Origin of the sequence: Kitasatospora sp. NPDC085879, assembly GCF_040686255.1 — a bacterium.
Lineage (GTDB): Bacteria > Actinomycetota > Actinomycetes > Streptomycetales > Streptomycetaceae > Kitasatospora.
Genome location: NZ_JBFBJZ010000005.1, coordinates 1 through 114,109 on the forward strand (window position 1 = coordinate 1; position 114,109 = coordinate 114,109).

Here is a 114,109-nt window from a genome sequence, read left to right on the forward strand (position 1 = left end):
CTGGCCGATGGAGCCGCGCTTCCGGCAGAAGCCGAAGCCGATGGACCGGATCCGCGAGCCTATCCGGTCGATCTTGTCGGATCGGACCGCGGCGTTGATCGGCCGGACAGGGCCGAGTCAGCGGGTCCGGCGCGGGTCGTGCCGGCCGGGGCTGGACGAGCCGCGCATCGACTTGGTGACGGTCTTCCACCTCCTGATCCGCTCGGCGGCGAGCCGGGCGTCGCTGCGCGAGGCGATCCACGCGTTCTCGCGCTGCAGCTTGAGGTAGCTCTCCATCCGGCGGTGCGGCAGGGTGCCGTCCGCCAGGGCGGCGGCCACCGCGCAGCCCGGCTCGGAGCGGTGGCTGCAGTCGTCGAAGCGGCACTGCTCGGCGAGTTCGGCGATGTCGGCGAAGGCGAGGTCGACGCCCTCGCCGCCGTACAGGCCGACCTCGCGCAGCCCGGGGGTGTCGATGACCACGCCGCCGTCCGGCAGCGGGATCAACTCCCGGGTGGTGGTGGTGTGGCGGCCCTTCTCGTCGACCGAGCGGGTCTCCTGGACTGCCATCACCCTGCGGCCCGCGAGCGCGTTGGTGAGCGTGGACTTGCCGGCGCCGGACTGGCCGACCAGGGCGGTCGCGCCGTGCAGGCAGGCGCGCAGCACGTCGATGCCCTCGCCGGTCTCGGCGCTGACGGTGAGCACGGTGGCACCAGGGGCGATCTTCTCGACGTCCTCGCGGATGAAGTCGGCGTCGTCGACCAGGTCGGCCTTGGTGAGGACGACCAGCGGTTCGGCGCCGCTCTCCCAGGCGAGGGCGAGGAAGCGCTCGATCCGGCCGAGGTCAGGGTCGGCCGCGAGCGAGACCGCGATCATCACGGTGTCGATGTTGGCGGCGAGGACCTGGCCGTCGGAGCGGCCGCCGGCGGTCTTGCGGACGATCGCCGTGCCCCGGTCGAGCAGGGCGGCGACGGTCGGCATGGGCCGCGCGGCGAGGTCGACGGCGGCCCAGTCCCCGGTGCAGGGGCACTTGATCGGGTCGGGGTCGCCGACCGGCCGGGTGTCGGCGCGGACGGTGCGCAGTTCACCGGTCTCCGGGTCGGCGAGCAGCAGGTCGCACTGGCCGCGGTCGACGCGGGAGATCCGGGCGGGGGTGAGCCCGGCCTCGGCGAGGTGGGTGAACTCGACGGCCCGGTCCTCGTCCCAGCCGTAGGCGGAGAGCGGGTGGGCGGCGGAGGTGGTGCTGGTCACGGTGGGGTGGGCCCTTCGGCAAGGGTGGCCCCCGGCAGTGCGCGCGCTGCGGCGCGGCGGATTCGTGGTGTGGGTCAGCCGGTGGCCACGGGGGTGGGAGTGATCGACGTACGGACGCGGGCAGCGTCCAGCGCAACGACAGTCATCACGGTCCTCACCTCCAGGCGTGCACGGGGCTCCACAGGGGAGGGCCCGCGGCGGGCCTCCCGAACGCGACCACGGTAGCCACCGGCGCGGCCGCGGCGCCAGCGGTTTTTCCGTCCGGTGCGGGCCGCCCACCTGCGGCGCCGTCGTCCGGCCAAGTGCGTTTCCGCCGATGGGCGTTGACGGACCCTTGACACCTGATATTGGTCTAGTCCATCTTGGCGGTGCACGCGGCCTGCACGGCTCCCCCGCACCCCTGCGGCCGCAACCCCCATCCCCCACTGGAGGTCCTGTGCGTTCCCGCAACCGCCTCGTGGCGGCGCTCGGCGCCGTCGCACTCGGCTCGGCCGCGGCCGTCGCCCTGCCCGCAACGGCCCAGGCGGCCAACCTGCTCACCAACCCCGGCTTCGAGAGCGGCACGCTCAGCGGCTGGTCCTGCACCGGCGGGCTCGGCTCGGCGGTCGGCAGCCCCGTCCACTCCGGCAGCAAGGCGCTCTCCGGCGCGGCGAGCGCGAGCGACACCGCGCAGTGCACGCAGACCGTCGCGGTGCAGCCCAACACCACCTACACGCTGTCCGGTTGGGTCCGCGGCAACTACGTGTACCTGGGCGTCACCGGCGGCGCCTCCACCTGGACGCCGTCCGCCGCCTCGTACCAGCAGCTGTCGGTGACCTTCACCACCGGCGCGAGCCAGACCAGCGCGCAGATCTTCACCCACGGCTGGTACGGCCAGGGCACCTACTACGCCGACGACATCAGCCTGGACGGCCCGGGCGGCGGGGGCGGCGGCGACACCCAGGCGCCGACCGCGCCGAGCGGCCTCGCCTCGACCGGCAAGACCTCCTCCACCGTCTCGCTGTCATGGAACGCCGCCACCGACAACGTCGGCGTGACCGGCTACGACGTCTACAGCGGCTCCGCCGTGGTCGCCAGCACCACCGGCACCTCGGCCACCGTGACCGGCCTGGCCGCGAGCACGGCCTACACCTTCACCGTCAAGGCCAGGGACGCCGCGGGCAACACCTCGGCCGCCTCCAACAGCCTCGCGGTGACGACCAACGCCGGCGGCGGTGGCGGCACCGGCTTCAAGCAGGCCGCACCGTACCTGTACATGGGCTGGGGCGAGCCGCCGTCCGCGACCACCGTGATGAGCGCGACCGGCATCAAGTGGTTCACCATGGCGTTCATCCTCTCCTCCGGCGGCTGCACCCCCTCATGGGACGGCCAGCGCCCGCTCACCGGCGGCGTCGACCAGCAGACCATCAACGCGATCCGTGCGGCCGGCGGCGACATCGTCCCGTCGATCGGCGGCTGGCAGGGCAACAAGCTCGGCCCGAACTGCGCCACCCCCGAAGCTCTGGCCGCCGCCTACCAGCAGGTGATCAGCGCGTACGGGCTGAAGGCGATCGACGTCGACATCGAGAACACCGACGAGTTCGAGAACACCGTCGTCCAGGACCGCATCCTCGGCGCCCTGAAGATCGTCAAGCAGAACAACCCCGGCCTGCGGACCATCCTCACCTTCGGCACCTCGACCACCGGCCCGACCTCCTACGGCAACCGGCTCATCGAGCAGTCCAAGGCGCTGGGCGCGGACATCGACGTCTTCACCATCATGCCGTTCGACTTCGGCGGCGGCGCCGACATGTACGGCAGCACCGTGAGCGCGGCCAACGGCCTGAAGAACAAGCTGAAGACCACCTTCGGCTGGGACGACGCCACCGCCTACGCCCACGTGGGCATCTCCGGCATGAACGGCCTCTCCGACCAGCAGGAGACCACCACCCCGGCGAACTGGACGAGCATCCGCGACTGGGCCAACGCCAACCACATCGCCCGCCTCGCCTTCTGGTCGGTCAACCGCGACCGGCCGTGCGCGGGCGGCGGCGTGGCCGAGAACTGCTCCGGCATCAACCAGAACAACTGGCAGTTCACCTCCATCACGGCCGGCTTCACCGGCTGACCACCGCAGCACCCAGGTGCCGCTCCCGCCCGACGGCGGGGGCGGCACTGTGCGTGTCGGCAGGCTCACCGTGTGTCGGCAGGCTCTTCGGCAGGCCGATTGTTAACGCTAACAGTCTGCCCGTCAACCCGCCCGCACGGGGCTTCCATTTCTATGCCCGCGCGTGACCCGATGGTGACATCGAGCCCCTTGACGGGCTTCTTGTGAGCGTTAACACTCAAGTAACGCCAGGCCAGGGCACCGGAAACCGGATGCCGTCCGGCCCCTGGCGGGCAGCCCCACCCCTGCCGAACCCCCCGATCGACCGATCCGGCGCTCCCCGCCCGCCCCGGTCGCGGCACACCCCTGGAGGAACTGTGCGGAAGCTCTCTACGGCCCTCGCCGCGGCCGGTCTCGCGCTGTCGCTGGCGGCCTGCGGCCAGAGCGCCAACGGCCTCGGCGACGGCGCGTCCAAGGACGGCGCCAAGGGCGGACTGGTCGGTATCGCCATGCCGACCAAGTCCTCCGAGCGCTGGATCAACGACGGCAACAACATGGTCAAGGAGTTCCAGGGCAAGGGCTACAAGACCGACCTGCAGTACGGCGACAACGTCGTCGAGAACCAGGTGTCGCAGATCGAGAACATGATCACCAAGGGCGCCAAGCTCCTGGTCGTCGCCGCGATCGACGGCTCCTCGCTGACCGACGTGCTGCAGAAGGCGGCCGACGCCCACATCCCGGTGATCTCCTACGACCGGCTGATCCGCGGCACCAAGAACGTCGACTACTACGCCACCTTCGACAACTTCAAGGTCGGCGTCCTGCAGGGCACGTACATCGCCGACAAGCTCGGCCTCAAGGACGGCAAGGGCCCGTTCAACGTCGAGCTGTTCGCCGGCTCGCCGGACGACAACAACGCCCAGTTCTTCTTCAACGGCGCGATGAGCGTCCTCAAGCCGTACATCGACAGCAAGAAGCTCGTGGTGCAGAGCGGCCAGACCGCCTTCAACCAGGTCGCCACGCTGCGCTGGGACGGCGGTGTCGCCCAGTCCCGGATGGACAACCTGCTGAGCAAGTCGTACACCGGCGCCCACGTGGACGCGGTGCTCTCGCCCTACGACGGCATCTCCATCGGCATCCTCTCCTCGCTCAAGGGCGTCGGCTACGGCAGCTCCGGCAAGGCGCTGCCGATCGTCACCGGCCAGGACGCCGAGCTGGCCTCGGTGAAGTCGATCATCGCGGGCGAGCAGACCCAGACCGTGTACAAGGACACCCGCGAACTCGCCAAGGTCGCCGTCCAGATGGGCGACGCGGTGCTCACCGGCGGCAAGCCGGAGACCAACGACACCACCCAGTACGACAACGGCGCCAAGGTCGTCCCCGCCTACCTGCTGCAGCCGGTCAGCGTCGACAAGGAGAACTACGCCAAGGTCCTGGTCGACGGCGGCCAGTACACGGCCGACCAGCTCAAGTAGTACGGGCCCGCACGGGCCTCCGACCCGGCGGCGGGAGCGGGAACGCCCCACCCGCCCCGCCGCCCCCAGAGATACGGAAGCACCCCATGGCCGGACCTGTCCTCGAGATGCGTTCGATCACCAAGACCTTCCCCGGTGTCAAAGCCCTCTCCGACGTCAACCTCAGCGTCGCCGCCGGGGAGATCCACGCGATCTGCGGCGAGAACGGCGCCGGCAAGTCCACCCTGATGAAGGTGCTGAGCGGCGTGTACCCGCACGGCAGCTACGAGGGCGAGATCCTCTTCGAGGGCGAGCCCTGCCGGTTCAGGGACATCCGGGCCAGCGAGCAGCGCGGCATCGTGATCATCCACCAGGAACTCGCCCTGGTGCCGTACCTGTCGATCGCCGAGAACATCTTCCTCGGCAACGAGCACGCCAGGCGCGGCATCATCAGCTGGAACCGGACGCTCACCCACGCCGCCGCCCTGCTCAAGCGGGTCGGACTGCACGAGAACCCGCACACCCGGATCGCCGACATCGGCGTGGGCAAGCAGCAGCTCGTGGAGATCGCCAAGGCGCTGGCGAAGGAGGTGAAGCTGCTGATCCTGGACGAGCCGACCGCGGCGCTGAACGACGAGGACAGCCGCAAGCTGCTCGACCTGATGCTGGAGCTCAAGGCCCAGGGCATCTCCTGCATCATCATCTCGCACAAGCTCAACGAGATCGCCCGGGTCGCGGACTCGGTCACGGTGCTGCGCGACGGCCGCACCATCGAGACCATCCCGGTGGGCGCCGACGGCATCGCCGAGGACCGCATCATCCGCGGCATGGTCGGCCGCGACCTGGAGCACCGCTACCCCGAGCGCACCCCCGAGATCGGCGAGGTCGCCTTCGCCGTCGAGGACTGGACCGTCCAGCACCCGATCGACCACCACCGCAACGTCGTGGACGGCGCCTCGCTGAGCGTGCGCAGCGGTGAGATCGTCGGGATCGCCGGGCTGATGGGCGCCGGCCGGACGGAGCTCGCGATGAGCGTCTTCGGCCGCTCGTACGGGCGGCACACCGGCGGGCGGGTGCTGGTGCACGGCCGCGAGGTGTCCACCCGGACGGTGCCGCAGGCGATCGGGCACGGCATCGCGTACGTCACCGAGGACCGCAAGCAGCTCGGCCTCAACCTCATCGACGACATCAGCCGGAACATCTCGCTGAGCGCGCTCGGCAAGGTGGCTCGGCGGGGCTGGGTGAACCGGCACGAGGAGACGAAGGTCGCCGAGTCGTACCGGGCGTCGATGAACATCAAGGCGCCGTCGGTGTTCGCCGAGACCGGCAAGCTCAGCGGCGGCAACCAGCAGAAGGTCGTCCTCAGCAAGTGGATCTTCGCCGGGCCGCAGGTGCTGATCCTCGACGAGCCGACCCGCGGCATCGACATCGGCGCCAAGGCCGAGATCTACCAGGTGATCGCCGACCTCGCCGCGCAGGGCAAGGCCGTGCTGGTGATCTCCTCCGAACTCCCCGAACTCCTGGGCCTGTGCGACCGGATCTACACGATGGCCGAGGGCCGGGTCACCGGTGAGGTGGCCCGTGCCGACGCCGACCAGGAGTCCCTGATGCGCCTCATGACCGTGAGCGCCGCCCCGCAGACCGCAGCCCCGCAGACCGCGGCATCCCGACCCGAGCAGGTGTAAGGCATGGCCCAGACCGAGACCACCGTAAAGACCCCGCCGGGCCCGGCGGCCCCCTCGGCGCCCCGCTCGACCGGCGCCGTGCTGGTCGGGGCGCTGCGCGGCAACGTCCGCCAGTACGGCATGCTGGTCGCGCTCGCGCTGATCGTCGTGCTGTTCCAGATCTGGACCGACGGCACTCTGCTGAAGCCGCTCAACATCACCAACCTGATCCAGCAGAACGGCTACATCCTGATCCTGGCGATCGGCATGATGATCGTCATCATCGCGGGGCACATCGACCTGTCGGTGGGGTCGCTGGCCGCGTTCGTCGGTGCGGCGGCGGCCGTGATGATGGTGCGGCACGACCTGCCGTGGCCGCTGGCGCTGGTGTTCGCGCTGCTGATCGGCGCGGCGGCCGGCGCCTGGCAGGGCTTCTGGATCGCCTACATCGGCATCCCCTCGTTCATCGTGACGCTGGCCGGCATGCTGCTCTTCCGCGGCGGCACCCAGATCCTGCTCCAGGGCCAGTCGATCGCGCCGTTCCCCAAGGGCTTCCAGAAGATCTCCAGCGGCTTCCTGCCCGAGGTCGGCCCGCACACCAACTACCACAACCTGACGCTGCTGCTGGGCGTCGGCGTGCTCGCGATCGCCGTGCTGCAGGAGGTCCGGGGCCGCCGGCAGGCCGCCTCGTACGGGCTGGAGCTGCTGCCGCTGGGATTCTTCCTCGCCAAGCTGGCCGCGATCACGGCGGCGGTGGCGGTCTTCACCCTGCTGCTCGCCAGCTACCACGGCGCCCCGATCGTGCTGCTGATCCTCGGTGCGCTGCTGGTCGGCTTCGGGTACCTGATGCGCAACTCGATCATCGGCCGGCACACCTACGCGATCGGCGGCAACGAGCCCGCGGCGAAGCTGTCCGGGGTGAAGAGCAAGCGGGTGGTGTTCCTCGCGTTCGTGAACATGGGCGTGCTGGCGGCGCTGGCCGGCCTGGTCTTCGCGGCCCGGCTGAACGCGGGCACCCCGCAGGCAGGCATCAACTTCGAGCTGGAGGCGATCGCGGCGGCGTTCATCGGCGGCGCCTCGGCCTCCGGCGGTGTCGGCACGGTGCTCGGCGCGATCATCGGCGGTCTGGTGCTGGGCGTGCTGAACAACGGCATGTCGCTGGTCGGTGTCGGCACCGACTACCAGCAGGTGATCAAGGGTCTGGTGCTGCTGGCCGCGGTCGGCTTCGACGTCTACAACAAGCGCAAGGCCGGCTCCTGACCCCGGCCCGCGACGGCTCCGCCCGGTGTGTGTGCGCACACCGGGCGGAGCCGTTCCCGTCGGCGCCCGGGCGTAGCGTGGCCGTACGAGGTCGGACACAGAACGCGACGGAGTCGTCCATGGGTGGAGCACGGTCGGGCGGGGCAGCCGCGCACGGGCCGGTGGCGGAGGGCCGCTACCGGCTGCGCAACGTCGGCAGCGGGCTGCTGCTGGAGATCGCCGGCGGGCGCGGCGGCAGTGGTGCGAAGGCCCGGCACGCGGCGGACGACGGCAGCGAGGCGCAGGTGTGGCAGGTGTCGGCGGTGCACCCGGGGGCGGGGCTGTACCACCTGGTGAACGCGGCGAGCGGCAAGCGTCTCGACGTCATGGGTGCCCGGACGGAGGACGGGGTGCCGATCCAGCAGTGGTCGCCGAACGGCTTCGGCGCCCAGGAGTGGCTGTTCGAGCAGCACGTGGAAGCGCCGGGCACGTTCACCGTGGTGGCGGTGATCAGCGGCAAGATCGTGGAGGGCTGCGCGGACGGCTCGGTGCGCCAGCAGGAGGACGCCGACACCCCCGCGCAGTGGTGGCGGCTGGAGCCCGCCTGACGCGCGCCCCCGCGGCACCGTACCGCCCGGCCCGTACCGTTGGGGCATGAGCGATCGTCAGACCGACCGCCCCACCCGTTCCACGGCGTACCTGGCCGCCTCCGGCGTCTTCGCGGTCTGCATGGCCGGCACCACCCTGCCCACCCCGCTCTACTCGCTGTACCAGGAGGAGCTGGGCTTCTCGGAGTTGGTCGTCACGGTGGTGTTCGCGGTGTACGCCTTCGCCGTGATCGGGGTGCTGCTGGCGGTCGGCAACGTCTCGGACACCGTCGGCCGCAAGCCGGTGCTGCTGGCGGGCCTGGGCTTCGCCGCCCTGAGCGCGGTCTGCTTCCTGGTGGAGGGCGGGGTGCCGCTGCTCTGCCTGGGCCGGCTGATGTCGGGCTTCTCCGCGGGCCTGTTCACCGGGACGGCGACCGCGTACGTGCTGGAGCTGGCGCCGGCGGGCAAGGGGGGCCGGGCGGCGTTCGCGGCGACGGCGGCGAACATGGGCGGGCTGGGGCTCGGCCCGCTGCTCTCGGGGGTGCTGGCGCAGTACGCGCCCGAGCCGCTGGTGCTGCCGTTCGTGGTGCACCTGGCGATGGTGGCGGTCGCGGCGTGGGTGCTGGTGGCGCTCCCGGAGTCGGTGCCCGGGGCGCGCGGCCCGGCCGCGGCGCGGGTGAAGGCGCCGAGCCTGCCGCCCGAGGTGCGCGGGGTGTTCGTGCCGGCAGGCGTCGCGTGCTTCGCCGGGTTCGCGTTGCTCGGAGTGTTCACCGCTGTCTCGCCGGCCTTCCTGGCGCAGACCCTGGACGTGCACAACAAGGCGCTGATCGGGCTGATCGTCTTCGCGACGTTCCTGGCGTCGACGGGCGGCCAGTTGGCGGCCGGTCCGCTGGGGGCGCGGCGGGCGCTGCCGCTGGGCTGTGCGGTGCTGCTCGCCGGACTGGTGCTGCTCGGCGGTGCGCTGCTGGCCGAGGTGCTGGCGCTGCTGGTGCTGAGCGCGCTGGTCGGCGGCACGGGCCAGGGGCTGTCGCTGCGCGGCGGGGTCGGGGCGGTTGCGGCGGCGGCGCCCGCGGAGCACCGCGCCGGTTCGATCTCCTCGCTGTTCGTGGTGGCCTACACGGGGATCTCGATCCCCGTGATCGGTGTCGGTGTGCTGTCCGAGCCGGTCGGCCTGGAGGACGCGGGGGTGGTGTTCATCGTCTGCATGGCGCTGCTGACGGTCTTCGCCGGGCTGTATCTGCTGCGCCGTCCGGCGCCGGGGCCGTGACGGCACGCGGACGGGCCGCACCCTGCTGAGCGCTGGGGTGCGGCCCGTCGGGCCCGACCGGTGAGCGCGGCCGGTGGGCGGGGCTCAGAGGGTCTGGGCGAGGCGGTGGTAGGCCTGGTTCCAGCGCAGTTCGCGGGTGAAGCGGCGCATGGTGGTGTCCCCGTCGATGAGGACGAGTTCGACGGCGAGCATCTCGGCGAGGTCGTCGAGCTCCTCGGTGCCCAGCGCCCGGGTGAGGACGGTGTGGTGGGGGCCGCCGGCGGTGAGCCAGGCCTCGGTGGACGTGCGCAGGTCGGGGCGGGGCTTCCAGACGGCGCGGGCGACGGGCAGGTGGGGCAGCGGCTCGGTGGGTGCGACGACGTCGACCTCGTTGGCGACCAGGCGGAAGCGGTCGCCCAGGTCGGCCATGCCGACGACGACGGCGGGGCCGGGTGCGGCGTCGAAGACGAGGCGCACCGGGTCCTCGCGGCCGCCGATGGAGAGCGGGTGGACCTCGCAGGAGGGCGTGCCGGCGGCGATCGACGGGCAGACCTCCAGCATGTGGGCGCCGAGGATCAGTTCCTGTCCCGGTTCCAGGTGGTAGGTGTAGTCCTCCATGAAGGAGGTGCCGCCGGGCAGGCCCTCGGCCGCGGTCTTGAGGGTGCGCAGCAGGACGGCGGTCTTCCAGTCCCCCTCGCCGCCGAAGCCCCAGCCGTCGGCCATCAGGCGCTGGACGGCGAGGCCGGGCAGCTGGCGCAGGCCGCCGAGGTCCTCGAAGTTGGTGGTGAAGGCGCCGAAGCCGCCGTCGGTGAGGAAGGTGCGCAGGCCGAGTTCGATGCGGGCGGCGTAGCGCAGCGAGTCGTGGCGGTCGCCGCCGGGCCGGAGTTCCGGGGCGAGCCGGTAGAGCTCGTCGTACTCCTTGGTGAGGGCGGTGACCTCGGTGTCGTCGGCATCGTCGACGGCGGCGACGAGGTCGTTGACGCCGTAGGTGTTGACGGAGACGCCGAGGCGGAGCTGGGCCTCGACCTTGTCGCCCTCGGTGACGGCGACGTCGCGCATGTTGTCGCCGAAGCGGGCCAGCTTCAGGGTGGCCAGTTCGGCGCGGCCGGCGGCGGCGCGGGCCCAGGAGGCGATGCGGCGGGCGGTGGCGGAGTCGGTGGCGTGGCCGGCGACGGTCTTGCGGGCGGTGCCCAGGCGGGTCTGGATGTACCCGAACTCGCGGTCGCCGTGGGCGGCCTGGTTCAGGTTCATGAAGTCCATGTCGATGGTGGACCACGGCAGCTGCCGGTTGGCCTGGGTGTGCAGGTGGAGCAGCGGCTTGCGCAGGGCGTCGAGGCCGGCGATCCACATCTTGGCCGGCGAGAAGGTGTGCATCCAGGTGATCAGGCCGATGCACCCGTCGTCGGCGTTGGCGTCGAGGCAGGTGCGGCGGATGGCGGCGGCGTCGGTGAGGACGGGCTTCCAGACGATGCGGACGGGGATTCCGTGGTCGGCGTCGAGCGTGGCCGCGACCTCGCGGGACTGTTCGGCGACCTGGCGCAGGGTGTCCTCGCCGTAGAGGCCCTGGCTGCCGGTGAGGAACCAGATCTCGCGGGTGTCGGCGGTGTGCGTCATGGGGTGGTTCTCCTTCACCGGGCCGCGGGCTGCTGGCCGTAGACGTGCTGGTAGCGGTGGTTGAGGTGGTCGATGTCGGCCTGGGCGATGGGCAGGGGTTCGCCGAGCTGGCGGGAGATGTGGACGGTGCGGGCGACGTCCTCGCACATGACGGCGGCCTTGACGGCGGCCTTGGCGTCCTTGCCGATGGTGAAGACGCCGTGGCTCTTCATCAGGACGGCGGGCGAGCGGTGGCCGCGCAGGGTGTCGACGATGCCGCGGCCGATGGAGTCGTCGCCGATGAGGGCGAACGGGCCGACGGGGATCTCGGCGCCGAACTCGTCGGCCATGGCGGTCAGGACGCAGGGAACGGCCTCGCCGCGGGCGGCCCAGGCGCTGGCGTAGGTGGAGTGGGTGTGGACCACTCCGCCGACCTCGGGCATGTGGCGGTAGACGTAGGCGTGGGCGGCGGTGTCGGAGGACGGATTGTGGTCGCCGGCGACGACGGTGCCGTCGAGGTCGCAGAGGATCATGGTGTCGGGGGTCAGCTCGTCGTAGGCGACGCCGCTGGGCTTGATGACCATCAGGTCCTCGCCGGGGATGCGGGCGGAGACGTTCCCCGCGGTCCAGACGACGAGGTTGTAGCGGACCAGTTCCTGGTGGAGGTCGCTGACCTGGCGGCGGATCAGGTCGATCGGGGAGCTCATCGGTCCTCGCTGGTGCGGTCGGCGGTCAGGGCGGTGGTAAGCGCGGCGTTGCGGATGGCGCGCAGGCGGTGCAGCTGCTTGTCGGGGCCGGTGCCGAAGTGGTCGTGCAGGGCCCGGTATTCGGCGTAGAGCGCGTCGTAGGCGTCGGCGCGCGCCGGGTCGGGCAGGTGGGCGTGGCGGTGGACGCGGCCCATCGCGGCGGCGGCGGTGCGCACGTCCGGGTGGGCGCCGGCGGCGACGGCGGCGTGGATGGCGGAGCCGAGGGCGGGGCCCTGCTCGGAGGCGGCGAGCGAGACGGGACGGCGCAGCACGTCGGCGTAGATCTGCATGAGCAGGGCGTTCTTCTTGAGGCCGCCGGCGACGACGAACTCGGTGACGGGGACGCCGCCGTCCTCCAGGGCCTCGACGATGGTGCGGGTGCCGTAGGCGGTGGCCTCCAGGAGGGCGCGGTAGATCTCCTCCGGCCGGGTGGCCAGGGTGATGCCGACGATCACTCCGGACAGGTGGTGGTCGACGAGGGTCGAGCGGTTGCCGCCCATCCAGTCGAGGGCGACCAGGCCGTGGCCGCCGACGGGCTGGTCGGCGATCCGGCGGGTGAGGAGCTGGTGGAGGTCCTCGCCGGTGCGCTCGGCCTCGGCGAGGTAGTCGGCGGGCACGCCCTGGCGCAGCCACCAGGCGAAGATGTCGCCGACGGCGCTCTGGCCGGCCTCGTAGCCGTAGGAGCCGGCGACGATGCCGCCGTCGACGACGCCGCAGATGCCGGGGACGTCGGCGAGGGCGGCGCCGTTGACGACGTGGCAGGTCGAGGTGCCCATGATGGCGAGCAGCCGGCCGTTCTCGACGGCGCGGGCGGCGGGGGCGGCGACGTGGGCGTCGACGTTGCCGGCGGCGACCGCGGTGCCTTCGGGCAGGCCGGTCCAGGCGGCGGCCTGCGCGGTGAGCGAGCCGGCCCTGCTGCCGAGCGGGAGGAGCGGGTGCTCCAGGCGGGTGCGGGCGAAGTCGGCGAAGCCGGGGTGGAGGGCGCCGAGGTAGTCCTCGTCCGGGTAGCCGCCGTCCTGGTGGATGCCCTTGTAGCCGGCGGTGCAGGTGTTGCGGGTCTCGGTGCCGGTGAGCTGCCAGACGATCCAGTCGGCGGCCTCGATCCAGCGCTCGCAGGCGGCGTAGACCTGCGGGTCCTCCTCCAGCACCTGCAGGGCCTTGGCGTACTGCCACTCGGCGGAGATCTTCCCGCCGTAGCGGTGGATCCACTTCTCGCCGCGCCGGTGCGCGAGGGCGTTGATGCGGTCGGCCTGCGGCTGGGCGGCGTGGTGCTTCCACAGCTTGGGCCAGGCGTGCGGTCGGTCGGCCCACTCGGGGGTCTCGGCGAGCGGGGTGCCGTCGGTGCGGACGGGCAGCACGGTGCAGGCGGTGAAGTCGGTGGCGATGCCGATGACGCGGGACGGGTCGACGCCGGAGGCGGCGAGCGCGGCGGGGACGGCGGTGCGCAGCACCTCGCGCCAGTCCTCGGGGTGCTGGAGCGCCCAGTCGGGGGGCAGCGGGCGGCCGGTGCCGGGGAGGCGGTCCTCGATGACGGCGTGCGGATAGGTGTGGACCGCGGTGGCGATCTCCTCGCCGTCCCGGACGCGGACGACGACGGCGCGGCCGGAGAGGGTGCCGAAGTCGACGCCGACGACGTACGCGTCCTCGGTGCCGGGCTGCTCCGCACCGGGCTGATCGGCACCGGGCTGGTCGGCCCGGGTGGGGGGCGTCTCGGTCACTGTCTCGTCCTTCGTACGGGGGGTGGGGAGGTCCGGGCCGGCCGCCGGCTGATCCGCCCCGTCGCGGGCCGGCGGCCGGCCGGTGTTCCGCTGCCTCACCCTCACCGGGAGCGGAACGGCGGCCGCCGGGCCGGGCGGGCCGAAGCGGGGTGGCCGCCGGCCGGCGGGGCGGGTGGTCGCGCCGGCCGGCGGCGGGCGCCGGGCGACTCCGGATGCTGTGATTGTTAACGTTCACATTTTGCCTGTCAAGGGTGCCGGGGCGGCCGACCCGCCACCCCTCCCCATCCCAGGCTCACGCGGCATCCGGGGGAACGGCCAGCCGGTCGAACGCGCGGTCCCCGCTCACACCGGTGCACCCACGGTCCGACCGGCGCGCCTTGCGGTTCTTCCCGGCGGCGCACACGCCGACCGGACGGTCGCGGTCGAAGGAGCGAACGGCCCCCGGCTGGTTCGCACACCGGGCGCGCGGGCCGAACGGCCGGAGAGCGCGCACGGCTCACCGCCGGGCGCCTCGCCGCTCCCGAGCGCCGTTGAACGGCGGGCGGGCCGACGGCTGGGATGGGCCCCCGCGTGATCAACGCACCGACCAGCCCCGGAGGCCCCGATGACCGGACCCACCCCTGCGCGCTCCGCCACCGCCGTGTTCCCCGCCCTGCGCCGCGCCGCCCGGCGGGCCGGCCGGGGCGCCGTCGCGGCCGTGGCCCTCACCGGCGCACTGGCGCTGACCTGCCCCGCGCCCGCCTCGGCCGCGGCCTACACGAAGTCGGTGTACGCGCCCGACCGGGCGGGGAACACGCTCACCGGCTGGGGCAACCTGAGCCGGGACTGCAGCGGCACGGTCGGCTGCTACAACTACATCAAGATCGAGCGCGGCCGCTGGTACGGCTGGGAGTTCATGGGCGGCAACTGGGCCGGCAACAACGGCTGGAACTCCGCGTCCGCGCCCGTCGCGAGCGGCTGCTACAGCTACCGCACCCCGGTGGACAGCTACAACGACATCGTCGGCGGGTACGGCGCCGGCGTGAACACCGGCCAGGTCGGCGCCACGGTCGACGGGCAGAAGATCTACCGTTTCCGCGTCACCTGGAGCTCGGGCACCAAGAGCTACTGCCGCTGATCCGCGGCCGCCCGAGGGCTCGCGTCGGCGGAGGTCAGACCGTCCGGCGGGCCGGGCCCGTGGAGCGGCGCAGCACCATCTCCGGGGCGACCAGGACGTGGCTGCGGGCGTGTGCCACCCCGGCGAGTTCATCGACGAGCAACTCGAGGGCGCGGCGGCCCAGTTCCCCGAAGTCCTGGCGGACGGTGGTGAGCGGCGGGGTGAAGTAGGCGGACTCCGGGATGTCGTCGAAGCCGATGACGCTGATCTCGCCCGGCACCGGGCGGCCGGCCTCGTGGAGCGCCCGGAGCAGGCCGAGGGCCATGTGGTCGTTGGCGCAGAAGACGGCGGTGACCTCAGGGTCCGCCGCGATCTGCCGGCCCGCCTCGTAGCCGGACCGGGCACTCCAGTCACCGCTGTAGACCAGGGGCACCGGGGCGCCGGCCTCCTCCAGGGTCCGGCGCCAGCCGTCCAGGCGGTCCTGGGTCTCCAGCCAGCCGGCCGGGCCGGCGACATGGTGGACGGTACCGTGGCCGAGGTCGAGGAGGTGGCGGGTGGCGGCGGCGGCACCGGTGAGGTTGTCGACCGCGACCATCGGGACGCGGGAGCGGCTGCCGGAGCCGACCGCGACGACGGGCACGGAGCTGGAGAGTCGGGCGACCGCGCCGACCGCGGAGATCTGCGGGGCGATCACGGCGACGCCCTCGACGCCCTGGTCCCGCAGGCGGTCCACCGCCTCCTGGACGGAACGGGCGTCCAGCGAGCGGAGGCTGGCCACACTGACGAAGTAGCCGGCGCTCCGGGCGGCCTGTTCGAGGCCGTCGAGCATGGACGCCGGGCCGTAGAGCGTGCTGGCGAAGCTCACCACACCGAGGGTCTGGGACCGGCGGGTGACCAGGGCCCGGGCCGCCGAGTTGGGGCGGTAGTCCAGTTCCCTGATGGCGGCGAGCACCTTGTCGCGGGTGCCGGGCCGTACGTGCGGGGCGCCGTTCAGGACGCGGGACACGGTCTGGTGCGACACTCCGGCGAGCTTGGCGACGTCGGCCATCACGGGCTGTCGGGGCTCCGCCCCGGCAGTCTCACTTCCCACTCACAGCCCCCTTGTCGGTGCAGAGCCAGATCCGCGCTGCAACTGTCTCACGAGTGCGGAAGGGAGTGTAATTGTTTGCGCTCACATGGCAAGCGGAAGGAGCGGCGGGCCGAAGCGGTCGGATGCGGCCGGAGAACTGGTCGGCCCCCGTCCAGGGCGCCTCCGGCGCGGGCTCCTGGACGGGGGCCGGGTCTCACCGCGGCCCGGTGCCGCTACGCGGCGACCACGGGCCCGGCCACCAGCACGGCGGGCTCGGCCCGTGCCGCCGGGGCGGCGACCGCCGACGCACGGTGCCGGGCGAGCAGCCGGCGGGCCCTGGCGAGGGCCCGCAGCGGGTCGCGGACGCCCGTGTACACGCACACGGTGTAGAGGGCGTCCTCCCGGCGCCGCCGGACGACCGCGTCCGGCGAGCCCACATCGGCGAGCGCATCCAGCTCCGCAACCAGCGCACCCAGCACGACGTAGTTGATCAGCGGCATGGGCCAACTCCCTCGGTTCCAGGACGGACGGACCGGTTCCGCATCCTGCTCGCGCAGCTGCCCGGCGATTCGCGCGCCAAGCCCATGCCCTCCGGATGGACGCACGCTCTCCACATTTCCCACGCTTTGTCGACATGTCCCCGACCATCCGGGGACGGACGCACCCCGACCGGCTCCCGGAGCAGCAGGGGCGGGGCAGGAGATGTGACACCGCTCCGCCCGCGGCGCGGCCGCTACCGGAGCCCACGGTTCCCCGAGCCCGGGGCGGACCTGGCACGCGTCGCCCGGGGCGGTGCTACCTGCCGTCCCAGGGGGTGCGGGGGGACTGCACCGGGGGAACGGGGGGCATCGGGGGCGGTGGCGGGGGGTAGAGCGGTTCGGGCTGCCGGAGGGGCTGCTGGGGGTGCGGGTGGTGGTGCGGGGAGGACCGCGGCGGGGCGGTCGGGCGGTCGGTGTCGGGGGGCGGCGGGGCCTGGCGGCGGCTGGCGCCGCCGCCGCCGAGGATGCGGCGCAGCAGGCTGTCCGGGGGCAGCACCTCGGCCCAGCGCTCGGGGTACTCGGCGGGGGCGTGGCCCTCGTCGTCGTCCTCGTCCTCGTCCTCGCCGCCGTCGGCGAGACCGAGCTCGCGAACGAGCTGGGCGCGCTGGAGGGCGCGGCGGGCGGCGGCCTCGCGGACGACGGTGGCGGCGGCGGCCTCGCTGGCGCGCTCGTTCTGGGCACGGGCGTCGGCGGTCTCGACGCTGGGCCAGCGGCGGTCGATGGCGGCGTTCATGGCGGCACCGATGAGGACGGCGAGCGCGACCACGAAGATCCACAGCAGCACGGCGACCGGGGCGGCGAGCGAGCCGTAGACGGAGGGACCCTCGACCGAGCTGACCAGGTAGACGCGGAGCAGCACGCTGCACACCACGAGGACGAGCAGGGCGACCAGGGCGCCGGGGATGTCCTCGCGCCAGGGCGTGTTGGCGGGGACGGCGACGTGGTAGAGCGTGGTGAGGAAGATCACCAGGAGCAGGATCGCGGCGGGCCAGTAGAGCGCGTTGACCAGGCCGGCGGAGTTGGGCAGGGCGCCGATCACCAGGCCGGGGCCGGCGACGAGCAGCGGCAGGACGAGCGAGCCGATGAGGAGCGCGCCGAGGTAGAGGCCGAGCGACATCAGGCGGGTCTTGACGATGCCCCGCTTGCCGTCGAGGCCGTACATGACGGTGATGGTGTCGATGAAGATGTAGAGCGCCCGGGAGCCCGACCACAGCGAGAGCAGGAAACCGATCGAGATGAGGTCCGGCCGGGCTTTGTCGAAGACGCTGGTCAACAGGGGTTGGACGATCTGGTCGACCGAATCCGGTGAGAGGACCGTTTCGGATGCCGAGACGACGTCGTTCTTCAGCTTGTCGATGGTGCCGGCGCCGAGGATGTCGTCGAGGTAGCCGAGGGTGCCGGCGAGGCAGAGCAGCAGCGGCGGGATGGACAGCAGGGTGAAGAAGGCGGCCTCGGCGGCGAGGCCGGTGACGCGGTACTCGACGCAGGTGTCGGTGGTGTCCTTGAGCAGGGCCCACAGGGTCTGGCGCCAGCCGTTGCGGCGGGCGCGGCGGCGTCCGCCCCTGCGGCGCGAGGGCCGGTCGTGGGCCTGGCCGGGGGTCTCCCGCGGAGTACTGCCTGCTGCTTGCACGCCCCTACCGTACTGGGCAGCGCCTACTCCCCCGCGCACGCGCGCGAAGGGGGGTCCGGGGCGGCCCGCGGACGGGCCGTCAGGTGCACGGGAAGCGGCCCTCCGGTATGGTCCGCACCGCTGTGACGACGGGGAATCCACCAGGCGTCCCAGAATGCGAAACATCCGCGTCCAAAATACGGACGTTAGTGGACCGAGGGTCGTTCGCCGTGCGAATCTCTTGCCATGCCAAGCGCCGGAGCCACCCTAGTAGGTCGACTGCACGTCGATCTCCTCCGCGTGTCCAGCGCCATCTGTCCGGTGACCTGAGCCCTACCCCGCCGCCACCCACGGCACCGGCGCCGGCACCTCGCGAATCCCCGCCGATGCGGATGCGCGGGCGCCCTCCGGCCAGCGTCACTGCACCCTGACGCCTGCAGCAACTGCGCAGGTCAGAGCAGTTGCGTGCCCGGGGATGCCGAATCCCTCATCAGAGCCAGCTGCCAAAGGACGAGACACCATGGCCCCTACTCCCGAACCGGTCGAGCCCACGGTCGCCGGCGCCCCCGTGCGCCGCCCCGCCGCCGCCCGCAAGGTGACCCGCCACCGCGGCGAGGGTCAGTGGGGCATGGGCCACTTCACGCCGCTGAACGCCAACGAGCAGTTCAAGAAGGACGACGACGGTCTCAATGTGCGGACACGCATTGAGACGATCTACGCTCACCGCGGCTTCGACTCGATCGACCCGGCGGACCTGCGCGGCCGGATGCGCTGGTGGGGCCTGTACACCCAGCGCAAGGAGGGCATCGACGGCGGCAAGACGGCCATCCTCGACCCCCACGAGCTGGACGCCGAGTACTTCATGCTCCGGGTCCGCATCGACGGCGGCCAGCTGACGGTCGCCCAGCTGCGGGCGATCGCCGAGGTCTCCGAGCTGTACGGCCGCGGCACCGCCGACCTGACCGACCGGCAGAACGTCCAGTACCACTGGATCCGGATCGAGGACGTCCCGTCGATCTGGCAGAAGCTGGAGGCCGTCGGCCTGTCCACCACCGAGGCCTGCGGCGACACCCCGCGCGTCATCCTGGGCTCGCCGGTCGCCGGCATCGCCGAGGACGAGATCATCGACGGCACGCCCGCGATCGCCGAGATCCAGCGCCGCTTCATCGGCAACAAGGAATTCTCCAACCTGCCGCGCAAGTTCAAGTCCGCGATCTCCGGCTCGCCGCTGCTGGACGTGGCGCACGAGATCAACGACATCGCCTTCGTCGGCGTCGTCCACCCCGAGCACGGCCCCGGCTTCGACCTCTGGGTCGGCGGCGGCCTGTCCACCAACCCCAAGCTGGGCGTCCGGCTCGGCGCCTGGGTGCCGCTGGAGCAGGTCCCGGACGTGTACGGCGGTGTCATCGGCATCTTCCGCGACTACGGCTACCGCCGGCTGCGCAACCGCGCCCGGCTGAAGTTCCTGGTCGCCGACTGGGGCGTGGAGAAGTTCCGCCGGGTGCTGGAGGACGAGTACCTCAAGACCGAGCTCGTCGACGGCCCCGCGCCGGCCGAGCCGGTCGCCCGCTGGCGGGACCACGTCGGCGTCCACCGGCAGAAGGACGGCCGCTACTACGTCGGCTTCGCGCCGCGCGTCGGCCGGGTCAACGGCAAGGTCCTCGGCCAGATCGCCGACCTCGCCGAGCAGCACGGCTCGGACCGCCTGCGCACCACCGCCGAGCAGAAGATGATCGTCCTCGACGTCGCCGAGGACCGCGTCGACTCCCTGGTGGCCGGCCTGGAGGCGCTCGACCTGCAGGTCAAGCCGTCCCCGTTCCGCCGCGGCACGATGGCCTGCACCGGCATCGAGTACTGCAAGCTCGCCATCGTCGAGACCAAGGAGCGCGGCCGCACCCTGATCGACGAGCTCGAGCAGCGCCTGCCGGACTTCGACGAGCCGCTCACCATCAACATCAACGGCTGCCCCAACGCCTGCGCCCGCATCCAGGTGGCGGACATCGGTCTCAAGGGCCAGCTGGTCACCGACGACGACGGCGAGCAGGTCGAGGGCTACCAGGTACACCTCGGCGGCGCGCTCGGCCTGGAGGCCGGCTTCGGCCGCAAGGTCCGCGGTCTCAAGGTCACCAAGGACGGCCTGCCGGACTACGTCGAGCGCGTGCTGACCCGCTACCGGGCCGACCGCCACGAGGGCGAGCGCTTCGCCCAGTGGACGGCCCGGGCCACCGAGGACCAGCTCTCGTGAGCGAGCGCGCCGCCCCGTTCCACTGCCCGTACTGCGGCGACGAGGACCTGCGGCCCTCGGAGGCCGGGCACGGCTGCTGGGAGTGCGCCTCCTGCCGGAGGGCCTTCCAGCTGAAGTTCCTGGGCCTGCTCCGGCCCGACGGCACCACCGGTACGACGACGGACACCGAGCACACCGACTAAGGAGGTGGCGAATGAGCACGGCGACCGACTACGAGGCACTGGCCACCGCGGCTGCCCGCGACCTCGAGGACGCGACCGCGCAGGAGATCCTGCAGTGGGCCGCCGACACCTTCGGCAAGCGGTTCTGCGTCACCTCCTCGATGGAGGACGCGGTCGTCGCCCACCTCGCCTCCACCGTGCTGCCCGGCGTCGACGTGGTCTTCCTGGACACCGGCTACCACTTCGCCGAGACCATCGGCACCCGGGACGCGGTGGCCGCGACCATGGCGGTCAACGTCATCACGCTCACCCCGAAGCTCACCGTCGCCGAGCAGGACGCCCAGTACGGGCCGAACCTGCACGACCGCGACCCGGACCTGTGTTGCTCGCTGCGCAAGGTCGAACCGCTGAACCGCGGCCTCGGCGCGTACGACGCCTGGGCGACCGGGCTGCGCCGCGACGAGTCGCCGTCCCGGGCGAACACCCCGGTGGTGGCCTGGGACGCCAAGCGCCGCAAGGTGAAGCTCGCGCCGATCGCCCGCTGGACGCAGGACGACGTCGACGCCTACGTGCAGGCCAACGGCGTGCTGCTCAACCCGCTGCTGTGGGAGGGCTACACCTCCATCGGCTGCTCGCCGCTCTCGTGCACCGCCAAGCCCGGCGAGGGCGAGGAGGGCCGGGCCGGCCGCTGGGCGGGCTCCGGCAAGACCGAGTGCGGCATCCACCTCTGACCATCCGCCAGACCGACGAGACCCAGGAGAGATCACCGTGACCACAGCCGACACACTGGACGCCGGGGAAGCCGCAGAGGCGGCCCGCGCGGCCGCCCCCTGCGAGCGCGGCGCCACCGTGTGGCTGACCGGGCTGCCCAGCGCGGGCAAGACCACCCTGGCCTTCGCGCTGGCCGAGCGGCTGCGCGCCGAGGGCCACCGGGTGGAGGTCCTGGACGGTGACGAGATCCGCGAGTTCCTCTCCAAGGGCCTCGGCTTCACCAAGGAGGACCGGCACACCAACGTGACCCGGATCGGCTTCGTCGCCGAGAAGCTGGCCTCGAACGGTGTCAAGGTGCTCGCCCCGGTGATCGCCCCCTACGCGGACTCCCGCACCGCCGTCCGCGAGCGGCACGCCGCCAACGGCACCGACTTCCTGGAGATCCACGTCGCCACCCCGGTGGAGCTCTGCGCCGAGCGCGACGTCAAGGGCCTGTACGCCAAGCAGGCCGCCGGCGAGATCTCCGGTCTCACCGGTGTCGACGACCCGTACGAGGCGCCGCAGAACCCCGAACTGCGCCTGCAGACCCAGGGCCGCGCGGTCGCCGAATCCGCCGCAGAGCTGCACGCCTTCCTGACGACGAGGGGCCTCGCATGACGACCGCCACGCACAGCCTCCTGGACACCCAGGAGAACCCGTACGCGCTGTCGCACCTCGATGCCCTGGAGGCGGAGTCGGTGCACATCTTCCGCGAGGTGGCGGGGGAGTTCGAGCGCCCGGTGATCCTCTTCTCCGGCGGCAAGGACTCCATCGTCATGCTGCACCTGGCGCTGAAGGCGTTCTGGCCGGCCGCCGTCCCCTTCTCGCTGCTGCACGTCGACACCGGGCACAACTTCCCCGAGGTCATCGAGTACCGCGACCGCACCGTCGCCGAGCACGGCCTGCGCCTGCACGTCGCCAGCGTCCAGGACTTCATCGACGACGGCCGGCTGCGCGAGCGCCCCGACGGCACCCGCAACCCGCTGCAGACCGTGCCACTGCTGGACGCCATCGAGAGCAACAAGTTCGACGCCGTCTTCGGCGGCGGCCGCCGCGACGAGGAGAAGGCCCGCGCCAAGGAGCGCGTCTTCTCGCTCCGCGACGAGTTCGGCGCCTGGGACCCGCGCCGCCAGCGCCCCGAGCTGTGGTCGCTGTACAACGGCCGGCACGCGGTCGGCGAGCACGTCCGGGTCTTCCCGCTCTCCAACTGGACCGAGCTGGACGTCTGGCAGTACATCGAGCGCGAGGGCATCGAGCTCCCGGAGATCTACTACGCCCACCACCGCGACGTGTTCAAGCGCGACGGCATGTGGCTGACCGCCGGCGAGTGGGGCGGCCCGAAGGACACCGAGCCGGTCGAGAGCCGGCTCGTCCGGTACCGCACCGTCGGCGACATGTCCTGCACCGGCGCCGTCGACTCCGACGCCGTCACGATCGCCGACGTGATCACCGAGATCGCCGCCAGCCGCCTGACCGAGCGCGGCGCCACCCGTGCCGACGACAAGATGTCCGAGGCCGCGATGGAAGACCGCAAGCGCGAGGGGTACTTCTAAGATGACCACCACTCCGGAGACCACCGCCACCGCGCTGCTGCGGTTCGCCACCGCCGGCTCCGTGGACGACGGCAAGTCGACCCTGGTCGGCCGGCTGCTCCACGACTCCAAGTCTGTCCTCGCCGACCAGCTGGAGGCCGTCGAGCACGCGTCCCGCAGCCGCGGCCAGGAGGCGCCCGACCTCGCGCTGCTCACCGACGGCCTGCGCGCCGAGCGCGAGCAGGGCATCACCATCGACGTCGCGTACCGCTACTTCGCCACCGCGCGGCGCCGGTTCATCCTCGCCGACACCCCCGGCCACGTGCAGTACACCCGGAACATGGTGACCGGCGCCTCCACCGCCGAGCTCGCCGTCGTCCTGGTCGACGCCCGCAACGGCGTCGTCGAGCAGACCCGCCGGCACGCCGCGGTCGCCGCCCTGCTGCGGGTGCCGCACGTCGTCCTCGCGGTGAACAAGATGGACCTGGTCGAGTACGCCGAGCCCGTCTTCGCGGCCATCGCCGAGGAGTTCACCTCCTACGCGGCCTCACTCGGCGTCAAGGACGTCGTCGCGGTGCCGATCTCCGCACTGGCCGGCGACAACGTCGTCGAGCCCTCGGCGAACATGGACTGGTACGGCGGCCCGACCCTGCTGGAGCACCTGGAGACCGTCCCGGTCGGCAGCGACCCCAGCGCCGAGCCGGCCCGGTTCCCCGTCCAGTACGTGATCCGGCCGCAGACCGAGGCCCACCCGGACTACCGCGGCTACGCCGGCCAGCTCGCCTCCGGCGTGCTGCGGGTCGGCGACCCGGTGACCGTGCTGCCCTCCGGACACACCACCACCGTCGTCGGGATCGACGCGCTCGGCGCGGAGACGGACATCGCCTGGGCTCCCCAGTCGGTCACCGTCCGCCTCGCCGAGGACATCGACATCTCCCGCGGCGACCTGATCGCGGCCGGCCCCGCCCCGGTGCCCACCAAGGACATCGAGGCGACCGTCTGCCACCTCAACGAGCGGGCCCTGCGCCCCGGCGCGAAGGTGCTGCTCAAGCACACCACCCGCACCGTGCGCGCGCTGGTCAAGGAGATCTCCTACCGGATCGACATCGACACTCTGGAGCAGCGCTCCGGTGCCGACGGCCTGGAGGTCAACGACATCGGCCACGTGGTGCTGCGCACCGCCGAGCCGCTGGCGCTCGACAGCTACACCGACAACCGCCGGACGGGCTCGTTCCTGCTGATCGACCCGGCCGACGGCACCACCCTCACCGCCGGCATGGCGGGCGAGGCCTTCGACACCGTACGCGCCACCACCGAACCGATCGAGGAGGACTGGGTCTGATGCCCAGCGAGGCGTTCTCGGGCATGGACAAGGAAGGCGGCCGCATCGGCAGCGGCGTCCTCGGCAGCGGCCAGGGCGGCCTGACGCGATGTGGGGGCGGACAGGGGCACTGATCCCCTGTCACCGGGCCGGTTCCTTCCTACAGCAGGCACCGGCCCGGCTTGCCCGGCATACGACATGCCGTCAGCACCACACCGGCTTCTTCCATCGGCGCTTCCCACGGCGCCCACCGTGAACGGGACGACTCCCATGGCACACGACTCCGCCACCACGCATACCTCCACCCGGTTCGGCAGCGGCCGGTTCAGACGGCCGGCCGCGGTCGCCGTCGCCGCGCTCACCGCCGCGGGCCTGCTCTCCGCCTGCAGCTACGGCGCCAAGAGCGAGGACAAGAGCTCGGCGGCCCCGGCCCCGGCCGCCTCCGGCGCGAAGCTCTCCGCGGACACCGTGAAGATCGGCTACTTCGCCAATCTGACCCACGGCACCGCGCTGGTCGGCCTCAAGGAGGGCCTGATCCAGAAGGAGCTCGGCGCCACGAAGATCAAGACCCAGATCTTCAACGCCGGCCCGACCGAGATCGAGGCGCTGAACGCCGGCTCGATCGACATCGGCTGGATCGGCCCCTCCCCCTCGATCAACGGCTACACCAAGTCCGAGGGCAAGTCGCTGCGGATCATCAGCGGTTCGGCCTCCGGCGGCGTCCGCCTGGTGGTCAACCCCGACAAGATCAAGACCCTGGACGACCTCAAGGGCAAGAAGATCGCCACCCCGCAGCTCGGCAACACCCAGGACGTGGCGCTCCTCAACTACCTGGCCACCAAGGGCTACAAGGTCGACGCCGCGTCCGGCGCCGGCGACGTCAGTGTGGTGCGCACCGACAACAAGGTGACCCCGGACGCCTACAAGTCCGGCTCCGTCGACGGCGCCTGGGTGCCCGAGCCGACCGCCTCCAAGCTGATCAGCCTCGGTGCCAAGGAGCTGCTGAACGAGAAGCAGGTCTGGCCGGACGGCAAGTTCGTCATCACCAACATCATCGTTTCGCAGAAGTTCCTCAAGGAGCACCCGGACGTGGTGGAGGCCGTGCTGCGCGGCTCGGTGAAGACCAACGCCTGGATCAAGGCCAACCCGGACCAGGCCAAGGCCTCCGCCAACGCCGCGATCAAGGAGGCGGCCGGCAACGCGCTGGACGCCGCGATCCTCGACCCGGCCTGGAAGGACATCGAGTTCCTGGACGACCCGCTGGCGAACACCCTGCAGGCCGAGGCCGACCACGCGGTCACCGCGGGCCTGCTGAAGAAGCCGAACCTCGCCGGGATCTACGACCTGACCCCGCTCAACAAGGTGCTCCAGGCCCAGGGCGGGACCGCCGTGGCGGACGCCGGACTCGGCGCCAAGTGAGTCGCACCCGATAACCCCGCGGTCCGCCCCGCCCCCGCCCAGTCGATGCCCAGTCACCGGGCGGGGCGGGGCCGGACCCCGGCCCCCGAGCGCCACCAGCCAGCTTCCCTCCTTGCCCGCCGCCGGGCAGGAGGGGCCCATGCCACTCACGGAGGAGGTCCCCGGATGACCCCGGCACTGACCACCACGGAGCCCACCACCAGCGCTGCCGACGCCGCGATCGACCGACCCGCCGTCCGCCTCTCGCACGTGCACAAGTCCTTCGGCCGCCCCGGCGCCGCCACCCCCGTCCTGGACGACATCAACCTGGACGTCGCCCCCGGCGAGTTCGTCACCCTGCTCGGCGCCTCCGGCTGCGGCAAGTCCACCCTGCTCAACCTGGTGGCCGGCCTCGACAAGCCCACCGCGGGCGACATCGAGGTGTCGGGCGGCCGTCCCGCCCTGATGTTCCAGGACCACGCGCTCTTCCCGTGGCTGACCGCCGGCCGCAACATCGAGCTCGCGCTGCGCCTGGCCGGTGTGCCGAAGGCCGAGCGCCGGCCCGAGGCGGAGCGGCTGCTGGAGCTGGTGCGGCTCGGCGGCGCCTACAAGAAGCGGGTCCACGAGCTCTCCGGCGGCATGCGCCAGCGCGTGGCGATGGCCCGCTCGCTCGCCCAGGGCGCCAACGTGCTGCTGATGGACGAGCCGTTCGCCGCGCTCGACGCCATCACCCGGGACGTCCTGCACGACGAGATCACCCGCATCTGGGCGGAGCGGCGGCTGTCCGTCCTGTTCGTCACGCACAACGTGCGCGAGGCCGTCCGGCTCGCGCAGCGCGTCGTCCTGCTGTCCTCCCGGCCCGGCCGGGTCGCCAAGGAGTGGCGGATCGACCTGCCCCAGCCGCGCCGCATCGAGGACTCCGGCGTCGCGGATCTGTCCATCGAGATCACCGAAGAGCTGCGTGGGGAGATCCGCCGCCATGTCCAGCACTGACACCACCACCCTGGTCAAGGACCCGACCGGCGACACCGCGAGCGTCGAGGCCGGCCTGGACGCCCTGGACGCCGTCCAGGTCCAGCGCACCCCGCTCACCCAGGTGCTGCGCCAGAAGGTCCTGCCGCCCGTGCTCGGCGTGCTGCTCGTCCTCGGCGTCTGGCAGCTCGCCTTCAGCCTGGAGCTGACCACCCCGGACAAGCTGCCCAGCCCGGCCGCCGTCTGGACCTCGCTCACCGACCTCTGGTACGAGGGCACGCTGTTCTCGATCATCTGGACCAGCGTGTGGCGCGGCATCTCCGGCTTCGTCGCGGCCGTCGTCATCGGCACCCCGATCGGCCTGCTGGTCGCCCGGGTCAAGCCGATCCGGGCCGCGCTCGGCCCGGTCCTCTCCGGCCTGCAGTCGCTGCCCTCGGTCGCCTGGGTGCCCGCCGCCGTCATCTGGCTCGGCATCAACAACTCGGCGATGTACGCGGTCATCCTGCTCGGCGCCGTCCCGTCGATCGCCAACGGCCTGGTCTCCGGCGTCGACCAGGTCCCGCCGATCTACCTGCGGGCCGGCCGCACCCTCGGCGCCACCGGCCTGGCCGGCGCCCGCCACGTGCTGCTGCCCGCCGCCCTGCCCGGCTACCTGGCCGGCCTCAAGCAGGGCTGGGCGTTCTCCTGGCGCTCGCTGATGGCCGCCGAACTCATCGCCTCCTCCCCCGACCTGGGCCTCGGCCTCGGCCGCTACCTGGAGAACCAGCGCGAGTTCAACGACATGTCGGGCGTGCTGCTCGGCATCGTCCTGATCCTGGTCGTCGGCGTGGCGATCGACCTGCTGGTCTTCTCCCCGCTGGAGCGCCGCGTGCTGCGCAACCGCGGCCTGCTGGTCACCACCCGCTGAGGACACCGACCATGCGTACCGGCACGCCGTCCGTCTCCGCCCCCGCCCGTCGTGGCGGGGCGGGCGGCCCCGCCCTGCTGCTGATCGCCCACGGCAGCCGCGACCCGCGGCACGCCGCCACCGTGGACGCCCTCGTCCACCGCGTTCGCGCCCTGCGGCCCGGACTCACCGTCGCCACCGCCTACCTGGACCACTGCGCGCCGCGCATCCCCCAGGTCGCCGGCCGGCTCGGCGACGCCGTCGCCGTGCCGCTGCTGCTCAACCGGGCCTTCCACGCCAAGAGCGACATCCCCGCCGCGCTGCGCGCCGCCGGCGCCGACCTGCCGCTCGCCGACGTGCTCGGCCCCTCCCCGCTGCTGCTGGACGCCCTCGACCGGCGCCTCGCCGAGGCCGGTCTGGACACCGCCTCCGCCGCCGTCCGCGCCCGCACCGGTGTGGTGCTCGCCGCGGCCGGCTCCTCCGACCCCGCCGCCGACGCCGCGACCCGGGCGGTCGCCGAGCGCTGGCGGCGCAGCCGCGGCTGGGCCGCCGTCGAGGTCGCGTACGCCTCCGCGGCCGGACCGCGCGTCCCCGAGGCGGTGGCCGCGCTGCGGGCCGCCGGAGCGCGGACGGTGGCGGTCGCCCCCTACCTGCTGGCCCCCGGCCTGCTGCCCGACCGGATCGCGGCCGGCGCCGCCGACGCCGACCTGCTCGCCGGGGTGCTGGGCGCCGCCCCCGAGATCGCCGAACTCCTGCTGGAGCGCTACGACGACGCCCGGTCCGCCGCGGCCGCCCCGGCGGCGCTCTCCGCCTGACCGGCGCCTCCCGTCACTCGGCCAGCCCGTCGGCGGTGGCGTCCAACTGCATCCGCTCGTACTCGCCGAGGCACGGGTAGAGGGTGCCGCAGTCGCGGCAGGCGCGGGCGAAGGTCACCGTGAACGTCGGCCGCGACTTGAATCTCCCCGGCCGGGGGAACCGGAGCCGCATCCGCTCCGTCGCCATCGAATCCGTCGTCAGTTCCCCTACCGGACTCAACCGTTCCGAGCCGCACATCCCGCATCGCATGCCGGGCACCCTACCCACCCGCCGGTGCGGACACGCGGGGAATCATCAGAGCCAGCGCTTCGGGTCCGTCAGGTCGATGTCGATCGGGAACGGCAGGTCGAGCGCGAGCCGCTTGCGATGGATGCCCATCGGGGCGTACGACCCGGTCGCCCGATCCAACTCGTAGACATGGACGGCCAGTTCACCGCCCTCGTTCTCGACCCGCCAGAAGTGCCGGAAGCCTGCGGCCGCGTACTTGCGCGGCTTGACCTCACGGTCCCGCGCCTCGGAGTCGGGCGAGACGACCTCGACGGCGAGGATGACGTCCTCGGGCCGCTGGGTGGTCTGCTGCGGCCGTTGGGCGGCGTCACGCGACACGACCATCAGGTCCGGCTCCGGCCGGTCGCGGCGGCCGAGGGTGACGGTCATCTCGCGAAGCACCGCAAGATGGTCCGGTCGGGCCTGGAGCAGGCCGAACTGCAGGAGATTGATGGCGTACATATGGAAAATAGCCTGCGGACTCACGAAGACGAGGCTCCCGTCGATCAGCTCCGTGCGCGGAGGAAGATTCGGAAGCCGGTCGAGGTCGTCGGCCGTCCACCCACCCTCGGGCGGGACGGGCCAGGTCGGCTGCGGTGCGACGGTCATCACTGCTCCCATGGGCCGGATTCTCGCCATCGCGTCCAGCGTACCCAGCGGATTCGGACGATCACTCACCCGATCGTGGGAGCAGGGCCAGGTACCGGGGGTCCGCGGGGTCGGCGTCGGCCCAGCGCCAGGCGTGGGCGGCGCAGGTGCGCTGATGGGGGGTGCCGGTGGCGAGGGTGGTGAGCAGGCGGTCCTGGAGGCGGCGGGCGCCGGCCGCGGTGACGAGGGCGCCGGCGAGCCAGCGCGGGGAGTTCGGGTCGTCGTCGTGGACGAGGGCCCGGTAGACGGCGTCCTCGTGGGCGCGGGTGAGGGCGCGGTCGGCGGTGAGGGCGCGGAGGGCCGTCTGCCGCTTGTGGCCGATGCGGTGGTACTGGGGGTAGTGCGGGTTGCGGGCGGCGAGCAGGGCGACCCGCGGGTCGTCCGGCTCCTCGAAGGGGAGGCCGAGTTCGGCGAGCAGGGCGTCGAGGGCCTGTTCCTGGAGGTCGAGCCGTTCGGCGGGGCCGGGTGCCGTGGTCACGGGGTCTCCTGGGCGGCGCCGGTGCGCATGCCGGTGAGTGCCCGCAGGCCGTCCTGGACGACGGAGGGGTCGGCGTCGCCGAAGAGGGCCTGCTGGGCGATGAAGCCCTGGGCGGTGGCGATGAGGGTGCGGGCGACGTGGTCGGCGTCCGGGCCGGGGGGCATCAGGCCGGTCGCCCGGTAGCTCTCGACCAGTCCGGCCCAGGCGGCGCGCATGGCCCGCCAGCCCTCGTCGAGGGTGGCGGCGAGGGTCGGGTTGCGCAGGGTCTCCGTCCAGACCTGGATGATCAGGCAGGCGAGGGCCTGGCGGTCCCCGGCGGGTGAGGCGCGTTCGAAGACGGCGGTGAGCACCCGGCCGAGCAGGACGTCCGGGGTGGGTGGCGGCACGGCCGCGGCGGCGTCGGCGAAGGCGGATCCGATGACCGCGAAGGCCTCCCCGGCGATGGCCGCGACGATCTCGTCCTTGCTCGCGAAGTAGCGGTAGACCGCGCCGGCCGACAGGTCGGACTCGCGGAGCACGTCCTGCATGGAGGTGGCGTGGAAGCCGTTGCGCGCGAAGCAGCGGGCCGCGCCGTCGAGGATCTGCCGGCGGCGGGCGTCGAGGTGTGCCTGGGATACGCGGGCCATGGCCCCCACCCTAAAACGAACGTTCATTCTTGACAAGGAACGCCGGGCGGCCGGAGAGTGGGCCACGTAAAACGAACGATCCTTCTCTTTGAATCGAGGGGCAGCCATGTCCGCCTCCCCCGAATCCGTACCCGCCCCCCGCCGTGTGCTGGCCGTCTGGGTGCTCGTCCCCGCCCTGGTCGCGCTGGCACTGTGGGCGTTCGCCTGGCCAGCCGCCCGGCTCGCCCCGCGCCACCTGCCGATCGGCACGGCCGGTCCGGCCGCCGCCACCGCCGCGCTCGACCGGCAGCTCGCCGCGCACCCCGGCGCCTTCGAGGTGCACCACTACCCGGACGGGGCCGCCGCCCGGCAGGCCGTCCTGGACCGCGAGGTCTACGGCGCCCTGGTGGCCGGGCCCGGCGGCCCCGAACTGCTCACCGCCTCGGCGGCCGGCCCGACCGTCGCCCAGCTGCTGCGGTCGGCCGCCGAGTCCGGCGCCCCCGCGGGCAGCACCGTCCGGGTCACCGACCTGGTGCCCGCCCCGGCCACCGACCCCCGCGGGGCGGTCTTCGGTGCCGGGCTGCTGCCGCTGGTCCTCGCCGGGGTCGCGGCGGGTGCCGCCGTCACCCTGCTCCGGCTGCGCGGGGCCCGGGCGATCGCGGCCCTCGTCGGCGCCGCCCTGCTCGCCGGCCTGGTCGGTGCGCTCATCGCCCACAGCTGGCTGGGCGCCCTCACCGGACCCTGGTGGACGGAAGCCGGGGTGATCGCCCTGACGGCCCTCGCGGTCGGCGCCTCGGTCGCCGGGACGGCCGCCCTGCTCGGCACACCCGGCATCGGCCTGACCGCGCTGCTGATGGTGCTGATCGGCAACGCCTTCTCCGGCGTGGCCTCCGCGCCCGAGCTGCTCCCCGCCCCGGCCGGCGTCCTGGGGCAGCAGCTGCCCCCGGGCGCGGCCGGGACCCTGCTGCGGTCGGTGTCCTACTTCGACGGCGCCGGCGCGGGCGGCCCGCTGCTGACCCTGGCCCTCTGGGCCGGCCTGGGCCTCGCCGTCCTCGGCCTGACCGCCGCCCGCCGGCGCACCGACCGCCCCGCCGAACCCGTCCTGACCGTCGTCCCGGACACCACCGCCGCCACCGCCTGACGGGCTCGGGCACCCGGGGCCGGCGTCAGATCCGGCGCAGGGTGAAGGTGTCGACGGGCGTGCCGGCGAAGAGCAGGTCGGCGCGGCCGTCGAGGAGGTACACGCTGCCGCCCGGGCCGGGCGTGAGCACGGTGGGGGCCGGGTCGGTCAGCGGGCGGACGGTGGCGCGGGCGGTGCGCCAGCCGTCGGTGGAGCGGAGGTCGACCCTGGTGGTGGCGCCGCTGCCGCCGAGGTGGTTGGTGATGCCGCGCAGGGTGCCGTCGGGGTCGGCGAGCAGGCCGTCGACGCCGGTGAGGGCACCGGCCGGGCCGCTGACGGTGGTGCGGGAGAGCTGCCGCGGGTGGTCGATCGGCACCCGCCAGAGCGTGCCGTCGTCGTACTTGCCGACGAGCAGGGTGCGGCCCTGCCGGACGATGCCGTTGAGGCCGAAGGCGCCCTGCGGGGCGGCGAGCCGCCCGTCGCGGACGAGGATGCCCGCGGAGCCGTCGGGGGCGACCCGGTAGACGATCGGGGCGAAGGAGTCGGTGACGTACGCGGTGCCGTCCGGGCCGATCGCGAGGTCGTTGGCGAAGTGCGGTCCGCCGTCGCCGGCCACCGCGGCGAGGTCGGTGTAGAAGAGGCGCCGCCCGGTGGCGAGGTCGTAGGCGCCGATGCCGGCGATCCGTCCGGAGCCGGCCGGGTCGGTGCGCACCGAGACCCCGGGGTCGCCGTTGGCGACCAGGAGCCGGCCGCGGGCGGCGTCGACGTGGATGCCGACGGTGGAGACCAGCACGGCCGGGTCGTCGACCAGCGGCGTGACGGTGCCGTCGGGGCTGACGGCGGAGACGGTGCCGTGGCGGAGCGAACCGACCAGGAAGCGCCGGTGGGCCGGGTCCCAGGTGGCGCCCTCGGGGTGCAGGGTGTCGGCGTGGCCGGTGATCACGGCGGGCCGGCCGTAGCCGGCGGGCGCCGCTGCCGCCGTGTGGGCGGCGGGCGCGGCGGCGGCCGGGAGGGCCGGTACGGCGGCCAGGGTCGTGGCGAGGGCGGTGAGCAGCAGGACGCTGCGTGCGCGGCGGTTCATCTGGTTTCCCGTCAGGAGTGCTTCGTCGGACGGCTTCCAGCCTCGCGGCCGGTGCGGCGGCGCAGCAGTGCGTGGCGATACTGGTAGTCGGGCTACCAGTCACCAGGGGGAGGGGCCATGGCCGATCGGGATGTGCGCAGGCAGGCGCTGTCGAATTTCCTGCGGACCCGCAGGGCCGCGCTGACGCCGGCGGATGTGGGGATGGCGCCGGGGGTGCGGCGGCGCACGCCGGGGCTGCGCCGGGAGGAGGTGGCGATCCTCGCCGGGGTGGGGGTGACCTGGTACACGTGGCTGGAGCAGGGCCGGGAGATCAATCCGTCGCCGGAGGTGCTGGCGAGTCTGGCGCGGACGCTGCGGCTGGACGCGGCGGAGTCGGCGTACCTGTTCCGGCTGGCGGGTGCGGCGCCGCAGCCCGGCGGGTATGCCGAGGAGCCGTCGGCGGGTGTGCCGGCGGCGCTGCGGCGGCTGCTGGACGCCCAGGCGCCCGCCCCGGCGTTCCTGACGGACGCGGACTGGGACGTGCGGGCGTGGAACACGCCGGCCGAGGCGATGTTCGAGTTCGCCGGGATGGCGCCGGAGGACCGCAATCTGGCCTGGATGGTCTTCGCGGACCGGCGGATCCGGGAGCGCACAGTGGACTGGGAGCGGCATGCCCGGCGCACCCTGGCGGAGCTGCGGGCCGCGTACGGCGAGCGGGGCGGCGCGGGATCGCCGCGGGCGCGGCAGCTGGCGGCGGTGATCGCCCGGCTGCGGGCGTCCTTCCCGGAGGCGGACCGCTGGCTGGACGAGCACCGGGTGAGCGAGCGGGCGGGCACCGAGAAGGTGGTGCAGCACGAGACGGTGGGCCTGCTGCGGCTGGACCAGGTGGTGCTGAGCGCCCCGGGCGGGCTGCAGCTGGTGGTGGTCGCGCCGCGCGACGAGGAGACCGGCGAGCGCCTGCGGCGGCTCGTCCCGGACTCCTCGCCGGCGGTGACGGTCTGACCGTGGGTCAGTACGGGCGGGCGGCCGCGGCGAGTTCGTCGGCCGTGGCGGGCAGCGGTGTGGTGACGGCGGCCCAGGAGCGGTCGGCGAAGTGCAGGTCGACCCGGCCGCGCTGGAGGACGCCGGTGGGGTTGCGGTGCAGCGCCGCAGCCTGCCGGGGTGCCTCCCAGTGCAGGGCGTACTGCTCCTTGAGCTGCCACAGCTTGGAGCGGTCGACGACCACGAGGTGGCGCCGGTCGGTGACGGCGAAGGTGCTGACGGAGCTGGCGCTGTCGTCGCGCATCCGGCGGACGAACAGGCCTGCCTCGCTGTGCCAGCCGCCGGCCATGCCCTCGCCGTGCCAGACGGAGTCCGGCACCGCGCCCATCATCCGGTCCTCGACCGCACCGACGGCGGCACCGACCGGGTTGACGGCGGCGTAGGCGCGGCGCAGTACGTTGAACTTCTTGCCGAGCTTCTGCTCGAGCTCGCTCGGCTGCCGCTGCACCTGGAGTTCGGCGGGTGTCGGCGGGATGCCGGGGGCGAGGCTGACGGACGCGGCGGCGAGGAGTTGCTCGCCCGGCTGCAGGAACGGCGTGACGATGTCGCGGTCGCGGTTGAGCACGGTGGTCCTCCTGTCAGCCGAAGGCCGAGTCGAAGCGGCGCTTGCGTTCCTCCGCGCTGAGCTCCGGCTCCTGGCGGGGCTGGGCGATGCCGGTGTGCTCGCGGGCGGCGGTGGAGGGGTGGGGGTTGCCGGCGATCCGGTCGTCGATCTCGTCGGCGAGGATGCCGGCGCCGGACTGCACGGCCTGCTGGACGGTCTGGCCGACCGGGTCTCCGGTGAGGCCGATGCCGTGCAGGGCGGCCTTGCCGATCATCTTGGTGCCCTTCTTGGCCAGGTACGCCGGCACGTCGATCGGCTTGTTCCAGGTCCAGGGCTTCTTGGGGTTGAGGTGGGGGCGCTTGGAGACTGCCTTGAGGGCCTTCATCGCCTCCTCGATCTTCTTGAGGGCGCGGGCCAGCTTGGCGACCAGGTTGGCGATCCGGGCGCTGGCGATCGTGCCCTCGGCGGCGGCTGCGGCGGCCTCGGCGGCGAGCGAGATGCCGGCGGTGACGACGCTGAAGGCGAGCGAGGCGGCCAGGGTGATGATGGCCCACTCGATGAGTTCGCGGATCACCGTCTCGACGAGGTCCTGGGCCATCCGGCTCTCGGCGGCGGCCTCGTCGAGGAGTTCGGCGGTGGCGTCCATGTCGTCCGCCTCGGCCTCCAGGGCCGTCTCGTACTCGGCGAGTTCCTGGAGGAACTTCTCGGCGGCCTCGCCCTGCCAGTCGTGGGCGAGGGCGGCGCGGTCGCGACGCTGGTCGGCGACGACCTCGCGCAGTTCGGTGGCCTGGCGGCGCCAGAGCTGGGCGGCGGCTTCGAGGCCCTCGGGGTCGCCGGTGACGAACTCCAGGGGTTCGGCGAGCGGTTCGACGATGGGGCGCATGATCTCGTCGATCACGCTGCCCAGCGGGCTCATCCACTGGTTGATCTTGGTGTAGGCGTCGACGGCGCCGGAGACGGGTCCACTCATGCCAGCCCCCTGGTGATCGCGCTCATCGCGGCTGCGGTCTCGGCCTCGGCCTGCTCGTAGTTACGGGCGACGCCCTGGACGTGGTCGTCGATCCGGACCATGGTGTCCGCCGCGGCGGTGAGGTTCTCGACGGCGGCGTCGGCGCGCTCGGCGTAGTCGCGGCCGGTCTGCTCGGCTTCCGGCAGCTTGCCGAAGGCGCTGGGCGACAGCCGGTGGCCGCCGAGTTCGGCGCGGATGGCGCGCAGCCGCTCGGAGCGATCCGCGGAGGTGCGGGCGAATCGCCGCAGCGCCTCCGGATCGACGCGGTACTCCCCTGACACGATGTGTCCTCCCCCGTGCAGTGCGCCCAGGACGGCGCGGAATTGACGGAACCTCTTGTTCAGGTCATGGAATGCCCATGAACGAACAAAGAAGCTAACACACCTGGTCGCACCAGGTACGGAGGGCGATGTGAGGGTTCGTCGGCGATCCGGCGGGGGCCCGACCGACCGCAGGCATGCCGAAGGGGCGCCACCCGGTGCGGGTGGCGCCCCTTCGGACGGCCGGTCAGCTGTAGTCGTGGCGCTGGCGGCCGGTGCCGTAGTTGCCGCCGCTGCGCGTGCCCGAGCCGGGCTTGCTCCGGCCGGAGGAGCGGCCGATGAAGCCGGCCGCGGTGCGGCCGTTGCCGCTGGCACTGCCACCGCCGGTGCCACCGCCGAGGCGCTGCTTGGGGCGCGGCTGGCGGGCGTTGCCGTTGGCGTCGACGTCCTTGGGCAGCCCGGAGCGCTTGCCGGGGCGGCGGCGCGGCGCACCGGAGCGGCCGGCCTTCTCACCGGCCTGCCCGGCGGCGGGCGCGGGGGCGTCCGCGGACTGCTCGGCGACCACGATGGTGACCGGCGTACCGGTGGGGGTGCGGGCGCCGGTGATGCGGTTCAGCTCGACGTCGTCCGGGCGGACCTTGGTGACGGTGGGCCGGATGCCGGCGGTGCCCATCAGCCGGTTGACCTCGCGGCGCTGCTCGGGCAGCACGAGGGTGACCACGGTGCCGGACTCGCCGGCGCGGGCGGTGCGGCCGCCGCGGTGCAGGTAGTCCTTGTGGTCGATCGGCGGGTCGACGTTGACGACGAGGTCGAGGCCGTCGATGTGGATGCCGCGGGCGGCGACGTTGGTGGCGATCAGCGCGGTGACCCGTCCGTCGCGGAACTGGTCGAGCACCCGGTTGCGCTGCGGCTGGGACTTGCCGCCGTGCAGGGCCGCGGCCCGCACGCCGTTCGCGAGCAGCTGCTTGGCGAGCCGGTCGGCGCCGTGCTTGGTGTGCACGAACATGATGACCCGGCCCTCGCGGGAGGCGATGTGCGCGGTCGTGGCGGCCTTGTCGGCGGGGTCGAGCTGCAGGACGTGGTGGTCCATGGTGCTGACCGCGCCGGCCGACGGGTCGACGGAGTGGGTGACCGGGTCGTCGAGGAAGCGGCGGACGAGCCGGTCGATGTTGCGGTCGAGGGTGGCGGAGAACAGCATCCGCTGGCCGCCCTCGGCGACCTGCTCGAGCAGCTTGCTGACCTGCGGCAGGAAGCCCATGTCGGCCATCTGGTCGGCCTCGTCGAGGACGGTGATCGCGACGTCGGCGAGGTTCACGTCCTGCCGGTTGATCAGGTCGTCCAGCCGGCCGGGGGTGGCGACGAGGACCTCGACGCCGCGGCGCACCTGGTTGGCCTGCCGGCCGATCGGCATGCCGCCGACGACGGTGCCGATCCGCAGCTGCAGTGCCTGCGCGTACGGGGCGAGCGCGTCGGTGACCTGCTGGGCGAGCTCGCGGGTGGGCACCAGGACGAGGGCGAGCGGGCGACGGGCGTCGGCCCGCTTGCCGGCGGTGCGGGCGAGCAGCGAGAGGCCGAAGGCGAGGGTCTTGCCGGAGCCGGTGCGGCCGCGGCCGAGCACGTCGCGGCCGGCCAGCGCGTCCGGCAGGGTCGCGGACTGGATCGGGAAGGGCTCGGTGACGCCCTCGCGGGTCAGCGCGGTGAGCAGCGCCTTCGGCATGTCGAGCTCGGCGAAGGTGGCCGCCGGCGGGCGGGCCGGGGTGCCCTCGACGACGGTGAAGTCCTGCGCCTCGGCGGGCGCGGGGCGCGCGGTGCGGGGGGCGCGCTGGACGCGGCGCTCGCCGCCGCCACCACGGGGGCCGGTGCCGCGCTGCGGGCGGCCGGCGCCGGGGGCCCGGCGGGAGGTACCGCGCTGCGGGCGTGACTGATCGGTCATACTGCTCCGTCCTGATCGGCCGGCGGGCACGTCGATGCGTGCGCCCGGACCTTGCGGGTCGGCCGTCAGGAGTGGATGCAGGACCGCCCCGGCCGTTCGGCGGCAATGGGCGAGGGCCCGCACCCGCAGGTGCGGACCCTCACTCGTTTCACGCGTGAGTCGGCTCGACTCAGATGGGGCGGATGTTCTCGGCCTGCGGGCCCTTCTGGCCCTGCGTGACGTCGAACTCGACCTTCTGGCCCTCGACGAGCTCACGGAAGCCCTGGGCGTTGATGTTCGAGTAGTGGGCGAAGACGTCGGCGCCGCCGCCGTCCTGCTCGATGAAGCCGTAGCCCTTTTCGCTGTTGAACCACTTCACGGTGCCGGTAGCCATAACCGTCTCCTCTTTCTGGGGCATCAGGGGACTGCACCTCGCAGACCCCGAGTAGCCGCGATCCCCATCCGGAGACAAAACACCGGATAAAAACAAATGCGCCTGACTGTTGTTGGAACCAGTAGGCGCACACACACGTTCATGGGAACCAAAACTGCAACTGCTTCGACTGTAGCACGGTCACGCCCGCAATGATCGGGAAGGTCGTCCTCGTCACATCGCGGGCGCCCCGGGATTGAACGGCCCGCGGACGGGGCATACCGGGCCGTTCCCGAGCCCCGTCCGCGGGTTCCGTCAGTGCCGGCCGGCGGGCTCCGGCTCGGCGTCCGGAACGGTGACGGAGGCGTCCTTCGCGGAGCCGTCGCCGTGGCCCGGCCACCAGGCCGCACGGCCCAGCAGGGCGGTGATCGCCGGGGTGAAGAACATCGCCATCACGAAGGCCGAGATGATGATGCCGAAGGCGATCGAGAAGCCCATCTGGCTGAAGAGCGAGTTTCCGGCCAGCAGCATGGTGCCGAAGGTGGCCGCCAGGATGAAGCCCGCCGCGGCGACGGTCGGACCGGCGTGCTTGACCGCCTCGCCGGCGGCCTCGCGCGGGGTGCGGCCCTCCTTCACCTCCTCGCGGAGACGGGCGATCATCAGGATGTTGTAGTCGGTGCCGATCGCGACCACGAACAGGTAGATGAAGATCGGCAGCATGAACATCAGGCCCGGCTCGCCGCCGATCTTCTGGAAGATCAGCGAGGTGGCGCCGAGGGTGGCGCCGAAGCCGAGACCGACCGAGGCCATCAGGTACCAGGGCGCGACCACGCTGCGCAGCTGCAGGGCCAGGATGACCAGGATGAGCAGCGCCGCCAGCGGGAAGACCAGCGTGTAGTCGTGGACCATCGCGGTGTTGATGTCCTTGAACACCGAGGTCTGACCGCCGACCAGGGCCTTGGTCCCGTTGGGGGCGGAGGCGTGGGCGGTGTCGCGCAGGCCGTCCATGGTGTCGATGGCCTTGTTGGTGGCGGGCGCGTCCTTGAGGATCACCGTGATGTCGGCGGTGAGCCCGTCCTTGCTGAGCTGGGTCCGGTCGGCGGGCACCGCGGCGACGCCGGGGACCTTGGCCAGCGCGGCGCGGTAGCCGTCGAGGCCGGGAACGTCCAGCTTCGCGCCGTCGGTGGCGGTCAGGTAGACGTGGCTCGGGTCGGCGGCGCCGGCCGAGAAGGCCTTCATCATGCGGTCCTGGACGACCATCGACTCCTTGGTCTTCGGCATCGAGCCGCTGGCCAGGTCGAAGGTGCCCTTGTAGCCGAGGGCGGCGACGGTCAGGGCGACCAGCACCAGGCCGGAGGCCAGCGCGGCGACCGCCGGACGGCGCTGCACGGCGCCGCCGAGGGCGGCGAAGCGGTTGCCCTTGGCCTGGCGCATCCAGTGCTCGGGGAAGCCGCCGGACGGGCGGGGGCGGCGGGCGCCGCGGGCCAGCCAGGCCAGCTGCCGGCCGTCCCAGCGGAGCCACTCGACGACCCGGCGGAAGAGCACCCGCTCGGGGAGCACCGAGAGCACGGCCGGGACGAGGGTGATCGAGGCGAAGGCGGTGACCGCGACGGCGATGGCCAGCGCCGGGCCGAGCGCGGTGAACATGCCGAGGCTGGAGAGCACCAGCACGGCGAACGCCGCCACCACGGCGCCGGCGGCGGAGGCGATCGCCTCGCCGACCCGGCCGACCGCGTTGACCACGGCCTCCTTGCGGTCGTCCCCGGCCCGCAGCCGCTCGCGGTAGCGGAACATCAGGAACAGGAAGTAGTCGGTGCCGACGCCGAAGAGCACCACGATGAGGATGGCGGACATCGAGTTGTCCGCCTTCAGTCCGAAGATCTTGCTCGCGTCGGCGATCAGGCCGTTGGCGACCATCGAGTAGACGAAGATCGACACGATCGGCAGCAGGGCGACGATCGGACTGCGGAAGATCAGCCAGAGGGTGAGCAGGATGATCACCACGGTGCCGATGCCGATCAGCGCCTGGGCCAGCTTGGACGAGTCCTGCTGGTCGAGGATGCTGGCGGCCGGACCGCCGAGCAGCATCTTGACCGGGGTGCCGGCGGTCAGCTCGGTGCCCGCCTCGCGCAGCGCCTTGGCGGCGTCCGCGGCCTCCGGCTTCTGCATCACCTTCTTGTCGATGGCGATCATCGACATGCCGAAGGTGCCGTCCGGGGAGTAGCCCTTGCCGACCGGCAGGATGGTCTCGACGTCGGGGATGTGCCGCTCGGCGAGGCCCTTGACGACCTTCTCGGCGGTGGCCTTGTCGGCCTCGTCCAGCTTGCCGCCGTCCGTGCGCTCGAACAGCGCGTAGGCGCCCGGCGAGAAGCTCGCCGGGAACGCCTTCGACTGCAGCTCGATGGCCTGGATCGACTCGTAGTGCTTGGGGAGGAAGGCGCTCTCGTCGGTCTGCGCGGTGATCGTCGGCGCGGTGGAGATGATCGCGACGGCCGCGATCAGCCACGCTCCGATCACCCACCAGGCCCGCCTGACGACGAAGTCTCCGATTCGGTGGAACATGCTCGTGATGCCTCCTGGGCATGGTTCACCGCAGCCCTCGGGGGACGGAAACCGGGCAACGGCAGGACCGGCCGGGAGAATCCCCTAGCCGGTCGGCAGGCAAGTACGTGTGGGGGCATCCTATGCGATGCCGCTAGCCGGTCGGCAGGTAACCCCGCCCCCCGTACGGAACCCCTAGGGGGTACCGGCCGCTTCCCGGAACCATCCTGACCTGCGCCGCCGACAGCGCGCCTCCTGCTCCGGGCGGATTCCCCTCCACCTCAGGGTGGAGCGTGTCCCGACCACGAGGATGAGCACGGGGTGGGGAAAACCCCACCCCGACCCTCCGGGCAGGCCCAGGGTCGACTCACCCGCCAGCCGGATACTGCGTCAACTCCCGGATTCCTAGGCTCGTTCCAGCAGCCGGGAGGTGCCCGGCACCAGCTCCGGCGGGCCCGCACCCGCCGCTCTCCCTGGGGGACCTGTGACACCCAAGCTCGGCCTCGCCGCCGCCATGGGCGCGTGGAGCGCCAGACACCGCAAGACGGCGGTGTTCGGCTGGCTCCTCTTCGTCGTCCTCGCCGCCTTCCTCGGCGGCCTCCACGGCAGCACCAAGGTCACCGACTCCGAGATGATGCCGGGCGAGGTCGCCCGCGCCGCGAAGATCCTCGACGACGCCGGGATCAAGTCCCCGGCCGGCGAGACCGTGCTCGTCCAGAGCGCCGCACTGACCGCCGACGACCCGGCCTTCCGCGCCGTCGTCGACGAGGTCGCCGCCGCCGTGAAGGCCACCGGCAGCGCCGCCGACCTGCGCAGCCCGTACGACACCGGCGCGGTCTCCGCCGACCGGCACTCCGCGCTGCTGCAGTTCACCATGGCCGGGGAGGACCGCGAGAAGGCCGTCGAGGACGTGCCGGCCGTGCTCGACGCGGTCGCCGGGGTGCAGGCGAAGCACCGGGACCTCACCGTCGAGGAGTTCGGCGAGGCCAGTGCCGGCAAGTGGTTCCAGGACCAGTTCAAGAACGACTTCCAGCGCGCCGAGTGGACGGCCGTCCCGCTGGCGCTCGGCATCCTGCTGATCGCCTTCGGCGCCCTGGTCGCCGCCGTGCTGCCGGTCGTCCTCGCCCTCACCGCCTTCATCGCCGCCGGCGGCCTGGTCGCCCTCTCCAGCGGACTGCTGCACACCAGCGACGACGCCAGCTCGGTGATGCTGCTCGTCGGACTCGCCGTCGGCGTCGACTACTGCCTCTTCTACCTGCGGCGCGAACGCGAGGAGCGGGCCGCCGGACGCGACGCCGCCACCGCGCTCAAGGTCGCCGCCGCCACCTCCGGCCGGGCCGTGCTGGTCTCCGGCGTCACCGTGGTCGTCGCCATGGCCGGCCTCTTCCTCACCGGCATCGCCGACTTCCAGGCGATGTCCTTCGCCACCATCCTCGTGGTCATCACCGCCGTGCTCGGCTCGCTCACCGTGCTGCCCGCGCTGCTCTCCATGCTCGGCGACCGGGTCGACAAGGGCCGCCTCCCGCTGCTGCACCGGCTGCGCGGCACCGAGGCCGGCACCGGCGGCCGGGTCTGGAACGCCCTGCTCACCCCGGTGCTGAACCGGCCGCTCGCCGCCACCGTCCTCGCCGGCGGCCTGCTGCTCGGACTCGCCGCCCCGCTGCTCACCATGCACACCGCCAACCTGACCTTCCAGCAGCAGCTGCCCAAGGGCAACGCCCTGGTCGCCACCTCGCAGCGGATCGAGAAGGCCTTCCCCGGCAGCCCCGCCCCCGCCCTGGTCGTGGTCAAGGCCCGGGCGATCGACTCCCCCGAGATGAAGCAGGCCCTCGCCGACCTGAAGACCCGGGCGCTGGCCACCGGGAGGATGCGCGAGCCGATCCAGGTGACGGTGCACAGCGCGCAGAACGTCGCCCTGGTCGACATCCCGCTCGCCGGCAGCGGCAACGACACCGTCAGCACCGAGGCGCTCGAGGCGCTGCGCGGCGACGTCGTGGCGAACACGGTGCTCAAAGTGCCCGGCACCGAGGCCCCGGTCACGGGCAGCACGGCGGGCTCGCACGACTTCAACGAGCAGATGTCCCACTCGATGCTCCCGGTCTTCGGCTTCGTCGTCGCCTTCGCCTTCCTGCTGATGCTCTGCTCGTTCCGCTCGCTCGGCATCGCGCTGACCGCGGTGGTGCTCAACCTGCTGTCGGTCGGCGCCGCGTACGGCGTGCTCGCGCTGGTCTTCCAGCACGGCGTCGGTGCCTCGCTCTTCGGCACCGCCGGGGTCGGCGCGGTGGAGTCCTGGGTGCCGCTCTTCCTCTTCGTGATCCTCTTCGGCCTGAGCATGGACTACCACGTCTTCGTGGTCTCCCGGATCAAGGAGGCGCACGACCGGGGTCTGGCCACCCGCGCCGCCGTCTCCTACGGCATCCGCTCCACCGCCGGCGTGGTGACCAGCGCCGCGGTGATCATGGTGGGAGTGTTCGGGGTCTTCGGCACGCTGTCCATGCAGTCCATGAAGCAGATGGGCGTGGGCCTGGCCGTCGCCGTGCTGATCGACGCCACGGTGATCCGCGCGGTGCTGCTGCCCGCCGTGATGAGCCTGCTCGGCGAGCGCAACTGGTACCTGCCGTCGTGGCTGAGCTGGCTGCCGAACCTCTCGCACGGCGAGTCCTTCCCGCCCGTCACCCCGGCCGCACCCGCCCCCGGCGGCCTGCACCTGCCGGACGGGCAGCCCACCGGCGGCACCCGGGTCTGACCGGGACCCGACACATCGCCCACGGCCGGGCCCCGCAGCACGCGGGGCCCGGCCGCCGTGCGCCAGGATGGTCCGGACCGCACCGAGGAGCCCTCCGTGACCGCCTTCGACGAAGCCCGCGCCCGCGACCTGCTGGCCGACGCCTGCCGCGCCGCCGGCCTGCCCGCCCCGGACGGCGCCCGGCTGCTCTCCCTCGGCGAGAACGCCGTCCTCGACCTGGGCGCCCCCGCCGTCGTCGCCAAGATCGGCCGCAGCCCGCTGCTCCTCCCCCGCGCCGGCCGCGAACTGGCCGTCGCCGACTGGCTGGACACCAACGGCGTCCCGGTCGTCCGGCCCTGGCTGACCACCCCGGTGACGGCCGACGGACACCCGGTCACCTTCTGGCACCGGCTGCCCGAACCCGTCCGCCCGGCCCGGCCCGCCGACCTCGCCCCGCTGCTGCGCGCCCTGCACGCGCTGCCCGCCCCCGACCTGCGGCTCGGCCCCCGCGACCTGCTCGGCCCGGTCGAGCGGTGGCTCGCCGCCGCGGCCGGCCACATCGACCCGGAGGACGCCGCCTTCCTGCGCGCCCGGAAGGAGAGCTTCGTCACGGCGGCCGCCGCGCTCACCCCCCACCTCACCCCCGGTGCGGTGCACGGCGACGCCCTGCCCCGGAACGTCCGCATCGGCCCGGACGGCCCCGTCCTGCTCGACCTGGAGAACGTCAGCAGCGACCTGCGCGAGCACGACCTGGTCGTCCTGGCGCTCAGTCACGACCGGTACGGCGTACCGGAGGAGGACTACCTCGCCTTCGCCGGGGCCTACGGCTGGGACGTCCGGGACTGGGACGGCTTCGCGGTGCTGCGCGGCGCCAGGGAGACGGCGAGCGCCGCCTGGGTCGCCCAGCAGGTCCCGGGGAACGCAGCCGCGGCGGTCGAGTTCCGGCGCCGGGTGGACTCCTTGCGCGACGGACTGACCTCCGTACGCTGGTATCCGTTCTGAGACCCGAAAACCGGGTCCGTTCGTACCCGACGACGGAACCGGCGATCCGCGCCTGACGTCGTCCCCGGCACACGCCCCCACCCGGAGTGGCCGGTACGACGTCAGGAGTCGTCACCATGCGGATGCCCAGCCCCCGATCCCGTCGCACCCTCGGCCTCGGCCTCGCCGCGCTGCTCGCCCCCACCGTGATCGCCGCCTGCGGTTCCGCCGGCCACGCCCGCACCGCGAGCGCCGACGGCGCGCGCACCACCGCAGCGGCCGTCACCCCGCGCGACACCGCCGCCACCGGCGGATCACCGTCCCCCGCGAGCCCCACCCCGAGCATCCCGGCGCAGCGCAGCGCGCCGCCCTCGACGAGCGGCTCCGCCACCCCGTCGACACCGGCCACGACGCCGTCGGCCGGCACCGCCACCCCGGCCGCGCCCAGCACCTCCGCGACGCCGTCCACGCACACCCCGACCGGCGGGCCGACCACCGGGCCGACCCGGACCCACCAGGTGATCCGGTCCACCGCGACCGGCGGCCGAACCGTCGCCCTCACCTTCGACGACGGCCCGGGCCCGGCCACCCGCCCGATCCTCGACCTGCTGGCGCAGTACCACGCCAAGGCCACCTTCTGCATGGTCGGCAACGAGGTCGACCGGGACCCGGCCGCCGTCCGCCGGGTCCTCGCCGAGGGCCACCGGCTCTGCGACCACACCGTCGACCACCCGCAGCCGCTGCACGGGCGCAGCCACGACCAGCAGGTGCACGAGATCGCCGACGCCAAGCAGACCATCCTGCGGGCCGGCGGGCCGGGCACCGAGGTCCCGTGGTTCCGCGCCCCGGGTGGCGACTTCACCGCCGAGAACGAGCAGATCGCGGCCGACCACGGCATGGCCTCGCTCGGCTGGTCCGTCGACCCGCGCGACTGGGCACGGCCCGGCGTGCCCGCGATCGTCGCCAACGTCCAGCAGCACCTGCGCCCCGGCGGCGTGGTGCTGATGCACGACGGCGGCGGCGACCGCAGCCAGACCGTCGAGGCCCTGCGCCAGCTCCTCCCCTGGCTGGTCGCGCAGGGCTACACCTTCGACTTCCCCGCCGGCGGCTGACCGGCCCCGCCGCGGGCCGCCGGCTCAGCCGGCGGACGTCACCGCGGGTGCGAAGGGCACCACGGGCCAGGCGGGCTCGATCCTGGCCTGCGGGTCCGAGGTGCGGCGCAGGTACTGCTGGAAGGACGCGGCCTGCTCGGCCGCGGCCCGCACCTGAAGGGCGTGCAGGTTGGCGAGCGGAACGCCGCCGACCGCGGGGAAGACCTCGCCGAGCCGGCGGGCCACCCGGGCCGCAGCCACCGCGTCCGCACCCGCCTGATGGGCGCCGTCCAGCACCACCCCGTAGTGCTCGCACAGCGCCTGCAGATTGCGCTTGCCGCGGCGGTAGCGGTCGGCGTGCTTGTCGAGCACCAGCGGGTCGATGACCGGGGCGGGTGTGCCGCCGAGCCGCGCGGACAGCGGGCTGACGCCGTGTCGGCGGCACTCGCGGTCGAGCAGCGACAGGTCGTAGCGCGCGTTCATGATGACCAGCGGGGTGCCCGAGCCGAGCGCCTCCGCGATGGCCCGGGTGATCTCCTCGACGGCCTCGGCCGAGGCCACCCCCCGCTCGCGGGCCTGCGCCGTGCCGATGCCGTGGATCGCGGTGGCCTGGGCGGGGATGGGTATGCCCGGGTCGACCAGCCAGTGCCGCTCCCGCGGGACCGTGCCGTCCGGCTCCAGCCGGACGAGGGCCGCGGTGACGATCCGGTCGTTCTCGATGTCGGTGCCGGTGGTCTCCAGGTCGAAGGCCAGCAGGCCGGCGGAGAGCCAGCTCATCGCGGGCCCCCGGCCGTGCGGTGGCCGGTCCGGGCGGGTGCGGTCGGTGTCCCCCTCCGGGTCGTCATCCGGCACTCCTTCCGTCGTTCCTGCCGTGACGGGGACCATCATCGCCCGCACCAGTGACAGCCCCGCCGGGCGGGTCGCCGGGCGGGGCTGTCGGAGTGGCTGTCGCGGTGGCTGTCGGCAGGGTGCCGGCGGTGGGCGGACGGTGGGCCGGACGCCCGGTCAGGCGGTGCCGAGGAGGCCGCTGCCGAGCCAGCCGTCCTCGTCCGGCACACCGGGCAGGACGAAGAAGTAGCCGCCGCCGGTGGGCGCCAGGAAGGCGGCCAGCGGCTCGCCGTTCAGCCGCTGCTGGACGGCCTCGAACTGCCGGGTGACGTCCTGCTGGTAGCAGCAGAACGCCAGCCCCATGTCGAGGTCTCCGCCCGCGTCGACGCCGCGGTCGTAGTTGTAGCCGCGGCGCAGGATCCGCGAGTCGGCGGCGGCGGCGGTCCGCGGGTTGGCCAGCCGGATGTGCGCGTCGAGGGCGATCACGGCGCCGTCCGGGTCCTGGCCGTAGCCCGGGGCGTCCTGCTCGGCGGTGCCGCCGAGGGGCGCGCCGCTGTCGCGGTGCCGGCCGATGATCCGCTCCTGGTCGGCGACCGGCAGGGTGTCCCACGGCTCCACCCGCATCCGGATGATCCGCAGCACCTGGTAGCTGCCGCCGACCGCCCAGGCGGGCTCGTCCCCGTCGGCGGCGACCCAGACCAGACGGTCCATCACCCGGTCCGAGGTGGCGTCCGGATTGGAGATGCCGTCCTTGAAGCCCTGCAGGTTGCGCTGGGCGCCGTCCGGGCGGGCCGGGTTCTGGAAGCCGTCGATCCGCCAGCGGGGGCGCAGCGCCCCGCGGGTGTGCCGGGTGAGGTCGCGCAGGGCGTGCAGCACGGTGTCCCGGTTGTCGGCGCAGATCTGCAGCGACAGGTCGCCGTGCAGCTCGGGGCCGAGGTCGTCGCCGGGGAAGGCGGGCATCGGGGCGAGCCGCCGCGGGCGGGCGGCGGCCAGGCCGTACCGGTCGTCGAAGAGCGAGGCGCCGACGGCGACGGTCACGGTGAGTCCGTCGGCGGGGATCTCGGTGCCGAGCAGGCAGGTGTCCGACGGCGGGTCGCCGGCACCGGTCGCCGACGCGGTGCCGCCGGCCGTGAGGAAGCGGCTGCGCTCGGTCAGGGTGCGCAGCAGCTGTTCCAGCCCCGGCCGGTCGGGGGCGGTGACGTCGGCGGCCAGGAAGACCGCGAACCGCTGCGGCGGCGTGGTGACGCCCGCCTGGTGCGGGCCGTGGAAGGGGACGGCTGCCCGGCGGACGGCGGGGGCGGACGCCGCGGCGGACGCGGCGGCGGGGGCGAGGACCGGTCCCGCGGCGACGGCGGCGCCGGCGGCGAGGGTGGCCTTGACGAAACTGCGGCGGGCGGGGGCGGCAGCGGTCTGCTCGGTCATCGGGGGCTCCCGGTGTCGAACGGAGGTGGGGGGCGGAGCGCGACGTTCGGCCGTCGCGGCCGCTTCGCACACGCCCCAACCGTGCGGCGCCGTGCGATGCGCCGCACCTGGACCGCACCCCTCACATGCCGCCAAGTCCCGCCCGCCCGAACGCACTTGCCGCACCACCGGGCTTCCGCGCCCGACCGCCCCCGGGGTGACACCCCATCCGCCGACCGGCCGCACCGGACGAACCCGGGGGCGGGTGGCGGGCAGGGGCCCTCAGGACACCGCGCGGGAGTCCGCCCAGCTGCCCTCGAACTCCTCGCGGTAGACCTCCAGCAGCCCGGGTTCGGTGCCGCCCGGCTCCTGGCCGGCGCCGCCCCGCAGGACGAGGGCGGGCGACTCGATGCCGCGGGCCCGGCGGAGGTAGGGCTGGATGACGCCGACGTCCCCGGAGCGGCGCCGGCCGCCGGTCTGGCCGGTGACCCGGGGGCCCTCGACGAGGTAGGCGGTGAAGCGGGGCATCTCGTCGAAGACCCGGATCTCGAAGCCGCCCGGGTCCCGCAGCCGGGCCCGGACCCGCCGCACGTGCATGATGTTCATCTCGATCGAGCGCCCGAGTTCGCCGCGGCCGAGCCCGAGTTCGCGTTCCCGCCGGCGGACGGCGCTGCTGGCCGGGTTGAGGAAGAGCAGCCGGACCCGGCAGCCGTCGGTGGCGAGCCGCACCAGGCGCTTGCCGGTGTAGTTCTGGCAGAGCATGCCGAGGCCGATGCCGACCGCGTCCAGGCGGCGGGCGCCGTCCAGCAGGTCCTCGACGGGGAGCTCGCGCTGGAGGCGGACCCGGTCGGCGTGGACGGCGACGACGTCGGCGTAGCGGCCGGCGACGAGTTCCTCGACGACGTCGGCGGGGACGCCGCCGGCGCCGCCGTCGAGCAGGCTGAGCAGCCGGGCGGCGGCACGCTCGGTCTGGTCGAGGACGGTCTGCGAGAGGCTGCGGTTGCGGGAGACGACGTGCCGGGCGACCTCGAGTTCGTCGAGGGCGAGTTCGACCTCGCGGCGGTCGAGGACGTACGGCTCGAAGCACGGCCAGTGCTGGACCATGAGTTCGCGCAGCTGGGGCAGGGTGAGGAAGACCAGCGGGTCGTCGTCGGCGGGGTTGAGGAGGTAGCCCTTGCGGCGGCTGACCTCGCGGACGGCGCCGGAGCGCAGGACCCACTCCTCGCCGGCCGGTCCGGCGGCGGCGGTGACCCAGTCCTCGCCGTGGGCGGGGGCGTAGATGGGCCGCAGTGCCTCGTCGACGAGGGCGCGCAGGCGCTGTTCGACGAGGTTGAGCCAGACGTAGGCGCGGCCGGTGAGGCGGACGCGGTGGTAGGCGTGCTCCCATTCGAGGGCGGTCCAGCCGAGCGGGGTGCCGTCGGCGGGGACGGGGCCGGCGGAGCGGCCGGGAGGGCTGGAGCGCATGACGACGGTCGGTGCCTCGCTGCGGCCCGGCTGCGGCCCGTCGAGGCCGTCGCCCCGGCCGTCGGCGGGGAACCCCATGCGCTACCTCACCTCTCGCCGCCGCTCCCGCGGAGCGGCGGACCGTCCACTGACAGCGTCTCCACCATGGCGGCCTGGGCAGAGCCTGTCTCCGCATGGGCCGGCGAGCGCGCGCCGCCGGACGATCAAGGGTACTGCCCGCTCCGGGCGGGACGCAGCCTGTTGACGGCACAACAATTCGACGGGAGGGCGGGCGACGGGCCCGAGCGCCGGGTTTTCGCGCCACGGACACCCGTTCGGGCGAACAACAGGTGAATGGGTTCGGTCGGCGGGCGGGGGTTGGGGAGTATGCGACATGTGCCGTGCGTGTGCCGTGCGTCACGCCGAGGGCGGTCCGCACATGCCGGGGCCCGCTCCCGGGCAGATCCGAGGGAGCGCCAGTTCCCCCACGGAGCAAGGAAGTTGAGGTCCCTCATGCAGGTCTGGCCAGGGCAGCCCTACCCGCTCGGCGCCACGTACGACGGGGCCGGCACCAACTTCGCGGTGTTCTCGGAGAGCGCCGACCGGATCGAGCTGTGCCTGCTGGAGGAGGACGGCTCGGAGACGGCGATCGAGCTGCGGGAGACGGACGCCTTCGTACGGCACGCCTACCTGCCCGGGGTCCAGCCGGGCCGGCGGTACGGCTTCCGGGTCCACGGGCCGCACAACCCGGGGCTCGGGCAGCGGCACAACAGCGCCAAGCTGCTGCTGGACCCGTACGCGAAGGCGATGAGCGGGGACATCGACTGGGACGAGTCGGTGTACGGCTACCACTTCGGCGCGCCGGAGCGCCGCAACGACCTGGACTCGGCACCGCACACCATGCACTCCGTGGTGATCAACCCGTACTTCGACTGGGGCACCGACCGGCCGCCGCGGACGGACTACCACCGCACGGTGCTGTACGAGGCCCATGTGAAGGGCCTGACCAGGCTGCACCCGGAGATCCCGGAGGAGATCCGCGGCACCTACGCGGCGCTGGCGCACCCGGCGCTGATCGAGCACCTGGCGAAGCTGGGCGTCACCGCGATCGAGCTGATGCCGGTGCACCAGTTCGTCCGGGACCACCGGCTGCGCGACCTGGGGCTGTCGAACTACTGGGGCTACAACACCATCGGCTACTTCGCGCCGCACGCCTCCTACTCCTCGACGGGGGACCGCGGGCAGCAGGTGCAGGAGTTCAAGTCGATGGTGAAGGCGCTGCACGCGGCGGGCATCGAGGTGATCCTCGACGTGGTGTACAACCACACCGCGGAGGGCAACCACCTCGGTCCGACGCTCTCCTTCCGCGGGCTGGACAACGCCTCGTACTACCGGCTGGCGAAGGACCGCCGGTTCTACGAGGACACCACCGGCACCGGCAACAGCCTGCTGATGCGCAGTCCGCACGTCCTGCAGATGATCATGGATTCGCTGCGCTACTGGGTCACCGAGATGCACGTGGACGGCTTCCGCTTCGACCTCGCGGCCACCCTGGCCCGGCAGTTCCACGAGGTGGACCGGCTGTCCTCGTTCTTCGACCTCGTCCAGCAGGACCCGATCGTCTCCCAGGCCAAGCTGATCGCCGAGCCGTGGGACCTGGGCGAGGGCGGCTACCAGGTCGGCAACTTCCCGCCGCTGTGGACGGAGTGGAACGGCATGTACCGGGACACCGTCCGCGACCTGTGGCGCGGGGAGAACGCCGCGCTGGCCGAGTTCGGCTCCCGGCTGACCGGCTCCTCCGACCTCTACCAGGACGACGGCCGGCGGCCGATCGCCTCCATCAACTTCGTCACCTGCCACGACGGCTTCACCCTGCGCGACCTGGTCTCCTACAACGAGAAGCACAACGAGGCCAACCACGAGGGCAACCGGGACGGCGAGTCGCACAACCGCTCGTGGAACTGCGGCGCCGAGGGCGAGACCGAGGACGTGGCGGTGCTGGAGCTCAGAGCCCGCCAGCAGCGCAACTTCATCGCCACCCTGATGCTCTCCCAGGGCGTGCCGATGCTCGCGCACGGCGACGAGTTCGGCCGCACCCAGCACGGCAACAACAACGCCTACTGCCAGGACAACGAGCTGACCTGGGTGGAGTGGCCCAAGGGCGGCGCCCGGGCGCACCTGCTGGAGTTCACCCAGGGCATGATCTGGCTGCGCCGGGACCACCCGGTCTTCCGCCGCCGCCGCTTCTTCCACGGCCGGCCGGTCTCCGGCACCCACGACGACCTCACCGACATCGCCTGGTTCACCCTCGGCGGCGAGGAGATGACCGACCAGGACTGGAAGACCAGCCACGCGAAGTCGCTGACGGTCTTCCTCAACGGCAACGCCATCTCCGAGCCGGACCGGCGCGGCGGCAAGATCGTCGACGACTCCTTCCTGCTGCTGTTCAACGCGCACTCCGCGGCACTGGAGTTCACCGTGCCCGCCGGGCACGGCGAGGCCTGGCAGATCGTCGTCGACACCACGCTGCCGGTCCTGCCCGCCCGCGGCACCGGCACCCGGGTCAAGGCCGGCGACTCGCTCTGGCTCACCGACCGCTCGCTGATGGTGCTGCAGCGACCCGCGTGACGGACGGGGCGCGGGCGGCCGTCCGGGTGGGCCATTCGTGCCACCCGGGCCATAGCCACGGCCGGGCCCGGGTAGGGATCACCCCATGACGTCCGCCGCCGCACAACCACCGACGGCCAGTTACCGGCTCCAGCTCCAGCCGGGCTTCACCCTGCGCGACGCCGCCCGCGCGGTGCCGTACCTGGCCGCACTCGGCGTCTCCCACCTGCACCTCTCCCCGCTGCTGGAGGCTGCCCCGGGTTCCACCCACGGCTACGACACGGTCGACCACGGCCGGATCAGCGAGCAGCTCGGCGGCGAGGCGGCGCTGCGGGCGCTCGCGGACGAGGCCCACCGGCACGACCTGCGGCTGATCGCCGACGTGGTGCCCAACCACATGGCGCTGCCCGTCCCCGAGCAGCTCAACCAGCCGCTCTGGCAGGTGCTCAGGGACGGCCCGGACTCGCCCTTCGCGACCTGGTTCGACATCGACTGGACGGCGCAGCCCGGCCCGGTCGACGCGCCCGCCCGCGGCCGGCTGCTGCTGCCGCTGCTCGGCGACCGGCTCGGCGGCGTCCTGGACCAGCTGGTGGTCGACGGCGAGGTGCTGCGCTACCACGACCACGCGTTCCCGCTGCGCCCCGGCACCGCGCACCTGCCGCTGCCGGGGCTGCTGGAACGGCAGTGGTACCGGCTGGCCTGGTGGCGGCTGGCCAGCAGCGAGCTGAACTACCGCCGGTTCTTCGCGATCAACGACCTGATCGCGGTCCGGGTCGAGGTGCCGGAGGTGTTCCGGGCCACCCACGAGGTGCTGCTGCGGCTGCACGGCGAGGGCGTGCTGGACGGCTTCCGGGTGGACCACCCGGACGGGCTGGCCGACCCGCGGGGCTACCTGCGCCGGCTCGCCGAGGCCACCGGCGGCGCGTACACGGTGGTGGAGAAGATCCTCGCCGGCGCCGAGCGGCTGCCCGGGGACTGGCCGTGCGCCGGCACCACCGGCTACGACGCGCTGCGCCGGATCGACGGGGTGCTCACCGACCACGCCGGCGCGGAGCGGCTGGTCACCGCCTACCAGCGGGACGTCGCGGACCGGACGACCGCGGCCGAGGCGGCGCTGCGCGGCCGCGCGGAGCTGACCGGGCCGCACGGCGAGCTGGCCGCCGAGGTCGACCGGCTGCTGCGGCTGGTCCGCCGGATCGGCACCGCCGACCAGGCCCTCGCCGACCACCCGCTGCCGGCGCTGCGGGACGCGCTGTGCGGCCTGCTGACCGACCACCCGGTGTACCGGCCCTACGTGGTGCCGGGCGAGGAGCCGCCCGAGGAGGCGGTCGCACACCTGGCCGGCGGCGCCGAGGGCACCCCGGACCGGCTGCTGCGGGACCTGGCGCTCGGCCGGCTCGGCCGCAGCCCGGAGAAGGACGAGTTCTGCCGGCGGTTCGCCCAGACCACCTCGGCGGTGGCCGCCAAGGGCGTGGAGGACACCGCCTTCTACCGGTGGAACGCACTGGTCTCGCTGAACGAGGTGGGCGGCGAGCCGGGCCGGCCGGGCCTCGGCCCGGCGGCCTTCCACCGCTGGTGCGCCGACCAGGAGCGGGACTGGCCGGACGGGATGACGGCGCTGTCCACCCACGACACCAAGCGCAGCGCGGACGCCCGGGCCCGCCTCGCCGTGCTCGCCGAGCTGCCGGACGCCTGGGCCGCGGAGTGCGCGGCGTGGACGGCCGCCGCCGGGCCCTGCCCGGACCGCAGCACCGCCTGGCTGCTCTGGCAGACCCTGGTCGCGGCCTGGCCGATCGGTGAGGAGCGGCTCGTCCAGGTGGTGCTGAAGTCGGCCCGGGAGGCGAAGCTGCGCACCTCCTGGACGTCACCCGACGAGGCCTTCGAGCGGGCGCTGACGGCGTACGCCCGCGGTGCGCTCGCCAACGCCGGGCTGTGCCCGCGGATCGCCGGCTTCGTGCAGCTGCTCGCCCCGTACGCGCGGTGCAACACGCTGGCGGCGGCGCTGCTGCACCTGACGGTGCCGGGTGTGCCGGACCTGTACCAGGGCAGCGAGGAGCCGCTGTACACGCTGGTCGACCCGGACAACCGGGCGCCGGTCGACCTGGGGGCGCTGGCGGTGCGGCTGACCGACTCGGCCGCCGACCGCGGCGGGGACCTCGCCCGGGAGAAGCTCCACCTCACCACCACGGCGCTGCACCTGCGGCGGCGCGGGCCGCTCGGCGCCTACCGTCCGCTGGAGGCTTCCGGCCGGGCGGCGGCCCACCTGCTCGCCTTCTTCCGCGGCCCGAAGGTGGTCGCCGCGGTGACCCGGCTGCCGTACGGGCTGCAGCGGGCCGGCGGCTGGGGGGACACCGTACTGGAGCTGCCCGAGGGCCACTGGACGGACGAACTGACCGGGCGGCAGTACGAGGGCGGGCCGTTGCCCGCCTCCTGGCTGCTGGAGCGCCACCCGGTCGCACTGCTCACGGAGGGCCGTTGACCACGTACCGCGTATGGGCACCCGAGGCGGACATGGTGGAGGTGGAGGTCGACGGCCGGCCGCACCCGATGGCCCGGGAGGGCGACGGGAGCAGCGGCTGGTGGCGGGGCGAGGCGCCGGACGGCGACTACGGCTTCCGGCTGGACGGCGGCCGGGCGCTGCCCGACCCGCGCTCGCCGCGGCAGCCGGACGGCCCGGACGGGCTCAGCCGGGCCGTCGACCACGCCGCCTTCCGCTGGTCGGACACGCCGTGGCGGGGCCGGCCGCTGCCCGGCAGCGTGCTGTACGAGCTGCACGTGGGCACCTTCACCCCGGCCGGGACCTTCGAGGCGGCGGCCGAGCGGCTGGACCACCTGGTCGACCTGGGCGTGGACTTCGTCGAGCTGATGCCGGTCTGCCCGTTCCCCGGCCGGTACGGCTGGGGCTACGACGGGGTGTCTCCGTGGGCGGTGCACGAGCCGTACGGCGGCCCGGACGGGCTGAAGCGCTTCGTGGACGCCGCGCACCGCAAGGGCCTCGGCGTGGTGCTGGACGTGGTGCACAACCACCTCGGCCCGTCCGGCAACTACCTCCCGGTGTACGGGCCGTACTTCACCGACCGGCACCACACGCCGTGGGGTTCGGCGGTGAACCTGGACGCGCCGGGCTCCGACGAGGTGCGGGGCTACCTGATCGGCAGTGCGCTGGCCTGGCTGCGGGACTACCGGATCGACGGGCTGCGGCTGGATGCGGTGCACGCCCTCGCGGACGACCGGGCGCTGCACTTCCTGGAGGAACTCGCCGTCGAGGTCGAGAAGTTGGCGGAGGCGACCGGGCGGCCGCTGTTCCTGGTCGCCGAGTCCGACCTGAACGACCCGCGCACCACCGCGCCCCGGCAGGCCGGCGGTCTCGGGCTGACCGCGCAGTGGAACGACGATTTCCACCACGCCCTGCACACCCTGCTGACCGGCGAGTCCGGCGGCTACTACGCGGACTTCGCGGCCGACCCGTACGCGGCCTGCGCCAAGACGCTGACCCGGGGCTTCTTCCACGACGGCAGCCGGTCCTCCTTCCGCGGCCGCTCGCACGGCCGGCCGTTCCCCGCCGCGTACGGGCACCGGCTGCTCGGCTACGCGCAGACCCACGACCAGATCGGCAACCGGGCGGCCGGGGACCGGCTCTCGGCGACCCTCTCCCCCGGCCGGCTGGCGGCCGCGGCGGCGCTGGTGCTGACCTCGCCGTTCACCCCGATGCTGTTCATGGGCGAGGAGTGGGGGGCGAGCACCCCCTGGCAGTACTTCACCGACCACACCGACCCGGCCCTCGCGGAGGCCGTCCGGCAGGGCAGGCGGCGGGAGTTCGCCGCGCACGGCTGGCAGCCCGAGGACGTGCCCGACCCGCAGGCCCGCGCCACCGTGCTCGGCTCCACCCTCACCTGGGCCGAGCGGGCCAGGGAGCCGCACGCCGGGCTGCTCGACTGGCACCGGCGGCTGATCCGGCTGCGCCGCACCCACCCGGAGCTCACCGACCCGGACCTCGGCGCCGTCCGGGTCGACCACGACGCGGCCGGGCAGTGGCTGGTGGTGCACCGCGGCCCGTTCCGGGTGGTCGTCCACCTGGGCACCGAGGCCCCGCGGCGGATCGCCCTGGACCGGCCGTACGGGCAGACCCTCGCCCTGTACGGGGACTGCTGGCCGGAGTCGGACGGCTCGCTGCACCTGGCGGCGGAGTCGACCGCGGTCGTGCGGGTCGACTGACGCCCCGGGTCAGTCCGGCTTGCAGACGATGAAGCGCTTGTACGGGTGGCGGCCCGGGCGGTCGCCGATCTCCCGGCAGGCGGCCTGCAGGTCGTGCAGGTCGGCGACGGAGAGCTCCAGCGGGGGCTCGTCCGGCTGGTGGGTGGTGCGGATCGGGTAGTCGACGCCCGGCTCGGCGGTCATCTCGATGTGGCAGCCCAGCACGTGGGTGACCTCACGGCCGGCGGCGAACTCCACCAGGCGGTCGACGGTGCGGGTGAAGGCCGGCCAGTCGTCGACGTACAGCCGGCCCGGGTAGACGGTGTCGCCGGTGAGCAGGAAGCCGGTCCGCGGGTCGTGGTAGGTGACCGACGCCGGGTGGTGGCCCGGGGTGGCGAGGCACTCCAGCACCCGGCCGCCGAGGTCCAGCGCCCGGCTCTCCTCGCCGCGGAAGCCGAACCAGGCGAGCGCCTCCCCCGCCGGCACCAGCTCGGTGTCCGGCCGGTCCGCGAACTGGCCGTCGCCCGCGGTGTGGTCGCCGTGCCCGTGGCTGTGCAGGACCAGCAGCGGCAGCCCCGGGCTGCGCCGCTCGATCAGCTCGTCGACGGTGCGGCGCAGCGGCAGGTGCGCCGGGTCGGCGGTGGCGCCGGTGTCGATCAGCACCGCCCGCTCGGTGCCGAACAGCAGGAACAGGAACGGCGCCTCGTAGTGGACGGCCTTGTTCTGCCGCAGGACGTACGTCGCCGGGTCGACCTCGTGGACCTGGAGGTCGGGGTCGGTGTTGTGCTTCGCGGACGTCGATCCGTGGATCCAGTGGACGTCCAGCGGTGTGCGGTGCTGTGCGGTCATGGCATCCCCCTTCGTTCGCGAAGCTACCAGAGGGGGTGTCGCGGCTCAGCGGAGGAAGGCGGTGATCCGGGCGCGCAGGCCGGCCGCGTCCAGGCCGTAGGCGGCGAGGTGCTCGGGGATCGAGCCGTAGTGGCGGTGCTCCTCGCGCGGCACGCCGAGGCCGAGGACGCGGTGCGCGAGGTCGGCGAGCGCGTCGTGGGCGGCGCCCGCGGAGGTGCCGGCCAGGTAGGGCTCGACCAGGACGACGTCCGCGCGGTCGCCGAGGGCGGCGCGCAGCCCGGCGGCGTCGAAGGGCCGGACGGTGGCGGCGTAGAGCACGGTGACGTCCAGGCCCTCGGTGGCCTCCAGCACGGCGTCCAGCATCGGGCCGACGGCGACCACCGTGCCGCGGCGGCCGGTGCGGACGGGCAGCAGCCGGCCGGGCTCGACGGGCTGCGCGGCCTCGTTGCGGTGGGCGGAGAGCCGCAGGTAAACGAGGCTGTCGCCGTCCGCGGCGGCGTGCCGCAGCAGGGTCTCGGCCTCGTCGGGGTGACCGGGCACGTGGACCGTCCAGCCGGGCAGGGTGTCCAGCAGCGCGACGTCCCCGGGTGCCATGTGGGTGCGGCCGCCGGCCGGCCAGTCGTACGAGCCGGCCGCGCCGACCAGGACGGCGCCGACGCCCTGGTGGACGAGGTCGAGCTTGATCTGCTCCCAGGGCCGCTCGATCAGGAAGCTGGCGAAGGTGTGCGCGATCGGTCGCAGGCCCGTGAGGGCGAGGCCGGCGGTGACGCCGATCTGCAGCTGCTCGCGGATGCCGACGTTGAGCACCCGGTCGGGGTGGCGGTCGGCGGCCGGGCGGAGGGAGTCGGCGCCGATGTCGGCGAGGACGACCGCGAGCCGGGGGTCGTGGTCGAGCAGCTCGGTGGTGACGGCGGCGAAGCGCTCGCGCATGGTCTCCATGGCAGGGGCCTTTCTCGGTGGTGGGGAGCGGTCAGTTCTTGGGTTCGACGCGGGCGACGACGGCGTGCGGCCGGCCCGGGTGCGGGGCGGTGAACGCGGCGTGCAGGGCCTCGTGGTCGCGGCCGTCCACCGTCGCGGTCGACCAGCCCTCGGCGGCGAATCGGGCCGCGATGCCGCCGCGCCAGCCGTGGGTGGCCGAGGAGTTGTCGATCACCACGGTGTGCAGCCGGTCCAGGCCGGCCGCGCCGGCGAAGGCGACCGCCTCGTGGTTGCTGCCCTCGTCGAATTCGGCGTCGCCGACCAGCACCCAGACGGCGGGGTCGGTGAGGCCCTGGGCGCGCAGGCCGAGTGCGGTGCCGACGGCCAGCGGCAGGCCGTGGCCGAGCGAGCCGGAGGCGATCTCCGCGCCGGGCACCAGCAGCCGGTCCGGGTGGTGACCGAGCGGGGAGTCGTAGCCGCCGAAGCTCGGCAGCACGGCCTCGTCGAGGAAGCCCTTGGCGGCGAGGACGGCGTAGTAGGCCATCGGGCCGTGGCCCTTGGAGAGCAGGAAGCGGTCACGGTCCGGGGCGTCGGCGGTGGCCGGGGCGACCCGCAGGACACGGTCGTAGAGCACCCAGAGGGCGTCCAGGGTGGAGGTGGCGGCGGGGCCGTGCTTCTCGTCGCCGGTCATCAGGGCCATCAGGGCGGGCAGGTCGCCGAAGGTGCGCGGCCGCTGCCACGTGGTTGCGGTGGTCATGGCAGAAATCCTGCAAGTTGAAGTCGACTTCAGGTCAAGCGGCTATCCTCGGCCGCATGGGACCGACCCGGCACGACCTGTTGACCATCGGCCAACTCTCCGCCCGCAGCGGGCTGGCGGCCTCCGCGCTGCGCTACTACGAGCGGATGGGGCTGATCAGCGCCGATCGCACCACCGGCAACCAGCGCCGCTACGCCCGCGCCACACTGCGGCGGATCGCCTTCGTCCGGGCGGCGCAGCGGGTCGGTCTGTCCCTGGAGGAGGCGCGCACCGCGCTGGACCGGCTGCCGGAGGACCGTGCGCCGAGCACCGCCGAGTGGGGCGAGGTGGCCGGCACCTGGCACGAGCGGATCGACCGGCAGATCGAGGAACTCCAGCTGCTGAAACGGAAGTTGACCGGCTGCATCGGCTGCGGCTGCCTGTCCCTGTCGCGCTGTGCGCTGTACAACGCGGGCGACCGGGCGGGCGCGACCGGGCCGGGCGCCCGCTATCTGCTGACCGGCGACCCGGCGGACGGCCCGGCACCAGGGGCAGCCACGACGGAGCACTGACCGACCGGGAGGCCAACGGGCCCGGGCCGGATCGGGCGTTCGGGGGCCGGCGGCCGGCGCCGCCCGTCTATGCTGCCGGGGTGAGAGTCGAACGGCTGCCGGGAGCGCGGACATGACCGACCATCAGGACATATCGCTGGACTGGATGTCCGGTACCGGCGAACCGCACGAGCCGGTTGACCTGCGCCCGGAGATCCCGCACCCGGCCCGCATGTACGACTACTACCTGGGCGGCAAGGACAACTTCCCGGCCGACCGGGAGGCGGCGGAGAAGGTGCTGGCGCTGAGCCCGCTGGTGCGGATCAGCGCGCTGGCCAACCGGGCGTTCCTGCAGCGTTCGGTGCGCCACCTGGCCGAGGCCGGGGTGAAGCAGTTCCTGGACGTCGGCACCGGAATCCCGACCGCGGGCAACACCCACGAGACGGCGCAGCGGGTGCACCCGAACGCCCGGGTGGCGTACGTGGACAACGACCCGATCGTGCTGGTGCACAGCCGGGCGCTGCTGGCCGGCTCCAGCCGCGGCACGGTGACGGTCACCCAGGCCGACCTGCGCGACCCGGCGAAGATCCTGGCCGACCCACAGGTGCGCGAACTGCTGGACCTGGGGCGGCCGGTGGCGCTGCTGCTGTTCGCGGTGCTGCACTTCGTCGACGACGCCGACGACCCGTACGGCATCGTGCGGACGCTGGTCGACGCGCTGCCCTCGGGCAGCCACCTGGCGCTCTCGCACGGCACCGCCGACTTCGTCTCGGCGGCGGACGCGGCGAAGGGCCCGGCGATCTACCGCAACGCGACCGCACAGCTGAGCATGCGCACCCGGGAGCAGGTCCTGAGGTTCTTCGACGGGCTGGAGCTGCTGGAGCCGGGCCTGGTGACGGCCCCGCTGTGGCGCCCGGACACCGCGACGTCGGCGACCGACGCCGAGGTGGGCATCTGGGCGGGCGTGGGCCGCAAGCCCTGAGCCGTCCGGCCCTCCGCGTCCGCCGGCGCCCGAGCCCCGCTCGGGGTACTGGGCGCCGCGCGGCGATCACTCGACGGAGCCGGCCGTCACAGGAACGTGCGCAGTTCTGCGGCGAGGTGCCCGGGATGGGCGAGCGGGTCGGAAAATCGAGGTCGTCGGCGGCCTCGATGGGGCCGCAGACCTGGTCGGCCGGTGCGCAGTCGCCAGGCGTGCCTGCCTGACGACCCCGCCCGTCAGCGCGATTTCTAGGCGAAGACCACGAGCGCAAAGGCCAGCAGTACAAGGATCGCCACGACAAGCCATCCGCGCTTGCTCGGCCACTGGCCGCCTTGGCTGTGGCTGAGGATCCAGTTGGTGCTGTCGTCGCTGTGGTGGTGTCCGTGCTGGTGGCCCCCGAACCCGCTGTGGTGATGATCTCCGTGGTGACTGCCGTCGTGCCCGCCGTCGTCCATCTCGCACCCCCGAGTAGTAGCTGTGCGGCCAGCTTGGCACGCGTAGGCCACTCGAAACCTCAGAACACCCTCTGGCGCCCGTCCGGCCGCCTCCCTGTGCAGCGGGCCCAACCCGTTCGTTTCTGGTGGCGGCCTCGTCCGGGCCGGGTGAGGTCGCGTTCACGACCTCCCGGAGATCAGAGGAGAGGGCGTTAAGTCTGAGAGTCTTCAGAGGTTCCGGCCTGCCGCTGCTGGCGGGCTTGCCTGGCTGCCGTCCACGGGTCCTGCTGCTTCACCTTGATGCGGCGGAAGTAGCGCTGCATTGCGGTCGAGCCCCTGCGCCAGTCGCCCAACTCGGCGATCCGGTCCTCCGGCACGCCGGCCTCCTTGAGCTCGGCGGTACCGCCGACGCGCAGGCTGTGCGCGGTCACCCTGCGGGCGGTCTCGGCGTTGATCAGGGCGCTGTGGCCGGCCTCGGCCCGGTCGTGCTCGGCGAGCTGCGCGACCTGGGCGAACGCGGCCTTCGCCCTCCGCTTCACGATGCCGTTGACGGTCCCGCCGGACAGGCGTGAGAGCTCGGCCCACTCCTCCGCGGTGATCTCGCAGTCGTCCTTGAGCGTGCCGTCAGGGTGCTGCGGGCGGGTCTGCGGTGTGAGCCGGACGGCGAGCCGGCCGGCTTTGTCGAGCGCGCGGAAGAGCGCCTGGTCCCGCGGCTGGCGGATGCGGCGGCCGTACGCCAGCCACGCCCGCATCCGGCGCACCGGGCACAGGTGCGGGGCATCGTCGCGAGTCGACACCCAGCCCTCGAAAGCGGACCCGTCCGTGCGGGTGTTGCGATTCACCAGCCTTACGTCGATGCCGTCATGACGAACGACCAGGTGAGTGACGATCAGACGGTGGAGCTCGATCCGGCGGGTGAGCAGATGCCAGCCGAGGGTCAGAATCGCGGCGTCGCGAAGGTCGGCGGGCAAGCCCCTGCCGCAGGTCGCGAGCATCGCTTCGAGGTCCGCCTCGCGGACCTCGGGGGACTGCTTCTCGGTGCTGCTCTTCGCCCACCGGGTGCGGAACGCGGCGACCATCTCGCGGACCTCGACGGTGGCCGGCCGGGTCCTCCCGGGCGTGCAGCGCTCCTGCCAGGTGACCACGGCCGACATGTACTTGCTCACGGTGTTCGGGTCGTACCGGCCGCTATTGATCATCCAGCCGACGTACTCGATCAGGGTGGCCGTGGTGCACGGCAGAGCGACCCGCCTGCGCTCGGCACACCACTGCTCGAACAGCTTCACCTGATGTCGGATGTTCCGCTCGGTGTTCTTCGGCTGGGCGGTGTGGACCTGGCTCGCGATGTCATCGCTGATGAGGAAATCCCGGAAGGTGTACTCCACGGGCCGGCCGGCGGCTGGAAGCCGCTCCCCCGCTACCAGGTCGGTGTTTCGGTCGAAGCCGATGACATCCAGGTCGGCCGGCCGCGCGACCGCGGCCGGTGGCGTGCTGGAGGCGTCGACGGGGTGCTGATCCGGCTCGGTCACGCCGCACAGAGCCCTTCTCTAGAGAATCGATCCGGCAACGGCCTGGAGGAGCGTGCGTAGTTCGGCCGCGAGGTGTTCGGGATGCGCGCGAGGGTCGGTGAGATCGAGATCGACGCTGCCGGCAGAGCGGACGGTGCCGTCGGGCTGGTCGCGACCGTCACGTACCGACAGGTACCAGCGGGAGTCGCCGCGGGCGAACTCCGCGAGGCGCCCGTTCATGGTCAGGTTGATGCCGCATCCGCAGCCCTCCCCGTCATCGCCCTGTTCACCGGGTCCGTGCCGCTGATCGAGCTCGACGCCGAGGATCTCGGCGACTGCGGCGATCGTGTCGTGCGGCCCGGACGGGAGGGTGAGCGCGGATCGCAGCGCCGTCAGTTCATCGACCACGGCGTCGGCGTAGAAGGGCACCACGAACAGCACGTGGTCCGCGGCGGCCTCGATGAGGCCGCAGACGGGGGCGACCGGTGCGCAGTCGCCCCGGCTCTCGATCTCTGCAAGGACGGTGCACAGCCGCTGAAGGGCGATGCCGACCGCGTCGACCTGGGCGAACAGCGCGGCGGCGAGGACGGAAGCCTGCTGTGGGGTGTAGAGGGCCCACTCGTGATACAGGGCGTCCACCGTGGCCTGGGCCGCCTCCGCACCGGTGACGGCCAGCGAGATCGCGTCGTCCGGACCACGAGTCCGACCGCCCTCGTAGCAGCGGACCTCCCTGGCGAGGTCACCGAGAGCGGTCCGGGGTGTCCGCTCCTCGTAGCCCTGCCAGAGCTCGAACCAAGGGGTGTTGCTACTCATGTGCTCTCCTCCGGCCTGCGCGCGACGGCGGGCGAGGCTCTGGATCGTCTTCTGGAGGGCGGTGCCGGCCCGGGCCTCGGGCCGGGCGTCGACCACGGCTGGGCCGTGCAGCGGGCGTGGGACCGACCGGCGCCCGTGTCCGTGTCAGGTCGGAGACGGGGCGCCGGTCGGCGTGGCCCGCTAGCGGGCCGTGCACATGGAACGGAGCTGAGGACATCACCTCCTGCGTGAGTGGCGTCTGCGGCAGGGGGAGGACGCCGCATGCCTTGGGCGCGAGCCGGTGGTACCGCTCGGCTACTTGAGGGCGCCGGCCATCATGCCGCCGACGAACTGGCGCTGGAAGGCGAAGAAGACGGCCAGCGGGATCACCATGGAGACGAACGCGCCCGTGGACAGGACGTCGATGTTGGAGCCGAACTGACGGGTCTGTTCCTGGAGGGCGACGGTGAGCGGGGCGGAGTTGCTGTCGGCGAAGATGAGGGCCACCAGCATGTCGTTCCACACCCACAGGAACTGGAAGATGGCCAGGGATGCGATGGCCGGTCCGCCCAGGGGGAGGACCACGCGGGCGAAGAGGCGCAGCTCTCCGGCCCCGTCCAGCCGTGCGGCTTCCAGGAGTTCCCGCGGGATCTCGGCGAAGAAGTTGCGCAGCAGGAAGATCGCGAAGGGCAGTCCGAAGGCGGCGTGGAAGAGGACGACGCCGATGAGGCTGCCGAAGATGCCGAGGCTGGCGTAGAGGTCGGTGACGGGGATGAGGGCGACCTGGATGGGGACCACGAGCAGGCCGATGAGCAGGAGGAAGAGCCAGTCCCGGCCGGGGAATTCCAGCAGGGCGAAGGCGTAGCCGGCCAGTGCGCCGATGACGACGACGAGCAGGGTCGCGGGCACGGTGATCAGCACGGTGTTGAGCAGGGAGTGGGTGATCTCCGTGTTGCCCAGCAGGTGGCCGTAGTTGTCCAGGGTCAGCTGGGTGGGGCGGGTGAAGACGCTCCACCAGCCGGTTGCCTGGATGTCGGTCGGCCCGCGCAGCGAGGAGACGAGCAGGCCGAGGGTGGGGACCAGCCAGAACAGGGCGGCCGCCAGCAGGAACAGCCGAACGGCGCCACTGCTGAGACGGGCGGCCAGCCTGGCCGGCAGGGAGGTGGCGGGAGCGGTCACCGGTTGCGCTCCTTCCGGAACCGCCGGATGTTGAAGAACATCGCGGGCAGGACGAGAACCAGCAGCAGCACACCGAGCGCACTGCCGACGCCCTGGTCGTTGCCGCCGCCGAAGGACGAGAGGTACAGCTGGAGGGCGAGGACGTTGGCGTCCTGCTGGGTGGAACCGGGGGCGATGATGTACACCAGGTCGAAGACCTTGAGCACGTTGATGACCAGGGTGACCAGGACGACGAGCAGCACCGGTGCGAGCAGCGGGACGGTGATGCGTCGGAAGACCGTCCATTCGCTCGCCCCGTCGACTCGGGCCGCTTCCATGAGTTCGCGCGGGACCTGGGCCAGGCCTGCGGCGATCAGCACCATCGCGAAGCCGGTCCACATCCAGATGTACGAGCCGATGATCGACCAGGTGACCAGAGTGGGGCCGAGCCAGCTGATGCCGCGGTACTGGCCGGTGAAGTTCTCCGCCGGAAGGGCCAGCCGGACGGCGGCGCCGCCGGTGGTGAGGGCGAAGGTGCCGTCCGTGCCCGAGGTGGCGGTGGCGACGACGTGACCGTCGCGCACCGCCTGGACCCGGACTCCGGCCAGGGCCTTCTCGCCGGGGTCGATCCGCGCCGGTGTACCGCCGCCGCCGGGGAGGAAGTCCAGCCAGACCGTGCCGCAGACGTCTCCGGTCGGACAGCCGGCGGGTGTCGCCGCCGGTCGGGCGCCGGGCAGGGTGTTCGGGGCGATGCCGACCAGCGGCAGCGCGGCGGGGGTGCCGGAGGGGACTTCCGCGGCGGTGGTGAAGCCGCCTCCGTCAGCGGTGAGGCTGCCCCCGGTGCGTGGGTGGGCTCCCGGGTACGCGGAGGCCTTGAGGAAGGTGTCGTGCACGGTGACCGCCACGGCGTTGGCGGCGCCCTTGGCCGGATCCTGGTCGTAGACCAGCCGGAAGATGATGCCGGCGGCCAGCATGGAGATCACCATCGGCATGAAGACGACCAGCTTGAAGGCCGTGCCCCAGCGGATCCGCTCGGTCAGGACGGCGAAGATCAGGCCGAGGCCGGTGGCGGCGGTCGGGGCGACCACCACCCAGATCGCGTTGTTCTTGAGAGCGGTGAGGGTGTGGCCGTCGGTCAGGACGGTGCCGTAGTTGCCCAGTCCGACGAACCGGGTGAAGCCGTCGGCGGCGAAGAGGCTCCTGGCCAGCGACCACACGATCGGGTAGAGGACCAGTGCGCTGAGGAGCACCAGTGCGGGCAGCAGGAAGGCGGCTGCGATCCACCGGCGGGTGCTCATCGCCGAGCGGGGCCGCTCGCGGCCGGTGGGCGGGGACGGCGGTGCGGGTGGGGCTTGCGGGGCGACGTGTGTCGTCATGGCCGTCCTCAGCCCGCGTTCTTGTAGGCCTTGGCGGCGTCCGCCTCCAGCTTCTGCTGCGCACCGGCCACGTCGGAGGGGTTGGCCAGGAAGTCCTGGAGGTCCTTCCACTCGCCCTGGCCCTTGGTGCCGCCGAACGCACCCGGCGTCTGGTCGGACATGTCGAAGCGGAAGGAGTCACCGGACTGGATGAGCGACTTGGCGATGCCGCGCGTGATGTCGTCCGGGTAGGCGGAGAGGTCGAGCGACTTGTTCGGGGAGATGAAGCCGCCGAGCTGGGCCTCGATCTTGGCGGCCTCGGGGGAGGCGAGGTACTGCAGCAGGGCCTGCGCACCGGGGCCGTCCTTGAGGGCGACTGCGGCGTCGCCGCCGCTGACGACCGGCGGCTTCCCGGAGTCGACGGCGGGGAAGGGGAAGAACTTGGCGTCGGTGCCGACCTTGGCCTTGGTCTCCTGGGCGATGTTGGTGGCGACGAAGTCGCCTTCGTAGACCAGGCCGGCCTTCACCGGGTCGGCGAAGGCCTGGGCGACGGACCCCGGGTAGTCGGTCTGCAGGGCGCCGCCGGGGCCGCCGGCGATCAGGGCGGGCTTGCCGAACAGCTGGCCGAGGGTGGTCAGCGCCTTGGCGACGGACGGGTCGGTCCAGGGGATCTGGCGCTTCGTCAGCTTGTCGTAGTTCTCGGGGCCGGCCTGGCTGAGGTAGATGTTCTCGAACCAGTCGGTGAGGGTCCAGCCGTCGGCGCCGCCGATCGCGACCGGGCTGACACCGGAGTCCGACACCGCCTGGGCGACCTTGAGGAACTCCGCCCAGGTGGTGGGCAGGGCGCTGATCCCGGCCTGGTCGAAGACCTTGGTGTTGTACCAGACGGTGGACTTGTTGGACGCCTTGAAGTAGACGCCGTACTGCTTGCCGTCGTAGCTGCCGAGGCTCTTCCAGGTGGAGCTGTAGTTCTTGGTCAGTGCGGCGTCGACGGCGGGGTCGACCGGCTTCAGCCAGCCCGCCTTGGCGAACTGGGCGAGCACGCCGACCTGGGGCAGGAAGGCCACGTCCGGAGCGGCGCCGCCCTGGATCTTGGTACCGAGGAAGGTGGAGACGCTGTCCCCGGTCGGGACGAAGGTGGTGTGGGCTCCGGTGAGCTTGTCGAACTGCTCGATCACCTTGAGGAAGTTCTGCTGCTCGGGTCCGGTCCAGACGGCCGCCACCGAGAGGTTCTGGCCGTGCAGGTCCGGCAGGTGGAGGCTGCCGGTCGGGGAGGCCGCGGTCGAGCTGCTGGTGCTGCCGTTGCTGCACGCGGTGGAGAGCACCGCGAGGCTTGCGAGGGTGGTGATGGCGGCTGCCGTTCTGCGGTTCATGGTCTTCTCTTCTCTCGTTCGCGGGGGTCGCGGGGGGTCACGGGTGGGGCGGTGGGTGGGGCGGCGGGTGGGGTGGAGGCGAACCGCCCGGGGAGGGCGGTGGGTCGTCAGGCCGTGAGGTGGTCGGAGATCCACCAGGCGGCGGTGTTGCCCGGGAGGGTCCCGGCCGGGCAGGGCCCGCTGGCCAGCAGCGGGGTGTCCTGGATGGGGGCGGGGACGGCGTGGTCGCCGAAGTTGACGGCGCACACCAGCCCGTCGCCGCGGACGAAGGCCAGGACCTGCGGCGGCGACTCCAGCCACCGCAGCGGGCCCTCGCCGAGCTGGGGCAGGCTCCGGCGCAGGTGCAGGGCGTCCCGGTAGAGGTGCCAGAACGAACCGGTGTCGGCCAGCGCCCGCTCGGTGGTGTGCTCGGCGAACCAGTCGGGCTGCGGAAGCCACGGCTGCGCGGGCGCCTCGCCGGTGGTGAAGCCGAACGGTGAGGCGTGCCCGGACCACGGCAGCGGCACCCGGCAGCCGTCGCGGATCCGCAGCCTGCTGCCGGTCCGACGGAAGATCGGGTCGGTGAGCACCTCGTCCGGGAGGTCGACCACCTCGGGCAGTCCGAGCTCCTCGCCCTGGTAGACGTACGCCGCGCCGGGAAGGGCCAGCATCAGCAGGGCTGCCGCGCGGGCCCGGCTGCCTCCCGGGTGCGGCAGGTCGGTGTCGGCGTCCGGCGTGGGGGCCGCGTACCGGGTGACGGCCCGGATCTGGTCGTGGTTGTTGAGCACCCAGGTGATGGTCGAGCCGGTGCCGGCGATGTCGCGGAGCGCGTCGGTGATGACCCGTCGGAAGTGCTCGGACTGCCAGGGGGCCGTCAGCAGGTGGAAGAAGAAGGCCTGGTGGAGTTCGTCGGGTCGGACGTAGGCGGCCTGGTCGGCCGCGGTCGGCACCGAGACCTCGCCGACCAGCAGCCGGTCGAGGCCGTCCCGCGCGGTGTACTCCTCGCAGATGGCACGCCAGTCCCGCCAGATCCCGTGCACCTCGGGCTGGTTCCACGCCAGCGGGTTGACGGAGTCCCGGGTGCGCTCGTCGGCCTCCGGGTCGTCGGAGTCAGGGAGGGCCGGGTGCTTGAACAGCCCGGCGGCCACGTCGATGCGGAAGCCGTCGACCCCGCGGTCCAGCCAGAACCGCAGCACCTGGTCGAAGTAGTGGCTCACCTCCGGGTTGCGCCAGTTGAGGTCCGGCTGCTCGGGGGTGAACAGGTGCAGGTACCACTGGCCCGGGCTGCCGTCGGGCTCGACCACCCGGGACCAGGCCGGGCCGCCGAACATCGCGTGCCAGTTGTTGGGCGGCAGTTCGCCGTGTGCGCCCCGCCCGTCCGCGAAGTGGAACCGGGCCCGGGCCGCACCGTCCGGCCCCTCGGCCAGCGCCGCACGGAACCACGGGTGCTCGGAGGAGCAGTGGTTCGGCACGATGTCGACCAGGCACTTCAGGCCCAACCGGTGTGCGTCGCAGACGAGTTGGTCGAAGTCGGCGAGAGTGCCGTAGACCGGGTCGACGTCGCGGTAGTCGGCGACGTCGTAGCCGTGGTCGTGCTGCGGCGAGGGGTAGAACGGGTTGATCCAGATCCCGTCGACGCCGAGCCGCTTGAGGTAGGGAAGGCCGGCGCGGATACCGGCGAGATCGCCGATGCCGTCGCCGGTGCTGTCGAGAAAGCTTCGTACGTACACCTGGTAGACCACGGCGTCCCGCCACCACTGCTGTGCGGCACTGCTCGGTTGCGGCTCGTCCGCGGGTGCGTTCTCGACGGTTGCGCTGATCATCCGGACACCATCCTGGCCTTCATGTGTCCCGTTCACGGGAGTTGCTTCGGGGGAGCGCACGGGTGCACCGGTCGGAGGTCACTGTCGTGCTGTACCGGCTCACCTGCGCGCTCGGTGTGCGCCGGCCGGTCTCCGCTTCGGTCGGGTAGGACCGGCGGGGTGTAATGCATTCATGTTAGTTATCGGCTGCCCGACTGTGTCAACGGTGTAACCCGTGGTTTCTTGGCTGTTTCCCGATTCCAGCGCGCTGACCTGCAACGATGACATGCATAACATGTAAGTATCGAGGCAGTCGGCGCCCTCGGGCGTGAACAGTCGGAGGGCGACCCGTGGAGGGCATGGCTCGGCCCCACGGGGCGCACGGGGCCAACGCGGCTGCGCGGACGCCGGGGCAGGCGGTCCGGAGCGCGGGCGGGCGGGCGGCCCCGCGGGGTCAGGGGTTGCGGATGATCGCGTTCAGCTCGGTGGTGAGCCGGGCAGCCGTCTCCCCCGGAGAGCGGTTCTGTGACAGGGCGTCATGGACGATCTCGGACACGGCGAGCGTGACCTGGTCGTAGTCCGGACTCTTCGGCCGCGGCCTCGCGGACAGCAGGCTCTGCCGGAGCACCGGAAGGTACGGGAAGCGCCGGACCAGCTCCGGATCGCTGTACAGCTCGGCCCAGACGGGCGGCAGCGAGCCCTTCAGCAGCACCTGCCGCTGGTTGTCCAACCCGGTCAGGTACTGGATCAGCCGCTGCGCCGACCGGGCGTGCCTGGAGTACGTGCTGACCGCGAGATCGGACCCGCCGAGCGTGCTGGAGCCCGGTCCGTCGGGCCCGGGCAGCGGGACCACCCCGAACCTGCCCGCGACCGCCGAACCCTGGGCCTGGGCCGAGTCGTAGACGTACGGCCAGTTGCGCAGGAAGAGGTACCGGCCGTCCTGGAAGGCCCGTCGCGACTCCTCCTCCTTGAAGGAGAGCGCCTCCTTCGGGATCCAGCCGTCCCGCACGCCGCCGACCAGGAAGTCGAGTCCGCGCCGCGCCGCCGCGCTGTCCGCGGCGACCCCGCTGCCCTCGCCGGTCAGGATCTGACCGCCGGCGGACTGCACGGCCTCCGCGTAGTTGACGGTCAGTCCCTCGTACGGCAGGAACTGGCCCGCATAGCCCTGCAGGCCGTGCCTGGGTGCCACCGTCTTCGCCTCGTCGGCCAGTTCGGCCCACGTCCGCGGGGGAGCAAGGTGCTCCTGGTCGAGGACGTCCTTGCGGTAGTAGAGCATCCCGGCGTTCGTGGTGTAGGGCACGGCGTAGAGCCTGCCCTGGTAGGTGGCGGTGTCGATGACCGGCGGGAGGAACTTGTCGAGCGGGAAGTCGTTCCGGTCGAGCTGCCTGACCCAGCCGGCGGCGGCGAACTCGGCCGTCCACGCGACGTCCATGTTGAGGACGTCGTAACGGTCGCTCCTCGCCTGCAAGTTGCTGATCATCTGGGCGCGGACGTCGTCGGCGGCCTCCGGCAGCTCGATCAGCGTCGCCTTCTCGGCGGGGTGGGTCGCGTTCCACGCCGCCAGGCGACCGCCGAGGTAGCCGGTCAGATCACGGCCGGTGGCCAGGGTCACCGGGCCGGTGCCGTCGGAGCCCGGGCCGTCGGTGGCGGAGACGGCCGGCAGGCTGCATCCCGAGAGGAGCAGGGCGCCGGCCAGCAGCAGGACCCGTAGCCGCGCCAACGTCATCTTGCCTCCCAGCGCACTGCTCTCGCCCGCGCCCACGAACGAGTGCTGTTATGTATACCTGGCAGGCCTGGGGGAAACTAGTGACTGGCTGGTAGCTGGGATTGTTCGGCCCCGACCGGCAGCCGGACACATGACGAGTATCTATGCTGGGAGGAGGCGGGGCGACTGTGCGCCTACCGCTGCTTGCACTGGTCGCGAAGGAGCCGGCGCACGGCTACGAGCTGAAGCAGGCCCTTGAGCAGACCTTCGGCGCGGCGTATCCTCAGGCGAACATCGGCCAGATTTACGTGACTCTGGGACGACTTGAGCAGAATGGGCTGATTCACGGCGAGGACGTCAGCGACTCCAAGCGCCCCAAAAGGGTGTACGAGATCACCGACGCGGGCCGTAAGGTCCTCGCCGACTGGTTCGCAGAACCGACCGAGGGGCCCAAGGTCCGCGACGAGTTCTTCACGAAGCTCGTGCTCGCGCCGGCGACCGGCGTGACGGACCGGATCACGCTGATCAACCAGCAGCGCCGCCACTACCTCAACACGATGCGCGGGCTGTCCAAGCTCGCCGCGTCCGAGGACCGGGACAACCGCATCGCGCACCTGATGATCGAGGGAGCCATGCTGCACCTGCAGGCCGACCTCGACTGGCTGGAGCGCTGTCAGGAGGAACTCGAGTGAGACGTCCGGGCCCCTCCCCCGCCGCCGCACCACCCGCGGAGGCCATGCTCTGGGTCAAGGACCTCGTCAAGGTCCACCGCACCGCCGCGGCCGCCACCCACGCCGTCCGCCACGTCGACCTCCGGGTGGACCGCGGCGAGTTCGTCGCGGTGATGGGCCCCTCCGGCGCGGGCAAGTCCACCCTGCTGCACCTGCTCGGCGGCCTCGACCGGCCCGACAGCGGTGAGATCTGGCTCGACGGGCGACGCGTCGACCACCTCGGCGAGGCCGGCTGGGCCGTACTGCGCCGGCGCTCGGTCGGCTTCGTGTTCCAGTTCTCCAACCTGGTCTCCAACATGACCGTGGCCGACAACGTCGAGCTGCCCGCGCTGCTGGCCGGTGTCCCCGCCCGCCAGGCCCGCACCCGCCGCGAGGAACTGCTCGCCGACCTCGGCCTCGCCGACAAGGCCCGGGCCGCCTCCACCGCCCTCTCCGGCGGTGAGCAGCAGCGCGTCGCCCTTGCCAGGGCGCTGGTCAACCATCCCGGTCTGCTGCTCGCCGACGAACCCACCGGCAACCTGGACAGCCGCAACACCCGCGACGTGCTGCGCCTGCTCACCCGCTTCCACGGCCGCGGCTGCACGATCGTGCTGGTCACCCACGACGCCCGCGTCGCCAGCACCGCGGACCGCGTGATCAGCATCTTCGACGGTGAGATAGCCGACGACGCGCCGGTGGAGCTGCCGCCCCGCCCGCCGCGGACGGTCGCCGACGTGGTCAGGCTGGGGGACTGAGAACCGATGCGGGCCGTCATTCGCTGGATCGTCGCCGATCTCCGCACCCACCGGGGTCAGGCAGCGCTGGTCACCGTGGTCACCGCGGTCGTCGTCATGTCGCTCGTGCTGGCGAGCGCGCTGCTCCAGGACACGGCCAACCCGTGGCAGCGGATCTTCAAGCAGTCCAACGGCGCACACGTGTGGCTGCACGTCCGTCCCGGGGCCGACACGAGCGCCGTGACCCGCCTGGACGGCGTCGCCGCGGTCGCCGGCCCGTACCGGGCGGCCCCGGTCACCCTGGTGCGCAGCACCGGAAAGGTCTCCCTGGAACTGCGCGGGGTCGGCCCCGAGCCGTCGGGGGTGGCGCAGCCCGTGCTGCGCTCCGGCCACTGGCTCGACCCGGCGGAGCCGGACGGCATCGTGCTGGAGAGCTCCCTCGCGCGCTCGGTGTGGACGGGCAACGGCGACCACGTCACCATCCGCAGCCTCGACGGCGTCTCCCACAGCGTCCGGGTGGTGGGCATCGCCGACAGCGCCGACCAGGGCGGGTTCCCCAACTGGACGCCCGGCCTCGGCTGGGCGCTGCCCGGCACCCTCGACGCGATCGAACCGAACGCCAACCACACCGAGGACGTCCTGGGGCTGCGCCTCGACGACCCGCTCGCCACCGACTTCACCGCCCAGCAGGCCGTCACCGCGCTCGGCGGCGACCAGGTCACCCAGGTCTCCACCTGGAACCAGGTACGGGCCTCCATGGACCAGGACAACCGGCTGCTCGGGCTCCTGCTCGGCACCTTCGGCCTGGCCGCCCTGCTGGCCGCGGCGCTCGCCGTGGCCGGCGCCGCCGGCAGCCGGGTGCTCGGCCAGGTCCAGGACATCGCCGTCCTCAAGGCGGTCGGCTTCACCCCGGGCCAGATCATCCGGATGTTCCTCTACGAGCACACCGCGCTCGCGCTGGTCGGCATCGCCCTCGGTGCCGGCGCCGCCAGGCTGCTCGGCCCGCTGCTCCCCGGCCGGATCGGCGAGTCCATGGCCGTGTGGCAGACCCTGCCCGGGCACACCGGCGTCCTGGCCCTGACCGGCGCCGGCGCGGTGCTCAGCATCGCGCTGGCCACCGTCCTGCCGGCCTGGCAGGCAGGACGGGTGCCGCCGACGCCGGCCCTCCGGACGGACCTGACCGGCACCCGGATGTCCCGCCTGGCCCGCCTCGCCCTGCTGCTGCACCTGCCGCCGGCCCTCGTCCTGGGAGCCCGGGACGCCTTCCACCGTCCGCTCCGCGCCACCCTCACCGTGGGGCGGCTGGCCATCCCGATCCTCCTGATCACCGTCGCGCTGGGGAACTGGGCCACGCTCGACGGCTTCCAGCAACGCCCGGAGCGGGTCGGCCTGGCCGGTGTCCTGACCGCGCGGCCGAACGCCATCGGCGACGTCGTGGCCCGCAGCCTGCTGGAACGGACCTCCGGCGTCGCCGCCGCCTACCCCGGCGTCGAGGTCGAGGCCCTCGTCCCCGGCCAGACCCGCACCGTCACCGTGCGCGGCCTCGGCACCTCGGAGCGGCCCTACCCGTACCCCGTCACCGAGGGCCGGGGCATCCGCGAACGCGACGAGGCCGTCGCAGGGCAGGGCCTGCTCGACCTGATGCACGTCCACGTCGGGTCCTGGGTGCGGGTGACCGCCGGCGGCACCCCGCACATCCTCCACATCGTCGGCCGGACCATCCAGCCCGATCACAACGGGGAGATCCTCTCCGTCGGCCTCGACGCGCTGGGCGGGCCCGGCGGCCCTCCCCTCCCCCAGTACTACAGCGTGGTCCCGCGCCCGGGCACCAGCCCGACCGCCCTCCGGGCCGAGCTGCTCGACACGGCGGCCGGACGGCTCGACGTGCGGCCGGTGGACAATCCCGCCGACCGGCTCGGCGTCCTCCGGCCGGTGACCGTCGGACTCGTCGCCGTCCTCGCCCTGATCGGCCTGTCCGAGCTCCTGACCGCGACCAGCGGCGGACTGCGCGACCACACCCGTGACCTCGGCGTCCTGCGGGCGATCGGCCTGACCCCGCGCCAGGTCACCGCAGTGATCGTCACCAGCACCGCGCTGCTCGCGCTGACCGCGACGGTCGCCGGAACGGCGCTGGGCGTGCTGCTGTCGGACTGGCTGATCAACCTCCAGGGCCGTACCAGCGGCGTCGGCGCCGGCATCGCGCAGAGCCCCTCCCCGGCGATGCTGTTCCTGCTCGCGGCCTCGGCCGTCACCGTCGCCGCGGTCGTCTCCGCAATCCCGGCGGCCCGTGCGACGTCCCGGACCCCGGTGTCCTACCTGTAATCCCTCTCGAGGCCCAGGGCCTCACATTCGTCTCCCGTGACGGTGTCCGCCCCCTCGCCTTCGAAGCCGGCGTAGCACTCGACTTCACTCCGGTGGTCGGCCCCGGCCACGATGGTGAATATCTTGAGCACCTTTTCACCGTTCATCCGGACCCGCAGGCCTTCGAAAGGCGCAAAAGGCAGAGTGCACACCTTGCTCCACTGCCGGTCGCTTGCAAAGGTGATGACGCTGACCCGGACCGGAAAAGCCGCCCGCACCGCGCGTTCATCAGAGAGCCCACATTCCACGAAGCCGAGCGATGCGCACTTCTTCGCGGTGAACTCGCCCCCGTCATCGTCGACCACCACGCATGTCACGGCACCGTCGGGATCGTCGACCAGCACTGTGACGACGTTCAGCACCTCGTAGGCACCAACGCGAACACCCATGCCGGGGAACGGGGCGAAGGGCAGGTCCAGGTCCCGCACCCACGTCCTTCCTTCCGCCTCGATAACGAGACGCACCCCGAAGGGGTCGGCCTGATCCTGGCTTCGCATCTTCTCTCCCCGCCCTCACCGATTGTCGGTCGTCGCCCCAAGACCACCTGCCTACCGGTCTTCGGCCGCACAGATGCTAACAGCCCGGAAGAGGAGCACTGCGTCTCACAGCCGAATCTCAGGAAGCCGGATTCCGCGGCAAAATGGAATGCGCCTGTCGACGAAACTCAGGTACAGGTGACACTCATTCGCCAGGGCCGGTCAGGCCATGCCGTGGGCCCGCTGGGCGCGCCGCGATGCGGAGTCGATCAGTACGGCGGCGAGGAGCACCCCGGCCGTGATCACGAACTGGAGCGACCCCTGGACGCCGACGAGCGCCACTCCGGAGGCGATCGACTGGATGACGAGGATGCCGACCAGCGCCGACCAGGTCGTGCCGCGTGCACCGAAGAGGCTGGCGCCGCCGAGCACGGCTGCGGCGAGGGCGCTCAGCAGCAGGGTGGGTGAGCTGGAGGGCTGGATGGTCGCCGCCGTCGGCGAGGCCAGCAGCAGCCCTCCGACGGCAGCCGTCGCGCCCGAGATCGTGAAGACGGTGATCCGGACCACCGCCACGTTGATGCCGGTGCGGCGGGCGGCCTCGGGTGCGCTGCCGAGCGCGAAGACCTTCCGGCCGTACGGCATGCGGCGCAGCAGGTAGTCCATGACGGCGACGGCCGCCAGGAAGATCAGCAGGGCCAGCGGCAGCCCCTGGAACGCGTCGAGCACGGCGGCGGCGGTGAACGCGACCGCCGCGAGCGCACCGGTGCGCAGCGCGATGACTCCGACGGGTGCGGCCGGCATTCCGGCGGCCCTGCGGCGGCGGCGGTCCCGGTAGGAGGTGAGGAGGAACGCCGCTGTGCCGAGGGCCGCCAGGCCGTACGTCGCGGCCGGTTCGCCGAGGTAGCTGGTGGTGAGCGAGGCGACCAGGCCGGTGTCGCTGAAGTCGAGGGTGCCGCTGGCTCCCAGCAGGTAGAGCATCAGGCCGTACCAGCCGAGCAGCCCGGCCAGGGTGACGGCGTAGGCCGGCACCCCCGACTTGGCATGGAGGAACCCCTGCAGGGCTCCGATGGCGGCGCCGCAGAGGACGGCGAGGAGGACGGCGACGCCCTCCGGGATGCCGGAGCGCACGTTCAGGACGGCGAAGACGACGGTCGACAGTCCTGCCACCGAGCCCACCGACAGGTCGATCTCCCCGAGTGCCAGCACGAAGACGAGGCCCAGCGCGATCATCCCGGCGCCTGCCATGTCCACGCTGATGTGGGACAGGTTGCGGGGCGAGAGGAAGTTGCCGTTGAAGGCCTGGAACGCGAGCCAGAGCGGGAGCAGGCCGAGGATGATCCAGGCCCGGCCGATCTCTCCGCGCTGCATCATGACCTTGAGCCACTGCCCGCTGCGCCGCAGTGCCCGTGCGCGCCCCGGTCCGGCCGTCCGGCCCGCTGCGTCGTGGGTGCCCCGGACGGGGCCTGCCTCGGGTGTTTCCAAGCGGCTCACAGACCCGCCTCCTCCCACTCCGCCGCCTCCGCCGCACGCATCGTGACGGCGTTCTCCGTGGTGCCGATGACGGAGGAGACGATCTGTTCCTGGGACGTCATGTTGACGTCGTAGAAGCCGTTGTTGCGGCCGTGGCGCAGGACGGCCACCCAGTCCGCGACGGCCTTGACGTCGCTGAGGTTGTGGCTGACGAGCAGCACGCCGAGACCTCGGTCGCGGAGCTGCTCGATCAGGTCGAGGAACTGCCCGGTCTGCCTGATTCCCAGGGCCGCCGTGGGTTCGTCGAGGAGTACGAGGTCCGGTTCGCCGAGCAGGGCGCGGCAGATCGCGAGGCTCTGCCGCTGTCCCGCCGAGAGCGTGGACACGGGAACGCGCAGGTCGGGGATGTGAACGGAGAGGATGTCCATCAGCTCGTGGGTGCGGCGCTCCATCTCCAGCTCGTCCAGTCCCAGGCCGCGGCGGAGCTCGCGGCCGAGGAAGATGTTCGCGACCGCGTCGAGGGCGTCGCACAGGGCGAGGTCCTGGTACACCGTCGCGATGCCCAGTGCCTGCGCCTCGTGGGGGCGGGTGAGCCGGACCTCCCGGCCCTGCCACTCGACGACGCCCCCGTCGGCGGGCTCCACGCCCGCAATCAGTTTGACGAGCGTGGACTTCCCCGCACCGTTGTCGCCCATCAAGGCGACCACCTCGCCCGCGTTGACCTCCAGCTGTACGTCGGTGAGTGCCTGGACCGCGCCGTACCGTTTGGAGACCGCGTGCAGCGACAACAGGGGCGGGTCTGCGGTACGTGCCATCTGCTTTCTCCTTCACCGCCGGATCGTCCGGGGCATCGCGCGATGCGAGGGCTGCGGGGCCGTCCTCACTCGAGCCCGGCGTTCCGGCACGCGGCTGCGAGTTCGGCGGTGCATATCTGGTGGACGGTGTACATCCCGTCCGCGACGACGGTGAGCTTGATGTTCTCGGCGGTCACGGCGACGGGGGTGAGCAGTTTGGCGGGGACGCCCTTGGTCGTGAAGCTGTCGACCGTGGTCTTCGCGATCCCGTCGAGGTTCCCGCCCCGGCCGAGCGCCACGGCCATCTGCGCTGCCGTGTCGGCCTCCGCCTCGTAGGGCTTGTAGACGGTCATGTACTGTTCGCCCGTCACGAGGCGTCGTAGGGCGGGAAGTTCGGCGTCCTCGCCGACCACCGGGGGCAGCGGGTCGACGTGGGCGGCCTTGAGGGCGGCGACGGCCCCGGCCGCGATCACGTCGTCGGCGGCGTAGACACCGTCGATCGTTTCCGGGCCGGCGCTCGCGATGGCGGCGGACGTCGCCGCGTACGCGTCCTGCTTGTTGGGGGCCGGGATCGTGAACGCGCGCGCCGTGTTGAGCCGGACCCCGCCGCTCTTGAGGATGGGCATGGCCACGCTGGTCGACAGGGGGAACGAGGCCGGGGAATTCTTGAACGGGCTGGCGAGCCAGAGGACCTGGCCGCCCTGCGCCTTCGCCCCCATGGCCCTGAGCAGCGCCTGGGCCTGGAGCCGCCCGATGGCGTACGTGTCGAAGGAGACGAAGCCGGAGATCGGGCCGCCGGCGAGCCGGTCGTAGGCGATCACCGGAACTCCTGCGTCCCGGGCCTGCTGCACCGATCGCCGCATCGCCCCTGCGTCGACGGCATCGAAGATGAGGACCCTGACCCCGCTGATCAGCATGGTGTCCAACTGATGGCGCTGGGCGGAGGCGTCGCCCTGGGCGTTGGCGTACTTCACCGTGCAGGCCCCGCAGAGCTCCTTGATCCTCTTCTCGATGAGCGGCTTGTCGAAGTTCTGGTAGCGGGTGGCGTTGTTGTCGGGCATCAGCACGCCGACACTGAAGCCGTCCGATCCCGCGGCGCCCGCCGACAGGTCGGCCGAACCGCCGGTCTGCGCGCAGGCGGCGAACACCAGGGCCGCGGAGACCGCCACGGCCAGGGCGGCGGAGCGGTGCTGTCGGATCCTCACGGCGTCGACTCCCCGTCCCGGTCCGCACGGCCGGAGCCCTGGGCGCCGGGTGCCCCGCGTGCCGGCAGGGCGATTTCACTCCACACCTGTTTGCCGCCGCCGACCGGCACCGAGCCCCAGGCGGTGGACATCGCCTCCACGAGCATGATCCCGCGACCACCCGTCGACTCCCAGTCCACGATGCGCGGCTTGACCGGTGCCCGCGGCAGCGAGTCGGTCACGGCGATGCGCAGCCGGTCTCCGGCCAGCGTCAGGTCCAGGTGGACATCGCCCTGCGTGTGCACGACGGCATTCGTGACCAGCTCGGAGACGACGAGCAGGACCACGTCGGCCTCCTCCGTCACCCCCCAGGAGCGCACCGTGCGTGCGGTGAAACGGCGTGCGTGCATCACGGCATCGGGAAGGCGCCATGCCCGCCAGCTCGCCCGGACCGGCCGCAGCCCCATCCCGTCGTAGCGCAGGAGCAGCAGAGCCACGTCGTCGTGCCGGTCGGCGCCGCTGATCAGTTCGTCGGCCACCCGTCCGACGTCCGAGAAGTCGGCGGCACCGAGCACGTCACGGACCCGCCGCGCCCCGCCGTCCTCGGCCTGCTCCGCGGACACCACCAGGCCGTCCGTCACGAGAGCCAGCACCGCACCGGGCGAGATGTCGACCACCGTGATGGGGAAGTCCGCATCCTCGACGACACCCAGCGGCGGACCGCCCGCCACGTCCACCTCCTCGGTGGTGCCGTCGGGAAGGCGCAACAGGGGCGCCGGATGGCCCGCCCGGACGAACCAGGCGATCCCCTCCTCCATGTTCACGGAGACGTAGCAGCAGGTCGCGAAGAGATCCGTCTTCATGCCGACGAGAAGGCGGTTGGCCCGGGCGAGGACGACGTCGGGCGGATGGCCCTCCGCCGAGTAGGCCCTGACCGCGGTGCTCACCTGGCCCATGATCGTCGCGGCCTCGGCACTGTGCCCCTGCACGTCCCCGATGACGAGCGCGAGTTGGTTGTTGGAGATGATCACGTCGTACCAGTCGCCGCCCATCTCAAGGCCCGCCGTGCCGGGCAGGTAGCGGGCCACGGCCACGGCGCCGGGCAGCGACGGCAGCTCACGGGGCAACAGGCTGGTCTGGAGCACGCGAACGAGTTCACGCTCGGTGTCGATCGCCTGGGCACGGGCCAGGGCCTCCGCCGCGCGTCCCGCGGTCACCGCGAGCCAGGACCGCTCCTGGGCGGTGACCCGGCGCGGAGCGTCCCAGCCGGCGAGGCAGGCTCCGACCACCCGGCCCTCGGCGGACAACGGCAGCACGGCGAGGCCACCCGGGCCGACACCCGCCAGGCCGGGTTCGAGGGCGCCGCCCGCGGGCCACACGGTCGTCCGGCCCTCGCCCAGCACGGCGGCCAGAGCGGGGGAGGCCGACAGGGAGAGTTCGAGCCACTCGGTGCGCCCGTCCGGCCGCCAGGTCCTCGGCCACGTCCCGGGTGTCGGCGGGTCCAGCGCGGTGACCGCCAGCCGGTCGCCGCGGAGGACGGCGAACGCCAGCCGGTCGGCGTTCAGCCGGGTGCCGAGGCTGTCCACCACGATGCGCCCGACGTCCTGCACCGTCGTCGCCACGGCCAGGGCGGCGGTGAGTTCCTCCACCCGGGCGACCTCGGCAGGGGTGGCACCCTGCGGCATCACGTCGGCGACCACGCCCAGGACGAGCCCCGGTCTGCCCCTGTCGTCGAGCCGTACCCGGCACCGCAGGTGCAGCCAGCGCGGCTCACCGGAGGACCGGCGGGCACGGAAGACCAGATCCCGCACCTCGGAGGTCGCTCCGCTGCGCCCCACGATGGACATGAAGGTGGGGAGGTCGTCCAGCAGCGTGTGGGCGATCAGGCTCTCCACGTGCCCGTCGAAGGTGCCCGGGTCGACGTCGAAGAGTTCGAGCATCGTCGCGTCCGTGTGGATGCGGCCGGTGCCGCGGTCGAGGGTGAAGGTACCGATGCGGTCCCAGGGCAGCCGGTGGCCCCGGACTGCGCCGCGTCCCGTCCGCTCGCCGCCGTCCACGTCCATGTACGTGGACACGAGGTCGGCGTACAGCTCCAGGAGGGTCCGCCGGTCGAGGACCGGCCCCGCCGGGTCGTCCCACACGACGACCAGGCACCCCGGCGCGGCGCCGCCTGCCGCCGGCGGGACGGTCGTCAGGGGCATCACGCCCATCGAGGCGCCGATGCCCGCCTCGCCGTAGGACACGACCTGCGCGGTGTCCAGCCAGAGCGGCCGGTTCGAACGGACCGCGTCGGCAAGGGGAGAGCGACCGCTCAGCGCGCAGACGGCAGGGAGGCCGTACCTGCCGGTGGCCGCACCGGCGGCTTCGGTGAGTCTCAGCTCGTGAGCGTCCGGATCCACCAGGTAGGCGGCGGCCTGGTCCGCGCCGGCCACCGCACGGAAGCGCTCTACTCCGCTTCGCAGCGGTCCGAGGTCCATGAGGTTCTCGACCCAGCCGTTCGACGAGCCGCCGTCGCGACTCGCGCTCAGGGCGCCGTCGCTCACATTCCTGCCCATCGACACACCCCACCGCTCGTGGTACATGCCGGGCGCCCAGGCAGGTTGACGCCCACTGTGCGGTCGCACCTTCGGCGACGAGCCTCCTTCCCGCTCTCGCCGGTGCCGGTTCCGCGTCGTGCGCTTCCGGTGTCCGGAAGGATGCGACATCCTCTCCCCGGAACGGGAGAAGACTTATACCAGCATGCCACCGGGATGTCGTGCGGGCCTCTCCGACTCTCCCGCTCCGCTGCCCAGTTCGGGCAGCCCCCGCCCCGGTGGCGGCACCGGGGCGGGAGCCCGCGTGCTTCAGGTGTCACATGAGTCTCCGTCGTCGACTCGCTGGTCCGCCCGGCGGGTCGTGGTGGTGTCAGGGGGTGGCGGCCAGCGCGGCGGTGATGTCGTTCTGGGCCTTCTTGAGGGCGTTGGCCGGGGTGCTGGTGCCGGTGAGGGCGGCGTTGACGTCGGTGTAGATGGCCTTGCTGACGTTGGCGTAGTCGGCGGTCCAGGTGGGGCGGGTGACCATGCGGTTCATGAAGGCGACCTGGAAGACGGGGTTGGCGTTCTGGACGTCGAGGTCGTCGAGGACGCCGCTGCGGGCGGGCAGCAGGCCGCCCTTGACGGCGAGGATCTTCTGGGCTTCGAGGCCGGTCATCCACCGGACGAAGGCGAGATCGGCGTCGATGTTCCTGCTGTGCGGGTTGACGTAGAGGCCCCAGCCGCCGACGGTGGTGCGGCCGCGGCCGATCTGGCCCTCGAAGGCCGGGAGGTTGACGACACCGACCTTGCCGCTGATCTTCGAGGCGGGGTTCTCCCGGGCATCGTTGTAGCCGTAGGCCCAGTTGCGCAGGAAGGCGCTCTGGCCGCTGTTGAACAGGGCCTGGGACTCGTCCTCCTTGAAGGTGGTGATCGCCTTGGGGGCGATGCCGTCGTCGATCAGGCCCTTCATGTAGGTGAGGGCTTTCAGGTTCTCGGGGCTGTCGATCTGGGCGGTACCGCCGTGGTAGTCGACGCTTCTGCCGCCGCTGTCGGCGGAGAACTCGGTCCAGCCGCAGGTGAGGCCCTCGTAGCCGGCCCACTGGGCGGAGAAGCCGTACTTGACGAGACCGGCGTCCTGGAGCTGCTTCGCCTCCTGCCGGAGCTGCTCCCAGGTGGTCGGGGCGGGCAGGCGGGCCTTGTCGAGGAGGTCCTTGCGGTAGAAGAGGAAGCCGTTGTCGGTGAAGAGCGGGGCGGCCATGATCTTGCCGTCGTACTGGAGGCCGTCGAGCAGCGTCCGGTCGAAGGACTGCCAGTAGGCGCCGTCGAGGTGCTCGCTCAGCGGAAGGGCGAGTCCTTCCCTGCCGAACTGGGCCGGCCAGACGACATCGCCGTTGTAGACGTCGATCTCGTCGGAACCCCGCAGGATGCTGCCGGTGATGGCCGCGCGATTCCGGTCGGTGTCGGAGGGGACGTCCTTGACGGTGACGTGGATGGCGGGGTGGACCTTCTCGAAAGCCTTGACGAGGGTCTTGCGGAGGTCGACGTCGTTGCGGCCGAACGTGCTCGAGTACCAGGTGATGGTTCCGCTCGGCTCGCTGCCCGGGCTCGTGCTGTGCGGGGCGGCGCAGGCGCTGCCGGTCACGGCGAGCACCACGGTGGCGGCCATGGCGGTGAAGCGGGTTCTGGTGGTGCGCACGGGGACTCCAGGTGCGAAGGCGCGCCCGGTGCGGGCGGCAGGGGGGCGGCGTGACCGTGGAACGGGAATCCGGTGGCCACGCCTCGGGGAACGGGGGTGGGGGGTGGGGGTTCACCACTGCCGGCCGGCGGCGCAGTCCCCGCGTGCCGGGCGGCGCCCTCCGCGGCTCTGGGGTGCGGCCGTGTACGGGCATGCCCGCCGGCCGCGTGGGCGCCTGACCGGCTGGCTGAGAGGCTGGCACTATTAATTTCACGTGTCAAGAAATAAGATGGAAATCGCAGCGACGCACCCGACTGCTCGGCCTCGCGCGGTAGTGTCTCGGCGATGGGTGCGGCGCGTACGGAGGTCCTCGACCTCCCCACCGGCCTGCTACCAGGCCCTCGACCGGGGCGTCGGGACCTGCCGCGCGGAGCCGATTCGCGGCGTTATCGAAATGTCCCCGACATTTTCTGGCATCAAGCAATTATCGGCAGCATGGCGCGGAGGCCCGTCGGGGTGCGGCAGCGTTCGAAGAAACGGGCAAACTGGGGCCCGTGGCGCCGATCGGTGGCCGAAGCAGTCCAGTGGAGGCAAGCCAACCGTGACCGTCCAGACGCCCGCCGGCCGCGCGGTGCCCCGGTTGCTCGCGCCCGCCCGTTCGGCCGTCGATCCGATCGGGCAGCGCACCCGGGCGGATGTGTTCGCCGCGATCCTCACCGCAGGGCCGCTGTCGCGTGTGGAGGTCGCCCAGCGGCTGGAGCTGTCGCAGTCGACCGTGACCAAGGTCGTGAACCCGCTGATGGAGGCGGGCTACCTGGTCGAGTCCACCGCCGAGCCCGCGGGTGCGGTCGGGCGGCCGCGCCGGATGCTGCGGGTGCGCAAGGAACTGCGGCTGGCCGCCGGAGTGAAGATCGGCCCGTCGAAGGTGACCGCGGTCCTCACCGACCTGGGGGCGCAGGAGCTCGCCCGCCGGGAGCAGCCACTGGCCGACCACCGCGTCGAGACGGCGGTGGCGGCGACGGTGGAGGCCGTGCGGCACCTGGTGGCGTCGGTGCCGGGGGCCTCGGATCGGATGCTGGGTGTGGGCGTGGGCCTGAACGGCCACGTGGACCCCACGAGCGGTGTGTGCCACTACTCGGCGCTGATGGACTGGCACGACGTGGACGTGGCCGGTCCGCTGGCCGAGGCGTGCGGGATGCCGGTGGCGGTCAGCAACGACGTGAACACCCTGGTGGTGGCCGAGCAGTGGTTCGGGCACGGCCGCAACACCGACTCGTTCGCGGTCGTGACGGTGGGCGCGGGCGTGGGCTGCGGCCTGCTGCTGGGCGGGCGCCCCTACCTGGGGCGCAGTGGCCTGGCGGGCGAGTTCGGCCATGTCCCCCTCGACCCGGCGGGGCCGGTGTGCAGCTGCGGGAACGTCGGCTGCCTGGAGGCGCTCGCGTCCTATGACGCGGTGCTGCGGCGGCTCCGGGAGGCGGGGCTGACGGACTGCGAGGACATCGACCAGGCGGTGGCGCTTGCGCGCTCGGGCCGCGGGCCGGACGCGAAGGCGGCGCTGGCGGCGTTCGCGGCGGCCGGCGAGGCGCTGGGGCGGGGGCTGGCGGGGCTGTGCAACCTGCTGAACCTGGAGAAGATCGTCCTGGCGGGCGAGGGGGCGACGGCGCAGGATCTGTTCGGTCCGGCGCTGGTGGCAGCGCTCCGCGAGCACGCGTTCTCCACGGCGGCGGCCGACTGCGAGCTGGTGGTCGACGCGGTCACCGACGACCTGTGGGCGCGGGGCGCGGCCTGCCTGGTGATCCGGGACGCGGTCGGAGCCTGAGCACGGAGCGGCGACCCGCGGCCCCGCTTCCCGAGCGGTAGCGACTCAGGTCGCGTCCGGGGCTTCCCAGAGACCCGCGAAGAGCTGGTCCAGCCGGTCGTCGCCGACCGGCGGTTCGGGGAGCGGGTGGGCGGCGCGGGTGCGGAAGCCGTCCAGCAGCAGGGCGAGATGGCGCCGCCACAGGCCCGGCCGGAGGCCGTCCGCGGCGGGCACCGCGCGGCAGAGCGGGCCGAGCAGGAACAGCAGGTCCATCGGGACGACGTCGCGCCGCATCGTGCCCTGCTCCTGGGCCCGGGCGACCAGGGTGCCGACGGTCTCCGCGTTGCGGTGGCTCATCTCTGCGAGCACCGGGACGGTCGGAATCGCCATCGTCACCAGGTCGTTGATGCCCCGGCTGGTGGCGACGAGTTCGAAGATCCGCGTGAAGTAGCCCTCGACGGCCGTCCAGGCGTCGTCGACCGCCAGGGCCTCCTCGCCCGCCTCCGCGAGGACGGCGGCAGCCGCCCGAAAGACCTCGCCGATCAGGTCCTCGCGGGTCGGGAAGTGCCGGTAGAGGGTGGCGTTGCCGACCCCGGCCCGCCGGGCGATGACGTCGAGCGGGGCGTCGAGGCCGAGTTCGGCGAAGACGTCGGCGGCGGCCGCGACCAGCGCCTCGCGATTGCGCCGCGCGTCCCGCCGCTGCGGCGCCGGCCGCTCTGCGTCTGCCATGCGGACACCCTAACAACCCGAAAGCGGGGAGCTCTCCCCGTTACTGCTAGGGTGTGGCCACAAAATGGGGAGCCATCCCCGTTTTGGCTCCGGACAACGCCGGCCTGCCCAGGGAGACGTGATGCCCCATCCACCGACCATCGACCGGCGGGGCACCCCCGCGGCACCGGACCGGGCGCAGCGCGCCGCGGACTGGGCGGACGGACGGCTGGGGCTCTACGCCCTCGCCAAGTCGAACATCCGCAAGGTCTTTCCGGACCACTGGTCGTTCATGCTCGGCGAGATATGCCTCTACAGCTTCGTGGTGATCATCCTGACCGGCGTCTATCTGACGCTGTTCTTCAAGCCGAGCATGGCCGAGACCGTGTACCACGGTCCGTACGCCCCGCTCAACGGCATCCGGATGTCCGAGGCGTACGCCTCGACCATGGACATCAGCTTCGAGGTGCGCGGCGGTCTGCTGATCCGTCAGATCCACCACTGGGCTGCTCTGGTGTTCGTGGCCGCGATGTTCGTCCACATGATGCGGGTGTTCTTCACCGGGGCGTTCCGCAAGCCGCGCGAGGTCAATTGGTTGTTCGGGTTCCTGCTGCTCTTCCTCGGCATGTTCGACGGTTTCATGGGCTACTCGCTGCCGGACGACCTGCTGTCCGGTACCGGTATCCGCTTCATGGAGGGCGCGATCCTGGCGGTGCCGCTGGTCGGCACGTACCTGCAGATGTTCCTGTTCGGCGGCCAGTTCCCCGGCACCGACATCGTGCCGCGGTTCTTCACCGTCCACGTGCTGCTGATCCCGGGCATCATGCTGGGCCTGCTGGTGGCCCACCTGATCCTGGTCTTCCACCACAAGCACACCCAGTGGGCCGGGCCCGGCCGCACCGAGGAGAACGTGGTCGGCATGCCGCTGATGCCGGTCTACCTGGCCAAGGCCGGCGGGTTCTTCTTCCTGGTGTTCGGCGTCATCGCGGCCGTCTCCGCGATCGCCACGATCAACCCGATCTGGGCGTACGGCCCGTACCGCCCCGACCAGGTGTCCACCGACGCCCAGCCCGACTGGTACATGGGCTTCGCGGAGGGCCTGATCCGGGTGATGCCGGGCTGGGAGGTCCGGGCCTGGGGCCACACCCTCAACCTCGGCATCCTGATCCCCTTCCTGGCCTTCCCCGCCGTGCTCGGTGCGATCGCCGGCTATCCCTTCCTGGAGGCGTGGCTCACCCGCGACCGGCGCGAGCGCCACCTGCTGGACCGGCCACGCAACGCCCCGGTGCGGACCGCCCTCGGCGCGGCCTGGATCAGCCTCTACCTGGTGCTGCTGGCGGGCGGGGGCAACGACCTGATCGCCACCCACCTGCACCTGTCGCTCGACTCGATCACCCACGTCGTCCGTGTCGGCTTCTTCGTCGTCCCGGCGCTGACCTTCTTCGCCGCCAAGCGGTGGTGCCTCGGGCTGCAGCGCCGCGACCGGGACAAGGTGCTGCACGGCCGGGAGAGCGGCATCATCACGCGCCTGCCGCACGGCGAGTACACCGAGTCGCACACCCCGCTGCCGCCCGCCGACCTGCACCGGCTCACCGCCCACCACCAGCACCGGCCGGCCGATGCGGGCACCCGGCTCCACGCCGCCCTCTCCCGTACCTGGTTCGGCCCGGGCGGCCAGATCGCCAAGCCCACCGCCGAGGAGTACCGCGAGGTCACCGACGGCTCCGGACACCACTGACCGGCGGAGGGGAACGATGAGCCACCCACCCGACGGCCTCGCCGACGCCCGTCGCCTCCTGCTGACCACCTTCGGCCCGGACGGCACCACCACCACCGCCGCCACCTGGGTCGTCCCGGACGGCTCCGGACTGGGCGTCTGGGCACCCGCCGACTCCCCCGCCGTCCGGCAGGTCCGCAGCAGGCCCCGGGTGCTGGTCGCCGCCTGCGACCCGTACGGCCGGCCGGTCGGCCGGGTGCTGGCCGCCCGCGCGGCGGTGTGCGGCCCCGAGCACACCGCCCGCTACCGCACCTCACTGATCGACAAGTACGGGCTCGCCGCCGTGTTCGCCCTCGCCCGCAGCCGCCTGCGGGTCGGCCTCGCCGGCACCGTCGGCATCCGCATCACCCTCGCCGCCCCCGCCCTGCTCCACCCCTGGCACCCCGACCCGTGGTACAGCCCGAACTGACGGGGCGAGCCCGGGGCCCCTGTCGGCTGCACGGCCCGACCCGCAGTCGGCCGGCTACGCCCGGTCGGCGGTCAGCTGCTCCCAGACCTCCCGGACGCGGGCGGTGAGTTCGTCCAGTGTGCCGCTGTTGTCGACGACGATGTCGGCGACGGCGAGCCGGGCCTCGCGGGTGGCCTGGGCGGCCATCCGGGCCTTGGCCTCGTCCTCGGCCATGCCGCGCAGCCGCACCAGCCGGTCGAGCCGGATCTCGTCGGGCACGTCGACGACGACGACCTTCTCGTAGAGCGGGGCGAGCCCGTTCTCGGCGAGCAGCGGGACGTCGTGCACGACGATGTCGTCCGGCCCGGCGGCGGCCTCGAGTTCGGCGGAGCGGGCACGCACCAGCGGGTGGACGATCGCGTTGAGCGCGGCGAGCCGGGCGGGGTCGCCGAAGACGAGGCGGCCGAGGGCGGGCCGATCGAGCGAGCCGTCGGGCTGCAGCACCTCGGGGCCGAACTCGGCGACGACGGCGCGCAGTCCGCCGGTGCCGGGGGCCACCACCTCGCGGGCGATCAGGTCGGAGTCCACGATCACCGCGCCGAGCGCGGCGAGCTGCCGGGACACCTCGCTCTTGCCCGCGCCGATCCCGCCTGTCAGTCCGATCCTCAGCATGGCGCCCAGGCTACCGTCCGGTCACCTGCGCGGGTCGACCGCTCCCCCCGGCCGGTCGCGGCGGGGCGAACGGCGGTCGAACATCCGGCGCCGGCGCGGCGAACTCCCCGCGTGCGGGGGTGCGAACGGACGGGTGGGGGTCCGGTACTGGTTAGGGTGCCGGGGATCGTCCGACCCGAGAGGAGCACCGATGTCCCCCACCTGGCCCGCCGGTCCGAGGCGGGTGCTGGTCGTCGGCATCGACGGCGTCCGGCTCGACCTGCTGCCGTCGCTGCACACCCCGTACCTGGACGGGGTGGCCGAGGCGGGCTTCCTCGCCGAGGTGCGGGTGGACGAGGCGACGCCCACGATGTCCGGCCCGTGCTGGGCGACCGTGGTGACCGGTGTCGGGGTGGCCAAGCACGGCGTGTTCGGCAACCACTTCGGCGGCAACCGGCTGGACGTCTTCCCGGACTTCACCACCCGGCTGGCGGCCGTCCACCGGCGCCGGACCTTCGCGGCGGGCGGCTGGGAGCCGCTGTTCCTGGCCCGCAGCGGCGGCCCGCTGTTCGCGGCACCGGGCCGCCTGGCGTACATCGCGCCGCTGGAGGACACCCCGGAGGCGTGGGAGGTCTGCGACGAGCGGGTGACGGCGGAGGCCGAGTACGTGCTGGGCCGCAGCGGCGACGATCCGCAGGCGTCCTTCGTCTACCTGGGCGCGGTCGACGAGACGGCGCACTTCGTGGGCTGCGGCGAGGAGTACCGGCGTTCGGTGGAGACGGCGGACGTCCGGCTGGGCCGGCTGCTGGCGGCGGTCCGCGGCCGGTCCTCGTACGCCGAGGAGGAGTGGACGGTGATCGTGGTGACCGACCACGGGCATCTGGACGGCGGCGGGCACGGCGGGCGTACCGAGGTGGAGCGGACGGCGTGGATCGCGGCGTGCGGCCCGGGGATCGTCCCCGGCGGTCCGGTGCTGCCGCTGCACCACACCGATGTGGCGGCCCACGTGTTCGCGGCGCTGGAGATCGTGCCGGACCCGCACTGGACGTTGGACGGCCGCCCGTTCACCCCTGTGGCAGAACCGGTCGCAGCGATCTGACGGGTCGTCGCAGCGCCTGCACGAGGTGGGCGTAGACGACGACGTTGCCCAGGTAGCCGGTGGCGCGGGTGTAGCCGCCGCCGCAGGTGATGACGCGCAGTTCCGGGCGGGCGGTGGCGCCGTAGACCCGGTCGTCGGGGAAGCCGTCCTTGGGCAGCACCTCGACGGCGTCGACGGCGAAGCGGGCGGTGCTGCCGTCGGCGCGCAGCACGTCGAGGGTGTTGCCGCGGTGGAGGGAGCCGAGCGACCAGAAGACGGCGCGGCCGCGGTCGGTGTCGACGTGGCCGACCAACAGGGCGTTCCCGGCGCTGCCGGGGGCCGCGCCGAGGCGGTACCAGCCGGCGAGGTTGCGGTCGGCCTCGGGGGGCAGCTGGAGGCCGCCGCGGGTGTCCAGGCCGACCCCGGTGACGGGGGCGTCGACGCCGATGGCCGGGATGCGCAGCCGGGTCGGCAGGGAGAAGGGCATGGCGGCGGGTGTGCCCGCCGCGGCCCGCGCGGCCGCCGCCGACGTCGGCCGGTCGGCGGCTGCGGCAGCGGCGGGCCGGGCGTCGGCCGCGGCGGGCACGGGCGGGGCCTGGGTGCGGGTGCCGTCGTGCACCAGCCAGGCGCCGGCGGTGGCACAGGCCGCGGCCGCGGCGAGGGCCGCGCGGGCCCCGCGGGTCGGTGGTCGTCGCACCGTCGGCGCCTCCTGCACGGTGGGCGGTCAGGCCCGGGCGGGGCGCCGGCGGCGCAGCAGGACGGTGCCGCCGACGAGGCCGGCCGCGAGAAGGGCCCCGCCGGCGGCGGTCTCGACCGGGTCCACCCCGAGGATGCCGCCGCCGCCTCCGGCGAGGGACGGCCCCTTGGGCACGAACGCGGTGGTGGTGGGGAAGAGTTCGGGCCCGCAGGTGACGGCGGCGGAGGCGCCGCCGACGGTCACCTCGACGGTGTCGGCGCTCTTGGTGAGCACCTTCGTCCCGGCGGAGGTGGTGAAGCTCGTGCCCGGCGCGCCGGGGACGTGCTCGCCCTGGGCGTCGACGACGCGGACCTCGCCGACGCCGGCGCAGGCGACGACGTCGCCGTTCACCAACTCCAGACTGCCGCCCTCGGTGCGGCCCTTGAACGGTGTGGCCGCGCCGTCCGCGTACGCAATGCCCGCACCGGCGGTGAGCGTGGCCAGCACTCCGCAGGCCACGGCGGCGGCCGCACCCGCCCTCGTCCCGATCGACATCCGTCCTCCTTGCCCGTGGAGCCGCGACGGTTACGCGGCCCCCTGGCCCCACAGGGTCCCGGACCGGAGACGGACATACCACCGCCAATCGGGTGTTTATCACGACAACTCACATAATCCGCTTACGAATTGTCAGGGCGGCGCCCAACGGCCGTGCGCGGCACGGACGAACGGCACGAGCCGTCAGCCGAGGTCGAGTTGCCCCCCCGCGGCGAGCTGCGTGAACGGAGCACCCGTCCCCGGACCGCCCTCGCCGAGCAGCCGCCCGTGCACCATCTGCCCGACGTCGCTGAGCACCGCCTCGTGGATCGCCAGCGCCCGGCCGGGGCCGGCCTCCCGGACGTAGTCGATCAGTTCGGACACCTTGGCCCAGGGCCCGGCGATCGGCAGCAGCAGGGTGTCCACCGGGTGCGGCGGCACGGTGAGCGCGTCACCGGGGTGGAAGAGCCGCCCGTCGAGCAGGAAGCCGATGTTGCCGACGCGCGGGATGTCGGGGTGGATGACGGCGTGCCACTCACCGTGCACACTCACCTCGAGGCCGTCGATGTCGAAGGCGTCGCCCTCGCCGACCGCGGTGACCCGCGCGCCGATGCCCTCCAGCTTGTCGGCCACCGAGCGGTTGGTCCAGATCCGCAGGCCCGGCTCGGCCTCGACGGCGGCACGCAGCCGCTCCTCGGCGAAGTGGTCCATGTGCTCGTGGGTGATCAGGACGGCGTCCGTGCCCCGGGTGGCGTCGGCCTCGGTGAACAGGCCGGGGTCGATGACGACGGTGGTGCCCTGGTGTTCGATGCGGACGCAGGCGTGTCCGAGCTTGGTCAGTCGCATGGCAAAACACTACAGCAAGACTGCACAGTTTGGCTGCAGGAGGTTCTCGGTAGCATGATCCCCATGGACGAGGTCGACCCCCTGGAACTGGCCGCCGAGCTGCGCACCGCCATCGGCACCCTGGTGCGCACCCTCCGCCCCGGCGACGAACTGCCGCAGAACCAGGCCGCCGTCCTCGGCTGGCTGGTCCGCGAGGGCCCCCGCACCACCAGCGAGCTGGCCGCCCTGCAGCGGGTGCGCCACCAGTCGATGGCCCGCACCGTCGCCCTGCTCACCGAGGCCGGCCTGGTCGAGCAGCGGCCGCACGAGACCGACGGACGGAAGCTGCTGATCACCGCGACGGCGGCGGGCACCGCGGCCCTGCACGCCCAGCGCGCACGCCGCGAGGGCACCATCGCGACCGCCCTCACCGAACGGCTCACCCCGGACGAGCGCCTGTTGCTGCAGCAGGCCGTCCCGCTGCTGCGCCGGCTGGCCTGAGCACCGGTCGCGGGTTCGCTCCGGGCTCACCCGGACGGGCGCATGCCGGGCCGTCCGGTCGCGCGTTGGGCAGGCCGCCCGCTACCGCGCCTTCGAAGGGACGCCGCCATGACCCCCGTCCGCACCGCCCTGGTCCTCGCCGCCGCCGTCTGCGGCCTGCTGCTCGGCACCGCCGGCGCCGCCTCCGCCTGCGGCCCGCTGGACGTGGCGGCCGGCCTGGCCCCCGGCTTCGGCAACGCCTGCGTCAACCGCTGAGCGCTGCCGGCGGCCGGCGTCAGCCGGCGAGTGCGACCTGCTCCGCCTCGGCGCGCTGCCCGGGCAGCACCGCCCGCGCGCCGAGCGGCGGCAGTTCCACGTGCTCGCTCAGGCCGATCTTCCGATGCAGCCTGCGCAGCGGCGCGGGCGCCCACCAGTTGAACTCGCCGGCCAGGCTCATCGCGGCCGGCACCAGCAGACAGCGCACCAGGGTGGCGTCCACCGCGACGGCAACCGCCAGCGCGATGCCCATCTGCTTGACCATCAGCATCTGCCCGGCCGCGAAGCCGGCGAAGACGATCACCATCAGCAGCCCCGCCGAGGTGATGATCTTCCCGCTGCGCTGCAGGCCGAGCTGGACGGACCGGGTGCAGTCGTGCCCCTGGTCGTACAGCTCCTTGATCCGGGCGAGCAGGAAGACCTCGTAGTCCATGGACAGGCCGAAGGCGAAGGCGAAGACCAGCACCGGGACGAAGGTCTCCAGGCCGCCCGAGGGGGTGAAGCCGAGCAGGCCGCTGAACCAGCCGTGCTGGAAGACCATGGTGAGCGCGCCGAGCGAGGCGCCCAGCGACAGCAGGTTCATCAGCAGCGCCTTGACCGGCATCACGACCGAGCCGGTCATCAGGAACAACAGGACGAGCGTGCCGAGGGCGACGAGCCCGAGCGCCCACGGCCCGCGGGTGGCGACCTCGTGCTGGAAGTCGGCGACCGAGGCGGCGTCACCGGTCACATAGGTGGTCAGCCCGCCGCGGTCGGCCCGCAGCTCGCCGACGACCTTCTTGGCCTGGCTGCCCTGCGGGTCGCCCTTCACCAGGACGTCGATCGTGGTCAGGTCGTCGCCGACCGGGGTGACCGACCGGACGCCCGCCACGCCGGGCAGCTTCTCGACCACGTCGTCCGCGTACGCCTGCGCGGCCTTCTGGTCGCTCGCCACCACCACCGTGATCGGGGCGGCGGCCTGGTCCGGGAAGCGCTGGGCGACGGTGTCGGCGACCTGCCGGGAGGCGAACGACTTCGGCAGCACGTCCGCGCCGGAGCTGCGCGGGTGGGCGCCGAGGAACGGCGCGCCGGCGGCGGTCAGCAGCGCGACGCACACCAGCATCACCGGCAGCGCGCGCTTCTGGACGCGGCGCACCGTGCGGGAGAAGAAGCCCTCGTCGGGCACCGGCTCGGTCGGCGTCTTGATCCTCCGACCGACGAAGCCGAGCAGCGCCGGGACGAGGGTGAGCGCGGCCGCGACCGCGATCACCACGACGCTCACGCCGGCCACGCCGACCGCCCGGAACACCGGGCTGGTGAAGACGAACAGGCCGGACAGCGCGACCGCTACGGTCAGCCCGGAGAAGGCGACGGTGCGCCCGGCGGTGGCCGCGGTGCGTTCCACGGCCTGCTCGATGGTGGCGCCGTGGCCGCGCTCCTCGCGGAAGCGGTTGACCATCAGCAGCGCGTAGTCGATGGACAGGCCGAGGCCGAGCACGGTGGCGATCGGCAGCACGCTGGTGTCGATGTCCATGATCCGGCTGAAGCCGAACATGGCGAGCAGGGCGCCGCCCACCGAGGCGATCGCGCCGATGCCGGGCAGGCCGGCGGCGGCGAGGCCGCCGAAGACCAGCACCATGACGATCAGGGTCAGCGGCAGGGTGACGATCTCGCCGAAGCGGGTGTCCTTCTCGGTCTGCGCCTTGACCTCCTGCTCCAGCACGAGGTCGCCGCCGACGGTCACGTGCGTGCCGGCGGCGTCGATCGCGTCGAGCCGCTCGGTGACGGCGTCGAGCTGCGCCGGGGTGGAGGCATCGGCCATCCGGACGGCGACCAGGCTCGCCCGGCCGTCGGCCGCGGCCATGCCGGGGGCACCGGAGTAGGCGTCGGCGACCGAGACCACGCCCGGCAGGTGGGAGATGTCGGCGGTGGCGGCCGTGACCGCCGTACGTACCGCCTGGTCGCTCACCGGCGCGCCGTCCACCACGGCGGTGACGGTCCCCTTCACCGGGTCCGCGGCCTGGACGACGGCCGAGCCGCGGGCGGCCTCCGAGCCGCCGGAACCACCGCCGGCGACCGTCCCCTCGAACACCCGGCCGCCGATCAGAACACCGGCCGCCAGCACCAGGGCCCAGAAGGCGAGCACCCAGCGACGGTGGCGGAAGCTCGCCCGGCCGAGGGCTGCGAGCCGCCCGCCGACGCGGTGGTCGGCGGGCGAAGGCGATGCGGCGGTACGGGGTTTGCGCATGAAGGAGCCTTTCGGGCAGTTCCCCTCAATGTAGGCGCAAAGTCCGTTTCGTCCTATAGACGGACGATGAGCGGCATATCACAAATCCTGTGACGTAAACGACACATAAGAAATACCGGACAACAAAGCGGAACCCCCGCCCGGACGATGCCGGGCGGGGGTTCCGCCTGCTACTGCTCAGCCGTCAGGCCGTGCGCGCTGCGATCAGCTCTGGCCGCCGGCCAGCTTCTCGCGGAGCGCGGCGAGCGCCTCGTCCGAAGCGAGAGCGCCGGAGCCCTCGTCGCTGCTGGAGGAGTACGAGCCGCCACCGGAGACCGGGGCCTCCTCGCCGGCCTCGGCGGCAGCGGCGGCGTCGGCCTCGCGGCTCTTGATGACCTGGGCCTGGTGCTGCTCGAAGCGGGCCTGGGCCTCGGCGTACTGCCGCTCCCACTCCTCACGCTGCTTCTCGAAGCCGGGCAGCCAGTCGTTCGCCTCGGGGTCGAAGCCCTCCGGGTAGATGTAGTTGCCCTGGTCGTCGTAGGACGCGGCCATGCCGTACAGGGTCGGGTCGAACTCGACCGACGCCGGGTCGGCACCGAGGGACTCGTTGGCCTGCTTCAGCGAGAGGCTGATGCGACGACGCTCGAGGTCGATGTCGATGACCTTGACGAAGATCTCGTCGCCGACCTGGACGACCTGCTCCGGGATCTCGACGTGGCGCTCGGCCAGCTCGGAGATGTGGACCAGGCCCTCGATGCCCTCGTCCACGCGGACGAACGCACCGAACGGAACCAGCTTGGTGACCTTGCCGGGGACGACCTGGCCGATCTGGTGCGTCCGGGCGAACTGCTGCCACGGGTCCTCCTGGGTCGCCTTCAGCGACAGGGAGACGCGCTCGCGGTCCATGTCCACGTCGAGAACCTCGACGGTGACCTCCTGGCCGACCTCGACAACCTCGGACGGGTGGTCGATGTGCTTCCAGGACAGCTCGGAGACGTGCACCAGGCCGTCGACGCCACCCAGGTCCACGAAGGCACCGAAGTTGACGATCGAGGAGACGACGCCGGAGCGCACCTGGCCCTTCTGCAGGGTGGTGAGGAAGGTCTGGCGGACCTCGCTCTGGGTCTGCTCCAGCCAGGCACGGCGGGACAGGACCACGTTGTTGCGGTTCTTGTCCAGCTCGATGATCTTGGCCTCGAGCTCCTTGCCGACGTACGGCTGGAGGTCGCGGACGCGGCGCATCTCGACCAGCGAGGCCGGGAGGAAGCCACGGAGGCCGATGTCGAGGATGAGACCACCCTTGACGACCTCGATGACGGTACCGGTGACGATGCCGTCCTCTTCCTTGATCTTCTCGATCGTGCCCCAGGCGCGCTCGTACTGCGCACGCTTCTTGGACAGGATGAGACGACCCTCCTTGTCCTCCTTCTGGAGAACCAGGGCCTCGATGTTGTCACCAACGGAGACAACCTCGTGGGGGTCGACGTCGTGCTTGATCGAGAGCTCGCGGGACGGGATGACACCCTCGGTCTTGTAACCGATGTCGAGGAGCACCTCGTCACGGTCGACCTTCACGATGACGCCCTCAACGATGTCGCCGTCGTTGAAGTACTTGATGGTCTCGTCGATCGCCGCGAGGAACGCGTCCGCGTCGCCGATGTCGTTGACCGCAACCTGCGGGGTGGTGCTGACAGAGGTGTCGGTGGGGCTCGTCATTAGGAAAAGGGCTCCGGTACGGACATGAAGTCGTAGGTAATGCCACGCGGAGGGCCCGTATCGCTCCCACCGAAAGCCGGACAGCCAAGAACACGGCGCACCGACCCCGAACTGCATACCTGGGGGGTGTCCGTCTTGCAGACCGTGGGGTCTTCGACAGATGCGAGCGCGACCTGCTCCGTCCGAGGCGCGCAGGCCCGCAGCGCAACTTGTAGCATACGGGGACAGCCGGGCACGGTCAACGCCGAAGCCGGCGAGACCGGTGGAGGCCGGGATCGATCAGGCCATATCCTCCGATAGCGCACCAGAACGGCGGCTGTCGCAGGCGGACATCCCCGGATGCCACCACCCCGACCCGGTTCCACAGGGATCCGGCTCACGGCAGCGGCGCTTCCGCACCCACACCCTACGCGACGGGCCTCAGCATCGTGACCACCACCCCCGACCATCTCGCCGGCGACGGCAGCGCCCAGAGCGCCCAGAGCGACGAGGACGACGCCGTACGGCGCGCGGCCGGCCCCGGCGAGTCCAGCCGGGCCAGCCGCCACTGGTGGGACCGCAACGCCGACGAGTACCAGGACGAGCACGGCGCCTTCCTCGGCGACGACCGCTTCACCTGGTGCCCCGAGGGTCTGGACGAGGCCGACGCCCGCCTGCTCGGCGACCCCGCCGCACTGAAGGGCCTCGACGTGCTGGAGCTCGGCGCCGGCGCCGCCCAGTGCTCCCGCTGGCTGGCCTCCCGCGGCGCACGCCCGGTCGCCCTCGACATCTCCTTCCGCCAGCTCCAGCACTCCCGGCGGATCGACCTCGGCCGCGGCACCGAACCCGTCGCCGTCGTCCAGGCCGACGCCGCGGTGCTGCCCTTCGCCGACGGCTCCTTCGGCCTCGCCTGCTCCGCCTACGGCGCGGTGCCCTTCTCCGCCGACACCGCCGCCCTGATGCGCGAGGTCCACCGCGTGCTGCGGCCGGGCGCCCGCTGGGTGTTCTCGGTGACCCACCCGATCCGCTGGGCCTTCCCCGACGAGCCCGGCGCCGAGGGCCTCACCGCCACCGCCTCCTACTTCGACCGCACCCCCTACGTCGAGCAGGACGAGCAGGGCCACGCCACCTACGTCGAACACCACCGCACCCTCGGCGACCGGGTCCGCGAGCTCACCGCAGCCGGCTTCCGGCTCCTCGACCTCGTCGAGCCGGAGTGGCCCGAGGGCCTCCAGCAGGAGTGGGGCGGCTGGTCGCCGCTGCGCGGCCGGCTCATCCCCGGCACCGCGATCTTCGTCGCGCAGCGGGGCTGAGTGCCGGTGCGTCCCGCAGGGCTGGAACTGCCCGTCCGCACCGCCGTCGCGCCGCTGCAGCGCGCCCTCGCCGAGCACGGCGCCGCGGTGCTCGCCGCGCCGCCCGGCACCGGCAAGACCACCCTCGTCCCGCTCGCCCTCGCCGGGCTCGCGGACGGCCTGCCCGGCCCGGCCCGCCGCGTCCTGGTCGCCGAGCCGCGCCGCCTCGCGGTGCGGGCGGCCGCCCGCCGGATGGCCTGGCTGCTCGGCGGCGGCGTCGGCGAGCAGGTCGGCCTCACCGTCCGCGGCGAGCGGCGGACGGGCCCGCGCACGGTCGTCGAGGTGGTCACCACCGGCGTGCTGCTGCAGCGCCTGCAGCGCGACCCGGAGCTGCCCGGCGTCGACGCCGTCGTCCTCGACGAGTGCCACGAACGCCACCTGGACGCCGACACCGCGCTCGCCTTCCTGCTCGACGTCCGCGCGGCCCTGCGGCCCGAGCTGCAGCTGGTCTGCGCCTCGGCGACCTCCGACACCGCGGCCTGGGCGGCGCTGCTCGGCGGCGCGCCCGTCGTCGAGGCGCACGGCGCCTCCCACCCCGTCGAGGTCGTCCACGCGCCCCCGCCGCGGGCCGTCCGGCCGCCGCACGGCACCCGCACCGACCCGCTGCTGCTCGAACACGTCGCCGCGACCGTCCGCCGGGCCCTCGCCGAACGCGAGGGCGACGTGCTCTGCTTCCTGCCCGGCGTCGGCGAGATCGCCCGGGTCGCCGGGATGCTCGGCGTCGACGCCGAGGTCCTGCAGTTGCACGGACAGGCCCCGCAGGCCGTTCAGGACGCGGCGCTCGCCCCCGGCGGCCGGCGCCGCGTCGTGCTCGCCACCTCCGTCGCCGAGTCCTCGCTGACCGTGCCCGGCGCGCGTACCGTCGTCGACTCCGGCCTCGCCCGCGAGCCGCGCACCGACCACGCCCGCGGCCTCGCCGGCCTGGTCACCGTCCGCGCCTCGCTGGCCGCCGCACGGCAGCGCGCCGGCCGTGCCGGCCGCGAGGCCCCCGGCACCGTCTACCGGTGCTGGGCCGAGGCCGAGGACGCCCGTACCCAGCCCTTCCCCACCCCCGAGATCGCCCTCGCCGACCTCACCGGCTTCGCCCTGCAGGCCGCCTGCTGGGGCGACCCGGACGCCCGCGGCCTCGCCCTGCCCGACCCGCCGCCGGCCGGCGCGATGGCCGCCGCCCGCGACACCCTGCGGGCCCTCGGCGCGGTCGACGCCGACGGGCGGGCCACCGACCGCGGCCGCCGGATCGCCCGGACGGGGCTCCACCCGCGGCTCGCCCGCGCCCTGATCGACGGCACCGACCTGGTCGGCGCCCGCCGCGCCGCCGAACTCGTCGCCCTGCTCTCCGAGGAGCCGCCGCGCGCCCTCGGCGACGACCTGCTCGCCGTCTGGCGGACCGTCCGTGGCGCCGACGACCCGTACGCCCGCCGCTGGCGGGACGAGACCCGGCGGCTGCGCCGCGACGCCGGCGACGCCGACCGGGCGGACACCGTCCCGGACGGGACCGCGGCCGGACTGGTGGTGGCGCTCGCACACCCCGAGCGGATCGCCCGCGCCCGCGGCGGCGACCGCGGCCACCTGATGGCCTCCGGCACCGCCGCCGCCCTCGGCCCCGGCTCCCATCTCGCAGGCACCGAATGGCTCGCGATCGCCGTCGCGGACCGCCCGGCCGGCTCGCCCTCCGCCCGGATCCTGCGGGCCGTCGCCCTCGACGAGGCCACCGCCCGGCGGGCCGGCGCCGCCCTCGTCACCGAACGCGAGGAGGTGCACTGGTCGACCCGCGAAGGCGAGCTGACCGCCCGCCGGGTCGCCCGGCTCGGCGCGGTCGAACTCACCGTCGCCCCGCTGAAGGACCCCGACCCCGCGCTGGTGCGGGCCGCCCTCCTCGACGGGCTGGCCCGCGAGGGCGTCTCGGCACTGCTCGGCTGGCCCGCCGGGGCCGCCGCGCTCCGGCAGCGGCTCGCCTTCCTGCACCGGGTGCTCGGCGGCCCCTGGCCGGACGTCGCCGACGAGGCGCTGCTCGCCCGGGCCGGCGACTGGCTGGAACCGGAGCTCTCCCGCGCCCGCCGCCGGGCCGACCTGGCCCGGATCGACACCGCCGCCGCCCTGCAGCGGCTCCTGCCCTGGGCGACCGGCGAGGCCGGCCGGCTGGACGAGCTGGCGCCGGAGCGGATCGCCGTCCCGAGCGGCTCCAAGGTCCGGGTCGACTACACCGGCGACCGGCCGGTGCTGGCGGTCAAGCTCCAGGAGCTGTTCGGCTGGCAGGCCGCCCCCGCCCTGGCCGGCGGCCGGGTGCCGCTCACCGTGCACCTGCTCTCGCCCGCCGGCCGCCCGGCCGCCGTCACCGGCGACCTCGCCTCCTTCTGGCGGGACGGCTACCGCGCCGTCCGCGCCGAACTCCGCGGCCGCTACCCGCGCCACCCCTGGCCCGAGGACCCGGCCACGGCCGAACCGACCCGACGGGTCAATCCGCGGCGGTGACGCGGCGCCGCCGGGTCAGCCGGTCTGCGGGGGCTCCCACGGGCTGAACCACGGGTCGGGCCACTGCTCGGCAGCGGCCATGAGCGGGTAGAGGGTGGCGCCGTCGATGGTCTCCCGGATGACGTCGGCGTGGCCGCCGTGCCGGGCGGTCTCCTCGATCAGGTGCAGCAGCACCCACCGCACGGACCACGCCTCGACGTCGGCGGGAAACCACGGCACGCCCCTCGGTACCGGCACCGGCTGCCCGAGGTCGGCGATGCCGTGCACGACCGCGTCGGTATCGGCGGCGGCCTGCGCGTAGTCGGCGAGGACCCCGGCGAGCGTCTCGTCGGGGCCGAGGACGAAGTCGGAGGCGTCGTCCTCGTCGGCCGTGCGCTCGGGGCCGCGGGTGCGCTGCAGCACGAGGTCCGTCCAGCCGCGCTCGCAGCGGGTGGCGTGCCTGATCAGCCCGGCGATGTTGAGCTCGCTGGCGGAGGGCGCCGACCGGGCCTGCTCGTCGGTGAGGCCGTACGCGGTGACCCGCAGGCTCTGGCGCTGCTGGGCGAGGTAGGCGAGGAGGGCGTCGCGCTCGTCGGTGACGGGCGGGGCGTGTCCGGGCATGCGGGGCGCCTTTCGGGCGGGTGAGTGGGTGGCCGCAGGGCGGCGCGCACGCCCGCAGGTCGACCCTCCCGCCCGGCGTCGGCCCGGGTCAAGAGAAACCGAAAAGAGAATTTCAGCAACTTGCTGCAAGAGATTGCAGTCACGCCAATGTCATGGCGGAAACGGCGCAGCGGGCCCGCCCCCCGAGGGCGGGCCCGCTGCCACGGATCGGGTGTGCCGCCGGTCAGTGCGCGGCGGCCTCCCAGTTCGGGCCGGAGCCGACCGAGACGTCGAGCGGGGCGCGGAGCGGGTAGGCGCCGGCCATCTGCTCGCGGACGAGCGCCTCGGCCTGCTCACGCTCACCGGGGGCGACCTCCAGCACGATTTCGTCGTGCACCTGGAGGAGCATCCGGGAGCCGAGGCCGGCCGCGGTGAGGGCGCGGTCGACGTTCAGCATGGCGATCTTGACGATGTCCGCGGCGGAACCCTGGATCGGCGCGTTCAGCGCCATCCGCTCGGCCATCTCGCGGCGCTGCCGGTTGTCGCTGGTGAGGTCGGGCAGGTAGCGGCGGCGGCCGAGCAGGGTCTCGGTGTAGCCGACCGCGCGGGCCTCCTCGACGACGTTGTGCAGGTAGTCGCGGACGCCGCCGAAACGCTCGAAGTACGTGTCCATCAGGCCCTGCGCCTCGGCCGGCTTGATGCCGAGCTGCTGGGAGAGGCCGTAGGCGGAGAGGCCGTACGCCAGGCCGTAGGACATCGCCTTGATCTTGCGGCGCATCTCGGCGTCCACGGCGTCCCGGGCGACCTCGAACACCTGGGAGGCGACGGTGGTGTGCAGGTCCTCGCCGCTGAGGAAGGCCTCGATCAGGGCCTCGTCCTCGGAGAGGTGGGCCATGATGCGCAGCTCGATCTGCGAGTAGTCCGCGGTGAGCAGCGACTCGTAGCCCTCGCCGACGACGAAGGCGCGGCGGATCGCGCGGCCCTCCTCGGTGCGGACGGGGATGTTCTGCAGGTTCGGGTCCTGCGAGGAGAGCCGGCCGGTGGCGGCGACCATCTGGTTGAACGTGGTGTGGATGCGGCCCTGCGGGGAGACCGTCTTCAGCAGGCCCTCGACGGTGGTGCGCAGCTTCGCCTGGTCGCGGTGGCGGAGCAGGATGACCGGGAGCTCGTTGGTGGTCTGGGTGGCGAGCCAGGTGAGCGCGTCGGCGTCGGTGGTGTACCCGGTCTTGATCTTCTTGGTCTTGGGCAGGCCGAGCTCGCCGAAGAGGATCTCCTGGAGCTGCTTGGGCGAGCCGAGGTTGAACGGGTGGCCGGCGGCGGCGTGCGCCTCGTCGACGCAGCGCTGGATCTCGGCGGCGAACTGCGACTCCAGGCCGGTCAGCCAGTCGCGGTCGGCGGCGATGCCGTAGCGCTCCATCCGGGCGAGGAGCTCGGCGATCGGCAGCTCCATGTCGTGGAAGAGCTCGGCGGCGCCGACCTCGGCGAGGCGGGTGTCGAAGAGTTCGGCGAGGTCGAGGATCGCCCGGGCCTGCGTCATGAGGGCGCGGGCGGCGGCGCCGGAGTCCTCCTCCGGGGCGTCGAAGGAGAGCTGGCCGGTCTCGGCCGCGGCGGCGGGCGCCAGCGAGCGGGCGAGGTACTCCTCGGCGAGGACGTCGAGGGTGAAGGTGCGCCGCCCGGGCTTCTCCAGGTAGGCGGCGAGGGCGGTGTCGGCGGTGACGCCCCCGATCCGCCAGCCCTGCTCGGCGAAGGCGCGCATCACCTGCTTGGCGATGTGCAGGGCCTTGGGGTGGTCGGGGTCGGCGAGCCAGGCGGTGAAGGCCTGGTCGTCGGCCTGGTCGAGGGCGGCCGGGTCGAACCAGGCGGCGGCGTCCCCGGCGGCGAGGGCGACCTCCTGGACGCGGCCGGCGCCGAGCGCCCAGGTGTAGACGGCGGCGATCGCGGTGCGGTCCTTGCCGTGCTCGGCGAGCCAGGCGGTGAGGGCGCCGGGTGCGGTGAGATGCTCGCCGTCGACCTCGGGGCCGGCGACGGTCTCGGGGGTCTCGGTCTCGGCGGCGCCGGCCAGGTCCAGGGCGTAGACCCGGTCGCGGAAGTTCGGGTTGCGGAACTCCAGCGCCTCCATGATCCGGCCGACGCCCGCCTTGTCGAAGGGGGTGCGGACGAGGTCGGGCACGCCGAGCGGCAGGTGGACGTCGCGGACCAGTTCGGTGAGGACGCGGTTGCGCTTGACCGAGTCGAGGTGCTCGCGGAGCTTCTCGCCGATCTTGCCCTTGACCTCGTCGGCGCGGGCGACCAGTTCGTCGAAGGAGCCGAACTGGTTGACCCACTTCGCGGCGGTCTTCTCACCGACGCCGGGGATGCCGGGCAGGTTGTCCGACGGGTCGCCGCGGAGCGCCGCGAGGTCCGGGTACTGGGCGGGGGTGACGCCGTACTTCTCGGCGACCTTCCCGGGGGTGTAGCGGGTGAGCTCGGAGACGCCCTTGGTCGGGTAGAGCACGGTGGTGTGCTCGCCGACGAGCTGGAGGGAGTCGCGGTCGCCGGTGACGATGAGCACCTCGAAGCCCTCGGCCGCGGCGGCGGTGGCCAGGGTGGCGATCACGTCGTCGGCCTCGAAGCCCTCCGCGGTGATCCGCGGGATGCTCATCGCGTCGAGGAGCTCGCCGATCAGCGGGACCTGGCTGCGGAACTCGTCCGGGGTGGCGGAGCGGTTCGCCTTGTAGTCGGGGAACTCCGCGGAGCGGAAGGTCTGCCGGGAGAGGTCGAAGGCGACCGCGAGGTGCGTCGGCTGCTCGTCGCGCACCGTGTTCGCCAGCATCGACGCGAAGCCGTACACGGCGTTGGTCGGCTGCCCGGTGGTGGTGTTGAAGTTCTCCACGGGCAGCGCGTAGAAGGCCCGGTAGGCCATCGAATGCCCGTCGAGCAGCATCAGCCGGCGCCGCCCGCCGCCCGCCACGTCCTTGCCCGCACCCTGCACAGCCACGTCAACGTCCGTTCCTGCCGGTTCCTCTGCCACGCCTCGATCCTAGGGCGCGGCACCGACACGGCCCGCCACGCCGCCGGGGCGGCGGCGGTGTCGGGGCCGACCGCCCTGGCGCCCGGGGCCCGGTCGTACGATCACAGACAGCACGACGACGCGACCACCACCGGCAGGAGCACCATGACCGACGCGGCCCCCGTAGTACTGAACGTGCCCCAGGACGTCCTCGACCACTTCGCGAAGCTCGGGGTCAGCCCGGAGACCTTCTCGGGCGGGCACCTCGGCGAGAAGCTCGGCATCACGATCACCGAGGCCTCGCCGGACCGCGTCGTGGGCACCATGCCGGTCGAGGGCAACCAGCAGCCGTACGGGCTGCTGCACGGCGGCGCCTCGGCGGCGCTGGCCGAGACGATCGGGTCGATCGGCGCGATGCTGCACGCCGGTCCCGGCCGCTACGCGGTGGGCGTGGACCTGAACGCCACCCACCACCGGTCGGCGACCTCCGGGCTGGTGACGGGCGTGGCCACGGCCGTCTTCAAGGGCCGCACCGCCGCGACGTACGAGATCGCGGTGACCGACGACACCGGCCGGCGGATCACCAGCTGCCGGCTGACCTGCATGCTGCGCGACCTGTAGCACCGGCTCCGCCGCGCGCCGTCCCGCCGCGCCCCCGCCGCCGTCGGCCGGGGGCGCGGCGGTTCCGTTTGGACACGGCCGGACCGGGGCAGATCCCCCCGGACGAGGGGGCATCAGCATGTCCGGCGCACGGCACGACGGAGCCGATCCCGGCGGTCACGGATACCTCGGCCCCATCGAGCCGGCCGAGGGCACCGAGGCACCGCCGCCCCCGCCGCTGCCCCTGCACCGGTTGTTGAGCGGCCGTCAGAAGATCGTGCTGGCCGTCCTGTTCGCGTCCGTGGTGGTGGTGCTGACGCTGCGCCACCCCGCCCGCGACCCGCAGCCCCCGCCGGCCGCCGATCCGCCGCCGGTGCCCTCGGTGATCTCCCGACTGTCCTACGCCGGCCCGGCGGCACCGCCGGGCGGTCCGGGGCAGGATTTCGCGCTGCGGGTGGCCGCGGAGGCCGACGGACCGTACGACGTGGTGGCGGTTCGCCAGAGCTATCCGGGTTTGTCCGTCACCGTGCGCGGTGGACTGCCGGTCACCGTGAGACCGGAGCAGCCGGTGCTGCTGACCGTGGAGTACCGGGTCACCGACTGCGCGGGGGCGCCGCCCGACGCCGGAATGCCTTTCCTCGATGTAACGCTGCGTAACACGCGCGCAATCCAGACCATCAGCCAGATCCTCGGCCCGAGGTACGCCCGCGACCTGTCCGAAAGACTGCATTCGGCCTGCCCGATTTCCGGCTATCGGACGGGGGTGTCCGCACCCGCGGCGACGGACAGTCACGTCCGATAGTCGAACACCGCCGGTAGCAGGGGTTTTCCGGTACGACTCCGTTTCGGTGGGCGAGACAGGTCTTAGCACCCCGCGCAGAACGGGGCGCGAATGACCAATATTCGAGATTCTCGAAGAGGTCCGCATAACAAGAGAATCACAGCATGTCCGCAGGTCTGCCGGAGCCTGCCGAAGCCGTTCTAGAGTCACGGCCAGTCACCGCGCCAACCGATCGGGCCAGGCCCCAGCGCGCGACCCGGCACCGCCACTCCGGCGCGCTGCCTACCTGATCTAGAAGGGGAACTTCGTGCGTAACCGTTCAATGCTTGTCGTGAGCATCGCCGTCGTCGGAGCGCTCACCCTGTCCGCCTGCGGCTCCCGCGGTGAGAAGTCCGCCAGCGGCGACGCGGGTGGGACCACGGTCACCATCGGCGTCGACGCGCCGCTGACCGGCCCGCTCTCCGCGCTCGGCCTCGGCATCCAGCACTCCGTCGAGCTGGCTGCCAAGATCGCCAACGACAACAAGGAAGTTCCCGGCGTCACCTTCAAGGTCAAGGCCCTGGACGACAAGAAGTCGCCCCAGGAAGGCCAGCAGAACGCCACCGCCCTGGTCGCCGACAAGAGCGTCCTCGGTGTCGTCGGCCCGCTGAACTCCGGTGTCGCCCAGTCGATGCAGCAGGTCTTCGAGTCGGCCAGCCTCGTCGAGGTCTCGCCGGCCAACACGAACCCCGCCCTCACCCAGGGCGAGAAGTTCGAGACCGAGAAGAAGCGCACCTTCAAGACGTACTTCCGCACCGCGACCACGGACGCCATCCAGGGCCCGTTCGCCGCGCAGTACGCCTACACCGACCTCGGCAAGAAGACCGCCTACCTGATCGACGACAAGAAGACCTACGGCGTGGGTCTGGTCGGCGCCTTCCAGAAGGAGTTCACCAAGCTCGGCGGCACCATCAAGGGCCAGGACCACATCGACGAGAACAACCTGGACTTCTCGGCCGTGGTCACCAAGGCCAAGGCCGCCGGCGCCGACGTGATCTACTACGGCGGCGAGTACCCGCAGTCCGGCCCGCTCTCCGACCAGCTCAAGAAGGCCGGCGTCACCGCCCCCGTCTTCGGCGGCGACGGCATGTACGACCCGGAGTACATCAACAAGGCCAACAAGAACGCCAACGGCGACCTCGCGACCTCCGTCGGCGCCCCGGTCGAGTCCCTCGACTCCGCCAAGAAGTTCGTCGCCGACTACAAGACGGCCGGCTACTCCGACCCGTACGCGGCCTACGGCGGCTACTCCTACGACGCCGCCTGGTCGATCGTCCAGGCCGTCAAGGCCGTCGTCGCCGACAACGGCGGCAAGGTGCCGTCCGACGCCCGCGCCAAGGTCGTCACCGCGATGAGCAAGGTCAGCTTCGACGGTGTCACCGGCAAGGTCGGCTTCGACGAGTACGGCGACGCCGTCAACAAGCAGCTGACCGTCTACACCGTCAAGGACGGCGCCTGGTCGGTCGCCAAGTCCGGCACCTACGCCGGCTGACCCACCGTCTGAACGGCGGCCGACCCACACGGCCGCACCCGGACACAACGCAACAGAACGAACCAACGGCGGGGGCGCTGAGAACCAGCGTCCCCGCCGCATCACAACGGTTCGTCCCCACCCCAGAAGCGAACCCCCAGTACCCCGAACCCACTCGGAGGCCCAGCGGTGCATGAACTGCCGCAGCAGCTGGCCAACGGCCTGATCCTCGGCTCCCTCTACGGGCTGATCGCGATCGGCTACACAATGGTCTACGGCATTGTCCAGCTCATCAACTTCGCCCACGGCGAGATCTTCATGACCGGTGGGTTCGGAGCCCTCACCACATACTTGGTCCTTCCCCCCGGCACCGGACTCTGGCTCGCCCTGCCGCTCATGCTCCTCGGTGGCGTGCTCATCTCCGTCATCGTCGCCGTGGCCGCCGAGCGCTTCGCCTACCGCCCGCTGCGCGGCGCCCCGAAGCTCGCTCCGCTCATCACCGCGATCGGCCTCTCCCTGGCGCTCCAGCAGGTCGTCGAGCAGTTCTACCCCGGCGCCAAGTCCGGCCGCAGCTTCCCGCAGCTGCCCGGCGGTCCGTACCACATCGGCAGCGTCACCCTGCAGCCCGCCGACATCTTCCTCTTCGTCGCCGCCCCGCTCTGCATGGGCGCACTCGCCGCCTTCGTCGGCAAGACCCGCACCGGCCGCGGCATGCAGGCCACCGCGCAGGACCCCGACACCGCCAAGCTGATGGGCATCAACACCGACCGCATCATCGTGATCGCGTTCGCCCTCGGCGCCGCCTTCGCCGCGGTCGCCGCCGTCGGCTGGGGCCTGCGCTACGGCCAGGTCTCCCCCACCATGGGCTTCCTCGCCGGCCTGAAGGCCTTCACCGCGGCCGTCCTCGGCGGCATCGGCAACATCTACGGCGCCATGCTCGGCGGCCTCGTCCTCGGCGTCGCGGAGGCCCTCGCCACCGCGTACATCCAGGAGATCCCCGGCATGAACCAGCTCGGCGGCGGCTCCTGGGCCAACGTCTGGGCCTTCGTCCTCCTGATCGTCGTGCTTCTCGTGCGGCCACAAGGCCTACTCGGCGAACGCGTCGCGGACCGAGCCTGAGGAACGGAGCAGCCACCATGACCACCATCAAGAGCCCCGCCCTCCCGCTGCCGCTCCCGGCCGCCAAGGCGCTCGTCCTCGCCGGCGGCCTCGCCACCGCCGCCTCCACGTTCATCCACTGGACCTGGACCTCGGAGTTCCCCGGCGACCTCACGGTCGACGGCTACCCCGGCGGCCTGCAGATCCTCACCCTCGCCGCCGGCCTGATCATCGCCCTCTTCTCGCTGCCGCTGTACGGCGTGAAGGGCACCCGCTGGCTGACCCCCGCCGGCCCCAACGCGCCGCTGCTCGTCCTCGGCGCGGCCGCCGCGGCCACCACCTGGTTCACCCTGATCGCGATCGGCACCGAACTCGGCGGCCTCGCCAACCTGGAGCCCGGCGGCTGGATCGCCGGGGTCGCCTCGCTCCTCCCGCTGATCGGCGCCCTCGGCCTGCCGCAGACCGGCCCCACCGTCGGACTCCCCTCCTCCGGCGGCGTTCTCGCCATCGCGCGGCACTACCTCGGCTCCTTCGCCCGCCTCGTCGGCCCCAACCCCGACCTGGCCCCCGTGAAGCCGCTCAACCGCTGGGTCGAGACGCTGATCATCATCGCGGTCGCCGCCCTCGGCCTGACGGTCTTCACGTACGGCATCGTCACCGAGTACGGCGAGCTGTTCATCGGCTTCCTCATCCTCACCGCGCTCTGCACCTGGGCCCTGATGCGAGCCGGCCTCGTCTCCCGGCTCACCGCGCTCACCGCCCGCCACCGCGGCACCACCACCGCAGCCGCCTTCGCCGCGGCCGCCGCCTTCCCCTTCACCCAGAGCGACGACCACTTCGCCTCGGTCGGCGTCAACATCCTGATCTTCGCCACCGTCGCCCTCGGCCTGAACGTCGTCGTCGGCCTCGCCGGCCTCCTCGACCTCGGCTACGTCGCCTTCCTCGGTGTCGGCGCCTACGCCGCCGCCCTGGTCTCCGGCTCCACCAGCTCCCCCGTCGGCCTGCACCTGCCCTTCTGGGGCGCCGCACTGGTCGGCATGGGCGCGGCCCTGGTCTTCGGCGTCGTCATCGGCGCCCCCACCCTGCGGCTGCGCGGCGACTACCTCGCCATCGTGACCCTCGGCTTCGGAGAGATCTTCCGCATCGCCGTCAACAGCCTCGACGGCGTCTCCGGCCCCAAGGTCACCAACGGCCCCAACGGCATCCGCAACATCCCGGACCTCGACATCCTCGGATTCGACTTCGGCCAGGCCCACACCTTCGGGTCCTTCACCCTCGGGCGCTTCGCCAACTACTTCCTGCTGATGCTGCTCGTCACCGCGTTCGTCGTGACGGTCTTCAGCCGGGCCAACGACTCCCGCATCGGCCGCGCCTGGGTCGCCATCCGCGAGGACGAGACCGCCGCGCAGGCCATGGGCATCAACGGCTTCAAGCTCAAGCTCCTCGCCTTCGCCCTCGGCGCCGCGCTCGCCGGCCTCGCCGGCACCGTCATGGCCCACGTCAGCTACAGCGTCGTCCCCGACCCGTACCAGTTCGCCGGAGCCGTCCCGCCCAACAGCGCCTTCCTGGTCGCAGCCGTCGTCCTCGGCGGCATGGGCACCATCGCCGGCCCGCTGCTCGGTGCCACCCTGCTCTACCTCATCCCGGAGAAGCTCGTCTTCCTGAAGGAGTACCAGCTCCTCGTCTTCGGCATCGCGCTCGTCCTCCTGATGCGCCTGCGCCCCGAGGGCCTCATCGCCAACCGCCGCGCCCAGCTCGAGTTCCACGACAAGGACACCGACGACGCGGCCCCGGCGGAGACCGACGACGCACCCGCCAGCACCGACCCCGGCAGCACCGCCGGCCTCACCACCGCAGGGGCGTGAGACACACCATGACCACCCAGACCGTCCCGGCCCCCCGCCCCGAGGGCACCGCGGCCGCCACCCCCCTGCTCGAAGCCAGCGGCGTCGTCATGCGCTTCGGCGGCCTCACCGCCGTCAACAACGTCGACCTCACCGTCAACAAGGGCGAGATCGTCGGCCTGATCGGCCCGAACGGCGCCGGCAAGACGACCTTCTTCAACTGCCTCACCGGCCTGTACGTCCCCACCGAGGGCACCGTCCGGTACCAGGGCACCGTCCTTCCGCCCAAGCCCCACCTCGTCACCTCCGCCGGCATCGCCCGGACCTTCCAGAACATCCGGCTCTTCGCCAACATGACCGTTCTGGAGAACGTCCTCGTCGGCCGCCACACCCGCACCAAGGAAGGCCTCATCTCCGCCCTCCTCCGCGGCCCCGGCTACAAGAAGGCCGAGGCGGAGGGCCGCGAGAAGGCCATGGAACTCCTCGAGTTCATCGGCCTCGACCACAAGGCCGACCACCTCTCGCGCAACCTCCCCTACGGCGAGCAGCGCAAGCTCGAGATCGCCCGTGCCATGGCCAGCGAGCCCGGCCTGCTGCTGCTCGACGAGCCCACCGCGGGCATGAACCCGCAGGAGACCCGCGCCGCCGAGGAACTCGTCTTCGCCATCCGCGACAAGGGCATCTCCATCCTCGTCATCGAGCACGACATGCGGTTCATCTTCAACCTGTGCGACCGCACCGCCGTCCTCGTCCAGGGCCAGAAGATCGTCGAGGGCGACAAGGAGACCGTCCAGAACGACGAGCGCGTCATCACCGCCTACCTCGGCGCGCCCCTCGAGGGCGCCACCGACACGGCAGCAAGCACGGAGGCAGACCAGTGACAGCCCTTCTCGAGGTCGAGGACCTCCGCGTCGCCTACGGCAAGATCGAAGCCGTCAAGGGGATCAGCTTCACCGTCAAGCAGGGCGAGGTCACCACGCTCATCGGCACCAACGGCGCCGGCAAGACCACCACCCTGCGCACCCTCTCCGGGCTGCTGAAGCCCACCCAGGGGAAGATCACCTTCGACGGGCAGGCGCTCTCCACGGTCCCCGCCCACAAGATCGTGTCGCTGGGCCTGGCCCACTCCCCCGAGGGCCGGCACATCTTCCCGCGCATGAGCATCGAGGAGAACCTCCTCCTCGGCGCCTTCCTGCGCAAGGACTCCACCGGCATCACCGAGGACGTCGAGCGCGCCTACACGCTCTTCCCGATCCTCGGCGAGCGCCGCAAGCAGGCCGCCGGCACCCTCTCCGGCGGCGAGCAGCAGATGCTCGCCATGGGCCGCGCCCTGATGTCCCGGCCCAAGCTGCTCATGCTGGACGAGCCCTCCATGGGCCTGTCCCCGCTCATGATGCAGAAGATCATGGCGACCATCGTCGAGCTCAAGGCCTCCGGCACCACCATCCTGCTCGTCGAGCAGAACGCCCAGGCCGCGCTCTCGCTCTCCGACCGGGGCTACGTCATGGAGACCGGCCGCATCGTGCTCACCGGCACCGGCGCCGACCTGCTCCACGACGAGTCCGTCCGCAAGGCCTACCTCGGCGAGGACTGACCCCGCGCACACCTCGCGCACACAGCAGGAGGCCCGGCCGCAGATGCGGCCGGGCCTCCTGGCGTTCCCGGAACGAGCCCGGGGACCGCGTCAGCCCTCGTCCTTGCCCGCGTCGGCCTTCTTGCGGTCCTGCGCCTCGCCCTCCTCGATCACGGCCTGCGCCACCGCGGCCATGGTCATCCGGCGGTCCATCGAGGTCTTCTGGATCCAGCGGAACGCGGCCGGCTCCGTCAGCCCGAACTTCGTCTGCAGCACGCTCTTCGCACGGTCCACCAGCTTGCGGGTCTCCAGCCGCTGGGAGAGGTCCGCGATCTCCTCCTCGAGCGTCCGCATCTCGGTGTAGCGCGAGACCGCCATCTCGATCGCCGGCACCAGGTCGCTCTTGCTGAACGGCTTGACGATGTACGCCATCGCGCCGGCGTCGCGGGCGCGGTCGACGAGCTCGCGCTGCGAGAACGCCGTCAGCATCAGCACCGGGGCGAGGTGCTGCTCGTGGATCCGCTCGGCGGCCGACAGGCCGTCCAGGACGGGCATCTTCACGTCCAGGATCACCAGGTCCGGCTTCAGCTCCTCGACCAGCTTCACCGCCGTCTCGCCGTCCCCGGCCTCACCGACGACGGTGTATCCCTCCTCCTCCAGCATCTCCTTGAGATCCAGGCGGATCAGTGCCTCGTCCTCGGCGATGACGATGCGGGTGATCTGGGGCGAATCGATCTCAAGCGGCTGGGGCTGCTCGTCGGCGGTGCTCACGGGGCTCCTCGTTCCGGCGGGGTGCTGCATGCACGAGCCTACCTAGACGCGGTATGTTGGTGTCACGAGGGTGAGCACTTCGCCTTCAAACCGTAGGCCCCGATAGCCCAATCGGCAGCAGGCGATGGTCTCAAACACCATACAGTGTGGGTTCGAATCCCACTCGGGGCACTTTTCCTTCCATTCCAAGGTCGCGACTGGGCCATTCGATCTTCACTGGTTCGAGTGAGATCGCCGGCCGTCCGGCCGAGCCCCGTCCCCGGACGCGGACGATCGGCCCCATGTACGACATGGCCACCCGCCGGCACGCGCTCGCCCTCCACCGCTCCGGGCTGACCCTCAGCGAGACCAGTCGCGCCACCGGCATCTCCCGCGCCGCACTGCGTGCCTGGACCGCACGCATCGAGCCCGCGCCGGGCACCACCGCCGAATGCCCCCTGCGGGACGGCGGACTCGCCCCCGGCCGGCCCGCGGCCGACTACGGCTACCTGCTCGGCCTCTACCTGGGCGACGGCTGCCTCAGCGAGGGCCGGCGCGCCGTGCACGCCCTGCGGATCGCCTGCGGCGACGCCTGGCCCGGACTGATCGAGGAGTGCGCCCGGGCCGTCCGCGCGGTCATGCCGACCAGCGCGGTCCTGCGGGTGCCCGCCCCTGGCTGCACCAGCGTGGTCGCCACGTCCAAGCACTGGCCGTGCCTCTTCCCCCAGCACGGGCCGGGGCCCAAGCACCTGCGCACCCTCCGCCTGACGACCTGGCAGCAGGCGGTGGTGTCGGCGCACCCCTGGCCCTTCGTCCGCGGCCTGATCCACTCCGACGGCTGCCGTACCGTCAACCGGGCGACCCGCCGCTCCGGCGAAGCCGTCCAACGGCACGAGTATCCGCGGTACTTCTTCACCAACGCCTCGCGGGACATCGTCCGGATGCTCACCGACACCCTCGACGCGGTCGGCGTCGAGTGGCGCGTCCGCGAGCGGCGCAGCGGACACCTCGACGTCTCGGTGGCGCGGCGCGCGTCGGTGGCGCTGTTGGACGAGCACGTGGGGCCGAAGTGGTGACGGCGCAGCCCTCCCCCCATCGGTGGGCTGCGCCGTCGGTCCTCGGGTGGTGCGGGGCGGGTCAGCCGACGGGGCCGGCGGCGGTGACGCCGGTGACGTGGAAGACCGCGGTGGCGGGGGTGCCGTTGTGGTCGGGGTCGGTGACGGTGACGGTGTAGTCGCCGTCGGTGGCGCCGCTGAAGACGAACCAGGCGGCCTGGTTCCGGCGGGTGGGCCGGTCCGGGTAGATGGCCTCGATGGGGGCGCTGCTGGGGCCGACCTCCTGGCCGCCGGGCAGGCGCAGGCGCAGGCTGTCGCCGCTGACGGCCATGCCGGCGGGGCCGACGGTGCCGGTCATGTCGTAGGTGAGGTAGAGGGCGCGCTCGCCGAGCTTGAGCGGGGTGTTGGCGGTGTCGGCGCGCAGTTGGGCGCTCTTGAGGGTGAGGGCGAGGCGGCCGCCGGTGACGGTGTGGCCGGCGGGGAGGGCGAGGTCGAGGGGCTTGAGGTCGGCGGCGGTGCGGCCGCCGGTGCCGAGCGGGAGGATCGCCTGGTTCTGGCCGGGGTCGCCGAGCACGAGGGAGGCGCCGTCGAGGGTGAAGCCGGTGGGGGTGGTGAAGGTGATCGGGAGGGTGTTGCTCGCGCCGGGGGTGGGCGGGGCGGCGGTGCCGTGGTCGCCGGCGATGGGGGTGCCGTTGACGTCGATGCTGAGGGTGGGCCAGTCGTTGACGGGGGTGGTGCGGAAGGTGTTGGTGACGGTGGTGGTGAGGACGAGCCGGCCGCCGGTGGTGTCGGTGGCGGGGGTGGTGGCGGCGGTCTTGACGTCGAAGCGCAGGCCGCCCCAGTAGACGGTGTGGCCGACGGTGGTGGTGCTGGCGGCGGCGGTGCCGGCCGCGGTGTGGCCGGTGGCAGTGGCAGTTGCGGTGGCCTTGGCGGGCGGTGCGGCGGGGCTGTCGGTGCCGTCGGGGGTGCACGCGGTGGCGAGGCCGACCGTGAGGAGGACGGTGGCGGCGGCGAGGGCGGTGGCTCTCGGGGTGCGGGGTCTGGTGCTGCTGCTCATGGCGGTGTTCCCCCTTCGGGCGGCCCTGCTGCCGGGCCGGTCGACGGGAACGTACCCGCGACGGGCGGGCGGGCGGCGGGCTGTCACCGGATGGGGACGGTTCCGGTGCGCCGTCGGGGTGTTCGCAGCGGTGGTGTGACGGTGCGACCCCCGCCGGGGGCGGGGGTCGCGGGTGAACGGGCGGCGTCAGTTGTCGAGTTCGCCGACGTGGTGGACGCGGACGAGGTTGGTGGAGCCGGCCAGGCCGGGGGGCGAGCCGGCGGTGATGACGACGATGTCGCCCTTCTGGCAGCGGCCGAGGCCGATGAGTTGGGCGTCGACCTGGGCGACCATTTCGTCGGTGGTGGGGACGAACGGGCCGAGGAAGGTCTCCACGCCCCAGGTGAGGGCGAGTTGGCTGCGGACGGCGGGTTCGTAGGTGAAGGCGAGGACGGGGATGGGCGAGCGGTAGCGGGTGAGGCGGCGGGCGGTGTCGCCGCTCTGGGTGAAGGCGATGAGGTACTTGGCGTGCAGGAAGTCGCCGATCTCGGCGGCGGCGCGGGCGACGGCCCCGCCCTGGGTGCGGGGCTTGTTGCGTTCGGTGAGTGGGGGGAGTCCGGCGGCGAGGACGTCGGCCTCGGCGGCCTCGATGATCCGGCTCATGGTGCGGACGGTCTCGACGGGGTACTTCCCGACGGAGGTCTCACCGGAGAGCATGACGGCGTCGGTGCCGTCGAGGACGGCGTTGGCGACGTCGGAGGCCTCGGCGCGGGTGGGCCGGGAGGCGTGGATCATCGAGTCGAGCATCTGGGTGGCGACGATGACCGGCTTGGCGTTCCGCTTGGCGAGCTTGACGGCGCGCTTCTGGACGACGGGCACCTGTTCCAGGGGCATTTCGACGCCGAGGTCGCCGCGGGCGACCATGAGGCCGTCGAAGGCGTCGACGATGGAGTCGAGGGCGGCGACGGCCTGCGGCTTCTCGATCTTGGCGATGACGGGGACGCGGCGGCCCTCCTCGTCCATGATGCGGTGGACGTCGTCGGCGTCGCGCCCGCTGCGGACGAAGGAGAGGGCGACCAGGTCGGCCCCGAGGCGGAGTGCCCAGCGCAGGTCGTCGACGTCCTTGTCGCTCAGCGCGGGCACGGAGACGGAGATGCCGGGGAGGTTGAGCCCCTTGTGGTCGGAGACGAGGCCGCCCTCGAGGACGGTGGTGCGCACCCGGGGGCCGTCGACGGCGGTGACCTGGAGGCAGACCCGGCCGTCGTCGACGAGGATGTGCTCGCCGGGGACGACGTCGGCGGCGAGGCCGGCGTAGGTGGTGCTGCAGGTGTCGCGGGTGCCGGGGACGTCCTCGACGGTGATGGTGAAGTCGTCGCCGCGTTCAAGAAGTACGGGGCCGTCGGCGAAGGTGCCGAGCCGGATCTTCGGGCCTTGGAGGTCGACGAGGATGCCGACGCTGCGGCCGGCTTCGTCGGCGGCCTTGCGGACCCGGTGGTAGCGCTCCTCGTGTTCGAGTTGGGAGCCGTGGCTGAGGTTGAACCGGGCGATGTCCATGCCGGCCTCGACCAGGGCCTTGATCTGGTCGTACGAGTCGGCGGCGGGCCCGAGTGTGCAGACGATTTTTGCTCGGCGCATGCCTGTAGAGCGTAGGGATTACCGGAGCGTAACAACGGTGTTCCGGCGGGCTGCCTTGCGGCTGTTGCAGAAAGTTTTGATTAACAAACTGACACAACGTGAGCTTTGGCGCTGTGAGATCGAGTTGGCGCCCGAAGCGGTCGCCGCCGACCTGCGCGAACGCGGCGGACGGGCGGCGCACGGGGCGGGCGCGGGGGGTGCCGCCCGTCCGGAGGGTGAGTTGCCCGATGGCGGGTTGACGGGGTGTCGGCCGAACGGAGGGGCGGTGGGCGTCATGTCGGGGTCACCGACATCTCACCTCTCCGCAACGTCCGGGGGCTGTCGCGCGGGGCGAATCCGGGGCAGACTTCTACGCGCGTTTCTCTACGCGCGTCACCACCTGTCGGCGGTGGCACCGCAGCTGACCGTCCGTCCGTCGCCCCACGCTGGAGTCCTCCATGCCCCTGAACCGCCGTGAGTTCGTCTCGCGCTCGGCCGCCACCGCGGCCGGCGCCGCCCTGGCCGGCGGCCTGCCGGTCGTCGCGGCCGCCCCGGCCGCCGCGGCCCAGCGCGGGGACGACGCCCTCCGGAAGGCCCCGCAGAAGCAGAGCTTCACCGTGATGGGC

The 114,109-nt window shown here is 72.7% G+C and carries 97 protein-coding genes and 1 tRNA gene (1 of these 98 cut by a window edge); 49 read left to right on the plus strand and 49 right to left on the minus strand.

The genetic code is table 11. From position 1 onward, the window contains the following. Positions 1–117: 117 nt before the first annotated feature. Positions 118–1,227 (minus strand): ribosome small subunit-dependent GTPase A, encoded by a 1,110-nt coding sequence (rsgA, locus tag AB0P35_RS05640; protein ID WP_363506926.1) that lies wholly within the window; start codon positions 1,225–1,227, stop codon positions 118–120. A gap of 436 nt (positions 1,228–1,663) precedes the next feature. Here rsgA and AB0P35_RS05645 point away from each other — a divergent pair, with 436 nt between their 5' ends. The 6 genes from AB0P35_RS05645 (at position 1,664) to AB0P35_RS05670 (ending at position 9,524) form a co-directional block, all read left to right on the plus strand. After that, positions 1,664–3,334 (plus strand): carbohydrate binding domain-containing protein, encoded by a 1,671-nt coding sequence (locus AB0P35_RS05645; protein WP_363506929.1) that lies wholly within the window; start codon positions 1,664–1,666, stop codon positions 3,332–3,334. 356 nt (positions 3,335–3,690) lie between these two features. Next, positions 3,691–4,788 carry a multiple monosaccharide ABC transporter substrate-binding protein gene (gene chvE, locus AB0P35_RS05650; protein WP_257019453.1) on the plus strand — a complete coding sequence of 366 codons (1,098 nt, stop codon included), beginning with the start codon at positions 3,691–3,693 and terminating at the stop codon, positions 4,786–4,788. A gap of 86 nt (positions 4,789–4,874) precedes the next feature. Beyond that, positions 4,875–6,452: a multiple monosaccharide ABC transporter ATP-binding protein gene (gene mmsA, locus AB0P35_RS05655; RefSeq protein ID WP_363506932.1), complete on the plus strand. Its 1,578-nt coding sequence runs from the start codon at positions 4,875–4,877 to the stop codon at positions 6,450–6,452. A gap of 3 nt (positions 6,453–6,455) precedes the next feature. After that, on the plus strand, positions 6,456–7,691 hold the full coding sequence (mmsB, locus tag AB0P35_RS05660) for a multiple monosaccharide ABC transporter permease (protein WP_095876772.1): 1,236 nt from the start codon (positions 6,456–6,458) through the stop codon (positions 7,689–7,691). A gap of 119 nt (positions 7,692–7,810) precedes the next feature. Continuing rightward, on the plus strand, positions 7,811–8,278 hold the full coding sequence (locus tag AB0P35_RS05665) for an RICIN domain-containing protein (RefSeq protein WP_363506936.1): 468 nt from the start codon (positions 7,811–7,813) through the stop codon (positions 8,276–8,278). Positions 8,279–8,324: 46 nt separating this feature from the next. After that, entirely contained in the window at positions 8,325–9,524 is a 1,200-nt protein-coding gene (locus tag AB0P35_RS05670; protein WP_363506939.1) for an MFS transporter, read from the plus strand. 84 nt (positions 9,525–9,608) lie between these two features. Here the strand turns inward: AB0P35_RS05670 and araA are convergent, their stop codons facing one another. Genes araA through AB0P35_RS05685 form a run of 3 tightly spaced genes read right to left on the minus strand, consistent with a single transcriptional unit; the run spans position 9,609 to position 13,560 of the window. Further along, entirely contained in the window at positions 9,609–11,117 is a 1,509-nt protein-coding gene (gene araA / locus AB0P35_RS05675) for an L-arabinose isomerase (protein WP_363506942.1), read from the minus strand. 14 nt (positions 11,118–11,131) lie between these two features. Continuing rightward, on the minus strand, positions 11,132–11,803 hold the full coding sequence (locus tag AB0P35_RS05680) for an L-ribulose-5-phosphate 4-epimerase (protein ID WP_095876775.1): 672 nt from the start codon (positions 11,801–11,803) through the stop codon (positions 11,132–11,134). Beyond that, the gene (locus AB0P35_RS05685) at positions 11,800–13,560 is read right to left on the minus strand and encodes a ribulokinase (protein WP_363506947.1); all 1,761 of its coding nucleotides are present in this window, start codon (positions 13,558–13,560) and stop codon (positions 11,800–11,802) included. The genes AB0P35_RS05680 and AB0P35_RS05685 overlap by 4 nt, the downstream gene beginning before the upstream one ends. A 604-nt stretch (positions 13,561–14,164) precedes the next feature. Here AB0P35_RS05685 and AB0P35_RS05690 point away from each other — a divergent pair. Next, positions 14,165–14,677: a hypothetical protein gene (locus AB0P35_RS05690; protein ID WP_363506950.1), complete on the plus strand. Its 513-nt coding sequence runs from the start codon at positions 14,165–14,167 to the stop codon at positions 14,675–14,677. Between the two features lie 34 nt (positions 14,678–14,711). Here AB0P35_RS05690 and AB0P35_RS05695 read toward each other — a convergent pair whose 3' ends face one another. From AB0P35_RS05695 to AB0P35_RS05705, 3 genes are all read right to left on the minus strand, one after another. After that, the gene (locus AB0P35_RS05695) at positions 14,712–15,746 is read right to left on the minus strand and encodes a LacI family DNA-binding transcriptional regulator (protein ID WP_363506953.1); all 1,035 of its coding nucleotides are present in this window, start codon (positions 15,744–15,746) and stop codon (positions 14,712–14,714) included. Between the two features lie 212 nt (positions 15,747–15,958). Then, a complete protein-coding gene (locus AB0P35_RS05700) occupies positions 15,959–16,225 on the minus strand; it encodes a DUF5133 domain-containing protein (RefSeq protein ID WP_095876779.1) in 267 nt (88 codons plus the stop codon). 295 nt (positions 16,226–16,520) lie between these two features. After that, a complete protein-coding gene (locus AB0P35_RS05705) occupies positions 16,521–17,894 on the minus strand; it encodes a YihY/virulence factor BrkB family protein (protein ID WP_363506957.1) in 1,374 nt (457 codons plus the stop codon). A gap of 225 nt (positions 17,895–18,119) precedes the next feature. On the opposite strand from AB0P35_RS05705, the gene AB0P35_RS05710 reads away from it, so the two are divergent. The 11 genes from AB0P35_RS05710 to AB0P35_RS05760 all read left to right on the plus strand — a co-directional run bounded on the left by AB0P35_RS05710 (position 18,120) and on the right by AB0P35_RS05760 (position 27,953). Beyond that, positions 18,120–18,203, plus strand: a complete 84-nt coding sequence (locus AB0P35_RS05710) for a putative leader peptide (protein ID WP_317634116.1) — start codon at positions 18,120–18,122, stop codon at positions 18,201–18,203. Between the two features lie 190 nt (positions 18,204–18,393). Beyond that, the gene (locus AB0P35_RS05715; RefSeq protein WP_095876781.1) at positions 18,394–20,118 is read left to right on the plus strand and encodes a nitrite/sulfite reductase; all 1,725 of its coding nucleotides are present in this window, start codon (positions 18,394–18,396) and stop codon (positions 20,116–20,118) included. Further along, positions 20,115–20,300, plus strand: coding sequence for a hypothetical protein (locus AB0P35_RS05720; RefSeq protein WP_363506960.1), 186 nt, complete (start codon positions 20,115–20,117; stop codon positions 20,298–20,300). The genes AB0P35_RS05715 and AB0P35_RS05720 overlap by 4 nt, the downstream gene beginning before the upstream one ends. Positions 20,301–20,311: 11 nt before the next feature. Beyond that, the gene (locus tag AB0P35_RS05725; protein ID WP_363506963.1) at positions 20,312–21,010 is read left to right on the plus strand and encodes a phosphoadenylyl-sulfate reductase; all 699 of its coding nucleotides are present in this window, start codon (positions 20,312–20,314) and stop codon (positions 21,008–21,010) included. Between the two features lie 55 nt (positions 21,011–21,065). After that, complete coding sequence (gene cysC / locus AB0P35_RS05730) at positions 21,066–21,647, plus strand: adenylyl-sulfate kinase (protein ID WP_095877281.1); 582 nt, start codon at positions 21,066–21,068, stop codon at positions 21,645–21,647. Further along, entirely contained in the window at positions 21,644–22,582 is a 939-nt protein-coding gene (cysD, locus tag AB0P35_RS05735) for a sulfate adenylyltransferase subunit CysD (protein ID WP_363506966.1), read from the plus strand. Before cysC ends, cysD begins: the two co-directional genes overlap by 4 nt. A gap of 1 nt (position 22,583) precedes the next feature. Beyond that, positions 22,584–23,903: a GTP-binding protein gene (locus AB0P35_RS05740; RefSeq protein WP_363506969.1), complete on the plus strand. Its 1,320-nt coding sequence runs from the start codon at positions 22,584–22,586 to the stop codon at positions 23,901–23,903. Positions 23,904–24,152: 249 nt separating this feature from the next. Continuing rightward, on the plus strand, positions 24,153–25,301 hold the full coding sequence (locus AB0P35_RS05745) for an aliphatic sulfonate ABC transporter substrate-binding protein (RefSeq protein WP_363506972.1): 1,149 nt from the start codon (positions 24,153–24,155) through the stop codon (positions 25,299–25,301). A gap of 165 nt (positions 25,302–25,466) precedes the next feature. After that, complete coding sequence (locus tag AB0P35_RS05750; protein WP_363506975.1) at positions 25,467–26,273, plus strand: ABC transporter ATP-binding protein; 807 nt, start codon at positions 25,467–25,469, stop codon at positions 26,271–26,273. Further along, positions 26,260–27,159 carry an ABC transporter permease gene (locus tag AB0P35_RS05755; RefSeq protein ID WP_363506978.1) on the plus strand — a complete coding sequence of 300 codons (900 nt, stop codon included), beginning with the start codon at positions 26,260–26,262 and terminating at the stop codon, positions 27,157–27,159. Before AB0P35_RS05750 ends, AB0P35_RS05755 begins: the two co-directional genes overlap by 14 nt. 11 nt (positions 27,160–27,170) lie before the next feature. Continuing rightward, positions 27,171–27,953, plus strand: coding sequence for a sirohydrochlorin chelatase (locus AB0P35_RS05760; protein WP_363506981.1), 783 nt, complete (start codon positions 27,171–27,173; stop codon positions 27,951–27,953). Positions 27,954–27,966: 13 nt separating this feature from the next. Here AB0P35_RS05760 and AB0P35_RS05765 read toward each other — a convergent pair whose 3' ends face one another. The 4 genes from AB0P35_RS05765 to AB0P35_RS05780 form a co-directional block, all read right to left on the minus strand. Next, positions 27,967–28,140 carry a hypothetical protein gene (locus AB0P35_RS05765; protein WP_159400794.1) on the minus strand — a complete coding sequence of 58 codons (174 nt, stop codon included), beginning with the start codon at positions 28,138–28,140 and terminating at the stop codon, positions 27,967–27,969. A gap of 108 nt (positions 28,141–28,248) precedes the next feature. Next, a complete protein-coding gene (locus AB0P35_RS05770; RefSeq protein ID WP_363507363.1) occupies positions 28,249–28,830 on the minus strand; it encodes a Uma2 family endonuclease in 582 nt (193 codons plus the stop codon). 61 nt (positions 28,831–28,891) lie between these two features. Further along, positions 28,892–29,347 (minus strand): hypothetical protein, encoded by a 456-nt coding sequence (locus AB0P35_RS05775; protein ID WP_363506984.1) that lies wholly within the window; start codon positions 29,345–29,347, stop codon positions 28,892–28,894. Next, positions 29,344–29,973 carry a helix-turn-helix domain-containing protein gene (locus AB0P35_RS05780; RefSeq protein ID WP_363506987.1) on the minus strand — a complete coding sequence of 210 codons (630 nt, stop codon included), beginning with the start codon at positions 29,971–29,973 and terminating at the stop codon, positions 29,344–29,346. The genes AB0P35_RS05775 and AB0P35_RS05780 overlap by 4 nt, the downstream gene beginning before the upstream one ends. 106 nt (positions 29,974–30,079) lie before the next feature. Between AB0P35_RS05780 and AB0P35_RS05785 the strand changes: the two genes are divergently transcribed. Beyond that, positions 30,080–31,093: an ABC transporter permease gene (locus AB0P35_RS05785; protein WP_363506990.1), complete on the plus strand. Its 1,014-nt coding sequence runs from the start codon at positions 30,080–30,082 to the stop codon at positions 31,091–31,093. 25 nt (positions 31,094–31,118) lie between these two features. Here the strand turns inward: AB0P35_RS05785 and AB0P35_RS05790 are convergent, their stop codons facing one another. Further along, positions 31,119–32,153 carry a gluconolaconase gene (locus tag AB0P35_RS05790; RefSeq protein ID WP_363506993.1) on the minus strand — a complete coding sequence of 345 codons (1,035 nt, stop codon included), beginning with the start codon at positions 32,151–32,153 and terminating at the stop codon, positions 31,119–31,121. A 117-nt stretch (positions 32,154–32,270) separates the two neighbouring features. Between AB0P35_RS05790 and AB0P35_RS05795 the strand changes: the two genes are divergently transcribed. Continuing rightward, positions 32,271–33,134: a helix-turn-helix transcriptional regulator gene (locus AB0P35_RS05795; RefSeq protein WP_095876795.1), complete on the plus strand. Its 864-nt coding sequence runs from the start codon at positions 32,271–32,273 to the stop codon at positions 33,132–33,134. A 7-nt stretch (positions 33,135–33,141) separates the two neighbouring features. On the opposite strand, the gene AB0P35_RS05800 is transcribed toward AB0P35_RS05795, so the two are convergent. The 6 genes from AB0P35_RS05800 to AB0P35_RS05825 form a co-directional block, all read right to left on the minus strand. Then, positions 33,142–33,738 (minus strand): hypothetical protein, encoded by a 597-nt coding sequence (locus tag AB0P35_RS05800; RefSeq protein WP_363506996.1) that lies wholly within the window; start codon positions 33,736–33,738, stop codon positions 33,142–33,144. Between the two features lie 13 nt (positions 33,739–33,751). Next, positions 33,752–34,687 carry a WXG100 family type VII secretion target gene (locus tag AB0P35_RS05805; protein ID WP_363506999.1) on the minus strand — a complete coding sequence of 312 codons (936 nt, stop codon included), beginning with the start codon at positions 34,685–34,687 and terminating at the stop codon, positions 33,752–33,754. Then, the gene (locus AB0P35_RS05810; RefSeq protein ID WP_363507002.1) at positions 34,684–35,007 is read right to left on the minus strand and encodes a hypothetical protein; all 324 of its coding nucleotides are present in this window, start codon (positions 35,005–35,007) and stop codon (positions 34,684–34,686) included. Before AB0P35_RS05810 ends, AB0P35_RS05805 begins: the two co-directional genes overlap by 4 nt. Before the next feature lie 226 nt (positions 35,008–35,233). Further along, positions 35,234–36,919 (minus strand): DEAD/DEAH box helicase, encoded by a 1,686-nt coding sequence (locus tag AB0P35_RS05815; RefSeq protein ID WP_363507005.1) that lies wholly within the window; start codon positions 36,917–36,919, stop codon positions 35,234–35,236. A gap of 169 nt (positions 36,920–37,088) precedes the next feature. Further along, on the minus strand, positions 37,089–37,292 hold the full coding sequence (locus AB0P35_RS05820; RefSeq protein ID WP_030262380.1) for a cold-shock protein: 204 nt from the start codon (positions 37,290–37,292) through the stop codon (positions 37,089–37,091). Between the two features lie 294 nt (positions 37,293–37,586). Then, the gene (locus AB0P35_RS05825; RefSeq protein ID WP_363507008.1) at positions 37,587–39,833 is read right to left on the minus strand and encodes an MMPL family transporter; all 2,247 of its coding nucleotides are present in this window, start codon (positions 39,831–39,833) and stop codon (positions 37,587–37,589) included. 493 nt (positions 39,834–40,326) lie between these two features. On the opposite strand from AB0P35_RS05825, the gene AB0P35_RS05830 reads away from it, so the two are divergent. From AB0P35_RS05830 to AB0P35_RS05840, 3 genes are all read left to right on the plus strand, one after another. Continuing rightward, complete coding sequence (locus AB0P35_RS05830) at positions 40,327–42,558, plus strand: MMPL family transporter (protein WP_363507366.1); 2,232 nt, start codon at positions 40,327–40,329, stop codon at positions 42,556–42,558. 96 nt (positions 42,559–42,654) lie between these two features. Beyond that, positions 42,655–43,539 (plus strand): aminoglycoside phosphotransferase family protein, encoded by an 885-nt coding sequence (locus AB0P35_RS05835; RefSeq protein WP_363507011.1) that lies wholly within the window; start codon positions 42,655–42,657, stop codon positions 43,537–43,539. A gap of 116 nt (positions 43,540–43,655) precedes the next feature. After that, entirely contained in the window at positions 43,656–44,630 is a 975-nt protein-coding gene (locus AB0P35_RS05840) for a polysaccharide deacetylase family protein (protein ID WP_363507014.1), read from the plus strand. Between the two features lie 24 nt (positions 44,631–44,654). Here the strand turns inward: AB0P35_RS05840 and AB0P35_RS05845 are convergent, their stop codons facing one another. From AB0P35_RS05845 to AB0P35_RS05855, 3 genes are all read right to left on the minus strand, one after another. After that, complete coding sequence (locus AB0P35_RS05845) at positions 44,655–45,386, minus strand: 3'-5' exonuclease (protein WP_363507369.1); 732 nt, start codon at positions 45,384–45,386, stop codon at positions 44,655–44,657. A gap of 228 nt (positions 45,387–45,614) precedes the next feature. Beyond that, positions 45,615–46,859, minus strand: a complete 1,245-nt coding sequence (gene efeB, locus AB0P35_RS05850; RefSeq protein ID WP_363507017.1) for an iron uptake transporter deferrochelatase/peroxidase subunit — start codon at positions 46,857–46,859, stop codon at positions 45,615–45,617. A gap of 261 nt (positions 46,860–47,120) precedes the next feature. Further along, positions 47,121–48,380 carry an SAV2148 family HEPN domain-containing protein gene (locus AB0P35_RS05855; protein ID WP_363507020.1) on the minus strand — a complete coding sequence of 420 codons (1,260 nt, stop codon included), beginning with the start codon at positions 48,378–48,380 and terminating at the stop codon, positions 47,121–47,123. 414 nt (positions 48,381–48,794) lie between these two features. On the opposite strand from AB0P35_RS05855, the gene glgX reads away from it, so the two are divergent. From glgX to treZ, 3 genes are all read left to right on the plus strand, one after another. After that, on the plus strand, positions 48,795–50,909 hold the full coding sequence (glgX, locus tag AB0P35_RS05860) for a glycogen debranching protein GlgX (protein ID WP_363507023.1): 2,115 nt from the start codon (positions 48,795–48,797) through the stop codon (positions 50,907–50,909). Positions 50,910–50,994: 85 nt separating this feature from the next. Then, on the plus strand, positions 50,995–53,367 hold the full coding sequence (gene treY / locus AB0P35_RS05865; protein WP_363507026.1) for a malto-oligosyltrehalose synthase: 2,373 nt from the start codon (positions 50,995–50,997) through the stop codon (positions 53,365–53,367). Beyond that, a complete protein-coding gene (gene treZ / locus AB0P35_RS05870; RefSeq protein ID WP_363507029.1) occupies positions 53,364–55,103 on the plus strand; it encodes a malto-oligosyltrehalose trehalohydrolase in 1,740 nt (579 codons plus the stop codon). Before treY ends, treZ begins: the two co-directional genes overlap by 4 nt. Before the next feature lie 9 nt (positions 55,104–55,112). On the opposite strand, the gene AB0P35_RS05875 is transcribed toward treZ, so the two are convergent. Genes AB0P35_RS05875 through AB0P35_RS05885 form a run of 3 tightly spaced genes read right to left on the minus strand, consistent with a single transcriptional unit; the run spans position 55,113 to position 57,606 of the window. Beyond that, entirely contained in the window at positions 55,113–55,931 is an 819-nt protein-coding gene (locus AB0P35_RS05875) for an MBL fold metallo-hydrolase (RefSeq protein WP_363507032.1), read from the minus strand. A 45-nt stretch (positions 55,932–55,976) separates the two neighbouring features. Then, on the minus strand, positions 55,977–56,870 hold the full coding sequence (locus tag AB0P35_RS05880; RefSeq protein WP_363507035.1) for a transketolase C-terminal domain-containing protein: 894 nt from the start codon (positions 56,868–56,870) through the stop codon (positions 55,977–55,979). Between the two features lie 31 nt (positions 56,871–56,901). After that, the gene (locus AB0P35_RS05885; protein WP_363507038.1) at positions 56,902–57,606 is read right to left on the minus strand and encodes a transketolase; all 705 of its coding nucleotides are present in this window, start codon (positions 57,604–57,606) and stop codon (positions 56,902–56,904) included. Between the two features lie 56 nt (positions 57,607–57,662). Here AB0P35_RS05885 and soxR point away from each other — a divergent pair, with 56 nt between their 5' ends. Both soxR and AB0P35_RS05895 read left to right on the plus strand, forming a co-directional pair. Beyond that, positions 57,663–58,157, plus strand: a complete 495-nt coding sequence (gene soxR / locus AB0P35_RS05890; RefSeq protein WP_363507041.1) for a redox-sensitive transcriptional activator SoxR — start codon at positions 57,663–57,665, stop codon at positions 58,155–58,157. A 112-nt stretch (positions 58,158–58,269) separates the two neighbouring features. Next, the gene (locus AB0P35_RS05895) at positions 58,270–59,118 is read left to right on the plus strand and encodes an SAM-dependent methyltransferase (protein WP_363507044.1); all 849 of its coding nucleotides are present in this window, start codon (positions 58,270–58,272) and stop codon (positions 59,116–59,118) included. 643 nt (positions 59,119–59,761) lie between these two features. Here the strand turns inward: AB0P35_RS05895 and AB0P35_RS05900 are convergent. From AB0P35_RS05900 to AB0P35_RS05930, 7 genes are all read right to left on the minus strand, one after another. Further along, positions 59,762–61,078: a hypothetical protein gene (locus tag AB0P35_RS05900; protein WP_363507046.1), complete on the minus strand. Its 1,317-nt coding sequence runs from the start codon at positions 61,076–61,078 to the stop codon at positions 59,762–59,764. Positions 61,079–61,096: 18 nt separating this feature from the next. Next, on the minus strand, positions 61,097–61,870 hold the full coding sequence (locus AB0P35_RS05905; RefSeq protein WP_363507049.1) for a hypothetical protein: 774 nt from the start codon (positions 61,868–61,870) through the stop codon (positions 61,097–61,099). A 294-nt stretch (positions 61,871–62,164) separates the two neighbouring features. Continuing rightward, complete coding sequence (locus AB0P35_RS05910) at positions 62,165–63,028, minus strand: carbohydrate ABC transporter permease (protein WP_363507052.1); 864 nt, start codon at positions 63,026–63,028, stop codon at positions 62,165–62,167. Then, entirely contained in the window at positions 63,025–64,383 is a 1,359-nt protein-coding gene (locus tag AB0P35_RS05915) for a sugar ABC transporter permease (RefSeq protein WP_257019458.1), read from the minus strand. The genes AB0P35_RS05910 and AB0P35_RS05915 overlap by 4 nt, the downstream gene beginning before the upstream one ends. A gap of 8 nt (positions 64,384–64,391) precedes the next feature. Further along, on the minus strand, positions 64,392–65,735 hold the full coding sequence (locus tag AB0P35_RS05920; RefSeq protein WP_363507055.1) for an extracellular solute-binding protein: 1,344 nt from the start codon (positions 65,733–65,735) through the stop codon (positions 64,392–64,394). 107 nt (positions 65,736–65,842) lie between these two features. Continuing rightward, positions 65,843–67,537: a glycoside hydrolase family 13 protein gene (locus AB0P35_RS05925; protein ID WP_363507058.1), complete on the minus strand. Its 1,695-nt coding sequence runs from the start codon at positions 67,535–67,537 to the stop codon at positions 65,843–65,845. A gap of 433 nt (positions 67,538–67,970) precedes the next feature. Continuing rightward, on the minus strand, positions 67,971–69,242 hold the full coding sequence (locus AB0P35_RS05930; RefSeq protein WP_363507061.1) for an ABC transporter substrate-binding protein: 1,272 nt from the start codon (positions 69,240–69,242) through the stop codon (positions 67,971–67,973). 167 nt (positions 69,243–69,409) lie between these two features. On the opposite strand from AB0P35_RS05930, the gene AB0P35_RS05935 reads away from it, so the two are divergent. Genes AB0P35_RS05935 through AB0P35_RS05945 form a run of 3 tightly spaced genes read left to right on the plus strand, consistent with a single transcriptional unit; the run spans position 69,410 to position 72,987 of the window. After that, positions 69,410–69,913 carry a PadR family transcriptional regulator gene (locus AB0P35_RS05935; protein WP_363507064.1) on the plus strand — a complete coding sequence of 168 codons (504 nt, stop codon included), beginning with the start codon at positions 69,410–69,412 and terminating at the stop codon, positions 69,911–69,913. Between the two features lie 44 nt (positions 69,914–69,957). After that, positions 69,958–70,686, plus strand: a complete 729-nt coding sequence (locus AB0P35_RS05940; RefSeq protein ID WP_363507372.1) for an ABC transporter ATP-binding protein — start codon at positions 69,958–69,960, stop codon at positions 70,684–70,686. A gap of 6 nt (positions 70,687–70,692) precedes the next feature. Next, positions 70,693–72,987, plus strand: a complete 2,295-nt coding sequence (locus AB0P35_RS05945; RefSeq protein WP_363507067.1) for an FtsX-like permease family protein — start codon at positions 70,693–70,695, stop codon at positions 72,985–72,987. Here the strand turns inward: AB0P35_RS05945 and AB0P35_RS05950 are convergent. From AB0P35_RS05950 to AB0P35_RS05975, 6 genes are all read right to left on the minus strand, one after another. Beyond that, a complete protein-coding gene (locus AB0P35_RS05950; RefSeq protein ID WP_363507070.1) occupies positions 72,978–73,523 on the minus strand; it encodes a hypothetical protein in 546 nt (181 codons plus the stop codon). The genes AB0P35_RS05945 and AB0P35_RS05950 overlap by 10 nt on opposite strands. Positions 73,524–73,724: 201 nt before the next feature. Beyond that, positions 73,725–74,993, minus strand: coding sequence for a sugar ABC transporter permease (locus AB0P35_RS05955; protein WP_363507073.1), 1,269 nt, complete (start codon positions 74,991–74,993; stop codon positions 73,725–73,727). Next, positions 74,990–75,787 (minus strand): ATP-binding cassette domain-containing protein, encoded by a 798-nt coding sequence (locus tag AB0P35_RS05960; RefSeq protein ID WP_363507076.1) that lies wholly within the window; start codon positions 75,785–75,787, stop codon positions 74,990–74,992. Before AB0P35_RS05960 ends, AB0P35_RS05955 begins: the two co-directional genes overlap by 4 nt. A 65-nt stretch (positions 75,788–75,852) precedes the next feature. Then, the gene (locus AB0P35_RS05965; protein ID WP_363507079.1) at positions 75,853–76,971 is read right to left on the minus strand and encodes a substrate-binding domain-containing protein; all 1,119 of its coding nucleotides are present in this window, start codon (positions 76,969–76,971) and stop codon (positions 75,853–75,855) included. After that, the gene (locus AB0P35_RS05970) at positions 76,968–79,505 is read right to left on the minus strand and encodes a SpoIIE family protein phosphatase (RefSeq protein ID WP_363507082.1); all 2,538 of its coding nucleotides are present in this window, start codon (positions 79,503–79,505) and stop codon (positions 76,968–76,970) included. Before AB0P35_RS05970 ends, AB0P35_RS05965 begins: the two co-directional genes overlap by 4 nt. Positions 79,506–79,854: 349 nt before the next feature. Then, the gene (locus AB0P35_RS05975) at positions 79,855–81,159 is read right to left on the minus strand and encodes an ABC transporter substrate-binding protein (RefSeq protein WP_363507085.1); all 1,305 of its coding nucleotides are present in this window, start codon (positions 81,157–81,159) and stop codon (positions 79,855–79,857) included. Between the two features lie 580 nt (positions 81,160–81,739). Here AB0P35_RS05975 and AB0P35_RS05980 point away from each other — a divergent pair. Then, the gene (locus tag AB0P35_RS05980) at positions 81,740–82,957 is read left to right on the plus strand and encodes an ROK family transcriptional regulator (RefSeq protein ID WP_363507088.1); all 1,218 of its coding nucleotides are present in this window, start codon (positions 81,740–81,742) and stop codon (positions 82,955–82,957) included. 45 nt (positions 82,958–83,002) lie between these two features. Here the strand turns inward: AB0P35_RS05980 and AB0P35_RS05985 are convergent, their stop codons facing one another. Beyond that, on the minus strand, positions 83,003–83,665 hold the full coding sequence (locus AB0P35_RS05985) for a helix-turn-helix domain-containing protein (protein WP_363507091.1): 663 nt from the start codon (positions 83,663–83,665) through the stop codon (positions 83,003–83,005). 121 nt (positions 83,666–83,786) lie between these two features. On the opposite strand from AB0P35_RS05985, the gene AB0P35_RS05990 reads away from it, so the two are divergent. Together AB0P35_RS05990 and AB0P35_RS05995 are read left to right on the plus strand one after the other, a co-directional pair. Continuing rightward, the gene (locus AB0P35_RS05990) at positions 83,787–85,382 is read left to right on the plus strand and encodes a ubiquinol-cytochrome c reductase cytochrome b subunit (protein WP_363507094.1); all 1,596 of its coding nucleotides are present in this window, start codon (positions 83,787–83,789) and stop codon (positions 85,380–85,382) included. 16 nt (positions 85,383–85,398) lie between these two features. After that, positions 85,399–85,830, plus strand: a complete 432-nt coding sequence (locus AB0P35_RS05995; RefSeq protein WP_363507097.1) for a PPOX class F420-dependent oxidoreductase — start codon at positions 85,399–85,401, stop codon at positions 85,828–85,830. A gap of 54 nt (positions 85,831–85,884) precedes the next feature. Here AB0P35_RS05995 and coaE read toward each other — a convergent pair whose 3' ends face one another. Beyond that, complete coding sequence (coaE, locus tag AB0P35_RS06000; protein WP_363507100.1) at positions 85,885–86,481, minus strand: dephospho-CoA kinase; 597 nt, start codon at positions 86,479–86,481, stop codon at positions 85,885–85,887. Between the two features lie 190 nt (positions 86,482–86,671). Here coaE and AB0P35_RS06005 point away from each other — a divergent pair, with 190 nt between their 5' ends. Further along, on the plus strand, positions 86,672–87,559 hold the full coding sequence (locus tag AB0P35_RS06005; RefSeq protein WP_363507103.1) for an alkaline phosphatase family protein: 888 nt from the start codon (positions 86,672–86,674) through the stop codon (positions 87,557–87,559). Here the strand turns inward: AB0P35_RS06005 and AB0P35_RS06010 are convergent. From AB0P35_RS06010 to AB0P35_RS06020, 3 genes are all read right to left on the minus strand, one after another. Continuing rightward, a complete protein-coding gene (locus AB0P35_RS06010; RefSeq protein WP_363507106.1) occupies positions 87,525–88,235 on the minus strand; it encodes a class F sortase in 711 nt (236 codons plus the stop codon). The two genes, AB0P35_RS06005 and AB0P35_RS06010, sit on opposite strands and share 35 nt — an antisense overlap. A 27-nt stretch (positions 88,236–88,262) precedes the next feature. Next, positions 88,263–88,769 (minus strand): hypothetical protein, encoded by a 507-nt coding sequence (locus tag AB0P35_RS06015; RefSeq protein ID WP_363507109.1) that lies wholly within the window; start codon positions 88,767–88,769, stop codon positions 88,263–88,265. 183 nt (positions 88,770–88,952) lie between these two features. After that, a complete protein-coding gene (locus AB0P35_RS06020) occupies positions 88,953–89,594 on the minus strand; it encodes an MBL fold metallo-hydrolase (RefSeq protein WP_363507112.1) in 642 nt (213 codons plus the stop codon). A gap of 63 nt (positions 89,595–89,657) precedes the next feature. Here AB0P35_RS06020 and AB0P35_RS06025 point away from each other — a divergent pair, with 63 nt between their 5' ends. Then, positions 89,658–90,074 (plus strand): helix-turn-helix domain-containing protein, encoded by a 417-nt coding sequence (locus AB0P35_RS06025; RefSeq protein WP_363507114.1) that lies wholly within the window; start codon positions 89,658–89,660, stop codon positions 90,072–90,074. A 108-nt stretch (positions 90,075–90,182) separates the two neighbouring features. Further along, positions 90,183–90,329 carry a hypothetical protein gene (locus AB0P35_RS06030; protein ID WP_159400795.1) on the plus strand — a complete coding sequence of 49 codons (147 nt, stop codon included), beginning with the start codon at positions 90,183–90,185 and terminating at the stop codon, positions 90,327–90,329. 19 nt (positions 90,330–90,348) lie between these two features. Here AB0P35_RS06030 and AB0P35_RS06035 read toward each other — a convergent pair whose 3' ends face one another. Both AB0P35_RS06035 and rpsA read right to left on the minus strand, forming a co-directional pair. Continuing rightward, a complete protein-coding gene (locus AB0P35_RS06035; protein WP_363507118.1) occupies positions 90,349–92,556 on the minus strand; it encodes an MMPL family transporter in 2,208 nt (735 codons plus the stop codon). 204 nt (positions 92,557–92,760) lie between these two features. Next, positions 92,761–94,251 (minus strand): 30S ribosomal protein S1, encoded by a 1,491-nt coding sequence (rpsA, locus tag AB0P35_RS06040; protein ID WP_095876832.1) that lies wholly within the window; start codon positions 94,249–94,251, stop codon positions 92,761–92,763. A 428-nt stretch (positions 94,252–94,679) separates the two neighbouring features. Between rpsA and AB0P35_RS06045 the strand changes: the two genes are divergently transcribed. Both AB0P35_RS06045 and hrpB read left to right on the plus strand, forming a co-directional pair. Next, positions 94,680–95,543 carry a class I SAM-dependent methyltransferase gene (locus AB0P35_RS06045; RefSeq protein ID WP_363507121.1) on the plus strand — a complete coding sequence of 288 codons (864 nt, stop codon included), beginning with the start codon at positions 94,680–94,682 and terminating at the stop codon, positions 95,541–95,543. Positions 95,544–95,549: 6 nt separating this feature from the next. Then, positions 95,550–98,054 (plus strand): ATP-dependent helicase HrpB, encoded by a 2,505-nt coding sequence (gene hrpB, locus AB0P35_RS06050; protein ID WP_363507124.1) that lies wholly within the window; start codon positions 95,550–95,552, stop codon positions 98,052–98,054. Positions 98,055–98,069: 15 nt separating this feature from the next. On the opposite strand, the gene AB0P35_RS06055 is transcribed toward hrpB, so the two are convergent. Both AB0P35_RS06055 and polA read right to left on the minus strand, forming a co-directional pair. After that, positions 98,070–98,654 (minus strand): DinB family protein, encoded by a 585-nt coding sequence (locus AB0P35_RS06055; RefSeq protein ID WP_363507127.1) that lies wholly within the window; start codon positions 98,652–98,654, stop codon positions 98,070–98,072. A gap of 223 nt (positions 98,655–98,877) precedes the next feature. Further along, the gene (gene polA / locus AB0P35_RS06060) at positions 98,878–101,556 is read right to left on the minus strand and encodes a DNA polymerase I (protein ID WP_363507375.1); all 2,679 of its coding nucleotides are present in this window, start codon (positions 101,554–101,556) and stop codon (positions 98,878–98,880) included. A gap of 231 nt (positions 101,557–101,787) precedes the next feature. Here polA and AB0P35_RS06065 point away from each other — a divergent pair, with 231 nt between their 5' ends. From AB0P35_RS06065 to AB0P35_RS06095, 7 genes are all read left to right on the plus strand, one after another. Continuing rightward, the gene (locus AB0P35_RS06065; RefSeq protein ID WP_095877288.1) at positions 101,788–102,243 is read left to right on the plus strand and encodes a hotdog fold thioesterase; all 456 of its coding nucleotides are present in this window, start codon (positions 101,788–101,790) and stop codon (positions 102,241–102,243) included. Between the two features lie 118 nt (positions 102,244–102,361). After that, positions 102,362–103,024, plus strand: a complete 663-nt coding sequence (locus AB0P35_RS06070) for a Tat pathway signal sequence domain protein (protein ID WP_363507130.1) — start codon at positions 102,362–102,364, stop codon at positions 103,022–103,024. A gap of 286 nt (positions 103,025–103,310) precedes the next feature. Next, the gene (locus AB0P35_RS06075; protein ID WP_363507133.1) at positions 103,311–104,534 is read left to right on the plus strand and encodes a branched-chain amino acid ABC transporter substrate-binding protein; all 1,224 of its coding nucleotides are present in this window, start codon (positions 103,311–103,313) and stop codon (positions 104,532–104,534) included. 168 nt (positions 104,535–104,702) lie between these two features. Next, on the plus strand, positions 104,703–105,632 hold the full coding sequence (locus tag AB0P35_RS06080) for a branched-chain amino acid ABC transporter permease (RefSeq protein WP_095876839.1): 930 nt from the start codon (positions 104,703–104,705) through the stop codon (positions 105,630–105,632). Between the two features lie 17 nt (positions 105,633–105,649). Beyond that, positions 105,650–107,476: a branched-chain amino acid ABC transporter permease gene (locus AB0P35_RS06085; protein WP_363507136.1), complete on the plus strand. Its 1,827-nt coding sequence runs from the start codon at positions 105,650–105,652 to the stop codon at positions 107,474–107,476. Positions 107,477–107,484: 8 nt separating this feature from the next. Then, positions 107,485–108,336 carry an ABC transporter ATP-binding protein gene (locus tag AB0P35_RS06090; protein WP_095876841.1) on the plus strand — a complete coding sequence of 284 codons (852 nt, stop codon included), beginning with the start codon at positions 107,485–107,487 and terminating at the stop codon, positions 108,334–108,336. Next, a complete protein-coding gene (locus AB0P35_RS06095) occupies positions 108,333–109,049 on the plus strand; it encodes an ABC transporter ATP-binding protein (RefSeq protein WP_095876842.1) in 717 nt (238 codons plus the stop codon). Before AB0P35_RS06090 ends, AB0P35_RS06095 begins: the two co-directional genes overlap by 4 nt. 90 nt (positions 109,050–109,139) lie before the next feature. Here the strand turns inward: AB0P35_RS06095 and AB0P35_RS06100 are convergent, their stop codons facing one another. Continuing rightward, positions 109,140–109,799, minus strand: a complete 660-nt coding sequence (locus AB0P35_RS06100; RefSeq protein ID WP_030262528.1) for a response regulator — start codon at positions 109,797–109,799, stop codon at positions 109,140–109,142. 96 nt (positions 109,800–109,895) lie between these two features. On the opposite strand from AB0P35_RS06100, the gene AB0P35_RS06105 reads away from it, so the two are divergent. Together AB0P35_RS06105 and AB0P35_RS06110 are read left to right on the plus strand one after the other, a co-directional pair. Continuing rightward, a tRNA-Leu gene (locus AB0P35_RS06105) sits at positions 109,896–109,970 on the plus strand. A gap of 110 nt (positions 109,971–110,080) precedes the next feature. Then, positions 110,081–110,854: a transcriptional regulator gene (locus AB0P35_RS06110; protein WP_363507141.1), complete on the plus strand. Its 774-nt coding sequence runs from the start codon at positions 110,081–110,083 to the stop codon at positions 110,852–110,854. Between the two features lie 61 nt (positions 110,855–110,915). Here the strand turns inward: AB0P35_RS06110 and AB0P35_RS06115 are convergent, their stop codons facing one another. Continuing rightward, complete coding sequence (locus AB0P35_RS06115) at positions 110,916–111,890, minus strand: hypothetical protein (protein ID WP_363507144.1); 975 nt, start codon at positions 111,888–111,890, stop codon at positions 110,916–110,918. 186 nt (positions 111,891–112,076) lie between these two features. Beyond that, positions 112,077–113,504, minus strand: coding sequence for a pyruvate kinase (pyk, locus tag AB0P35_RS06120; protein WP_363507147.1), 1,428 nt, complete (start codon positions 113,502–113,504; stop codon positions 112,077–112,079). Positions 113,505–113,941: 437 nt separating this feature from the next. On the opposite strand from pyk, the gene AB0P35_RS06125 reads away from it, so the two are divergent. Continuing rightward, positions 113,942–114,109, plus strand: partial view of a 5'-nucleotidase C-terminal domain-containing protein gene (locus AB0P35_RS06125; RefSeq protein ID WP_363507150.1) — the start only. The gene runs 1,653 nt beyond the window's last position; 168 of the gene's 1,821 nt are visible here — the first part of the coding sequence; its start codon is at positions 113,942–113,944; its stop codon lies beyond the right edge, outside the window.

Coding starts and splice junctions, on each gene's coding strand:
- AB0P35_RS05670 (WP_363506939.1), top strand. CDS start 8,325: ATGAGCGATCGTCAGACCGACCGCCCCACCCGTTCCACGGCGTACCTG.
- AB0P35_RS05700 (WP_095876779.1), bottom strand. CDS start 16,225: ATGCCGCTGATCAACTACGTCGTGCTGGGTGCGCTGGTTGCGGAGCTG.
- AB0P35_RS05995 (WP_363507097.1), top strand. CDS start 85,399: ATGAGCCACCCACCCGACGGCCTCGCCGACGCCCGTCGCCTCCTGCTG.
- AB0P35_RS05915 (WP_257019458.1), bottom strand. CDS start 64,383: ATGACGACACACGTCGCCCCGCAAGCCCCACCCGCACCGCCGTCCCCG.
- AB0P35_RS05790 (WP_363506993.1), bottom strand. CDS start 32,153: ATGAACCGCCGCGCACGCAGCGTCCTGCTGCTCACCGCCCTCGCCACG.
- treY (WP_363507026.1), top strand. CDS start 50,995: ATGACGTCCGCCGCCGCACAACCACCGACGGCCAGTTACCGGCTCCAG.
- AB0P35_RS05745 (WP_363506972.1), top strand. CDS start 24,153: ATGGCACACGACTCCGCCACCACGCATACCTCCACCCGGTTCGGCAGC.
- AB0P35_RS05895 (WP_363507044.1), top strand. CDS start 58,270: ATGACCGACCATCAGGACATATCGCTGGACTGGATGTCCGGTACCGGC.
- AB0P35_RS06070 (WP_363507130.1), top strand. CDS start 102,362: ATGTCCGGCGCACGGCACGACGGAGCCGATCCCGGCGGTCACGGATAC.
- AB0P35_RS05805 (WP_363506999.1), bottom strand. CDS start 34,687: ATGAGTGGACCCGTCTCCGGCGCCGTCGACGCCTACACCAAGATCAAC.
- AB0P35_RS05820 (WP_030262380.1), bottom strand. CDS start 37,292: ATGGCTACCGGCACCGTGAAGTGGTTCAACAGCGAAAAGGGCTACGGC.
- soxR (WP_363507041.1), top strand. CDS start 57,663: ATGGGACCGACCCGGCACGACCTGTTGACCATCGGCCAACTCTCCGCC.
- mmsA (WP_363506932.1), top strand. CDS start 4,875: ATGGCCGGACCTGTCCTCGAGATGCGTTCGATCACCAAGACCTTCCCC.
- AB0P35_RS06055 (WP_363507127.1), bottom strand. CDS start 98,654: ATGCCCGGACACGCCCCGCCCGTCACCGACGAGCGCGACGCCCTCCTC.
- AB0P35_RS05795 (WP_095876795.1), top strand. CDS start 32,271: ATGGCCGATCGGGATGTGCGCAGGCAGGCGCTGTCGAATTTCCTGCGG.
- AB0P35_RS05710 (WP_317634116.1), top strand. CDS start 18,120: ATGCCAAGCGCCGGAGCCACCCTAGTAGGTCGACTGCACGTCGATCTC.
- AB0P35_RS05855 (WP_363507020.1), bottom strand. CDS start 48,380: ATGGGGTTCCCCGCCGACGGCCGGGGCGACGGCCTCGACGGGCCGCAG.
- rpsA (WP_095876832.1), bottom strand. CDS start 94,251: ATGACGAGCCCCACCGACACCTCTGTCAGCACCACCCCGCAGGTTGCG.
- AB0P35_RS06030 (WP_159400795.1), top strand. CDS start 90,183: ATGACCCCCGTCCGCACCGCCCTGGTCCTCGCCGCCGCCGTCTGCGGC.
- AB0P35_RS05760 (WP_363506981.1), top strand. CDS start 27,171: ATGCGTACCGGCACGCCGTCCGTCTCCGCCCCCGCCCGTCGTGGCGGG.
- AB0P35_RS05825 (WP_363507008.1), bottom strand. CDS start 39,833: ATGTTCCACCGAATCGGAGACTTCGTCGTCAGGCGGGCCTGGTGGGTG.
- AB0P35_RS05950 (WP_363507070.1), bottom strand. CDS start 73,523: ATGCGAAGCCAGGATCAGGCCGACCCCTTCGGGGTGCGTCTCGTTATC.
- AB0P35_RS05970 (WP_363507082.1), bottom strand. CDS start 79,505: ATGGGCAGGAATGTGAGCGACGGCGCCCTGAGCGCGAGTCGCGACGGC.
- AB0P35_RS05740 (WP_363506969.1), top strand. CDS start 22,584: ATGACCACCACTCCGGAGACCACCGCCACCGCGCTGCTGCGGTTCGCC.
- AB0P35_RS05885 (WP_363507038.1), bottom strand. CDS start 57,606: ATGACCACCGCAACCACGTGGCAGCGGCCGCGCACCTTCGGCGACCTG.
- polA (WP_363507375.1), bottom strand. CDS start 101,556: ATGCTGCTCGACGGGCATTCGATGGCCTACCGGGCCTTCTACGCGCTG.
- AB0P35_RS05940 (WP_363507372.1), top strand. CDS start 69,958: ATGCTCTGGGTCAAGGACCTCGTCAAGGTCCACCGCACCGCCGCGGCC.
- glgX (WP_363507023.1), top strand. CDS start 48,795: ATGCAGGTCTGGCCAGGGCAGCCCTACCCGCTCGGCGCCACGTACGAC.
- AB0P35_RS05990 (WP_363507094.1), top strand. CDS start 83,787: ATGCCCCATCCACCGACCATCGACCGGCGGGGCACCCCCGCGGCACCG.
- AB0P35_RS05715 (WP_095876781.1), top strand. CDS start 18,394: ATGGCCCCTACTCCCGAACCGGTCGAGCCCACGGTCGCCGGCGCCCCC.
- AB0P35_RS05725 (WP_363506963.1), top strand. CDS start 20,312: ATGAGCACGGCGACCGACTACGAGGCACTGGCCACCGCGGCTGCCCGC.
- araA (WP_363506942.1), bottom strand. CDS start 11,117: ATGACGCACACCGCCGACACCCGCGAGATCTGGTTCCTCACCGGCAGC.
- AB0P35_RS05985 (WP_363507091.1), bottom strand. CDS start 83,665: ATGGCAGACGCAGAGCGGCCGGCGCCGCAGCGGCGGGACGCGCGGCGC.
- AB0P35_RS06035 (WP_363507118.1), bottom strand. CDS start 92,556: ATGCGCAAACCCCGTACCGCCGCATCGCCTTCGCCCGCCGACCACCGC.
- AB0P35_RS05925 (WP_363507058.1), bottom strand. CDS start 67,537: ATGATCAGCGCAACCGTCGAGAACGCACCCGCGGACGAGCCGCAACCG.
- cysD (WP_363506966.1), top strand. CDS start 21,644: ATGACGACCGCCACGCACAGCCTCCTGGACACCCAGGAGAACCCGTAC.
- AB0P35_RS05770 (WP_363507363.1), bottom strand. CDS start 28,830: ATGACCGTCGCACCGCAGCCGACCTGGCCCGTCCCGCCCGAGGGTGGG.
- AB0P35_RS05765 (WP_159400794.1), bottom strand. CDS start 28,140: ATGGCGACGGAGCGGATGCGGCTCCGGTTCCCCCGGCCGGGGAGATTC.
- AB0P35_RS05840 (WP_363507014.1), top strand. CDS start 43,656: ATGCGGATGCCCAGCCCCCGATCCCGTCGCACCCTCGGCCTCGGCCTC.
- AB0P35_RS05920 (WP_363507055.1), bottom strand. CDS start 65,735: ATGAACCGCAGAACGGCAGCCGCCATCACCACCCTCGCAAGCCTCGCG.
- pyk (WP_363507147.1), bottom strand. CDS start 113,504: ATGCGCCGAGCAAAAATCGTCTGCACACTCGGGCCCGCCGCCGACTCG.
- AB0P35_RS05880 (WP_363507035.1), bottom strand. CDS start 56,870: ATGGAGACCATGCGCGAGCGCTTCGCCGCCGTCACCACCGAGCTGCTC.
- AB0P35_RS05690 (WP_363506950.1), top strand. CDS start 14,165: ATGACCGGACCCACCCCTGCGCGCTCCGCCACCGCCGTGTTCCCCGCC.
- coaE (WP_363507100.1), bottom strand. CDS start 86,481: ATGCTGAGGATCGGACTGACAGGCGGGATCGGCGCGGGCAAGAGCGAG.
- AB0P35_RS06085 (WP_363507136.1), top strand. CDS start 105,650: ATGACCACCATCAAGAGCCCCGCCCTCCCGCTGCCGCTCCCGGCCGCC.
- AB0P35_RS05905 (WP_363507049.1), bottom strand. CDS start 61,870: ATGAGTAGCAACACCCCTTGGTTCGAGCTCTGGCAGGGCTACGAGGAG.
- AB0P35_RS05845 (WP_363507369.1), bottom strand. CDS start 45,386: ATGAGCTGGCTCTCCGCCGGCCTGCTGGCCTTCGACCTGGAGACCACC.
- AB0P35_RS05680 (WP_095876775.1), bottom strand. CDS start 11,803: ATGAGCTCCCCGATCGACCTGATCCGCCGCCAGGTCAGCGACCTCCAC.
- AB0P35_RS06090 (WP_095876841.1), top strand. CDS start 107,485: ATGACCACCCAGACCGTCCCGGCCCCCCGCCCCGAGGGCACCGCGGCC.
- AB0P35_RS06020 (WP_363507112.1), bottom strand. CDS start 89,594: ATGCGACTGACCAAGCTCGGACACGCCTGCGTCCGCATCGAACACCAG.
- AB0P35_RS06110 (WP_363507141.1), top strand. CDS start 110,081: ATGTACGACATGGCCACCCGCCGGCACGCGCTCGCCCTCCACCGCTCC.
- AB0P35_RS05945 (WP_363507067.1), top strand. CDS start 70,693: ATGCGGGCCGTCATTCGCTGGATCGTCGCCGATCTCCGCACCCACCGG.
- AB0P35_RS05875 (WP_363507032.1), bottom strand. CDS start 55,931: ATGACCGCACAGCACCGCACACCGCTGGACGTCCACTGGATCCACGGA.
- AB0P35_RS05785 (WP_363506990.1), top strand. CDS start 30,080: ATGTCCGCCTCCCCCGAATCCGTACCCGCCCCCCGCCGTGTGCTGGCC.
- AB0P35_RS05930 (WP_363507061.1), bottom strand. CDS start 69,242: ATGACGTTGGCGCGGCTACGGGTCCTGCTGCTGGCCGGCGCCCTGCTC.
- AB0P35_RS06115 (WP_363507144.1), bottom strand. CDS start 111,890: ATGAGCAGCAGCACCAGACCCCGCACCCCGAGAGCCACCGCCCTCGCC.
- AB0P35_RS06065 (WP_095877288.1), top strand. CDS start 101,788: ATGACCGACGCGGCCCCCGTAGTACTGAACGTGCCCCAGGACGTCCTC.
- AB0P35_RS05815 (WP_363507005.1), bottom strand. CDS start 36,919: ATGACCGATCAGTCACGCCCGCAGCGCGGTACCTCCCGCCGGGCCCCC.
- efeB (WP_363507017.1), bottom strand. CDS start 46,859: ATGACCGAGCAGACCGCTGCCGCCCCCGCCCGCCGCAGTTTCGTCAAG.
- mmsB (WP_095876772.1), top strand. CDS start 6,456: ATGGCCCAGACCGAGACCACCGTAAAGACCCCGCCGGGCCCGGCGGCC.
- AB0P35_RS05665 (WP_363506936.1), top strand. CDS start 7,811: ATGGGTGGAGCACGGTCGGGCGGGGCAGCCGCGCACGGGCCGGTGGCG.
- AB0P35_RS05755 (WP_363506978.1), top strand. CDS start 26,260: ATGTCCAGCACTGACACCACCACCCTGGTCAAGGACCCGACCGGCGAC.
- AB0P35_RS06025 (WP_363507114.1), top strand. CDS start 89,658: ATGGACGAGGTCGACCCCCTGGAACTGGCCGCCGAGCTGCGCACCGCC.
- AB0P35_RS05960 (WP_363507076.1), bottom strand. CDS start 75,787: ATGGCACGTACCGCAGACCCGCCCCTGTTGTCGCTGCACGCGGTCTCC.
- AB0P35_RS06005 (WP_363507103.1), top strand. CDS start 86,672: ATGTCCCCCACCTGGCCCGCCGGTCCGAGGCGGGTGCTGGTCGTCGGC.
- AB0P35_RS06015 (WP_363507109.1), bottom strand. CDS start 88,769: ATGTCGATCGGGACGAGGGCGGGTGCGGCCGCCGCCGTGGCCTGCGGA.
- AB0P35_RS05780 (WP_363506987.1), bottom strand. CDS start 29,973: ATGGCCCGCGTATCCCAGGCACACCTCGACGCCCGCCGCCGGCAGATC.
- AB0P35_RS05750 (WP_363506975.1), top strand. CDS start 25,467: ATGACCCCGGCACTGACCACCACGGAGCCCACCACCAGCGCTGCCGAC.
- AB0P35_RS05830 (WP_363507366.1), top strand. CDS start 40,327: ATGGGCGCGTGGAGCGCCAGACACCGCAAGACGGCGGTGTTCGGCTGG.